This window comes from Nonomuraea sp. NPDC050547 (assembly GCF_044457345.1).
Taxonomy (GTDB): domain Bacteria; phylum Actinomycetota; class Actinomycetes; order Streptosporangiales; family Streptosporangiaceae; genus Nonomuraea.
This window is the reverse complement of record NZ_JBITGW010000012.1, coordinates 54,882-166,684: the sequence shown is the minus strand read 5'-3', so window position 1 is coordinate 166,684 and position 111,803 is coordinate 54,882. Positions and strand designations below refer to the sequence as shown.

At 70.5% G+C, this 111,803-nt stretch carries 106 protein-coding genes, 1 tRNA gene and 2 pseudogenes (2 of these 109 cut by a window edge); 45 read left to right on the top strand and 64 right to left on the bottom strand.

Translation table 11 applies throughout. The features are described 5' to 3' along the window. Together ACIBHY_RS29095 and ald are read left to right on the top strand one after the other, a co-directional pair. Positions 1–714, top strand: the 3' portion of a protein-coding gene (locus ACIBHY_RS29095) for an aspartate aminotransferase family protein (protein WP_397251983.1). Its footprint begins 669 nt before the window's first position; only the last 714 of its 1,383 coding nucleotides appear in the window; its start codon lies off the left edge, out of view; the stop codon is at positions 712–714. Between the two features lie 49 nt (positions 715–763). Continuing rightward, a complete protein-coding gene (gene ald, locus ACIBHY_RS29090) occupies positions 764–1,879 on the top strand; it encodes an alanine dehydrogenase (protein ID WP_397251982.1) in 1,116 nt (371 codons plus the stop codon). Positions 1,880–2,154: 275 nt separating this feature from the next. On the opposite strand, the gene ACIBHY_RS29085 is transcribed toward ald, so the two are convergent. Together ACIBHY_RS29085 and ACIBHY_RS29080 are read right to left on the bottom strand one after the other, a co-directional pair. Further along, on the bottom strand, positions 2,155–2,616 hold the full coding sequence (locus tag ACIBHY_RS29085; protein WP_397252265.1) for a VOC family protein: 462 nt from the start codon (positions 2,614–2,616) through the stop codon (positions 2,155–2,157). Positions 2,617–2,621: 5 nt separating this feature from the next. Continuing rightward, on the bottom strand, positions 2,622–2,939 hold the full coding sequence (locus ACIBHY_RS29080) for a PadR family transcriptional regulator (protein ID WP_397251981.1): 318 nt from the start codon (positions 2,937–2,939) through the stop codon (positions 2,622–2,624). 60 nt (positions 2,940–2,999) lie between these two features. Between ACIBHY_RS29080 and ACIBHY_RS29075 the strand changes: the two genes are divergently transcribed. After that, positions 3,000–3,371 (top strand): VOC family protein, encoded by a 372-nt coding sequence (locus tag ACIBHY_RS29075; protein WP_397251980.1) that lies wholly within the window; start codon positions 3,000–3,002, stop codon positions 3,369–3,371. 217 nt (positions 3,372–3,588) lie between these two features. Here the strand turns inward: ACIBHY_RS29075 and ACIBHY_RS29070 are convergent, their stop codons facing one another. The 4 genes from ACIBHY_RS29070 to ACIBHY_RS29055 form a co-directional block, all read right to left on the bottom strand. Then, the gene (locus ACIBHY_RS29070; RefSeq protein WP_397251979.1) at positions 3,589–4,485 is read right to left on the bottom strand and encodes a hypothetical protein; all 897 of its coding nucleotides are present in this window, start codon (positions 4,483–4,485) and stop codon (positions 3,589–3,591) included. Between the two features lie 134 nt (positions 4,486–4,619). Continuing rightward, positions 4,620–6,008 (bottom strand): sel1 repeat family protein, encoded by a 1,389-nt coding sequence (locus ACIBHY_RS29065; RefSeq protein WP_397251978.1) that lies wholly within the window; start codon positions 6,006–6,008, stop codon positions 4,620–4,622. A 57-nt stretch (positions 6,009–6,065) separates the two neighbouring features. Continuing rightward, positions 6,066–6,971, bottom strand: a complete 906-nt coding sequence (locus tag ACIBHY_RS29060) for a sulfite exporter TauE/SafE family protein (RefSeq protein ID WP_397308279.1) — start codon at positions 6,969–6,971, stop codon at positions 6,066–6,068. Between the two features lie 99 nt (positions 6,972–7,070). Beyond that, entirely contained in the window at positions 7,071–7,295 is a 225-nt protein-coding gene (locus ACIBHY_RS29055) for an SHOCT domain-containing protein (RefSeq protein WP_397251976.1), read from the bottom strand. Positions 7,296–7,428: 133 nt separating this feature from the next. Between ACIBHY_RS29055 and ACIBHY_RS29050 the strand changes: the two genes are divergently transcribed. Beyond that, a complete protein-coding gene (locus ACIBHY_RS29050) occupies positions 7,429–7,812 on the top strand; it encodes a helix-turn-helix domain-containing protein (RefSeq protein ID WP_397251975.1) in 384 nt (127 codons plus the stop codon). A 9-nt stretch (positions 7,813–7,821) separates the two neighbouring features. On the opposite strand, the gene ACIBHY_RS29045 is transcribed toward ACIBHY_RS29050, so the two are convergent. Both ACIBHY_RS29045 and ACIBHY_RS29040 read right to left on the bottom strand, forming a co-directional pair. After that, positions 7,822–8,469, bottom strand: a complete 648-nt coding sequence (locus ACIBHY_RS29045) for a response regulator (RefSeq protein ID WP_379621894.1) — start codon at positions 8,467–8,469, stop codon at positions 7,822–7,824. Beyond that, entirely contained in the window at positions 8,466–9,566 is a 1,101-nt protein-coding gene (locus tag ACIBHY_RS29040) for a sensor histidine kinase (protein WP_397251974.1), read from the bottom strand. Before ACIBHY_RS29040 ends, ACIBHY_RS29045 begins: the two co-directional genes overlap by 4 nt. 94 nt (positions 9,567–9,660) lie before the next feature. Between ACIBHY_RS29040 and ggt the strand changes: the two genes are divergently transcribed. Together ggt and ACIBHY_RS29030 are read left to right on the top strand one after the other, a co-directional pair. After that, the gene (gene ggt / locus ACIBHY_RS29035; protein WP_397308278.1) at positions 9,661–11,388 is read left to right on the top strand and encodes a gamma-glutamyltransferase; all 1,728 of its coding nucleotides are present in this window, start codon (positions 9,661–9,663) and stop codon (positions 11,386–11,388) included. A gap of 68 nt (positions 11,389–11,456) precedes the next feature. Continuing rightward, positions 11,457–12,968 (top strand): alkaline phosphatase family protein, encoded by a 1,512-nt coding sequence (locus tag ACIBHY_RS29030; RefSeq protein ID WP_397308277.1) that lies wholly within the window; start codon positions 11,457–11,459, stop codon positions 12,966–12,968. A gap of 407 nt (positions 12,969–13,375) precedes the next feature. Here the strand turns inward: ACIBHY_RS29030 and ACIBHY_RS29025 are convergent, their stop codons facing one another. The 5 genes from ACIBHY_RS29025 to ACIBHY_RS29005 form a co-directional block, all read right to left on the bottom strand. Beyond that, positions 13,376–16,135 (bottom strand): hypothetical protein, encoded by a 2,760-nt coding sequence (locus ACIBHY_RS29025; RefSeq protein WP_397251971.1) that lies wholly within the window; start codon positions 16,133–16,135, stop codon positions 13,376–13,378. A gap of 59 nt (positions 16,136–16,194) precedes the next feature. Next, positions 16,195–17,649 carry a flavin-containing monooxygenase gene (locus ACIBHY_RS29020; RefSeq protein ID WP_397308276.1) on the bottom strand — a complete coding sequence of 485 codons (1,455 nt, stop codon included), beginning with the start codon at positions 17,647–17,649 and terminating at the stop codon, positions 16,195–16,197. After that, positions 17,646–18,518, bottom strand: coding sequence for a metal-dependent hydrolase (locus ACIBHY_RS29015; protein ID WP_397308275.1), 873 nt, complete (start codon positions 18,516–18,518; stop codon positions 17,646–17,648). Before ACIBHY_RS29015 ends, ACIBHY_RS29020 begins: the two co-directional genes overlap by 4 nt. Then, complete coding sequence (locus ACIBHY_RS29010; protein ID WP_397251968.1) at positions 18,515–19,333, bottom strand: M24 family metallopeptidase; 819 nt, start codon at positions 19,331–19,333, stop codon at positions 18,515–18,517. The genes ACIBHY_RS29015 and ACIBHY_RS29010 overlap by 4 nt, the downstream gene beginning before the upstream one ends. 272 nt (positions 19,334–19,605) lie before the next feature. Next, positions 19,606–19,773 carry a hypothetical protein gene (locus tag ACIBHY_RS29005; protein WP_397251967.1) on the bottom strand — a complete coding sequence of 56 codons (168 nt, stop codon included), beginning with the start codon at positions 19,771–19,773 and terminating at the stop codon, positions 19,606–19,608. Between the two features lie 105 nt (positions 19,774–19,878). Between ACIBHY_RS29005 and ACIBHY_RS29000 the strand changes: the two genes are divergently transcribed. Both ACIBHY_RS29000 and ACIBHY_RS28995 read left to right on the top strand, forming a co-directional pair. Beyond that, entirely contained in the window at positions 19,879–20,661 is a 783-nt protein-coding gene (locus ACIBHY_RS29000; RefSeq protein WP_397308274.1) for an SURF1 family protein, read from the top strand. 8 nt (positions 20,662–20,669) lie between these two features. Then, a complete protein-coding gene (locus ACIBHY_RS28995) occupies positions 20,670–20,978 on the top strand; it encodes a DUF3817 domain-containing protein (protein WP_397251965.1) in 309 nt (102 codons plus the stop codon). Between the two features lie 47 nt (positions 20,979–21,025). On the opposite strand, the gene ACIBHY_RS28990 is transcribed toward ACIBHY_RS28995, so the two are convergent. Next, positions 21,026–21,217 (bottom strand): hypothetical protein, encoded by a 192-nt coding sequence (locus ACIBHY_RS28990; protein ID WP_379621872.1) that lies wholly within the window; start codon positions 21,215–21,217, stop codon positions 21,026–21,028. Positions 21,218–21,308: 91 nt separating this feature from the next. Further along, positions 21,309–23,462 carry a hypothetical protein gene (locus ACIBHY_RS28985; RefSeq protein WP_397308273.1) on the bottom strand — a complete coding sequence of 718 codons (2,154 nt, stop codon included), beginning with the start codon at positions 23,460–23,462 and terminating at the stop codon, positions 21,309–21,311. A gap of 108 nt (positions 23,463–23,570) precedes the next feature. Here ACIBHY_RS28985 and ACIBHY_RS28980 point away from each other — a divergent pair, with 108 nt between their 5' ends. Next, on the top strand, positions 23,571–25,040 hold the full coding sequence (locus ACIBHY_RS28980) for an alpha/beta hydrolase (RefSeq protein ID WP_397308272.1): 1,470 nt from the start codon (positions 23,571–23,573) through the stop codon (positions 25,038–25,040). Here the strand turns inward: ACIBHY_RS28980 and ACIBHY_RS28975 are convergent. After that, positions 25,000–25,860, bottom strand: coding sequence for an arylamine N-acetyltransferase (locus tag ACIBHY_RS28975; protein ID WP_397251962.1), 861 nt, complete (start codon positions 25,858–25,860; stop codon positions 25,000–25,002). The two genes, ACIBHY_RS28980 and ACIBHY_RS28975, sit on opposite strands and share 41 nt — an antisense overlap. A 73-nt stretch (positions 25,861–25,933) precedes the next feature. On the opposite strand from ACIBHY_RS28975, the gene ACIBHY_RS28970 reads away from it, so the two are divergent. Both ACIBHY_RS28970 and ACIBHY_RS28965 read left to right on the top strand, forming a co-directional pair. Further along, complete coding sequence (locus tag ACIBHY_RS28970; protein WP_397251961.1) at positions 25,934–26,608, top strand: response regulator; 675 nt, start codon at positions 25,934–25,936, stop codon at positions 26,606–26,608. Then, positions 26,605–30,003: a DUF4153 domain-containing protein gene (locus ACIBHY_RS28965; RefSeq protein WP_397308271.1), complete on the top strand. Its 3,399-nt coding sequence runs from the start codon at positions 26,605–26,607 to the stop codon at positions 30,001–30,003. The genes ACIBHY_RS28970 and ACIBHY_RS28965 overlap by 4 nt, the downstream gene beginning before the upstream one ends. Here the strand turns inward: ACIBHY_RS28965 and ACIBHY_RS28960 are convergent. Next, positions 30,000–31,181, bottom strand: a complete 1,182-nt coding sequence (locus ACIBHY_RS28960) for a glycosyl hydrolase family 8 (protein ID WP_397308270.1) — start codon at positions 31,179–31,181, stop codon at positions 30,000–30,002. The genes ACIBHY_RS28965 and ACIBHY_RS28960 overlap by 4 nt on opposite strands. A gap of 74 nt (positions 31,182–31,255) precedes the next feature. Here ACIBHY_RS28960 and ACIBHY_RS28955 point away from each other — a divergent pair, with 74 nt between their 5' ends. The 4 genes from ACIBHY_RS28955 to ACIBHY_RS28940 are packed head-to-tail and all read left to right on the top strand — an operon-like array spanning position 31,256 to position 35,471. Beyond that, entirely contained in the window at positions 31,256–32,788 is a 1,533-nt protein-coding gene (locus ACIBHY_RS28955; protein WP_397251958.1) for an amidohydrolase family protein, read from the top strand. 29 nt (positions 32,789–32,817) lie between these two features. Continuing rightward, positions 32,818–33,876, top strand: a complete 1,059-nt coding sequence (locus ACIBHY_RS28950) for an alanine racemase (RefSeq protein ID WP_397308269.1) — start codon at positions 32,818–32,820, stop codon at positions 33,874–33,876. A gap of 8 nt (positions 33,877–33,884) precedes the next feature. Continuing rightward, positions 33,885–34,265 carry a RidA family protein gene (locus tag ACIBHY_RS28945; RefSeq protein ID WP_397251955.1) on the top strand — a complete coding sequence of 127 codons (381 nt, stop codon included), beginning with the start codon at positions 33,885–33,887 and terminating at the stop codon, positions 34,263–34,265. Positions 34,266–34,274: 9 nt separating this feature from the next. Continuing rightward, positions 34,275–35,471 carry a hypothetical protein gene (locus ACIBHY_RS28940; protein WP_397251953.1) on the top strand — a complete coding sequence of 399 codons (1,197 nt, stop codon included), beginning with the start codon at positions 34,275–34,277 and terminating at the stop codon, positions 35,469–35,471. Here ACIBHY_RS28940 and ACIBHY_RS28935 read toward each other — a convergent pair. Genes ACIBHY_RS28935 through ACIBHY_RS28895 form a run of 9 tightly spaced genes read right to left on the bottom strand, consistent with a single transcriptional unit; the run spans position 35,464 to position 43,903 of the window. Next, a complete protein-coding gene (locus ACIBHY_RS28935) occupies positions 35,464–36,006 on the bottom strand; it encodes a TetR/AcrR family transcriptional regulator (RefSeq protein ID WP_397308268.1) in 543 nt (180 codons plus the stop codon). The genes ACIBHY_RS28940 and ACIBHY_RS28935 overlap by 8 nt on opposite strands. Before the next feature lie 5 nt (positions 36,007–36,011). Next, positions 36,012–36,629 (bottom strand): LysE family translocator, encoded by a 618-nt coding sequence (locus tag ACIBHY_RS28930; protein WP_397251951.1) that lies wholly within the window; start codon positions 36,627–36,629, stop codon positions 36,012–36,014. A 55-nt stretch (positions 36,630–36,684) separates the two neighbouring features. Continuing rightward, a complete protein-coding gene (locus ACIBHY_RS28925) occupies positions 36,685–37,482 on the bottom strand; it encodes a class I SAM-dependent methyltransferase (RefSeq protein ID WP_397308266.1) in 798 nt (265 codons plus the stop codon). 21 nt (positions 37,483–37,503) lie between these two features. After that, entirely contained in the window at positions 37,504–39,066 is a 1,563-nt protein-coding gene (locus ACIBHY_RS28920) for an amidohydrolase (protein ID WP_397308265.1), read from the bottom strand. Further along, positions 39,063–39,749: an ABC transporter ATP-binding protein gene (locus ACIBHY_RS28915; RefSeq protein ID WP_397251948.1), complete on the bottom strand. Its 687-nt coding sequence runs from the start codon at positions 39,747–39,749 to the stop codon at positions 39,063–39,065. Before ACIBHY_RS28915 ends, ACIBHY_RS28920 begins: the two co-directional genes overlap by 4 nt. Then, positions 39,746–41,446, bottom strand: coding sequence for an ATP-binding cassette domain-containing protein (locus ACIBHY_RS28910; RefSeq protein ID WP_397308264.1), 1,701 nt, complete (start codon positions 41,444–41,446; stop codon positions 39,746–39,748). Before ACIBHY_RS28910 ends, ACIBHY_RS28915 begins: the two co-directional genes overlap by 4 nt. Then, a complete protein-coding gene (locus tag ACIBHY_RS28905; protein WP_397308263.1) occupies positions 41,433–42,290 on the bottom strand; it encodes a branched-chain amino acid ABC transporter permease in 858 nt (285 codons plus the stop codon). Before ACIBHY_RS28905 ends, ACIBHY_RS28910 begins: the two co-directional genes overlap by 14 nt. Next, positions 42,290–43,477, bottom strand: coding sequence for an ABC transporter substrate-binding protein (locus ACIBHY_RS28900; RefSeq protein ID WP_397308262.1), 1,188 nt, complete (start codon positions 43,475–43,477; stop codon positions 42,290–42,292). The genes ACIBHY_RS28905 and ACIBHY_RS28900 overlap by 1 nt, the downstream gene beginning before the upstream one ends. Before the next feature lie 30 nt (positions 43,478–43,507). Next, a complete protein-coding gene (locus ACIBHY_RS28895) occupies positions 43,508–43,903 on the bottom strand; it encodes a nuclear transport factor 2 family protein (RefSeq protein WP_397251944.1) in 396 nt (131 codons plus the stop codon). Positions 43,904–43,976: 73 nt separating this feature from the next. Here ACIBHY_RS28895 and ACIBHY_RS28890 point away from each other — a divergent pair, with 73 nt between their 5' ends. Continuing rightward, positions 43,977–45,410, top strand: coding sequence for a GMC family oxidoreductase (locus ACIBHY_RS28890; protein WP_397308261.1), 1,434 nt, complete (start codon positions 43,977–43,979; stop codon positions 45,408–45,410). Here ACIBHY_RS28890 and ACIBHY_RS28885 read toward each other — a convergent pair. The 3 genes from ACIBHY_RS28885 to ACIBHY_RS28875 are packed head-to-tail and all read right to left on the bottom strand — an operon-like array spanning position 45,399 to position 49,189. Further along, a complete protein-coding gene (locus ACIBHY_RS28885; protein WP_397308260.1) occupies positions 45,399–47,624 on the bottom strand; it encodes a xanthine dehydrogenase family protein molybdopterin-binding subunit in 2,226 nt (741 codons plus the stop codon). The genes ACIBHY_RS28890 and ACIBHY_RS28885 overlap by 12 nt on opposite strands. Positions 47,625–47,661: 37 nt before the next feature. Next, entirely contained in the window at positions 47,662–48,642 is a 981-nt protein-coding gene (locus ACIBHY_RS28880; protein ID WP_397308259.1) for an FAD binding domain-containing protein, read from the bottom strand. Positions 48,643–48,694: 52 nt separating this feature from the next. Continuing rightward, complete coding sequence (locus tag ACIBHY_RS28875; protein ID WP_397251940.1) at positions 48,695–49,189, bottom strand: (2Fe-2S)-binding protein; 495 nt, start codon at positions 49,187–49,189, stop codon at positions 48,695–48,697. 528 nt (positions 49,190–49,717) lie between these two features. Between ACIBHY_RS28875 and ACIBHY_RS28870 the strand changes: the two genes are divergently transcribed. Beyond that, positions 49,718–52,465: an AAA family ATPase gene (locus tag ACIBHY_RS28870; RefSeq protein WP_397308258.1), complete on the top strand. Its 2,748-nt coding sequence runs from the start codon at positions 49,718–49,720 to the stop codon at positions 52,463–52,465. Positions 52,466–52,473: 8 nt separating this feature from the next. On the opposite strand, the gene ACIBHY_RS28865 is transcribed toward ACIBHY_RS28870, so the two are convergent. After that, complete coding sequence (locus tag ACIBHY_RS28865; protein ID WP_397251938.1) at positions 52,474–52,860, bottom strand: response regulator transcription factor; 387 nt, start codon at positions 52,858–52,860, stop codon at positions 52,474–52,476. 117 nt (positions 52,861–52,977) lie between these two features. Here ACIBHY_RS28865 and ACIBHY_RS28860 point away from each other — a divergent pair. Beyond that, positions 52,978–53,049, top strand: a tRNA-Arg gene (locus ACIBHY_RS28860). Positions 53,050–53,276: 227 nt separating this feature from the next. Then, entirely contained in the window at positions 53,277–53,420 is a 144-nt protein-coding gene (locus ACIBHY_RS28855; RefSeq protein WP_397308256.1) for a hypothetical protein, read from the top strand. 143 nt (positions 53,421–53,563) lie between these two features. Here ACIBHY_RS28855 and ACIBHY_RS28850 read toward each other — a convergent pair whose 3' ends face one another. The 10 genes from ACIBHY_RS28850 to ilvD form a co-directional block, all read right to left on the bottom strand. Then, a complete protein-coding gene (locus ACIBHY_RS28850) occupies positions 53,564–53,839 on the bottom strand; it encodes a hypothetical protein (RefSeq protein WP_397308255.1) in 276 nt (91 codons plus the stop codon). A 291-nt stretch (positions 53,840–54,130) separates the two neighbouring features. Further along, positions 54,131–54,586, bottom strand: coding sequence for a carboxymuconolactone decarboxylase family protein (locus ACIBHY_RS28845; protein ID WP_397257969.1), 456 nt, complete (start codon positions 54,584–54,586; stop codon positions 54,131–54,133). 35 nt (positions 54,587–54,621) lie between these two features. Further along, complete coding sequence (locus ACIBHY_RS28840) at positions 54,622–55,518, bottom strand: sigma-70 family RNA polymerase sigma factor (RefSeq protein WP_397308253.1); 897 nt, start codon at positions 55,516–55,518, stop codon at positions 54,622–54,624. A gap of 143 nt (positions 55,519–55,661) precedes the next feature. Continuing rightward, complete coding sequence (locus tag ACIBHY_RS28835) at positions 55,662–56,297, bottom strand: response regulator (RefSeq protein WP_397257965.1); 636 nt, start codon at positions 56,295–56,297, stop codon at positions 55,662–55,664. Then, positions 56,294–57,541: a sensor histidine kinase gene (locus ACIBHY_RS28830; RefSeq protein WP_397308251.1), complete on the bottom strand. Its 1,248-nt coding sequence runs from the start codon at positions 57,539–57,541 to the stop codon at positions 56,294–56,296. The genes ACIBHY_RS28835 and ACIBHY_RS28830 overlap by 4 nt, the downstream gene beginning before the upstream one ends. 13 nt (positions 57,542–57,554) lie before the next feature. After that, the gene (locus ACIBHY_RS28825; protein ID WP_397257960.1) at positions 57,555–58,292 is read right to left on the bottom strand and encodes an ABC transporter permease; all 738 of its coding nucleotides are present in this window, start codon (positions 58,290–58,292) and stop codon (positions 57,555–57,557) included. 14 nt (positions 58,293–58,306) lie between these two features. Then, positions 58,307–59,215 (bottom strand): ABC transporter ATP-binding protein, encoded by a 909-nt coding sequence (locus tag ACIBHY_RS28820; RefSeq protein ID WP_397308250.1) that lies wholly within the window; start codon positions 59,213–59,215, stop codon positions 58,307–58,309. 416 nt (positions 59,216–59,631) lie between these two features. Beyond that, complete coding sequence (locus ACIBHY_RS28815) at positions 59,632–61,122, bottom strand: serine hydrolase domain-containing protein (protein WP_397308249.1); 1,491 nt, start codon at positions 61,120–61,122, stop codon at positions 59,632–59,634. Between the two features lie 99 nt (positions 61,123–61,221). After that, positions 61,222–61,344: a hypothetical protein gene (locus ACIBHY_RS28810; RefSeq protein WP_397308248.1), complete on the bottom strand. Its 123-nt coding sequence runs from the start codon at positions 61,342–61,344 to the stop codon at positions 61,222–61,224. A gap of 5 nt (positions 61,345–61,349) precedes the next feature. Then, the gene (gene ilvD / locus ACIBHY_RS28805) at positions 61,350–63,194 is read right to left on the bottom strand and encodes a dihydroxy-acid dehydratase (RefSeq protein ID WP_397308247.1); all 1,845 of its coding nucleotides are present in this window, start codon (positions 63,192–63,194) and stop codon (positions 61,350–61,352) included. 83 nt (positions 63,195–63,277) lie between these two features. Between ilvD and ACIBHY_RS28800 the strand changes: the two genes are divergently transcribed. Next, positions 63,278–64,072 (top strand): helix-turn-helix transcriptional regulator, encoded by a 795-nt coding sequence (locus tag ACIBHY_RS28800; protein WP_397257952.1) that lies wholly within the window; start codon positions 63,278–63,280, stop codon positions 64,070–64,072. Between the two features lie 144 nt (positions 64,073–64,216). On the opposite strand, the gene ACIBHY_RS28795 is transcribed toward ACIBHY_RS28800, so the two are convergent. The 3 genes from ACIBHY_RS28795 to ACIBHY_RS28785 form a co-directional block, all read right to left on the bottom strand. Further along, the gene (locus ACIBHY_RS28795; protein WP_397308246.1) at positions 64,217–65,053 is read right to left on the bottom strand and encodes a class I SAM-dependent methyltransferase; all 837 of its coding nucleotides are present in this window, start codon (positions 65,051–65,053) and stop codon (positions 64,217–64,219) included. 379 nt (positions 65,054–65,432) lie between these two features. Further along, positions 65,433–66,083, bottom strand: coding sequence for a response regulator (locus tag ACIBHY_RS28790; RefSeq protein ID WP_397308245.1), 651 nt, complete (start codon positions 66,081–66,083; stop codon positions 65,433–65,435). After that, complete coding sequence (locus ACIBHY_RS28785) at positions 66,080–67,258, bottom strand: sensor histidine kinase (RefSeq protein ID WP_397308244.1); 1,179 nt, start codon at positions 67,256–67,258, stop codon at positions 66,080–66,082. Before ACIBHY_RS28785 ends, ACIBHY_RS28790 begins: the two co-directional genes overlap by 4 nt. 142 nt (positions 67,259–67,400) lie before the next feature. Between ACIBHY_RS28785 and ACIBHY_RS28780 the strand changes: the two genes are divergently transcribed. After that, positions 67,401–68,549, top strand: coding sequence for a serine hydrolase domain-containing protein (locus tag ACIBHY_RS28780; protein WP_397308242.1), 1,149 nt, complete (start codon positions 67,401–67,403; stop codon positions 68,547–68,549). Further along, positions 68,546–68,671, top strand: a pseudogene (locus tag ACIBHY_RS28775) (ATP-binding cassette domain-containing protein); the annotation flags it as partial. The gene ACIBHY_RS28780 and the pseudogene ACIBHY_RS28775, both read left to right, overlap by 4 nt. A 285-nt stretch (positions 68,672–68,956) precedes the next feature. On the opposite strand, the gene ACIBHY_RS28770 reads toward ACIBHY_RS28775, so the two are convergent. Further along, a complete protein-coding gene (locus ACIBHY_RS28770) occupies positions 68,957–69,376 on the bottom strand; it encodes a hypothetical protein (RefSeq protein WP_397308241.1) in 420 nt (139 codons plus the stop codon). A gap of 1,230 nt (positions 69,377–70,606) precedes the next feature. On the opposite strand from ACIBHY_RS28770, the gene ACIBHY_RS28765 reads away from it, so the two are divergent. The 7 genes from ACIBHY_RS28765 (at position 70,607) to ACIBHY_RS28735 (ending at position 78,315) form a co-directional block, all read left to right on the top strand. Then, positions 70,607–71,413, top strand: a complete 807-nt coding sequence (locus ACIBHY_RS28765; protein WP_397308240.1) for a UTRA domain-containing protein — start codon at positions 70,607–70,609, stop codon at positions 71,411–71,413. Positions 71,414–71,889: 476 nt separating this feature from the next. After that, on the top strand, positions 71,890–72,387 hold the full coding sequence (locus tag ACIBHY_RS28760; protein ID WP_397308239.1) for a hypothetical protein: 498 nt from the start codon (positions 71,890–71,892) through the stop codon (positions 72,385–72,387). 746 nt (positions 72,388–73,133) lie between these two features. Then, positions 73,134–73,598: a plasmid replication, integration and excision activator gene (locus ACIBHY_RS28755; RefSeq protein ID WP_397308238.1), complete on the top strand. Its 465-nt coding sequence runs from the start codon at positions 73,134–73,136 to the stop codon at positions 73,596–73,598. Positions 73,599–73,971: 373 nt separating this feature from the next. After that, the gene (locus ACIBHY_RS28750; protein WP_397308237.1) at positions 73,972–75,648 is read left to right on the top strand and encodes an FtsK/SpoIIIE domain-containing protein; all 1,677 of its coding nucleotides are present in this window, start codon (positions 73,972–73,974) and stop codon (positions 75,646–75,648) included. Then, complete coding sequence (locus ACIBHY_RS28745) at positions 75,645–75,836, top strand: hypothetical protein (protein WP_397308236.1); 192 nt, start codon at positions 75,645–75,647, stop codon at positions 75,834–75,836. Before ACIBHY_RS28750 ends, ACIBHY_RS28745 begins: the two co-directional genes overlap by 4 nt. Beyond that, positions 75,823–77,733 (top strand): replication initiator, encoded by a 1,911-nt coding sequence (locus ACIBHY_RS28740; protein WP_397308234.1) that lies wholly within the window; start codon positions 75,823–75,825, stop codon positions 77,731–77,733. The genes ACIBHY_RS28745 and ACIBHY_RS28740 overlap by 14 nt, the downstream gene beginning before the upstream one ends. A 381-nt stretch (positions 77,734–78,114) precedes the next feature. Then, on the top strand, positions 78,115–78,315 hold the full coding sequence (locus tag ACIBHY_RS28735; RefSeq protein WP_397308233.1) for a hypothetical protein: 201 nt from the start codon (positions 78,115–78,117) through the stop codon (positions 78,313–78,315). Positions 78,316–78,366: 51 nt separating this feature from the next. On the opposite strand, the gene ACIBHY_RS28730 is transcribed toward ACIBHY_RS28735, so the two are convergent. Beyond that, a complete protein-coding gene (locus tag ACIBHY_RS28730) occupies positions 78,367–79,926 on the bottom strand; it encodes a recombinase family protein (protein WP_397308232.1) in 1,560 nt (519 codons plus the stop codon). 41 nt (positions 79,927–79,967) lie between these two features. On the opposite strand from ACIBHY_RS28730, the gene ACIBHY_RS28725 reads away from it, so the two are divergent. The 3 genes from ACIBHY_RS28725 to ACIBHY_RS28715 all read left to right on the top strand — a co-directional run bounded on the left by ACIBHY_RS28725 (position 79,968) and on the right by ACIBHY_RS28715 (position 81,991). Then, a complete protein-coding gene (locus tag ACIBHY_RS28725; RefSeq protein WP_397308231.1) occupies positions 79,968–80,789 on the top strand; it encodes an ATP-binding cassette domain-containing protein in 822 nt (273 codons plus the stop codon). Beyond that, a complete protein-coding gene (locus tag ACIBHY_RS28720; RefSeq protein WP_397308230.1) occupies positions 80,786–81,553 on the top strand; it encodes a hypothetical protein in 768 nt (255 codons plus the stop codon). The genes ACIBHY_RS28725 and ACIBHY_RS28720 overlap by 4 nt, the downstream gene beginning before the upstream one ends. 177 nt (positions 81,554–81,730) lie before the next feature. Beyond that, on the top strand, positions 81,731–81,991 hold the full coding sequence (locus ACIBHY_RS28715) for a hypothetical protein (RefSeq protein WP_397308229.1): 261 nt from the start codon (positions 81,731–81,733) through the stop codon (positions 81,989–81,991). 27 nt (positions 81,992–82,018) lie between these two features. On the opposite strand, the gene ACIBHY_RS28710 is transcribed toward ACIBHY_RS28715, so the two are convergent. Then, positions 82,019–82,669 (bottom strand): dihydrofolate reductase family protein, encoded by a 651-nt coding sequence (locus ACIBHY_RS28710; protein WP_397257944.1) that lies wholly within the window; start codon positions 82,667–82,669, stop codon positions 82,019–82,021. Positions 82,670–82,879: 210 nt separating this feature from the next. Further along, the gene (locus ACIBHY_RS28705) at positions 82,880–84,205 is read right to left on the bottom strand and encodes a serine aminopeptidase domain-containing protein (protein ID WP_397308228.1); all 1,326 of its coding nucleotides are present in this window, start codon (positions 84,203–84,205) and stop codon (positions 82,880–82,882) included. 58 nt (positions 84,206–84,263) lie between these two features. Here ACIBHY_RS28705 and ACIBHY_RS28700 point away from each other — a divergent pair, with 58 nt between their 5' ends. Then, a complete protein-coding gene (locus ACIBHY_RS28700; RefSeq protein WP_397308430.1) occupies positions 84,264–84,833 on the top strand; it encodes a helix-turn-helix domain-containing protein in 570 nt (189 codons plus the stop codon). 187 nt (positions 84,834–85,020) lie between these two features. Here the strand turns inward: ACIBHY_RS28700 and ACIBHY_RS28695 are convergent, their stop codons facing one another. From ACIBHY_RS28695 to ACIBHY_RS28655, 9 genes and pseudogenes are all read right to left on the bottom strand, one after another. Next, positions 85,021–85,746, bottom strand: coding sequence for a choice-of-anchor P family protein (locus ACIBHY_RS28695; RefSeq protein WP_397308226.1), 726 nt, complete (start codon positions 85,744–85,746; stop codon positions 85,021–85,023). Beyond that, on the bottom strand, positions 85,739–86,437 hold the full coding sequence (locus tag ACIBHY_RS28690) for a L,D-transpeptidase (protein WP_397308225.1): 699 nt from the start codon (positions 86,435–86,437) through the stop codon (positions 85,739–85,741). Before ACIBHY_RS28690 ends, ACIBHY_RS28695 begins: the two co-directional genes overlap by 8 nt. A 286-nt stretch (positions 86,438–86,723) precedes the next feature. Continuing rightward, positions 86,724–86,855, bottom strand: coding sequence for a hypothetical protein (locus tag ACIBHY_RS28685; protein ID WP_397308224.1), 132 nt, complete (start codon positions 86,853–86,855; stop codon positions 86,724–86,726). A 331-nt stretch (positions 86,856–87,186) separates the two neighbouring features. After that, positions 87,187–88,008, bottom strand: coding sequence for a TetR/AcrR family transcriptional regulator (locus ACIBHY_RS28680; protein ID WP_397308223.1), 822 nt, complete (start codon positions 88,006–88,008; stop codon positions 87,187–87,189). 217 nt (positions 88,009–88,225) lie between these two features. Then, a complete protein-coding gene (locus tag ACIBHY_RS28675; protein WP_397308222.1) occupies positions 88,226–89,455 on the bottom strand; it encodes an RNA polymerase sigma factor in 1,230 nt (409 codons plus the stop codon). A gap of 3 nt (positions 89,456–89,458) precedes the next feature. Then, positions 89,459–89,821 (bottom strand): YciI family protein, encoded by a 363-nt coding sequence (locus ACIBHY_RS28670; protein ID WP_397308221.1) that lies wholly within the window; start codon positions 89,819–89,821, stop codon positions 89,459–89,461. A gap of 658 nt (positions 89,822–90,479) precedes the next feature. Then, a complete protein-coding gene (locus tag ACIBHY_RS28665) occupies positions 90,480–90,677 on the bottom strand; it encodes an ATP-binding protein (RefSeq protein ID WP_397308220.1) in 198 nt (65 codons plus the stop codon). A 25-nt stretch (positions 90,678–90,702) separates the two neighbouring features. Further along, positions 90,703–90,942, bottom strand: a pseudogene (locus ACIBHY_RS28660) (ATP-binding protein); the annotation flags it as partial. A gap of 203 nt (positions 90,943–91,145) precedes the next feature. Continuing rightward, positions 91,146–91,757: a hypothetical protein gene (locus ACIBHY_RS28655; RefSeq protein WP_397308429.1), complete on the bottom strand. Its 612-nt coding sequence runs from the start codon at positions 91,755–91,757 to the stop codon at positions 91,146–91,148. Positions 91,758–92,542: 785 nt separating this feature from the next. Between ACIBHY_RS28655 and ACIBHY_RS28650 the strand changes: the two genes are divergently transcribed. From ACIBHY_RS28650 to ACIBHY_RS28620, 7 genes are read left to right on the top strand one after another with little or no spacing between them, the layout of a single operon-like run. After that, entirely contained in the window at positions 92,543–92,947 is a 405-nt protein-coding gene (locus ACIBHY_RS28650; RefSeq protein WP_397308428.1) for a YybH family protein, read from the top strand. A 7-nt stretch (positions 92,948–92,954) separates the two neighbouring features. Further along, positions 92,955–94,067 (top strand): thioester reductase domain-containing protein, encoded by a 1,113-nt coding sequence (locus ACIBHY_RS28645; RefSeq protein ID WP_397308219.1) that lies wholly within the window; start codon positions 92,955–92,957, stop codon positions 94,065–94,067. A 3-nt stretch (positions 94,068–94,070) separates the two neighbouring features. Beyond that, on the top strand, positions 94,071–94,304 hold the full coding sequence (locus ACIBHY_RS28640) for an acyl carrier protein (protein ID WP_397308218.1): 234 nt from the start codon (positions 94,071–94,073) through the stop codon (positions 94,302–94,304). Continuing rightward, a complete protein-coding gene (locus ACIBHY_RS28635; protein ID WP_397308217.1) occupies positions 94,301–95,218 on the top strand; it encodes a thiamine pyrophosphate-dependent dehydrogenase E1 component subunit alpha in 918 nt (305 codons plus the stop codon). Before ACIBHY_RS28640 ends, ACIBHY_RS28635 begins: the two co-directional genes overlap by 4 nt. After that, positions 95,215–96,216 carry an alpha-ketoacid dehydrogenase subunit beta gene (locus ACIBHY_RS28630; protein WP_397257916.1) on the top strand — a complete coding sequence of 334 codons (1,002 nt, stop codon included), beginning with the start codon at positions 95,215–95,217 and terminating at the stop codon, positions 96,214–96,216. The genes ACIBHY_RS28635 and ACIBHY_RS28630 overlap by 4 nt, the downstream gene beginning before the upstream one ends. Next, the gene (locus ACIBHY_RS28625; protein WP_397308216.1) at positions 96,213–97,322 is read left to right on the top strand and encodes a 2-oxo acid dehydrogenase subunit E2; all 1,110 of its coding nucleotides are present in this window, start codon (positions 96,213–96,215) and stop codon (positions 97,320–97,322) included. The genes ACIBHY_RS28630 and ACIBHY_RS28625 overlap by 4 nt, the downstream gene beginning before the upstream one ends. After that, positions 97,316–98,476 (top strand): hypothetical protein, encoded by a 1,161-nt coding sequence (locus ACIBHY_RS28620; RefSeq protein WP_397308215.1) that lies wholly within the window; start codon positions 97,316–97,318, stop codon positions 98,474–98,476. Before ACIBHY_RS28625 ends, ACIBHY_RS28620 begins: the two co-directional genes overlap by 7 nt. A gap of 4 nt (positions 98,477–98,480) precedes the next feature. Here the strand turns inward: ACIBHY_RS28620 and ACIBHY_RS28615 are convergent, their stop codons facing one another. The 7 genes from ACIBHY_RS28615 to ACIBHY_RS28585 form a co-directional block, all read right to left on the bottom strand. Beyond that, a complete protein-coding gene (locus ACIBHY_RS28615; RefSeq protein ID WP_397308214.1) occupies positions 98,481–99,362 on the bottom strand; it encodes a hypothetical protein in 882 nt (293 codons plus the stop codon). Positions 99,363–99,665: 303 nt separating this feature from the next. Beyond that, a complete protein-coding gene (locus ACIBHY_RS28610; protein WP_397308213.1) occupies positions 99,666–100,124 on the bottom strand; it encodes a sensor histidine kinase in 459 nt (152 codons plus the stop codon). A gap of 29 nt (positions 100,125–100,153) precedes the next feature. Further along, a complete protein-coding gene (locus tag ACIBHY_RS28605; protein WP_397308212.1) occupies positions 100,154–100,891 on the bottom strand; it encodes an ABC transporter permease in 738 nt (245 codons plus the stop codon). Next, positions 100,888–101,586 (bottom strand): fluoroquinolone transporter permease, encoded by a 699-nt coding sequence (locus ACIBHY_RS28600; protein ID WP_397308211.1) that lies wholly within the window; start codon positions 101,584–101,586, stop codon positions 100,888–100,890. Before ACIBHY_RS28600 ends, ACIBHY_RS28605 begins: the two co-directional genes overlap by 4 nt. Then, the gene (locus ACIBHY_RS28595; RefSeq protein WP_397308210.1) at positions 101,583–102,443 is read right to left on the bottom strand and encodes an ABC transporter ATP-binding protein; all 861 of its coding nucleotides are present in this window, start codon (positions 102,441–102,443) and stop codon (positions 101,583–101,585) included. The genes ACIBHY_RS28600 and ACIBHY_RS28595 overlap by 4 nt, the downstream gene beginning before the upstream one ends. Further along, entirely contained in the window at positions 102,440–102,910 is a 471-nt protein-coding gene (locus ACIBHY_RS28590) for a GbsR/MarR family transcriptional regulator (RefSeq protein ID WP_397257897.1), read from the bottom strand. Before ACIBHY_RS28590 ends, ACIBHY_RS28595 begins: the two co-directional genes overlap by 4 nt. 50 nt (positions 102,911–102,960) lie before the next feature. Further along, on the bottom strand, positions 102,961–103,182 hold the full coding sequence (locus ACIBHY_RS28585; RefSeq protein ID WP_397308209.1) for a hypothetical protein: 222 nt from the start codon (positions 103,180–103,182) through the stop codon (positions 102,961–102,963). 174 nt (positions 103,183–103,356) lie between these two features. Here ACIBHY_RS28585 and ACIBHY_RS28580 point away from each other — a divergent pair, with 174 nt between their 5' ends. The 4 genes from ACIBHY_RS28580 to ACIBHY_RS28565 all read left to right on the top strand — a co-directional run bounded on the left by ACIBHY_RS28580 (position 103,357) and on the right by ACIBHY_RS28565 (position 109,278). Next, on the top strand, positions 103,357–104,298 hold the full coding sequence (locus ACIBHY_RS28580; RefSeq protein ID WP_397308208.1) for a teichoic acid biosynthesis protein C: 942 nt from the start codon (positions 103,357–103,359) through the stop codon (positions 104,296–104,298). 267 nt (positions 104,299–104,565) lie between these two features. Next, complete coding sequence (locus ACIBHY_RS28575) at positions 104,566–105,138, top strand: LuxR C-terminal-related transcriptional regulator (protein ID WP_397257887.1); 573 nt, start codon at positions 104,566–104,568, stop codon at positions 105,136–105,138. Positions 105,139–105,406: 268 nt separating this feature from the next. After that, positions 105,407–107,425, top strand: coding sequence for a WD40 repeat domain-containing protein (locus ACIBHY_RS28570; RefSeq protein WP_397257886.1), 2,019 nt, complete (start codon positions 105,407–105,409; stop codon positions 107,423–107,425). Beyond that, on the top strand, positions 107,422–109,278 hold the full coding sequence (locus tag ACIBHY_RS28565) for a WD40 repeat domain-containing protein (RefSeq protein ID WP_397308207.1): 1,857 nt from the start codon (positions 107,422–107,424) through the stop codon (positions 109,276–109,278). The genes ACIBHY_RS28570 and ACIBHY_RS28565 overlap by 4 nt, the downstream gene beginning before the upstream one ends. 1,104 nt (positions 109,279–110,382) lie before the next feature. Here the strand turns inward: ACIBHY_RS28565 and ACIBHY_RS28560 are convergent. After that, positions 110,383–110,736: a DoxX family protein gene (locus ACIBHY_RS28560; protein WP_397181569.1), complete on the bottom strand. Its 354-nt coding sequence runs from the start codon at positions 110,734–110,736 to the stop codon at positions 110,383–110,385. A 409-nt stretch (positions 110,737–111,145) separates the two neighbouring features. Between ACIBHY_RS28560 and ACIBHY_RS28555 the strand changes: the two genes are divergently transcribed. Next, a protein-coding gene (locus ACIBHY_RS28555) for an alpha/beta fold hydrolase (protein WP_397308206.1) crosses the window boundary here: on the top strand, positions 111,146–111,803 show its 5' end (the start). 785 nt of this gene lie beyond the right edge of the window; 658 of the gene's 1,443 nt are visible here — the first part of the coding sequence; it begins with the start codon at positions 111,146–111,148; its stop codon lies beyond the right edge, outside the window.

Genomic DNA, 111,803 nt, shown 5'->3' with positions numbered 1-111,803 from the left:
GCCGTCTTCGCCGAGCCGGTGCAGAACGCGGGCGGCTGTTTCCCGCCCCCACCCGGCTACTTCCAGCGCCTGCGCGAGATCTGCGACGAGTACGACGTGCTGCTCGTCTCCGACGAGGTCATCTGCGCCTTCGGCCGGCTCGGCACGATGTTCGGCGGCCAGAAGTTCGACTACGTGCCCGACATCATCACCTGCGCCAAGGGCATGACCAGCGGCTACTCGCCGATCGGCGCGATGATCGCGCACGAGCGGCTGTTCGAGCCGTTCAAGAGCGGCGACACGATGTTCGCCCACGGCTACACCTTCGGCGGCCACCCGGTCAGCGCCGCCGTCGCCCTCGCCAACCTCGACATCTTCGAGCGCGAGGACCTGCTCGGCCACGTGACCCGCAACGAGCCCGTCTTCCGCGGCAAGCTCGAAAGCCTGAAGGACCTGCCGATCGTCGGCGACGTCCGCGGCGCCGGGTACTTCTGGGGCATCGAGCTGGTCAAGGACAAGGACACCAAGGAGACCTTCGACGCGGACGAGTCCGAGCGGCTGATTCGCGGCTACCTGTCGCACGCGCTCTACGACGCCGGCCTCTACTGCCGCGCCGACGACCGGGGCGACCCCGTGATCCAGCTCGCGCCGCCGCTGATCGCGGGTGAGAAGGAGTTCGACGAGATCGAGTCGATCCTGCGCTCCGTCCTCACCGAGGCGTGGAAACGCCTCTGACACCCTCCGTCCGGCACAGCGTGGTGCCGGAGAACGAAAGGAACGACCCATGAAGATCGGCGTGCCTGCCGAGGTCAAGAACCACGAGTATCGCGTCGCCGCCACCCCCGCAGGAGTTCACGAACTCACCCGCGGTGGCCACGAGGTTTTCGTCCAGCGTGGTGCCGGACTCGGCTCGTCCATCACCGACGAGGAGTTCCTCGGCGCGGGCGCGAAGATCCTCGACACGGCCGACGCCGTGTGGGGCGAGGCGGACATGGTGCTCAAGGTCAAGGAGCCCATCGCCCAGGAGTACCACCGCATGCGCGAGGGCCAGGTGCTGTTCACCTACCTCCACCTCGCCGCGGGCAGGGAGTGTGCCCAGGCCCTCCTGGACAACAAGGTCACCGGCATCGCGTACGAGACCGTCCAGGTGGGCAACGCCCTTCCGCTGCTCGCCCCGATGTCGGAGGTGGCCGGTCGGCTGGCTCCGCAGGTCGGCGCGTACAACCTGATGCGGTTCAACGGCGGGCGCGGCGTGCTGCCGGGCGGCGTGCCCGGCGTCTCGCCCGCCAAGATCGTCGTGATCGGCGGCGGCGTGTCCGGCCTCAACGCGGCGCAGATCGCCGTCGGCATGGGCGCCGACGTCACCGTCCTCGACACCAACGTCGACCGCCTGCGCTTCATCGACGCCATCTACCAGGGCCGGCTCAAGACCCTGGTCTCCACCTCCTACGCCATCGAGCGCGAGGTCTTGCAGGCCGACCTGGTGATCGGCGCGGTCCTCATCCCCGGCGCCAAGGCCCCGACGCTCATCTCCAACGAGCTCGTGTCGCGCATGAAGCCGGGCTCCGTGCTCGTCGACATCGCCATCGACCAGGGCGGCTGCTTCGAGGACTCCCGCCCGACCACGCACGCCGAGCCGACCTACATGGTGCACGACTCGGTGTTCTACTGCGTGGCGAACATGCCGGGCTCGGTGGCCAACACCTCCACCTACGCGCTGACCAACGCGACCCTGCCGTACGCGGTCAAACTGGCCAACCGGGGGTGGAAGGAAGCCCTCCAGAGCGATCCGGCCCTCGCCCTCGGCCTCAACACCCACAACGGCGCCCTCACCAACGCTCCCGTCGGCGTCGCGCTCGGCATCCCGTCTGTTCCTCTCGCCGAGGTTCTCGCCGCGTAGTTCCTTCTGGTACGGCAGGCCCGGTTGCCCCCACCCCCCGCACGGGGTCGGGGGCATTCCAGGGGAACGGCAGGCAGGCCGCGCGTGGCGGGCCACCGCAACGCGCGCACCGCCGGCCGGCCCCTTCGGCATCCACCGGCCACCGGCTGTCCGCGTGTTGCCGGCCGGGGTTCGCTCGGCACCGGTCGTCCGGCGCCTACCGGCCGTCTCTGCCCGCGTGTTGTCGGCCGGGGTTCGCCTGCCATGGACGGCTGGTCGCGGTGTGCCGCCCGTTGTCAACCGGGTTCTTCGGGGGTTTGGTGGGTGGGGTCTTCTGGGGTCTGGCCGAGGATGTCGTCAGGGGTGAGCTGTTCGCGGGCCGTCGTCACCGCCCACCGGTGGCCGAACGGGTCCCGGATGACCCCGTACTTCTCCCCCCAGAACGCCTCCTGCACCGGCATCTCCGAGGCGGCGCCCGCGTCGAGGGCCCGCCGTTCGACCTCATCGGGGTCGTCGACCTCCAGCAGGATCAGCACCGGACTGCCGCCCACCGTCGGCGGCGCCAGCGCGCCCAGTTCGGGCGTCTCCTCGCTCACCAGCAGCCGCCCGTCGCCGACCTGCAGCTCGACGAAGAGGATCGCCCCGTTGGGCAGCGTGTTCCTGAACACCTCGACCGCCCCGAACGCGGCCTTGTAGAACGTGATCGCGCTCTCGGTGTCGAGCACGAACAGATGCGGGCTCAGCCCCTGCGGCCTCATCGTCGTCACGTGACCAGTCCAGCCTCTCGTGCGGCCGTCACCATGCGGGCCATGAGCTCGGCCTCGGCGCGCGCGGCCGCCTCGCCCGCCTGGGTCAGCCGGTAGTAGCGGCGCCGGGCGTCGTGGGGGGCTGCCGGATCGCCTTCTTCCGTCTCTTCCACCAGTCCGTCGGCCAGCAGCCTGCTGATGGTCCGGTAGAGGGTGCCCGGACCCAGTTTGACCGCTCCGCCGCTGACGTGCTCGACGAACCGCATGATCGCGTAGCCGTGGGCGGGTTCGCCGGCCAATGCCAGGAGCACGTGGAACCCGGCGGTGGTGAGCATGCTTGACACCATAGCACCACAGTGGTTATATCCGAACTGGATATAACCAAGGAGAGCATAATGACGATCAACGTCAACAAGGTCACGCTCTACGTCCAGGACCAGGCCGCCGCCCTCGACTTCTGGACCCGGAAAGTCGGCTTCGAGGTCACCACCGACCAGCCGTACGGCCCCGACACCCGCTGGATCGAGGTCTCCCCACCCGGCGGCGGCGTCGGCCTCGTCCTGTTCAAGGCCGGCCCCGGCTGGCCGACGCTCAGCCAGGACCAGCCGAACTACGTGTTGTTCGACACCGAGGACATCGTCAAGACCCACGAGAGCCTGGCCGCCAGAGGCGTGACGTTCGACGCCCCGCCCAAGGAGGAGCCCTGGGGCTGGTCCGCCGTCTTCCTCGACAATGAAGGCCACCGCTTCCACCTCAGCCAGCGATGACCGCTTCCATCCGGTTCCCGTTGCGGCTGCTGGTGCTGCCCGCTCGGGTTCGGGCCGACCTTCCGTTACGGCTCCGCCCCGCCCACCCGCCCCGCCGGCATGGGCGCGCGGCTGTCGAGCGATGGTCGTGAAGGCTCACGGGGTCCTCGCCGCGACAACTCCGCTCCGGGCCGGATATCGCGAAGCCGGCATGCCGAACCTTCGTGAAAGGGCTTGGCTACAGGGGACCGTAGAACAGGCGGAGCCCGGTTCTGGCGTCGAGGACGGGGCGGTCGCCCAGAGGGGTGCGTAGTTCGACCGGGCGCTTCTCGATCGACGCCCATCCGGAGCACGCCGGCCCGTACGGCTGGACACGCGGCTCGACCACGACCGCGTCCGGTTCCTCGCGGACGTTCATCCCCAGCAGGCGGCCGCATTTCAGGTGGATGAGGTGGATCGTCAGCGCGCCGTCCGGCGCCTCCTCGAAGCTGCCGTCGAACGGTGTCGTCGGCCCGAGACCGGGCGGCATCGGGTCGACCGCCGCGTCGGCCACCGCCACCCGCCGGATCGGTCCCGGCAGCCCGTCCACGTCGAAGCGCCAGGCCGGCGCCTCGGCCGGGCCCCGGTGCGTGCGCACGGTGACCGTCTCCATGGTCACCCGGGTCACCTTCGCCTTCTCGCATTTGGCAGGGTCGCCACCGGTCTCCTCGCTTCGCCGTTCCCGCTCCTCCTCGGTGATCCCGCCCTGGCACACCGGGTTCACCGACGGCCTGCCGGGAATCTCCCGTGGGTTGGCCACCTGGTAGGCGGCGATGTCGGCCGGGACGAGCGGCACCTCCAGCGTGCGGCCGTCGGCCCAGCGGACCGTCCCCGTCGCCGGGCTGGTCACGGTGGGCTTGTCGTAGACCAGGCCGAGATCAGGGTTTCCGAACCTGGCCGCGGCGACCTCGGGTGACATGATCGTCAAGTCCTGGCGCGGGTTGAAGCCGGACTGCCACACCGCTCCCGGACCCGCTCGCCAGCTCATCAGTGCCCGTTCCGCCCGTCCCTCGAAGGACGCCGACGGCCCCGCCTCGTTCCGTGCGCCCGGTACCACCGCGGCCAAAAGCACCAGGATCACGAAATATCTGATCATCAATCCCACCTAAGATCACAAGCTCACCCTCCCTATGACGCGCCACACCCGTCTCCGGGCTCACAACCGGGGGTGATCACCTGATGATCTGTGCGCCCGCCCAAGCGATCTGTGCGCCCGCTCAGGCGGCGGGGTCAGCGCAGGCCGAGACGGGTGCGCAGGTCGCGGGCCGTGGCCAGCACGTGGGTGACCTCGCCGGGGCTCGGCCACGGGGCGGAGCCGGGGCGGATCAGGGTGGTGCGGATCGAGGCCAGGTGGTCGATGGCGCCCGCGTGCAGGCCGCTGCGTTCGACCAGCCAGACCACCACGTCGGCGTGGTCTCGCAGCGGACGGGTGACGAGGTCCCAGGTGCCGAGGATCTCCGTCAGCTCGGGCACGCTCAGTGGAACCCCGCTGCGCCGGCCGGTGGCGGCGGCGGCGAGTTCGGCGCGGGCGTGGAGTTCGGGCTCGGCCAGGCGGTCCCAGGTGGGCTGGGGCGGGTCGGCGAGCCACTGCTCGGCCTCGTGGTTGTGGCCGGCCGCCGACAGCAGGCCGCCGAGCTCCATCGCCGCCCTGTGGTGCCCGGACAGCGCGGCCTGGCGGAACCAGTGCTGGCCTCCGGCCAGGTCGCCGAACTCGGCGATCAGCAGCAGGCCGAAGTTGAAGGCCGACTCGGCGTCGCCGCTGGCCGCCGCGCGGCCGAACCAGTGGCTCGCGGCCGGCGAGTCGCTGAGCTCGACGCAGACGAACCCGGCCATCCGCTGGTCCTCCAGCCGCCCCGCGTTGGCGGCGCGCTCGAACCACGCGCGGGCCGTGCGCAGGTCGCGCCGGGACAGGGCGATGCCGCCGAGCTGGGAGGCGGCGCCGGGGTGCTCGCTCTTGGCGGCGAGCCGGTAGTAGGCCTCGGCGCCCTCGGGGTCACGGCTGGCCTGCAGGAACAGGCCGAGGTGGTAGGCGGCCTCGGCGTGGCCGCCGCGCGCGGAGAACTCCCACCACTGGACGGTCTCCTCGTCCTCGCCCGCCGAGTAGGCGAGGAAGCCGAGGTCGTGGCCGGAGGCGACGTCGCCGTCCACGGCGGCTCTGCGGTGCCAGTCGCGGGCCGCGGCCTGCTCGCCGGCGTCCTCGCAGAGCAGCGCGAGCCGGCGGGCGGCGGTGCGGGAACCGGCGCGGGCTGCCTTGTCGTACCAGGCCTTGGCGCCGGGCAGGTCGCCGCGCTGCTCCAGCAGGAGCGTGGCGAGGTTGAGCGCGGCCTCGGCGTCGCCGGTGCCCGCGGCCAGCTCGTACCAGGACACGGCCTCCTCCAGGCTGCCGTGCTTCTCGTGCCAGACGCCCAGGTTGTAGGCGCTGTCGATGTTGCCGGCCGCCGCGGCGCGCTCCCACCAGTGCCGCGCCGCCGAGCGGTCGCCGCGCTGGGCGTAGAGCTTGCCCAGGCGATGGGCCGCCTGCGGGTCGCCTGACTGGGCTTCCGCGATCAGCTCGGGTTCGTCTCCGGTACGGGGCGCCGGAACGGCCGCCTCCGCCACCTCTCCTTGCCACCACGCCATCCACTCAGCGTGACATGTAATCAAGCGACTGCGGAATGTAATCGCGGAGCTGGTGCTCTAGGAGAAGCGAATGAAACCGGTGTACATGCCCATGGAGCAGACGTATCGCAGGGTGCCGGGGAGCTGGGGCGGGAGCCGTACCGTGGCGGGGAGGGTGTGGTCGCGGCCGGCGAGCGTCACCGTGCGGGTGCATCCTTGGTCGGCCAGGTGGAAGGTGATCTCCACGGGTACGCCCGCGCGGGCCTCGACCATCGCGGGGCGGTAGCCGTCGCGCATGGCCCAGATGTCCACTTTCTGTTCGCCGCGTGCGGTCATGGCCAGGGCGGGTGCGGGGGAGGCGGGCAGCCAGCCGCCGAGGCTGATGCCGGAGCCGATCGTCCAGAGGCCGACGGCGATCGCGGCGGCCCCGGCGAAGGCGGCCAGGCGGGTCCGGGACAGTCGTCGCAGGATGTAGCCGAGCAGGGCGAACGCCGGTGAGGTGCCCACGACGAACCCGGCCATCACCGCCGCCCCCGACAGCGCCGAGCCGGTGGAGACGGCCACCATCTCGGTGCCGAGCGTGACGCCGCACGGCAGCAGGATCGTCGCGGCGCCCATGACCGGCGCGGCGGCCCGGCGCGGGGTGCGGTGCTGCGCGCAGGCCGCGCGCCGCCGGATCAGCCGGACGGCGAAGGCGATCACGACGACCCCGGCCGCGACGAGCAGTCCCGCGCGTGCCTGCGGCGGCAGTTGAACGGCGGAGCCGAGCCAGCCGAGCAGCGCCCCGGCCAGCACGTACGCCGCCAGCCGTCCGGACAGGAACTGGGCCACCAGCCAGGGCCGGGTCCTGCCGTGGCCGCAGTCCTCGCGGCATCCGCCGCCGGTGAGGCCGACGAGCAGGCCGCCCTGCAGTGCCGTACAGGAAGCGGTCCCCGCCACCAGTCCGGCGGCGAGGCCACTGACGAACAGTGCGCCCGGCCCCATGCTCAGGGTGAGGGGGCCGGGGTGTCGGGCCGCATGGACGCAGCGTAACCCGCGCCTGTCAAATGCGGCCAGTGACACTTCTTTCACTCTGTGGAGCGCTTAGGAACGGAGCACCGACATGCGCTCCATGTACTCGTCGTCGCTCAACTCGCCGCGGGCGTACCGCTCGGCGAGGATCTGCTCGGCCGACGCCGTGGGACTGGCCGCCACCGTACGGCGCGGCCCCCACCGGCCGGTGCGCTTGGCCCAGATGACCAGCCCGACCACGGCCACCCAGAACAGTCCCCAGAAAGCCGGGAAGATCGGAAAAAAGTGTCCATACATGTCGCTCTCCTCCTTCGGTGTCGTACCTCCAGAGTCGACCGAAAACCGGGCAGGCGAATCAGACGCCGGTCGCGCTCCCCTGTACATCGCTGGCCGTATCCCTATACTCCCGCCTTGAGGGGAGTGATAGGGAGTGGATTTCACCGTGAGCCAGGTCGCCGACCTGCTGGATCTGCACGTCAAGACCGTGCGCGGTTACGTTCGCGACGGCCGGCTGAAGGCCGTGAAGGTGGGCAAGCAGTACCGGATCTCCAGGGTGGACCTGGAGTCCTTCACCGGCGCGCCCCTCGCCTCCCGCCCCAGCCAGGACCGCTACGTCGAGGTCTCCACGATCGTCCAAGTGGACGCGGTCGGCCGGCACGACCTGGACCGGCTGAACACCGCCGTCATGGCGACCGCCACCGGGCTGCGGGTCGAGATGGTCTACAACGAGGAGCGCGCCACGCTCAAGGTGATCATCCTGGGCGGCCCCGGCCGCACCGCCGACGTCCTGCGGCTGATCGAGGCGCTGACCTGACCGTTGTCCTCAGAGCCAGCCCGGCTTGACCAGCCCCGACTCGTAGGCGATCACCACGAGCTGCGCGCGGTCCCTGGCGTGCAGCTTCATCATCGCCCGGCTCACGTGCGTCTTCGCCGTGGCCGGTGACATGAACAGCTTGCTCGCGATCTCGTCGTTGGTCATCCCGGTGCCCACCAGCGCCAGCACCTCGCGTTCCCGGTCGGTGAGCTGGTCCAGGCCCTCGGTCGAGACCGGCGCCTTGGCCCGCGTGGCGTACTCGGCGATCAGCCGCCTGGTCACGCTCGGCGACAGCAGCGCCTCGCCGTCGGCCACCACCCGGACCGCCTGGATCAGCTCGGCCGGTTCCGTGTCCTTCACCAGGAAGCCGCTGGCGCCGCCGCGCAGCGCCTCGAAGACGTACTCGTCCAGCTCGAACGTGGTCAAGATGATGATCTTCGGACCCGGCGGCATCTGGCGGGTCGCGGTCAAGCCGTCGGTGCCGGGCATCCGGATGTCCATCAGCACCACGTCGGGAGTGTGCTGGGCGGCCAGCCGTACCGCCTCCGCGCCGTCGGCGGCCTCGGCCACCACGCTCATGTCGGGCTGGGCGTCCAGCAACGCCTTGAACCCCGCGCGCACCAGCGCCTGGTCGTCGGCGAGCAGCAGCTTGATCATGCGTTCTCCTCAGGTAGGGGCAGCCTGGCCTCGACCTGGAAGCCGTTGCCGACCGGGCCGGCGACCAGCGAACCGCCCAGGGCGGCGGCCCGCTCGCGCATGCCCGGGATGCCGTTGCCGCTGCCGTCCTCCGACAGCGGGGCGGGCGAGACGGCGCCCGTGTCGGTGACGCGGACGGTCAGCTCGGCCGTGCCGTACTCCAGCCTGACCGTGACCTTCGCGCCGGGGGCGTGGCGCGTGACGTTGGTGAGCGACTCCTGCACGATCCGGTACGCCGCCCGCTCGACCTGCGCGGGAAGGGGCCGTGATCCCACGCGCTTCAGCGTGACGTCGAGGCCGGAGCGCTCGATGAGGTTGTCCAGATGGTCCAGGCCCGAGGTGGGGGAGCGCGGGGCGCCCTCGCGCAGCACGTTCAGGACCGAGCGCATCTCGCCGAGCACCTCCTTGGAGGCGGTCTTGATCGTGGCCAGCGCCGTCCTGGCCTGGTCGGGCTGGTCGTCGATGAGATGCAGCGCGGTCGAGGCCTGCACGTGGATGAGCGAGATGTTGTGCGCGAGCACGTCGTGCAACTCCTGCGCCATGGTCAGGCGCTCCTCGCTGGCCTGCCGCCTGGCCTCCTCCTCTTCCGCCCTGGCCCGTTCGGCCCGCCGTTCGCGCAGGATCCTGACCAACTCGGCCACGACCATGAGCAGCATCATCGCCGTGGAGATCCACACGGCGTGGAAGAGGCTGCGGTTGCCGATCACCCAGGCGTAGGCCTCGAAGAAGCCGAACATGCCCGCCGCCAGCAGCCAGGCGACCAGCCGCCGGCCGTCGATCACCAGCCAGAACAGCATCACGCCGGGCGTGAAGAAGATCGGCCCGTAGGGATAGCCGCCGGCCAGGTACGCGGCGGTCACGAGCAGCGTGATCACGGTCGTGGCGACGGGGTAGCGGCGGCGCACCAGGATCAGCGCCGGACCGATCAGGAGCAGGGAGTAGGCGTACCAGTCGAGCGCCGCCCGATCGAAGCGCTGCCCCCACTCGGCGCCCTGGCCGATCACCACCTGGGCGACGGCCAGAACGAGCGCCAGATAAGGGTCGAGTCGGGACTTCACGGTCCTACGCTATTTCAGCTCTCTGACCAGCGCATCATCTGGATGTGGCAGGGGGCCCTACCACCGGAGGCGTACCTGGTCCATCGTGGACACCATGCGCCGAGTGATCGTTCCCGCAGCAGCAGTCCTCGTCACGCTCACCACCGCGCCGCCCGCCATGGCTGAGCCCCAGCAGAAGGTCCCGGTCGCCGAGGGGTACGGCGGCGCCGTGTCCACCGTCGACCTCGACGCCAGCAAGGCCGCGGTGGCCGTGCTGAAGAAGGGCGGCAACGCCATGGACGCGGCCGTCGCCGCGGGCGCGGTCCTGGGCGTCACCGAGCCGTACTCCTCCGGGCTGGCCGGAGGCGGCTTCATGGTCTACTACGACGCCTCCCGCCGTAAGGTCTACACGATCGACGGCCGCGAGACCGCGCCGCGCGCCATGACCTCGACCTCGCTCGAAGGCATCCCCTTCGACGAGGGCGTCACCAGCGGCCTGTCGGCCGGCGTGCCGGGCACGGTCGCCCAGTGGGAGACGGCGCTGCGCCGCTTCGGCACCATCAGCCTGAGACAGGCGCTCAAACCCGCCATCGACGTGGCCTCCAAGGGCTTCGTCGTGGACCAGACCTTCCACGACCAGACCGCCGCGAACGCCGCCCGCTTCAAGGACATCGCCTCCACCGCCAAGCTCTACCTCCCGAACGGCGCGCCGCCGCCCGTGGGCTCGGTCTTCCGCAACCCCGAACTCGCCGACACCTACCGCGAACTGGGCAGACGCGGCACCGACTGGCTCTACGACGGCCGCCTCGGCCAGGAGATCGTGGCCACCGTCAAGAAGCCGCCGCTCACCCCCGGCACCACGCGCAACGTGCGGCCCGGCCTCATGGAGATGTCCGACCTGCGCGACTACCGCGCGCTGATGCGCGAACCGACCCACGTCGAGTACAAGGGCCTTCAGGTGTACGGCATGGCCCCCCCGTCCTCCGGCGGCTCCACGGTCGGCGAGGCGCTCAACATCCTGGAGGCGCTGCCCCGCGTCGGCCTGCACGAGTACCTGGAGGCCTCCCGGCTGGCCTTCGCCGACCGGGGCAAGTACGTCGGCGACATCCCCGGCGTCCCCCTGCGCGAACTCCTGTCCGACGGCTTCGCCAAGGAACGTTCGTGCCTGGTCGGCGAACGCGCCATGGCCCACCCGGCGGCCCCCGGCTCGCCCGACGGCTCCTACTCCGGCTGCGAGCGGCCCACCGGCACCGCCCCCGACATCGCCGACGAGGGCCCGGAGACCACCCACCTCACGGTCGCCGACAGGTGGGGCAACGTGGTGGCCTACAACCTCACGATCGAGTCCACCGGCGGCAACGGCATCGTCGTGCCCGGCCGCGGCGTCCTGCTCAACAACGAGCTGACCGACTTCACCTTCGGCCCCGCGCCCGGCGACCCGAACCTGCCCGCCCCCGGCAAGCGCCCCCGCTCCTCGATGGCGCCCACGCTGGTGTTCAAGCACGGCAAGCCGGTGCTGGCCGTCGGCTCGCCCGGCGGATCCACGATCATCACGACGGTGCTGCAGATCCTCGTCAACCGCTACGACCTGGGCATGAACCTGCCCGACGCGCTGGCCGCGCCCCGCGCCACCCAGCGCAACACCGCCGCCACCCAGGCCGAGCCCGCCTTCCTCGCCCAGCACGGGGCCGCCCTTGAATCGCGTGGGCACGTGTTCGCGCCGAACCCGGAGATCGGGGCGGCGACCGGACTGGAGTTCCTCGGCCGGGGACGGGTACAGGCGGTCGCCGAGCCCGCGCGGCGCGGCGGCGGCAGCGCGCTGGTGGTGCATCCGTCGCGATGAGCGAATCCGAGAGTGACACGCCTGGGCCGGGGCCCGAGCCTGGGTCTCAGGCTCAGGTGCGGCACGTCGTGGTGTTGATGCTGGAGAACCGGTCGTTCGACCACATGCTCGGCTACCTCGTCCATCCCGACCCCGGGTACGACGGGTTGCTGGGCGGCGGGCCGTACACCAGCCCCGGCTGGGACGGCGGCCCGCCCGTGGCGGCCTCAGCGGACGCGGGGCCGCTCGCCACGATGGACTTCGACCATTCGCACGACGCGGCGATGGAGCAACTCGGCGGCGGCTGGGTCAGCGCGCACGAACGCAAGGCGCGCGGGCTGGCGGAGCCGCGGTTCGGCGGGCTGCTGGGGCCGCTGATCGGGTGGCTGTATCCGAAGTTCGCGAAGAAGGAGCCGATCTTCGGGGTCGGGCCCGAGGTGATGCGCTGCCAGGACCCCGCCGGGGTGCCGGTGCTGGCGACGCTGGCGCTGGAGTTCGCGGTGTGCACGCGGTGGCACTGCTCGGTGCCGGGGGAGACCTGGCCCAACCGCAACTACCTGCACGCCGCCACCTCCGACGGGATGACCAACATCCAGCCGCGCTTCTACACCGACCCGACCATCTTCGAGACGCTTGAGACGGCGGGACACGGCTGGCACGTCTATCACGACGACGTGCCGCAGGTGTGGGCGTTCTCCAACCTGTGGAACGGCGCCGACCGGATCGCCCGCTGGTTCGACATCTCGGAGTTCACCGCCCACGCGGCGGCCGGAGAGCTGCCCGCGTACTCCTTCATCGAACCCAACCATCGCCCCCCGGTCCGCCTGAACGACCGCCCGTCCAACAGCCAGCATCCCGGCAACAACCAGATCAAGGACCAGGTCGGCGCCTCGACCGACTTCGCCCGCGCCGAGTCGCTGGTCGCGGCCGTGTACGAGGCGCTGAAGTCCAACCCGGAGGCGTTCGGCCAGACCGTGCTCGTCATCACCTACGACGAGCACGGCGGCCTCTACGACCACGCCCCGCCGCTGACCGGCCTGCCCGACCCGGGTTCTTCCCCCGGCCTGCTGGCCCGCCTGCTGCGCCTGCTGGCACACAAGAAGAGCGCCGCCTTCGACTTCTCCTCCTCCGGCGCCCGGGTCCCCGCCGTGATCGTCTCCCCTCTGATCCCCAAGGGCACGATGAGCACCACCCCCATGGAGCACGCCAGCGTTCCCGCCACGCTCCGCGCGCTGTTCGCCCCCGACCGCCCGCCCCTGACCACCAGGGACGCCGCGGCGGGCCGCTTCGACACGCTGCTGACGCTTTCCGCTCCCCGCACCGACCTACCCGACCTGACCCGCTACGCCCTCCCCCTGGGCGGCGCGCCGTCCTCCGGCGGCGACCCCGCCCACGACACGACCGCCGCCGCCCAGCCACCACGGGACCACCTGCCCGATCACTGCCGTGACCTGGCCGTACTGGCCCGCCGCGTCCGCGCCCGCCTCCGCGGCCGTCCCGCGGTGTTCGCGGGGGTGAGCTGGCGCGCCCGCGACCAACGAGCCCTGGCCCAGGCCCTCCCCGCCTTCCGCACCGCCGCCACCAAAGCCCGCCAACCCTGACCCCAACCACCCACACCCATCCGCCCGCCGGGTACGGCACCGCCATGTGTCCCAAGCAGGCCGCATCCCCAGGACACACCTCGCCCACGGCACGCCAAGGCCTCGCGCTCCTTGGACGCGCCCAGGTACCGGGTGCCGCGTCCCGGGACCGCCGCATCCCAGGGCTCGCTGTTCCCCCAAAGCGCGCCCCACAGACAGTGCTCCGAGCGCCGCCTCCCACGAGGCGGCGCTGTCTCCCGCACCGGGTTCCGGGCCGGGGTGCAGGGCGAGGTCCTTGGGGCACGCCCCAAGGCCGGGTCGCAGGGCGGGGTCCTTGGTCCGGAGTCGGGGGCATGGCGGGGTCCGGGGTGGGGCGCAGGGCGAGCCCGGGGGCGGGGCCTGGGGTTGTGGGGGTGGGTGGGGTTCCTTTAGGGGTTGGGGGCTGGGGTGGTCAGGTAGGTGTGGAGGCGGCGGGCCTGGCGGACCAGGTCGCTGGTGCGGGTTCTGGTGGCCAGGTCGGCTATGGCGGGGAGTTCGCCGCGTGCTCCCGCCCAGGCGGCCGCGTCGGCGGCGAAGGAGACCAGGCGGGTGTGGGTGGTCGTGGCGCGTTCGGCTTGGAGGTAGACGGGGAGCAGGCCGGTCATCACCTGCCATACCTCTTGATGGGCCCCGAGCTCCGCCAGCTCCCGCAGGGTGCGTAGCGCGTCGGGGAGGTCGCGTCTCAGGTGGGGGAGCAGGGCGGCGAGTTGCCTGCCGATCTCCTCGCCCGGCAGGTCGCCCGAGGCCGCCAGCCACAGGAACGGCCTCTTGGCCACCGCGCCACCGTCTCCGCGCAACAGCGACCAGGCCAGCAGCAACGCGATGCCCGGCCCGGCCGGCCCGTCGGCGCGTGCCAGCCGGCGCAGGTCGTCCGTGTCCGGCCGGGCGATCGGCCAGGCGGACAGCAGCCCGTACACCGAACGCGCCGCCGCCACCTCCCGGTAGCCGGCCAGCACGGCCAGCATCCGTCCGCACGACTCACCATGTGTCCGCACCGTCAGCAGGTCGCGGAAAAGGTCGCGATCCTCCGGCGCCGGGATGATGTCGGCGACGACGCGCGGGTCGTCGCCGTGCATCGTCCACCGCAGCGTCACCTGCGGCTCCGCGGGCCGGGCGGTCAGCCGCGCGGCCACCATCCGTCCTGCCTCGCCGGGCAGTCGCCGGGCCCGTGCCACCACCCCCTCGCTCGCCGTCCTTCGCAGCCGCAGCAGTGCCTGCCGCAGGTCGGTGGGGAGCGGGAGCACGCCGTCCGGGTATGTCGCCAGGCGCTCCACCAGCACCGCCGCGTCCAGCCCGCCGTCCTCGCGGCTCGGGGTGGCCAGCAGGTACGGCGGAAGCCGTTCGTCGAGCAGAGCTTGGTAGACCTCCGCGTAGCGGGCCAGCGGCAGGTACTTCGAGGCGTCGCACTCCGTGGGGCCGGGGACGCGCTCGGCGATCGTGCGGGTGGGAACGCCGCCCAGGTTGGACAGGATCTGCTCGCCCACCGGGCTCCCCGCGGTCGCGGCCAGGCCGGCCCGGGAGGGTGCGGTGCGTTCCGCGCCCGGCTCGGTCAGTTCCCTGGCCATGGCGGCGGCCCAGTCGGCGGTTTCCCACCACGGCGACGTCCAGTACTCCAGGTCCTTGCAGCGGGCGGCCAGTCCCGCCAGCCCGGCGGCCAGTGCGGCGCGGTCGCCCGCGGCCAGCCGGACGAACGCGTCGAGCCACGTCTCCTGGCTCGGCCAGTCGAACTCCGTGGGCAGGAACACCGCCAGATCCCCGGGCGTGGACGGCGGGGCGGCGAACGGTCCCGGCTCCGGAGCGGGCGGCAGCGGCCGGGGCGGCAGCGGTGCGGGAGCCTGGTCGGGGGAGCCGGCCTCGCCGCCGAACGCGGTCGCGAGAGCGCCGCCCTGGTCGGCGGGCAGGAGCTCGACGACCTGCCTGATCGTCTCGGCGCCGAGCGGGCTGAAGCGGGCCGCGTGTTTGACCGCCAGCTTCACCGCGCGCTCACGTACGACGGCGGACTCACCGGCCAGCGCCGTGGCCAGCGCGGAGGCGTAGTCGTCGAGGTCGTGGGCGGGGTCGCGCAGCAGCCGCTCCAGCCAGCTCAGCCCGGAGCCGACCAGTTTGCTCTCCTGCCGGAACAGCAGCCCCAGCACCGCCTCGCTCGCCTCGTGGACGGGCAGCTCGCCCAGCCTGCGCACCCGCTTGAGCGCCGGCTCCGCCACGTTGCCCGGCGCGGTGGGCAGCAACCGCAGGTAGTCGCGCCCGTGCTCGGCCACCTCGCCGTCGGTGGGGTCGAGCAGGTCGTGCAACCGTACGAAGAAGCGCAGGTCGGCCGCCTGCCCACCGCGCAGGAACCGGCGCACGCAGCCCGACAGCAGCGCCTTCCTGGACACCCGCGCCGCGCCGGTCAACGATCTCGCGGTCAGCTTGTGCAGCGCCTTCGGCCAGTCCGTCGAGTCGCGCAGCGCCCTGCCCACGCCCTCCGCCTCGAACAACCGCGGCACCATCGCGTCGAGCAGCGCGTCCTTGGCCAGCGTCGCGGACGACGACGGGGTGGCGGCGGCCAGCCATGCGAGCGTCAGCGGGTCGTGCTCGGGCGGCTCCGCTCCGGTACGGCGCAGCATCTCCAGCACGAGGCGCACCTGGTTGTCCGCCTCCGGCCGGGCGCCGCGCAGCCGGAGCGCCAGTCGTACCGCGAGATCGGACTGCCAGGCGGCGGGACGGGCCGACAGGACCGCGACCAACTGCGGGACGTCGTCGATCGTTCCCCGCCAGCCGCCAAGCGGGCGGCGCAGCTCGCGGCGGTTGAGCCAGGCGGTCACCGCGGCCGCGCCCGGCAGGGTGGCGGCGCCGGCGACGCGCATCGGCTCGATCCAGCGCTCGGAGATCCAGGGCCGCATGAGGTGCTGGGCTTCGGGGAGGCTGTGGACCGGCGTGTCGAGCTCGTCGGCGCGGGCCTGGAGCGCGTCCCACTTCTCGTGGTGGCGGTCGAGGCGGCGCTCGTCGTCCTCCTCGCCGATCCTGCGGGCCACCGGCAGGTACGCCGTCAGCTCCGCGGCCACCTCGCGGCGCTCGTCGTCGCCGAAACCGGCGGCCAGCAGGGCCACCGCGTGCATGTCATAGGCGTCGACGGCCTTGCGGACCGCCTCCCATGCCCCAGTCGTCATGCGGAAGACTGTAAAGATCGTCACCGACAGTTTTCGGAGATGCGTTCGTATGCCTGGAGTCAGTAGATGAGGTCGTAGGCGGTGGGGTCGACGCGGAGGGTGCGGGCCCAGTACTCGAAGGTGAAGCCGGGCCAGACCGTGCGGTTGACGCCGTGCTCGTCGAGGTACCAGGACTCGCAGCCGCCGGAGTTCCAGACCAGGGGGTCGAGGCGCCGGTGCAGGCGGTCCTGGAAGGCGCGCTGGTGGCCGGGTTTGACGTCGATGGCTCTGGCCTGGGTCTTGGAGAGGAGGCGCAGGCAGTTCATGACATAGCGAACCTGGGACTCGATCATGAAGACGACCGAGTTGTGCCCGAGGCCGGTGTTGGGGCCCAGCAGGAAGAACAGGTTCGGGAAGCCGGCGGTGGTGATGCCGTAGTAGGTCTCGATGCCGTCCTGCCAGGCGTCCTGGATCTTGCGGCCGCCCCTGCCGACGATGCGTTGTTCCTGCAGCGAGTCGGTGACCTTGAAGCCGGTGCCGTAGACGATGACGTCGACCTCGTGCTCGGCGCCGGTCGCATCGACGATCGAGCGGTCACGGATCTCGGTGATGCCGTCGGTGATCAGGGAGACGTTCGGCCTGGTCAGGGCGGGATAGTAGTCGCTGGACAGCAGGATGCGCTTGCAGCCGATGGTGTAGTCGGGGGTGAGCTTGGCGCGCAGCGCCGGGTCGGGGACCTGGCGTGCGAGGTGCCTGCGGGCCATGGTCTCGTGGATCCTCATCAGGCGCGGGTCCACGGCGAAGCCCAGGGCGCGGGTCTCCAGGCCCCAGTAGATGGTGTTGCGGAGCAGGCGGGCGGCGCCGGGCAGGCCGAGGGCTCTGCGCATGGCGCCGGGGATGGCGAAGTCGGGCTTGGCCTGGATCCAGGGCGGGGTGCGCTGGAAGAGGAGGAGTTCCCTGGCCAGGGGGGCGATCTGGGGGACGAACTGGATGGCCGAGGCGCCTGTGCCGATGACCGCGACGTGCTTGCCGGCCAGGTCGGCGGAGTGGTCCCAGGCGCTGGAGTGGAAGGACGGCCCGGCGAAGGCCTCACGTCCCTGGATTTCAGGAAATTTCGGGATATGGAGGGCGCCGATGCCCGAGATGACGGCGTTGGCCCGCATCGTCGCGCCGTCCTCCGTGGTGATCTGCCATTCCCTGGCCTCGTCGTCGTATTCCAGGCCGGCGACCTGCTTGCCGTACCGGATATGCGACCCGATGCGGTACTTGTCGACGCACGCCCGCATGTACTCCCAGATCTCATCCTGCGGGGAGAACATCCGCGACCAGCCGGGATTCAGCTCGAACGAGAAGGAGTACATGTGCGACGGCACGTCGCACGCGCAGCCGGGGTAGACGTTGTCCCGCCAGGTCCCGCCCAGGTCGGCGGCCTTTTCGAGGATGACGAAGTCGTCGAAGCCGGCCTCCTTGAGCTTGATCGCCATCCCGATGCCGGCGAACCCCGAGCCGATGATCACGATCCCCGGCTTCGTCACTGGACCCTCCTGTAGCTCTCGAACTCGGCGTGCGCGGGAGAGATCGCGATGTAGTCGAGCGCCTGCCGGAGATCGCCCTCCTGGCTGGGGTGGAAGCCCGGCCGCAGATAGCGCGGCACGGCCAGCGCCAGGCTGCGCAACGTGGGCACGCGCCCCTGGCGCGCGCGGTAGAAGTAATGCGTCCATTTCGCCCGCAGCCGCCCGCGCAGGATCGGGTCGTTGGCCATGAGGAATCCGGCGCCCCGCTTCAGCAGCAGAACGATCATCGGCCCGGTGACCATCATCGTCCGCGTGCGCCGCGCGTACGAGCCGTCGAGGTGCATGAACAGGTCGAACGCCACGCTCCTGTGCTCGACCTCCTCGGCCCCGTGCCAGCGCAGCAGGTCCATCATGACCGCGTCGGCGCCGGCGTCGTCCAGGGGCCGGGCGTCCAGGATCCACTGCCCGAGCACCGCGGTGTAGTGCTCGATGGCCGCGATCAGCGCGACCCGCTCCTTCAGCCAGTACGTCCGCGCGATCGGCGGCATCGTGTCGTCGCCGAGCATCCGCTCGAAGATCCACTCGATGTTCTCGACGTACGGCCCGGGGTCGAGCCCCTGCTCCTTCATGTGCTCCAGCACGCGCTGGTGCGCGACCGCGTGTGTCCCCTCCTGCCCCATGAACCCCTTGACCTCGGCTTTCAGCCGCGGATCCTGGATGTACGGCAGAGCCTGCTTGAACACGTGCACGAACCAGCGCTCACCGGCGGGCAGCAGCATGTGCAGCACGTTGATCAGGTGTGTGGTGAAGGGGTCGCCGGGCACCCAGTGCAGCGGCGTCTCCTCCCACGAGAACCTGACCCGGCGCGGCTTGATCGAGGTGTCGGTCATCGGGACTCCCAGCGGCGGACGTGGGGAAGGTCGTCATCCAGCCAGTAGGCGTCGTCCTCGGTGACGACCAGCAGTTCCTCGAACTTGGCGCCGACCGTGTCACCAGCGGTGCCCAGATGCGGCTCGACGGCCCACAGCCCTGGGGTCGGCGGATGCTCACTGGCCTTGCCGCCCGCCCAGAGCGGTGAGCGGCCTTCGAGGCGTTCCTTGACGAGTTCGCGCCCGATCGTACGCAGGGTCCTGACCCCGAAGGACTGGAAAACCACGAAACGCGGCCCGCCCAGGCGGATACGGGCGACCTGATGCCCGATCACCCGCCCGGGATAAACCTTGTGCCGGTTTCGATGTCCTAGTTCGGCGATGAGCCGGTCGACTTCCGCGTAGATATCGCGAAAGGTACGGCGGGCCCGTACCAGCTCCAGGATCTTCCCCCGGAACCCGGCCAGATCCCGATCCAGCCGGTCCCAGCCGGCGTTGTCCCCCAAGCGCCCCGAGTACCCGATGTCGGCGACGAACCCGTCCCTGACCGGCGCGCAGTCCAGGACGAAGGGCATGCCCTCTTCGAGCCTCCGCGAGGTAGCCAGGAATTGGGTCGGAACACGAAATTTCCGGAATGCCGTCCGGTCTCCGAACCACGCGAACGGCACGTGGAACCAGTCGTCCGCGCCGTGCCGCTCCAGCCACTTTCGCAGGGCGGTGGCGGCCATGCGCTCGGTCACTCCGGGTTCGAGCCGCGCGGCGACATGCTCGGCGCCCCGATAGGCGAGCTGCTGCAACTCGCGGAACCGGTCGAGGTCCGCAGTCTTATTGGACACACTGTCCAATGTAGTCAGCCGAAGTTGCCCGGTCCAGAGTGAGCCGGGTCACATCGCATGCTGGTGGTCGCCTGCTCCCGCCGGAGGTGCGGGTGGTGGCGAGACGCGCGCGTTCGCGGGGGCGGCCGCTCAGGCCGGGCGCGGGCCGCTGTGGTGCGCGCTGGGAAGGTGTGCGTCCGGGGCCGCCGGGCTGACGTGCGGGCAGGGCCGTTCCGGGCACACGAAAAGCGCCGAGAGCGTGGCCGTCGGCGCTTGGCTATGTCGGAGTCGGGTTACTTCAGGACGAGGTAGACCGCCACCGCGATGATCGCGAGGACGACCACACCGGCGATGATGGGAAGGGCCGCCGAGCGCTTGCGCGCGCCATCCTGCTCGCTCTGCTGTGCGAACGCGCGGAACTGCTGCGTGTTGCCGGCCGGGTCGGGATGCTGGTCAGACATGCGCAGCACTCTAGCCGGAACGGGTGAGCCGTTTGCACCTTTTGCCAGGACTGGTGTGGGTGCCCCTGATGACGGACCACACTGTCCGGCGGATAGTTTTGAAGCATGCTCAGGACCCTGTTCTCCCCGCGACTGATCGGGCTGCATCTGCTCACGATCGGGGTCCTGACCGCGTTCATCCTGCTCGGTCGCTGGCAGCTCGGAGTCTTCCAGGACTCCGGCAAGCCCCACGCGGCCACCGATCCCGCCCCGGTCGCCGTGGACGGCCTGGCCAAGGTGGGCGCCGGGTTCGAGAACGCGGCCGTGGGACGGAAGGTCACCGCGCAGGGCGTCTACGACGGGGGACGGCAGCTTCTCGTCGCCGACCGCAGGCCCAGCGTGGACACGCCGGGCGGCAACGTCGCGCGGGACGAGGGCTTCTGGGTGCTCACGCCGCTCCGGCTCGCCGACGGGACGCTCATGCCCGTCGTGCGCGGGTGGGTGGCCTCGGCCGGTGACGCGGGCGCCGCCGTACCGGCTGGGAGCGTGAACGTGTCGGGGCGGCTGCGGCCGCCGCAGGGGACCGACAGCGTGCAGCGGCGCGCGGAAGGACTGCCCGCGGGGCAGGTGCAGACCGTTTCCACCGGCGAGCTGATCAACCTGTGGAAGGGCGAGAAGGTGCGCAACGGGTTCGTCGTCGCGCAGCCCGCCTCCGGGGCGCTCGCCCCTGTCTCGGTGGCGCCGCCGGTCGTCGGCGGTACGTTCACGTGGCGCAACGCGGCCTATGCGGCCAACTGGTGGATCTTCGCGGGGTTCGCCGTCTTCATGTGGTTCCACTTCGTACGCGACGCCGTACGGGGTGATCGGGGCCGTGCTCGACAGTCCCCTGAGATGGTTCTGGAAGGTTAGGAAAACTAGTGGAGTCCGCCCTCAAGCCCTTCCGGGTGCTCGCCTACATGGTGGGCGTGATGCTGCTCGTGCTCTGCGTGGGCATGTTCCTCAACTACGTCGTCCGGGTCACGTGGTGGCCGGGGCTGATCATCGCGCAGGTGCACGGGTTCCTGTACATGATCTATCTGGTCACCGTCATGAACCTGGGCATGAAGGCGCGATGGAGCTGGCCGTACATGCTGGGCATCATGCTCGGCGGGACGGTGCCGTTCCTGTCGTTCTACGTCGAGCGCAGGGTGACCCAGCGTGTTCAGGCAGCCCTGGCGCAGGCCTGAGTACGGCGAGGGTCTTGGTCCGGGCCCTCGCCGCACTTCCTCCTGGCTCAGTTGCCGATGCCGCGCCTGCGCACGCGCTTGAGGCGCTCGCGCTGAGACGGGTCGAGCATGAAATAGCCCACCACCGGAGCGGCGACCACGCCGAGGACGACCAGCAGGGTGAGCCAACCCGGCAGGAAGATCAGCGAGAGCAGTACGGCGGCGCCCGCGCCTACCGCGTACTTCTGGATTGGCGACATCCTCAACTTCCTCCGAACGCGGAGCGCGCGCCCCGCCTCTCTCACATTGTGCGTCTTCGGTCCAACGAGTGGGGGACCGGTGGGGTTCCATTCACGATATGTCGCGTGGATCGAGGCTCTGGGAGATGGTCAGGAACTCCTGGCGCAGGGGCGCCGGGGCCGGTCTGGCCGCCGGATCGCCGGCCAGCAACGCGTACAGTACCGCCGCCAGCGCGCCCGCCCTCGTCAGCGGCGCGCCCGGAGCCGGCGGCAACCCCTCGACCGCGGCGAACAACGTCGCACCCAGCGACCACATGTCAGCGGCCGGCCCCGTCGCGCCCTCGGGGGCGGTGTAGGCGGAGATCCCGTTCGGCATCAGCGGCGGGCTGAGAATGGCCTGGCCGGAGGGCGACAGCAGGATGTTGCCTGGGCGGATGTCGCCGTGGTGCTCGCCTCGGGCGTGCAGACCCACCAGCTGATCCAGTACGGCCAGCCCGATCGCGGCCACCTGGACCGGAGGAAGCGGGCCGGTGGTGCCGATCACCTGATCCAGCGCCCGGTCCGTCGGGGTGGAGCCGGGGGCGGCGTGGCGCGGTCTGTGCGGGGGCGTGGGGTCGTAGGCGACCGGCCAGGAGGGCGACGGGTACAGCACGTCACTGATCGGCGCGGCGGGCTCTACGGGCGGCGTCGGGAAGTCGGCCGGTGGCGTCGGGAAGTTCTGTGCGGGTGGCGTCGGAAAGTTCTGGGCGGACGGCGTGGGGAAGCCGTCGGACGGCGGGCCCGGGAAGGTCCCGCCGGGCGGTGTGGGGAACGCGGCTACCGGTGGCGTCGGGTAGGAGTCGTCGGCCGGAGGCGCCGGGGAGGCCCCGGGACCGGGAGGCGGCGGGAAGGGGGCGTCCGGCGGCGTGGGGAAGGCGTCCGGGGACTGCGGTGGGGCGTCCAGGGGGTGCCCGAAGGGGGCGTTCTGCGGTGGCGTGTTCGGGGGCTGCGGGAAGGGGCCGTTGTGGAGAGGGGCGTCCTGGGGTGGAGTGCTCTGGGGTGGGGTGTTCTGGGGTGGACTGCTCTGCGGGTGGGGGAAGGGGGCGTGCGGGTGCTCGACAGGTGTGTCCGGGGTGATGATGGGCGGTGCGGTGAGCGGCGGCTCGGTGGATGGCGGGTTCTCGGGGGCGGGCGGGGACTGGCGGCGTCGGCCGAACACCTTGCGCAGGCCCAGCAGGCGGGACTTGGCGGGCGGGCTGGGCGGCTCGTCCTGCGGTGCGGGCACCGGGCCGCTCTGGTCGCCGGGGTGCGCCGGCGCTTCGCCGCCGACGTGCGGGGCGACAGGGGTGCCCAACGGCGGAGTCTCAGCCAGATGACCAAGCACGGGCGGCGCAGGGTCACCGGGGTGGCCGAAGTCCGGGCCTGGCGGTTGGCCGGAGTCCTGGCCTGCCGCGTGGCCGAGAGCCGGGCCCGCCGGTTGGTCGGAGGTGGGCGGCGACGGGTGGCCGAAGGCTGGGGGAGCAGGGTCGCCGGGGGGCGTCGCGGGGTGGCCGAGGGCGGGCGACGGGTGACCGAAGGGTGGGGTGACCGACGGGCCGGGGGGTGTCGCCGGGGTTGGGGGGAAGCTGCCCGTGGTGGGGACCGACAGGGGGTGGGTGGTGGTGATGGGGTGGTTGAGGGCCAGGCGGGTCAAGGTGGAGGTGATGTCGTCCAGGGACGGCGGTCCGGCGGGGTCGAGCATGGCGCGGATCAGGGCGCGCAACGGCTCGGGGTCGGTGGCCGGTGCGGTGCCCGGCGGGCGGCCCTCCACCGCGAAGTGCAGGGTGGCGGCGAGTGACCACAGGTCCGCCGGCGGGCGCAGGCCGGGGTGCGGCAGGCCGAAGCCGGTCAGTACGGCGCGGCCGGTCGCCGTGAGCATGACCTTGCCGGGGTTGAGGTTGCCGTGCACGATCCCGGCCCCGTGCGCGGTCGTCAGGGCCTCCAGGAGGCAGAGCCCGGCGCGGGCGGCCTGGAGCTCCGGCAGGGGCCGCTTGGCGTCGACGGTACGCGCCAGCGACGCCCCGGACACGAACTCCGTGACCAGCCACGGCCCGCCCTCCTCCTCCACGAGGTCGAGGAGTGGGACGATCGATGGATGCCGCAGTCCGAGCGCCCGCCGGGCCTCCTCGGCCGGCTGCGCCCGCATGTCCCTGACGGCGACGTCACGGTGCGCCACCTCGTCGAAGGCCAGCCGTACCGTGCCTTCGCCCAAGGGGTTCAGCAGCCGATAGCGCCCGCCCAGCTTCATGCTTTCTCCCATTTCGAAACGCACGATAGCGGGATATCTCCGGGCATAGCCATGCGCGGGGGGTACACCGATGTGTTTACCCGGAATCGTGCCTGGTGAGGTGGGCTGGTGCCCAGCCTTCCCGGCACCCTCGACAGCATGCGGAAACTCCTTCCCATCGCCCTCATCCTCGCCGCCGGCTGCCAGGCCGCACCGCCGGCCGTACCCCGGACATCCGAAACCAGGACGGACACCAGCATCGCGTGGACGCCGTGCGGTCCGCGTGAGTGCGGCACCCTGGACGTGCCACTCGACCACGCCCGGCCCCAAGGTGAACGCATCACGCTGGCCCTCACCCGCCTCCCGGCCCGCGACCCCGGCAGGCGGCTCGGCAGCCTGGTGTTCAACCCGGGCGGTCCCGGCGCTACCGGCCTCGACTTCCCGCGGGCCCTGACCGCGGCGCACGACACCCTCGGCGAGCGCTACGACCTGATCGGGTACGACCCGCGCGGCGTGGGCGAGAGCAACCCCGTCCGGTGCCTCACCAAGGAGGACCTGGCCACCGCGTTCACCGCCGACCCCACCCCGGACACCGACCCGGAGAAGGACGCCGCCTTCGCCGCCGCCAGGAAGGTGACGGCCGCCTGTGAGAAGGCCGCAGGGCCGCTCCTGCCGTACCTCGGCACCAGGAACCACGCGCGCGACCTCGACCGGATCAGACAGGCGCTCGGCGAGGACAAGCTCACCGCTTTCGGGTTGTCGTGGGGCGGATCGCTCATGGCCACGTACGCCGACCTGTTTCCCGGGAACGTCGGGCGGCTCGTGCTCGACTCACCGGGCAACCCGACGCTCGGCCAGTTCGAGGTGATCAGGCTCCAGATGGCCGGCACCGAGAAGGGCCTGCGCCGCTTCGCCGACGCCTGCGGGGCACGGGCGGACTGCCCGATCGGCGCGACCGGCAAGGAGGTGCTGGACCGTTTCGACCGCTTCCTGGCCGAGGGACTGCCGGTCGGCGACCTCACCGAGCCCGCCGCGCGGCTGGCCGTCCTGTACGGGCTCTACCGCCCCGACGGCTGGCCCAAGCTGGAGAACGCGCTGGCCAAGGCCTACAACGGCGACGGAAGGCCGATGCTGGAGATGTCCGCGTGGCTGGCGGGCGGCAGCCAGGAGAGCGGGTTCAGCAACTTCCAGGACGCCAACATGGCCATCAACTGCGCGGACTACACCGAGAGGTACGGCAGGCGCGACCTCGACCGCCTGGCCGCGAAGATCACCGCGGACTCGCCCAGGTTCGGCCCCTCCTCGGTCTGGCAGACGCTGCTCAACTGCGCCTACTGGCCCAAGTCCGCCGACCCGCACTCCGGTCGCCTGAGCGGCGCGGGCGCCCCGCCCATCCTGGTCGTCGGCAACACCGGCGACCCCGACGGCGTCTACGAGTACGCCGCCGACGTCGCCGGGCAACTCTCCTCGGCCCGGCTCCTCACCTGGGACGGCGACCGCCACGGCGCCTATGGCGGCAAGAACGCCTGCGTCGACGCCGCGGTGGACGCCTACCTGCTCAAGGGCGCTCTTCCTGAACCGGGGAGCCTTTGCCGCTGACCCAGCGCTCCTGGGCCTCCTGGAGCCTGCGCCACAACTTCTCCCGCTCCCGCGCGCTGACGTCGGCCATGGGAAGCCCGAACACGTCGGCCAGCGCGGCGAAGTAGTCCGCCTGGGTGGTGATCGTCGTGCGCAGCGAGCGGTCGCCGATCCTGGTCAGCACGAGGCCGCGCATGGTGTCCACGCCGCCGGCGTCGCGGCGCTGCACGACGGCGACCCGGACGAAGCCCGAATCCGGCGACGTGGTCAGCTCGCGGTGCTTGTCGGCGAAGTCGGACATCTGCGCTGGAGCCGGGCCGAAGTCCATGCCGATGAACGAGCCGCGCGGGTCGTGGTCGAAGCGCCAGCCGCCGGGCGCGATCTCCGAGGGGCGCAGGCCGTACTCGAAGGGTCCTTGGCGGTAGGTGCCCGCGACCAGGGGGAGCGGCTCGCGGATGGCGTCGCCGAGCCCGAGGTCGACCAGCCATTCGCCGTCGGGCAGGCGGACCGTGAGCACCAGGTGGTTGCCGGCGAGGTGCGGTCCGGTGGCGGACTCCTGCTGGGCGCCGGCGAAGTGCTTGGTGACCTCGTAGCCGAGCGCAGTGGCCAGGAGGGAGAAGGCGCCGTTGAGGTGGTAGCAGTAGCCGCCCCGGCCGCCGATGATGCGGGCCGCGGACTCCTGCGGGTCGACCGTGGTCGGCCGGCCGAGCCAGATCTGCAGGGCCTCGTAGGAGACCCGTTCGATATGGGCGATGTGGAGTTCGCGCAGGTGGTCCACGCTGGGCGGGGCGTTGAGGAGGTCGGGGCGGCCGATGCGGGAGAGGTAAGCGGCGACGTTCACGAGCACAAGTCTGCACGGGATGTCCACAAATTGCCGAGTGTCGTCTGCACAGTCCCCTTCTAGGCTTCGAGTCGTGAAAAGGGTCCTGGTCGTCGAAGACGACGAGACGATCGCACGCGCGGTACGCGACCGGCTGGCCGCCGAGGGCTTCGACGTCCAGGTGGCCGGCGACGGCGAGAGCGCCATGGCCGCCTACGGCAGAGCCGAGCCCGACCTGGTGATCCTCGACCGCCTGCTGCCCGGTCTCGACGGGCTTGAGGTGTGCCGCCGGATGCAGGCGGCCCGCCCGGTTCCGGTCCTGATGCTGACGGCGCTCGGGGAGGAGACCGACGTGCTGGTCGGGCTGGGGGTGGGCGCTGACGACTACATCGCCAAGCCGTTCAGCATGCGCGAACTGGTCGCCAGGATCCACGCGCTGCTGCGCCGGGTCGAACGGGCCGCCCAGCTGGCCGCCGAGGACACGGTGATCCGCGTGGGCGAGGTGGAGATCGACACCGCCGCCCGCCGCGTGTTCGTCGGGGGACAGGAGGCCCAGCTCACCCGGACCGAGTTCGACCTGCTGCGCCGCCTGGCCGAGCGTCCCGGCCAGGTCTTCGAGCGCGACCGGCTGCTGTCGGACGTGTGGGGCTTCTCCGAGGCCGCCGCCACCAGGACCGTCGACAGCCACGTACGGGCGCTGCGCCGCAAACTCGGCCCGGACGTCGTGCGCACCGTGCACGGCGTGGGCTACGCCCTGGTGCGGCGATGAGGCCACTCGACTTCCTCGGCCGGATCAAGGTCAAGCTGGGCCTCGTCATCGTCCTGGCCGTGGGCGTGGCGTTCGTGGTCAACGAGGTCGGCATCAACTCCGGCTACTCGCGCGAGGTACGCATCGCCGTCGCCGCCCTCCTCGCGCTGATCATGGTTCAGTGGCTGGCCAGAGGCATGACCAAGCCGCTGCGCGAGATGGCCTCGGCCGCGCAGACCGTCGCCAAGGGCAGCTACGCGCTCCGGGTCCGCGCCACCTCGCGTGACGAGGTGGGGGAGCTGGCCAGGGCGTTCAACGCGATGGCCGCCGACCTGGCCGAGGTCGACAGGCAGCGCCGCGAGCTGATCGCCAACGTCAGTCACGAGCTGCGCACGCCGATCACGGGGCTGCGGGCCGTACTGGAGAACGTCGTCGACGGCGTCTCCACGCCCGACCCCGTCACGATGAGCACCGCGCTCGCCCAGACGGAACGGCTGGGCCGCCTGGTCACCCAGCTGCTCGACCTGTCGCGGCTCGACTCCGGCGCCCGCCTGATCGAGCCCGAGGCGATCGAACTCGGGCCGCTGCTCGAACAGGCGCTGCGCGAGGCGGGGCTGGCGCGCGAGGACGTGCGGCTGGAGGGGCGGATCCCGCCCGGCCTCGTGGTGCGCGCCGACCCCGACCTGCTGGCCCAGGTGCTGGCCAACCTCCTCGACAACGCGGTACGGCACAGCCCGCCCGGTGCCCTGGTCACCATCGCGGGGGCGGGCCAGGGCGCGGGGATCCGCATCACCGTCGCCGACGAGGGGCCGGGCATCCCTGCCGAGGCCAGGGCGCGGGTGTTCGAACGCTTCTCCCGGCTGGACTCCGGCCGGGCGGCCGACTCGGGCGGCTCGGGGCTCGGTCTGGCCATCGTCAAGGAGATCGTCGAGCTGCACGGCGGCTCCATTCACATCGGCGACGGCACCGGATGCCGGATGGTCGTCGACTTACCGGGGAGGACCACGATGGCGGAAACATCGGTCGGGACCGGGGAGGAACGCCCGCAGGAACGGGCGGCGCACCCACCCCAGGAGGCGGTCACGGCCAAGCCGGCCGTCGTGGCGGCCGAGACGACGCCGGGGGCCACCGCGGGCGTGACGGCCAAGACGACGGCCGCGGCGACGGCGGGGGCCACGGCGGCAGTGTCGGCCGAGGGGCTGCCAGAGGCGACAGCCGGGGCGACGCCGGGGGACGCGCCCGCAGGAGAGGACCAGCGGGCCGCCGTCGGAGGCGCGGCTGCGGTCCCGCAGGACGGGGTGGCAATGGCCGCCGGAGGTGTCCCCGTGATGTCGCAGGACGGCGTCCTCGCAGTGCCGCAGGACGGCGCGGCCGCCGCGTCGCGGGACGGTGCGGCGGCCGAGGCGACGACCGCGGTCCCGGTCGTGACGGCCGAGGCGCGGCCCGGAGGCGTGCCCGCGACGGTGAAGGACGGCGTGGCGGTGGCCGTGACGGCCGAGGGGGTCGTGGCGGCCGAGGCGGCGGCGGTCGCCCGCACCGGCCCGCTCACCGTGCCGGTCGAGGCCCCGGCCACACGACCGGCGCCGGTCGCCGGAAACGCTGCGGCGCGGGCCGTGCCGGGTGGGGCGTGGCCTGTGGCGGTTGACGGGGTGGGTCAGTCTCCGGGGCCAGGGGGTGGGCAGCGGCAGCCGGGGAACTGGTTCGGGCGGTTGTTCTGGGGGATCTTCCTGGGGCTGCTGGCCGGGTTCCTCGTCGGGCTGTTCGCCGCCGTCGTCATGGGTGTCGCGTTCGGGGGCGTGGCCGCGCTGGTCACGCTGATCCTGGCCACGGCCGCGGGCGGCGCCGTGGGTTCGGTCGTGGCCGCCGACACGGCGGCGCGGCAGCCGTACAAGCAGCGCAGACCTCCGCAGCCGCTCGCGCCGGGCGCCTACGGACCGCCGCCACCCCCCTACCAGCCGCCCCCGCTGCTGCCGAGGCCCGAGCTGCCCGAGACGCCGCGCTGGCTGCTGCCCGCGGCAGCGGGCGCGGGGGTGTTCGCCGCCGTGGCGCTGCCGGACGCGCAGACCGGGCTCGGCCTGGTGCTGGTCGCGCTGGTGCTCGGGGCCGGCGCGCTCCCGGCGGTGCTGCGCAGGGCGACGCCGTGGACGCTGGCGTTCGGGCTGACCGGCTACTGGCTGATCTCGACGGCCGTGGTCAGGGACGCCGACTGGCTGGTCCTGATCATGGTGATGGCCGGCGCCGGGCTGATCGCGCTGGCGGTCTCGGGCGCGGGCACCGGCTGGCTGGGCGTGATCAGGGGCGGCATGTCGGTGGTGCTGGCGCTCGGCCCGGTGCCCTGGCTGCTGTCGGGGCCGGTCAAGCACCTGGTCGCCCGGCGGCGGATCATGCCGGCGCTGGCGGGCGTGGGCATCGCGGTGGTGCTGGTCGGGGTGTTCGGGCTGTTGTTCGCCTCGGCCGACCGTGTGTTCGCCCGCTACCTGGAACGGCTGACGGCCACGCCCGACTGGATGGAGTCGCTCCCGTCGCGCGTTCTGCTGTTCGCGGTGTTCGGGGCGCTGCTGTCGGCGCTGGTCCTGGTCGCGCTGCGGCCGGTCAAGGACCCCGTCGGACCCGGCGTCAAGGTCACGGTCGCGCGGTCGGTCTGGCTGGTGCCGCTGACCGCGCTGAACCTGCTGTTCGGGGCGTTCGTGGCGGTGCAGATCAGGTTCCTGTTCGGCGGCGCGGCGACGGTGCGCAACACCGAGGGCCTGACCTATGCCGAGTACGCCAGGGAGGGCTTCTTCCAGCTCGTCCTGGTCAGCATGATCGTGCTCGGCATCGTGGCCGTGGCCGGGGGCGTGCTGCGCACCGGCCGCCGCGAGCGCTGGGTGCTGGCCGGTCAGCTGGGCGTGCTGTGCGCGCTGACGCTGGTCATCCTGGCCTCCGCGCTGCACCGCATGGACCTCTACACCGAGGTGTACGGGCTGTCGCGGCTGCGGATCTCGGTCCAGGCCACGGTCTGGTGGCTCGGCGTGGTGTTCGCGCTGGTCCTGCTGGCCGGGGCGGCCCGGCTGGCGGGCCGCGGCTCGGGCTGGCTGCCGCGCACGATCGTCCTGGTGACGGCGCTGGGCCTGGGCGCCTTCGCCATGGTCAACCCGGACCTGCGCGTGGCCGAGACCCAGGTGGCGGTGCGCGGCGTGGCGCAGATGGACTCCGACTACCTGGGCGACCTGGGCGCGGAGGCCGTGCCCGCGCTCGTCCGGCTGCCGGAGCCCCAGCGCAGCTGCGTGTTGTTCAACGTGGTCAAGGCCAACGGCCTGGAGCGGCCGGACCCGTGGAACGGCTGGAACCTGGCCCGTTCGCAGGCCAGGGAGCTGCTCGCCCGGCAACCGGTCACCGTCACGGCCAGCTGCCCGCCTGGAACCAGGGGCAGCTAGGGCACCCAGTGGTTGCCGGAGGCGACGATCATCGACTGGAGCTGCACGGTGGCCGCGAAGTAGTCCTTCTTCCCGATCTCCCGCGAGGTCAGGTACGCCCAGAGCTTGTCCAGCCAGGCCTGCCCGTCCGGCTGGACGAGCGCGGCCACCGCGAACGGCGCCACGAACGCCGGCTCGGGACCCTCCTCCAGCGGCCTGCCGTCGAGGGTGTAGCCGCCGGCGATCTTCTCCGGGTCGCCGACCTTGGAGATCCAGGTGCTCATCTTGCGGGCGGCGGCAGTGGAGGCGGCGTCGCCGCTGGTGACCGCGTCGGCGCCGATGCGCCACGGGTCGCGCAGGGCGTTCCAGTTGTAGTCGCCGTCGTGCGCGTCCTCCAGCACCTGGCCCTTGACCGGCTTGCCGTTCTTCACGAAGTCGGGCAGCAGGCCGGTCTCGTTCGGGATCTCGGCGATGAGCTTCTGGTGCGCCTGCCGGATCTCCGCCCAGGCCGGGTCGATCTTCTCGAAGGCCCGGAAGTGGTCGATCATCCAGTCGGAGGTGCGTGAGACCTTCGACAGCGGGTCGTCCTGGGTGGCCCAGTCGCCCAGCTTGACCAGCTTGGTGTCCGGGTTCACCTCCGACTCCTTGATCGCGGCGATCCGCTTGACCGCCTTGTCACGGTAGCCGCCACCCCACTGCCGCTGGGCCATGAGCAGGCCGTAGGCCACGTCGAGGTCGCCGTCGGTGGCCGAGTCGGAGCCGTTGACGCTCTTGCAGTTCTTGTCCTGCTCGGCGGCGAGCAGGTCGGGGTTGTTGACCGACGGGTGCGCCTCGACGTAGGTGAGGATGCCGTCGAAGAGCTCTCTGTCGCCCATCGTGGCCGCGATGACCAGGCCGTAGCCCTGCGCCTCCGCGACGTACGGGTGGTCGGCGTCCGGTGAGATCACCTGCAGCGAGCCGCACTTCGCGGTGACGAAGGCCGCCTTCCACTTCGCGTAGTAGTCGCGCACCTGCCCGTCCGCGTCGCCCTTCGGGCGCAGCACACCCTGCGCGTACGGCACGCGGTGACTGCCGAACGGCACCGGCTGCTCCATGGAGGCGGGGCCGGTGGCGGCGGGCTTCGCCGAAGGCCGCGCCCCCGCGCATCCGGTGGCGCCCGCTATCAGGACTACGAGGGAAAGGATGGTCAGGCGGCGCACGGGTGTCCCTTCTGATGAGTCGCCAGACGGTATGAGAACGGCAGCCTGGGTGCCAAATCAGGTTTAATCCTTGAGTGGCTTTCGATGTGATCATCAGCGGTGCCCGGGTGCTTGACGGGACGGGCGCTCCGCCGTACCGGGCCGACGTGGCGCTCAGCGGCGATCGCGTGGCGGCGGTCGGCCGGCTGGACGGCGCGCGGGCGGCGCGGGTCGTGGAGGCGGCCGGGCGGTTCGTCGCGCCCGGGTTCGTCGACTGCCACGCGCACGGCGAGGCCGCCGTCTTCGACCCGGCGGTGCAGCTCGCAGCGCTGCGGCAGGGGGTGACCACGTTCGTGCTGGGGCAGGACGGGCTGTCGTTCGCGCCGGGCTCCGCCGCGACCGTCGCCTATGCCACCCGGTACTTCACCGCCGTCAACGGGCGGCTGCCGCACGAGGGGCCGCTCTCGGTCGGCGAACTGCTCGGCGGCTACGACCGGACGGTCGCGCTGAACACCGCCTACCTGCTGCCGCACGGCACGATCCGCTACGACGTGATGGGCCCCTCGCCCAGCGCGGCGGGGCCCGCCGAGATCGCGGCGATGCTGGCCAGGGTGGAGCGCGGGCTGGGCGAGGGGGCCGTCGGGCTGTCGAGCGGGCTGGAGTACCTGCCGGGCCGTTACGCCTCGGCCGAGGAACTGGCCGCGCTCTGTGCTCCGCTGGGCGGCCTGCCGTACGTCACCCATATGCGCGCCTATGGCGCGAAGGCCGCGATCGGCATGGACGAGGTCGGCGAGATCGCGCGCCTGTCGGGGGCGGCGGTGCACGTCTCGCACCTGCACGGCCCGGCCGGGGTGCTGCTGCCGCTGGTGGAACGGGCGCTGGCCCAGGACGTCGACCTGACCTTCGACACCTACCCCTACCTGCGGGGGAGCACCATCCTGGCGATGGTCGTGCTGCCGCCGTCGGTGCCGGGGGCCGAGGTGGACCGGGCGGTCGAGATGCTCGCCTCTCCCGATTTCGACTCCTGGTGGGCCTCGCTGGAGGACACCTGGCCGAGGCTGACGATCTCGCACGCGCCCGGCTCCGCCTGGGCCGAGGGGCTGACGATGGTCGAGGCGGCGGCCCGCGCCGGGCTGCCGCCCGCGGAGTTCTGCAAGAAGCTGCTCATCGACACGCGGCTCGAAGCCGGGTGCGTGACCGCGCGGCCCGACGAGGGACCCGAGGGGGAGGAGTCGGTCCGCCGGATCCTGCGCCACCCCGTGCACACCGGCGGCTCCGACGGCATCTACGTCGGCGGCCACCCGCACCCGCGCGGCTGGGGCGCCTTCGCCCGCTTCCTGGGACGGCACGTGCGCGAGCTCGGTGACTGGACCTGGCAGGAGGCGGCCGTGCATCTGGCCTCCCATCCGGCCCGCCGTTTCGGGCTGGACGGGCGCGGGCTGGTGCGCGCCGGGTCGGCGGCGGACCTGATCGTCCTGGACCCGGCCAAGGTCGGCGACGAGGCCACCTACGCCGCGCCGCGCACGCCGGCCACGGGGGTGGACGACGTGTTCGTCTCGGGTGTCCAGGTGCTGGCCGGAGGCGAGCTGACCGGGGCCACCCCAGGCCGGGCGCTGCGCTCGCGTTGATAGGGTCAACGCGGATGAATGGGGGCATCGTGCAGGGAATTCTCGCGGAGTCCGAGCTGCCGTTGATGGTCGTGCACCGCGCCGCGCTGGAGCACAACGTGGCCACGATGGCCGCCTTCGCGCGCGGCCACGGGCTGGAGCTCGCGCCGCACGCCAAGACCCACCTGTCGCCCGAGATCTCCGCGATGCAGCTCGGCGCCGGGGCGTGGGGCCTGACCGTGGCCAACTCCCGGCAGGCGAGGATCGTCCGCGGCTTCGGCGCGAGCCGGATCATGGTGGCCAACCAGGTCGTGGACCCGGTCGGGCTCGACTGGCTGGCGGCCGAGCTGGAGCGCGACCCCGGGTTCGACTTCCTGTGCTTCGCCGACTCGCGCGAGAGCGTGGACATCCTGCGCGCGCACGCGCCGTCGCGGGGGTTCCGCGTGCTGGTGGAGCTGGGGCACGCCGGTGGGCGCGCGGGCTGCCGGTCGGTGGACGAGGTCGTCGATCTGGCCGGATATATACAGACCGCGGATGGTGTGTCGCTGGCCGGCGTGGCCGGGTACGAAGGTGCGCTCACCTCAGCCGGAGAAGTTCGGAAATATCTGGGCCTGCTCCAGGACGCGGTCGAATACCTGCGGGTCAAGAACCCCATCCTGACCGTCGGCGGCAGCCAGTGGTTCGACGTCATCGGGCGCGAACTGGTCGCCGCCCAGGCCACGGTGGTGCTGCGCAGCGGCGCGTACGTCACCCACGACGACGGCTACTACCGCGAGCGCACCCCCTTCAACCGGATCGACGGCGAGCTGCGCCCGGCCTTCGAGATCTTCGCGCACGTGCTGTCCACCCCCGAGCCCGGCCTGGCGATCGTCGGCATGGGCAAGCGCGACGCGCCCTATGACGAGGGGCTGCCGGTGCCCAGGCGCGAGGGCCTGACCATCGCCAAGATGCAGGACCAGCACACGGTCGTGCACGGCGGCGGCCTGCGTCCCGGGGACGTGCTCTCCTTCGGCATCTCGCACCCGTGCACCGCCTTCGACAAGTGGCGCGCGCTGCCCCTCGTCGACCCTGACTACCGCCAGGTCGGCACCATAACCACGCATTTCTAGGAGATCTCGTGAAGAAGGAAATCAGGACCACCGACGGCGCCGCTCCCGTCGGGGCCTACTCCCAGGGCCTCGTGGTCGGCGACTTCGTCTACACCTCGGGCGCCGGGCCGCTCGACCCGGTGACCGGCGAGGTCGTCGGCGACGACGTGGCCGCCCAGACGCACCAGACGATGAAGAACCTCGGCGCCGTCCTGGCCGCCCACGGGCTCGGCTTCGACGACGTGGTCAAGGCGACCGTGCACCTGCAGCACCTCAAGCGTGACTTCGCGGCCTACAACGAGGTGTACAAGTCGTACTTCAACCAGCCCTTCCCGGTCCGCACCACGGTGGGATCCGACCTGATGGACATCCTGGTGGAGATCGACTTCGTCGCGCACAAGAGCGCGTAAGGTCAACCCGTGGACAGTTCGGTATACGTCTTCGTCGAGGACCTCCGGGGTGAGGGCGTCGACAAGGTGCTCGACCGTGTCGCCGGATACGGCACGGCCGGCATCACCGTGGGCGCCGTGCACCACGGCTCCCGCGACGTCACCCCGCACGGGCTGTCCAGGCTGACCCTGCGCCACGACGGCGCCCACTTCGTCCCGCCGCACGACCTGTTCTCCGGGCTGCGCCTCACGCCGGTCCCCGGCTACACCGACGCGCTCGACGGCGTCCGCGAGGCCTGCTCGAAGCGGGGCCTGAAGCTCCACGGCTGGACGGTGTTCCTGCGCAACCTCACGCTCGGCACCCGCCATCCCGACGTGACCGTGCGCGACTGCTTCGGCGACCGCGGCTCGCTCACCGACCTGTGCCCCGCCCACCCCGACGTGCGCGAGTACGCCGTGGCGCTGGCCAGGTCGGTGGCGAGGCTCGGCGTCGACAGCGTGGTGGCCGAGTCGCTGCACTTCAGGCCGCTGCGCCCCGAGCGCTCTTTCGTCCCGCTCGGCCCCATGGACAACTACCTGTTCGGCCTGTGCTTCTGCGACTACTGCATGCGCCGCGCCACCGACCTGGGCGTCAACGCCGAGGTGGCGCGCGACGAGTGCGCCAGGATCGTCGGCGGCGTCTTCGACGGTGACCCCGCCGCCCAGGGCGAGGTGACCAGGGCCGCGCTGACCGCCTACGCCGGTCCCGACGTCGTGGCCTACGCCCGCGCCCGCTCGGAGACCGTGACCACGCTGGTGTCCGAGGTGGCGTCCGCGGTGGCGGAGGAGGGTTCCAAGCTGGTGTTCATCGACTACACCGGCTCGGTCAAGGGCTACCGCGACGGCCTGCCCTCGCCCGGTCTGGCCGCCCACGACGCCTGGCAGCTCGGCGTCGACCTGGTCGCCCTGGGTGACCTGGTGCCCGCCTTCGGCGTGCTCGCCTACGCCCGCGACGCCGCCCGGGTGGCCGACGACGTCGGCGCCTATCTCCGCTCGGTCGGCAAGGACCGGGAGGTACGGGCGGTGCTGCGCCCCGGCTACCCCGACAGCGACTCCACCGACCGGCTCGTGGCCAAGGCGCTCGGGGCCAAGGCGGCGGGCGCGGCGGCGGTCGACTTCTACGCCTATGGGCTGGTGCCGCACCCGGTGCTCGATCGCATCCCGGCGGCGCTGAACGAGGCTAGCTGACCCCGTCGAGCACGGCCGCGACCGCCTCGGCGGCGAAGTCCGCGCCCAGCGGCAGGCCCCTGAACACCGCCCTGACCCACATCGCCCCTGCCAGCAGGTCCATGACGAGCATCGGGTCGGCCGACTCGGGGAGTTCGCCGCGCCGTACCGCGCGCTCGAAGACCACGCGCTCGCGGGCGAGGCGGTCGGCGAAGAAGCGCCGCGCGTCGATCTCGGGATGGTGTACGGCGGCGCCGAGCGCGGCCACCGCCACATCCTTCCCGGGCGGCTCGGTGAGCAGCGCACCCAACGCCTCCACCAGCGCCACCAGGTCGCCGCGCAGCGATCCGGTGTCGGGCACCTCGAAGTCGAGCATGTCCGCCTCGACCAGCGCCGCCGCCAGCAGGGCGGCCTTCGAGGGCCACCAGCGGTAGATCGTCGTCTTGTTGACGCCCGACGCCTCGGCCACGCCCTCGACGGTCAGCCCGTCGTAGCCCTTGCCGGCCAGTAGCCGCAGCGTCGCCGCGAAGATCTCCCGCTGCTTCCTCGGTGCCATGCGGGCTATTTTCTCCCGGTGAGCGCGGTGACCACGCCGAGTCCCAGGTAGACCACGCCGGAGAAGTAGCGCAGCGCCCGCGCCTTGGCGGCCAGCCGGTGGCCCAGGGCGCCGGCGGTGAACGCGTAGATCATGTCCGAGAGCAGGCCGAGCACCATCAGGACGGCGCCGAGCACCACGATCTGGAGCGCGGGGGAGCCGGCCGCCGGGTCCACGAACTGCGGCAGGAGCGCCAGGAAGAACAGGGTGACCTTGGGGTTGAGGATGTTGATGACCACGCCTTCGAGGAACACCTTGCGCAACGGCTGCGGCGCCGGCGCCTGTGCGTGCTGCTCGTCCTTGCTGGTGAGCGCGCGGATGCCCAGGTAGACGAGGTAGGCGACGCCGGCCCACTTGACGATCGAGAACAACGCGGCCGACTGGGTGATCACGTAGGAGAGACCCGCGGCGGCGGCGAGTATGTGCACCAGCGTGCCGGCCTCCACCCCGAACGCGCTGGCCAGCGCGGCCGAGCGCCCCTGGGCCAGGCCGCGGGCGGCGATGTAGAGGTGATTCGGCCCCGGGATGACGACCAGGGCCAGCGCGGTGACGGCGAACAGGGCCAGGGTGGGAAGGGCGATCATGCCTCTGACGGTAGAGGAGGCTTGGTCCACGAACGGAGTCCAATGCGGTGGTGGTTCAGTGGGCCAATACCTCGCCGCGTACCGCCCAGGCGCGGGTCCGCAGGGTGATCGAGCCGTCCGCCGCCACCGGCATCCGCTCCCGGATCTGCTCCCGCAGCGCCGCCCGGCGCGCCCGCGGCAGCGCGGCCGCGTACGCAGGGGCCGGCCCCTGACCGGCGAGGAAGGGCCGCCAGTAGTCGTCGAAGTCCCGGAACACCGCGTCCATGTCGATCGGCGCGACCTCTACCCAGGTCAGCCCGGCACCGTCCCACAGCGCCCGCAACGGCTCAGGACGGCACAGCGGGAACCTGGCGCCCTCGTCCAGTGCTCCGGCGTCGGGATCGAGCTCCACGGCCGCCGACCAGAAGGCCCTGATCACGTCCATCCGCCGGGCGTAGTCCCAGACGTAGGCCGCGACCGTGCCGCCCGGGGCGGTCACCCGGGCCAGCTCGGCGACGGCCGCCGCCGGATCGGGCACGAAGTTCAGCACCAGCCCGCTCACCGCCGCGCCGAACCGCCCGTCCCCGAACGGCAGAGCCCGCGCGTCCGCGACGGCGAACCCGGCCCGCGCGTCGGCGACCAGGTTCCGGGCATGCCGGACGAACCCGGCCGACGGATCGGCTCCGGCGATGCGGTCCGGCCCGGCGGCGGCCAGCACCGCGGCGGTCAGCGCCCCCGTCCCGCAGCCGGCGTCCAGCCAGCGCCGCCCGGCCGGGACGCCCAGCCACGCCACGAACGCCGCCGCCACCGGCCGGCTCCACCGGCCCATGTAGCCCTCGTAGGCATCCCCGACCGCCCAGGTGTCCGCACCCATGCTCGAACGGTATCCACGCGCTCAGCCCGGATGCACGATCCTGCCGCCGAAGACCGTGAGATCGACCGGCGCGTCGACGATCTCGTCCGGCGCGGTGGCCGCGCTCACGCAGAGGTCGGCGACCTTGCCGGCGCTGACCGTGCCCTTCCAGCCCTCCGCGTGGTCCTGCCAGGCGGCGCCGCGCGTGTAGGTGCCCAGCGCCTCCTCCAGTGTCAGCCCCTGGCCCTGCCTGGCGACCAGCGCGGCCACGCCGGCCCGCCAGTCGGGGCCGGTCACCGGCGCGTCGGAGCTGCACGCCGTGTTCACCCCGGCCGCGAGCGCCGAGCGCGCGGGCCACTCCCGCTCCGCCCAGTCCGCGCCGAACAGGGCGTGGGTGGTGTCCGACTCCATGGCCTGGAGCACGGGCTGCAGGTTGATGCCGTAGCCGAGCCCGGCGAGCGTGGCCAGCGCCGCCTCGCTCGCGAACTGCCCGTGGATCAGATAGTGCCGCGCCCCGCCCGGCAGCGCCGCCAGCGCCGCCGTCACCGCGTCGACGCCCCGGCTGCCCACCACGTGCACGCCCAGCTGGTGACCGGCGGCGTGCACCAGGCGCATGATCTCCTCCAGCTCGGCCACCCGCTCGGCGTCACTGTCCCCGCGCGTGCACAGCGCGCCGTGCCCGCCCGACGGGTACGGCTCCCGCATCCACGCCGTCTCCGAAGGCGGGATCCCGTCGGCGAACACCTTGACCCCCAGCAGCCGCAGCACCCGGGGATCGACCCCGTCCAGCCGGGGCGGATCGGCCAGCCACGCCCGGGTGTCGGCCACCGACGCGCCCGACATCGGGCTCGGCAGCCCCAGCACGCTCACCCGCGCGGTCAGCTCGCCCGAGCGCGCCAGCGCGGTGTAGGCGTCCAGCGCGGCGCCGCTCATGCCGCCCGCGAACGCCTCCTCGCCGCCGGGCCCGAGTCCGGGTTCGGTGAAGCTGGTGATGCCGAGCCGGTTGAGCTCGGCGACCACGTCGCGCACCACCGCGGCCAGCCCGCCCTCAGGATGCGGCACCGCCCGCATGACCAGGCTCTGCTCGCCGTGGTGCAGCACTCCTCCGGACGACTCGACCCCGGCCAGGCGTAACGCCGCGCTGTTGGCCCAGACGGCGTGGCCGGAGAAGTCCTGCAGCACCACAGGATTCTCGGGCGCCGCGGTGTCCAGGTCGGCCTCGCTCATCGTCCCGCCTGCCGCCACCTCGGCCAGCCGTCCGGGATGCCAGCCGATGCCCCTGATCCAGGCGCCCGGCTTGGCGTGCCGTACCGCGTGGGCGACCTCTGCCTGGACGGCTGCGACGGAGCCGAGCGCGACGTCCAGGCAGAACGGCGGCCGGTGCAGCCCGTACCCGACGGCGTGCAGGTGGGAATCGTTGATGCCGGGCAGCAGCAGCCGGCCGCGCAGGTCGATCACCTCGGTGCGGGGTCCTGCCCACCGCGCGGCCCGCTCGCCGACGTGGACGATCTCGCCGCCGCGCACCGCCACCGAACTCGCGTACGGCAGCGCCGGATCCATGGTCAGGACCCGCCCGTCGACCAGCACCAGATCCGCGCTCGTCATGCCCGGTCCTCTCCCAGGTAGGCGCGCCGCAGCGCGGAGTCGTCCTCGCGCAGCGGCCCGGGGTCGCCGCTGTAGGTCAGGGCGCCGCGCGACAGCACGTACGCGGTGTCGGCCAGCGCCAGCGCGGCGTGCGCGAACTGCTCCACCAGCAGCACCGCGCACCCGGCGTCGGCCAGCGCGCGGATGACCGGCAGCAGCCGGCGCACCACCGCCGGGGCCAGGCCCATGGACATCTCGTCCAGCAGCAGCGCGGCCGGTTCGCGCAGGATCGCGCGGGCCAGCACGAGCATCTGCTGCTCGCCGCCGGACAGCAGCCCGGCCCGCACCTGCAGGCGGGGAGCGAGCTCGGGGAAGAGCGTCAGCGCCCGGTCCGGGTCGCCGGCCAGCAGGAGGTTCTCGCGGGTGGTGAGCGTGGCGAAGACGGCGCGGCTCTGCTCGACGTGGGCCAGGCCGAGCCGGGCCCTGCGGGTGCGCGGCCGTCCGGTCAGGTCGTGTCCGCCGAGCGTGATCCGGCCGGAACGGCTGGGCAGGATGCCGGAGACCGCCTCCAGCAAGGTGGTCTTGCCCGCGCCGTTCGGCCCGAGCAGCACGCTCACCTGCCCGCGCCCGGCGTGCAGCGTGACCTCGCGCACGACCGGCTGCCCGCCGCGCGCCACGGTCAGCCCTTGGAGGGAGAGCGTCACGCCGTCACCTCCTCGCCCAGGTACGCGCGGAGCACCCGCGGGTCGGCGAAGACCTCGGCGGGCGGGCCCTCGGCGATGACGCGGCCGAAGTCCATCACGCTGACCCGCGCGCAGACCGCCCGGACCAGGTCGAGGTCGTGCTCGATCAGCAGGACGGCGCAGCCGAACCGCTCCGGCGCCGCGCGCAGCCACCGGCCGAGCCGCTCGGTCTCGGCGTGACCGAGTCCGGCGGCCGGTTCGTCCAGCATGGCCAGTTCGGGCCGGGCCAGCAGCGCCCCGGCCACCTCCAGCAGGCGTCTGGTGCCCACGTCCAGGTCGGCGATCGTCCGCCCGGGATCCACCGAGACCAGGTCGCCGAGCGCCTCGGCCAGGTCGCGGGCGGTCAGGGGGCGGCGGGCGGCGAAGCGCAGGTACTCCCCGGCGGTCAGGCCGGTGGGCACCCGGTCCTGCTGGAACGTCCTGCGCAGGCCAGCCCGCGCCCGCAGGTGGGCGGGCCGGCCGTTCAGGTCGTGCCCGGCGAGCTCCACCGCGCCCGTGCAGGTGGTGAAGCCGGTGACGGCGTCGACCAGCGAGGACTTGCCCGCGCCGTTCGGCCCGACCAGCCCGTGCACGCTACCCGCCCGCACCTCCAGGGAGACGGCCTGGACGGCGGCCACCTGCCCGTAGCGCACGCTCAGCCCGGTGATCCGCAACGCCGTACCGGTGGCGGCATGAGGAACGGCCTTCTCCACGAGCGGAACGGGCGCCACCGCCCGGTGCCCATTGCGCCGCCGTAAGAGCGCGCGCAGCGCGTCGCTGATGCCCGCGCCCTGGGTGAAGGCCTGGATGGCGCCGACCGCGAAGACCACGTTCGCCCACTGCTGCGGGATGCCGAACCGCCTCAGCAGCTCCGCGACCAGCACGCCGAGCGCGCCGCCGATGAGCGCGCCCTCCGCGTGGTGCGCCCCCGCCATGACCGCCACCGCGTACGCCGTCAGCGACTGACCGGGGTCGAAGTTGCGCGCGAGCAGCATGCCGAGCTGCCCCGCCAGCAGCGCCCCGGACAGCCCCGCGATGAACGAGCTGACCGCGAAGGCGCTCAGCTTGGCCCCCGGCACGCTCGTACCGGCGGCCGCGGTGGCCCGCTCCGACTCGCGCAACGCCCGCCACGTGGCGCCGAACCTGGTCCGCCGCACCACCGCCAGCCCCACCGCGACCAGGGCGAAGACCCCGACGCAGAACAGGAAGTACTGCCGCTCGGAACTCAGCCCCGCCGGCCGGCCCACGCTCAGCCCCAGGTCCACGCCGGGAAAGGAGGCGGCGGCCAGCACGATGTCCACGGTCGCCGCGAAGCCGAGCGTGACGATCGCCAGGTGCACCCCGCGCAGGCGCAGCGCGGGCAGCCCGATGAGCAGCCCGAACGGCACCGCCGCCAGGCCCGCCAGCGGCAGCCACACGTACAGCCCGCCTGGCACGCCCCACAGGCTGAGCTGCGCGGTGCTCCAGGCGCCGATCGCCGCGAAGGCCGCCTGGCACAGCGAGACCATCCCGGCCTGTCCGGCGATCACCCCGAGGCTCTGCAGGAGCACGCCGGAGATGACCGCGGACATGGCCAGGAAGACCCAGTAGGCGGGCAGGGCGGCGGCCAGGCCGTACGCGAGGACGGCCAGGGCGAGCACCGCCAGTCCCCAGCGGACGGCTCGGTCAGCGCGCGGCATCCCACACCTCCCCGCGCCGGCTCCACAGCAGCAGAAGCAGGATGGCCGCGAACGGCACCGCGTCGCGGTACTCGCGCACCGCCGCTGAACCGGCCAGCAGACCCTCCAGCAGGCCCAGCGCCAGCCCGCCCAGCAGCGCCCCCGGCAGCCGCGTCAGCCCGCCCGCCAGCGCCGCGGCGCACGCGGGCACGATGAGCATGCTGAGCGAGAGGATGTCGCTGGAGCGCACCGGCGCGACCAGGAGCAGCACGAGCGCGGCCAGCGCGCCGGCGGCCCCCCAGAGCGCGACCGCCGGTACACGGGTGCCGATGCCGAGGAGCTCGGTGGTGACCGGCCGCTCGGCCATGGCGCGCAGCCGCAGCCCGAGCGAGGTACGCACCAGCAGCAGGTGGGTGCCGCCGCCGATGAGCACCGCCAGCGCGATCAGCGCGGGAGTGCCCCAGGTGATCACCACCCCGGCCAGCGTGGCCACCGGGGCGCCGGCCGGGTTCTGCAGCACCCGCGGGGTGTCGCCGAACAGGATGTAGGCCAGCGCGATGATCCCGATGAGCTGCGCGATGGAGACCGCCGTGCGCAGCTGGGCGCCGCTGCCGGCGAACCACCGCACCATGACCGCGCCGCACCCCGCCGACGTCAGCGCGCCCGCCGCCACCCCGGCGACGGCGGCCATCCCGTACGGCAGGCCCGTCTCGGCCAGCGCGGCCATCACGTAGACCCCGGCCATGCCGGTGGCCGCGACGGCCAGGTTGACCGTGGCGGTCAGCCGGTACATGGCGGTGAGCAGCAGGCCGAGGGCGGCGTAGGTGCCGCCCGCGGCCAGCCCGGAGACGAGACCTTGGAGCATCAGCCGAGCGTCCCCGGATAACGCACCCATTCGGGCGTCACGACCCGCCAGGTCCCGCCGCGCAGCTGGACGATCTTCCCGGCCCGGTTGGACCGGTGCTTGGCCGCCGCGCCGAACTCGTACGCCGTGCCCACCAGCGGATTCTGGATGGGCTTGAGCGCCTTGAACGCCTGGCCGACCGACTCGCGGGTGATCGCGCCCTTGATGCCCTTGAGCGTGTCGACGACATAGGTGGCGGCCAGATACCCGCCCTGGCCGAACGAGGTCAGCGGGACCTTCTTGGCCGCCATCAGCTCGCGCCAGTCCTTCAGCACCGCCGAGCCGGCGTCGGTGAAGGGCTCGAACTCCGCGTTGGCGTAGGTGCCCTCGCCGTCGGGGCCGAGCGCCTTGGCGACGGCCTCGGTGTAGGGGGCGGTGGTGAGCAGCCAGTCGATGCCGGTGACGTTCTGCTGTTTGACCACCTTCATCCAGGCGATCGCCATCGGCTCGGTGCCGTTGTAGAGGACCGCCTGGCAGCCGGCCGAGCGGGCGCGCAGGACGAACGGGGTCGGGTCGGAGTCGGGCTTCACCGTGCGGTCGTCGAGCGTGAGCTTCTTGCCGGTGAGCTTCGACCAGCTCTGTACGGCGCCGCCATAGGCGTCGTTGGTGTTGCCGAGGATCGCCAGGAACATGCAGACCTTGTCCCGCTTGAGCACCTCGGAGGCGTAGTACATGTTGATCGCCATGTTGAGGTACGGCCCCGTGTTGACCGGCGAGATGGCCGGCGACTCGAAGCAGGTCGGGTCGACGCCGGTGCCCTGGACCGCGACGATCGCGGACTGGACGTAGAAGGGCGCGTTGACCGCGCAGTCCAGCAGGCTGGCCGAGCCGGCCAGCAGCACCACGCCCTGGTTGGTGACCAGGTCGCGGGCGGCCTGCGCGGCGGCCGCCGGGTCGCCCTTGTCGTCGGCGACCAGATACTCGATCTTCTGGCCGTTGATGCCGCCCTGCTCGTTGACCCGGTCGAAGACCGCCTTCGCGGCGGCGGAGGAGTCGGGGAAGGTGACGGGACCGCTGAGCGAGCTGACCGCGCCCACCCGGATGACGCCCGTGCCCGGCCCGTCGCGGCCGGTGGTGGGGGTGTCGGCGAGCCCGCAGCCCGCCACGGCGGCCAGCAGTAAGACGGACAGCGTCCTGGAAGCGATCATGGCGATGGGACCTCTCGTGCGTGAAGTGCCCTACGCGCTCAGGGCCTCGGCCACCAGCGCGGTGTCGGTGAACTGCTCGAAGCTGACGGCCACCCCGTCCCGCAGCTTCCAGACGTGGGTGAAGCGGACCCGCATCGCCTTGCCGGTGGCCCGGTAGACGCCGCTGTAGAAGCCGATCGCCACGATGGTGTCGCCGCCGTCCACGTACTCCTCGGGGTCGGCCCGGTAGTCCGCCCATTCGGCGCCCAGGCGGGAGAAGACGCCCTTCAGCACCTCCTCACGGCCCACGTACGTGCCCGCGTACGGGAATCCGGCCATCTCGGTCCAGCGGGCGTCCGGCGCGAGGAGGGCCAGGATGCCTTCGATGTCGCCGCGGGCCGAGGCGGCGTAGGACTCACGGACGGCGTCCAGGTTCTTGCCGGTCATGGCAATCCTTCCTCCATGAAGTCGTCTATGAAATCATATAGCTTTCCTCATCGTCCGAAAAGGAGCTGTCCCGATGGAGAGCGCTGACGTGGTGGTCGTCGGAGCCGGGTCGGCCGGGGCGGCGCTCGCCGGGCGGCTGGCCGAGGTCGAAGGGCTGTCCGTGCTGCTGCTGGAGGCGGGCGGTCCCGACGGCAATCCCGACATCCACGACCCGGGCGGGGTCTTCCGGCTGTGGGGCGGCGCGGAGGACTACGACTACCTCACCACGCCGCAGGCCGGGCTCGGCGGGCGGCGGCTGCGCTGGCCGCGCGGGCGGGTGCTGGGCGGCTCCTCCTCGCTCAACGGCATGATCTTCGTACGCGGCAACCCGGCCGACTACGACTGGGGACCGGGATGGACCTGGCCGGAGGTGCTGCCGGTCTTCAAGCGGCTGGAGGACTTCGACCGGGGCGCCTCCGAGCATCACGGCGTGGGCGGGCCGGTCCGGGTGATGTCCGACTACCGTCCGCATCCGGTCAACGCTGCCGTGGTCGAGGCGGCTGTGGGGCTCGGCCTGCCGTACAACGAGGACTGCAACGGCGCGGCGCAGGACGGGGCGGGCTTCTGCCAGCTCACCGTCAAGGACGGGCGGCGGCACAGCACGGCGGCGGCCTATCTGCGCGGCGGCCGGGTGCGGATCAGAACGGGAGCGGTTGTGACCAGGCTGCTGTTCGAGGGGTCGCGGTGCGTCGGGGTCGAGGTCGGGCCGGGGGAGCGCGTGTACGCCGGGCAGGTCGTGCTGAGCGCGGGCGCCCTGGAGTCGCCCCGGCTGCTCATGCTCAGCGGCATCGGACCGGCCGACGAGCTACGCCGGCTCGGCGTGCCGGTGCGGGCGGACCTGCCGGTCGGCGCGAACCTGCACGACCACGCGCTGGTCCCGGTGATCGTGGCGGCCCGCGGGCCGGTGCCGCCGCCGGTGGCCGGGCTGCCCGTGATGCACAGCCAGCTGTTCTGGCGCAGCCGCGGCGGCCTGCCCGCGCCGGACGTGCAGCCGCTCTTCTTCCACGTGCCGTTGTACGACGAGACGATGAGCGGACCGCCGGACGCGTTCACGCTGATGGCCGGGATCATCCGGCCGGAGAGCCGGGGCGCGCTCCGCCTCACCTCCGCGGACCCGGGGGCGCCGCTGCTGGCCGACCCCGCCTACCTGCGCGAGGAGGCCGACCGGCGGTGCATGCGGGCGGCGGTGGAACTGTGCAGGGAGATCGGGGCCGAGCTGGGCCGTGAGCTCTACCCCCGCGATGACGATCTTTCCGCCTACATCGAGCGCACGCTCGTCACCTACCACCACCAGGCGGGCACCTGCCGGATGGGCGCGGTCGTGGACCACCGCCTACGCGTGCTCGGCGTCGACGGACTGCGCGTCGCCGACGCCTCGGTGATGCCCGCGGTCACCTCGGGAAACACCAACGCTCCCGCGATCATGATCGGGGAGCGTTGCGCGGACCTCGTGCTGTCAGAGCAGTGACTCGATGGTGATCGGGAACGAACGCACCCGCCTGCCCGTGGCGTTGTGAACCGCGTTGCCGATCGCGCCCGCCATCCCCACCATGCCGATCTCCCCGATGCCCTTGACCCCCAGCGGGTTGACGAACGGATCGTCCACCTCCACCGTCTCCACCATCACCTCGGGCACGTCGGCGTTGACCGGCACCAGGTAGTCGCCCAGGCTCGGGTTGGCCCAGCGGCCGTAGCGCGGGTCCATGTGCGTGGCCTCAAGCAACGCCTGGGACAGACCCCAGATCATGCCGCCCATGAGCTGGCTGCGCGCCGTCTTCTGGTTCAGCACGCGGCCGGGCGCGAACACCCCGGCCATCCTGCGCACCCGCACCACCCCCAGATCGGCGTCCACGGCCACCTCGGCGAACTGGGCGCCGAAGTTCAGCAGCGCGTGCTCCTCGTCGACGCGGTGCTGGTAGGTGCCCAGGTACTCGGTCTCCGGGACGAAGTTGCGGCTGAGCATCTCGCCGTAACTCTCCGACCCCGAAGGCCCGGCCATGACGCCGTCCACGACCTCGACCAGCTCCGGGTCCGCGCCGTGCAGCGGCGAGCCCTCGTCCTGGACCGCCTGGGCGATGAGCTGCTCCCGCAGGCCCGTCGCGGCCAGATGCACGGCGTTGCCGCCCGCCGTGGACCCGGTCGAGCCGACCGAGGCCGCCAGGAACGGCAGGGACGTGTCGCCGTACTCCACCCTGACCATCTCCAGCGGCAGCCCGAGCCCCTCGGCGGCGATCTGGGTGAGCACCGTGGCCGCGCCGGTGCCGATGTCGGACGCGGCGGTCTGGATGACGGCGGTGCCGTCCGCGTAAAGCCGGGCCCGCGCCCGCTGCGGATTCATCAGCGGATAGACGGGATAGATCGCCGTGGCCATTCCCATGCCGATCAGCCAGTCGCCCTCGCGCCGCGTACCGGGACGCGGGTCCCGATCGGCCCACCCGATCAGCTCGGCGCCCCGCTCATAGCACTCCTTGAGCCCCTTGCTCGACCACGGCCGCCCGCTCACCGGATCGACGTCGGCGTGGTTGCGCAGCCGCAGCTCGATCGGATCCAGCCCGGCCCGCTCCGCCAGCTCGTCCATCGCGCATTCCAGTACGGCCAGCCCCGCCGTCTCACCCGGTCCGCGCATGAACGTGGGCGTCATCGTGTTGCCCTTGATGAGGTGGTAGACGGCCGCGAAGTTGTCGCAGGCGTAGAGCTCGCCGGAACCGCTCAGCGCGGGCTCGGCCCAGTCGTCGTAGGCCGAGGTGATCGACACCTTCTCATGGCGGATCGCGGTCAGCCGCCCGTCGGCGGCGGCGCCGAGCGTGATCGTCTGCTCGTTGTCCTCCCGCAGCCCGCACCCCGTGAACATTTGCTCTCTCGTCAGCGCCAGCTTGATCGGCCTGCGCATGATCTGGGCGGTCATGGCGGCGAGCGTCGGATGCGCCCAGATCATGGCCTTGGCCCCGAAACTGCCGCCGACGAACCGGGTGATCACCCGGATCCGCGAGGCCGGGATGCCCAGCAGGTTCGCGACCGTCATCTGGGTGGCGGTCGGACCATGGGTCGCGTCCCACAGCGTGAGCTGCCCGTCGTCCCAGGAGGCCACCGAGGCCGACATCTCCAGCGGGTTCTGGTGGTTGGCCGTGAACGTGAACGTGGCCTCCACCGTCAGTTCGGCCGCCGCCAGTCCTGCGTCCACGTCGCCCCGGCCCATCTGACCCGGTGCCAGGCCGGCCAGGATCCGCTCGGGCACGTAGGCCTGGTCGCGGCCCTCGTCGATCACGGTGATCGACTCCGCGCGCTCGTAGCTCACGTCCAGCAGTTCGGCGCCCCGGGTGGCGGCGTCCAGCGTCTCGCCCACGACGATGGCCACAGGCTGGCCCGCGTAGTGGATGACCGGGTCCTGCATCGGGAAGAAGCTCTGGCCGTGGGCGACGGTGCCGGCCAGCGAGAGCGTGAGGACCGGCTGCGCGGCCACCTTCGGAAGATCCTCATACGTGAGTACGGCCAGCACGCCCGGCTCGGCCATGGCCCTGGACTTGTCGATGCCGGTGACGCGTCCGGCGGGAATCCCGGAACCGGCGATGACCGCGTGGCGCATGCCCGGCAGCGAGATTTCGGCGGTGTACTTGGCGGCGCCGGTCACCTTGGCACGGCCGTCCACCCGGGTGACGGGCTGCCCGATGAGCGTGGTGGTCATGCCGCCGTCACCCTTTCCAGTGCTTGAGCGGTCCTGTTCATGCCGCCGTCACCCTTTTCAGGACCCGCACGATCGTGCGTTTGGCCAGTTCGATCTTGAAGGCGTTCTGCGGGTGGCCCACGGCAGGGGCCAGTTCGGCCGCGGCCGCCGCCTCGAAGGCGTCGCCGATGGCAGGACCGCCGGTCAGCAGCTGTTCCGCCGCCCTGGCCCGCCACGGGCGGGTGGCCACGCCGCCGAGCGCCAGCCGTACCTCGCGGATGACCCCGTCGGTGACCGTGGCCGCCACGGCAGCCGAGACCAGTGCGAACTCGTACGACTCGCGGTCACGCACCTTCCAGTACAACGACGTACGCGCCACCGGGGCGGCGGGCACCTCGATCGCGGTGATCAGCTCGCCGTGCTCGATCGGGTGCTCGTGTTCCGGGGCGTCTCCGGGTTGCAGGAAGAAGTCCTCCAGCGGCATCGACCGCTCGCCGTACCGGCTCTGCAGGTGGATCACCGCGTCCAGCGCCACCAACGGCACCGCGACGTCGGACGGATGTGTCGCGAAACAATGCTCGCTGGTCCCGAGCACGGCATGCCCCCGATGAAACCCACCCTCGGCCGCGCAGCCGGACCCCGGCTCCCGCTTGTTGCACGGCATGCCGGCCTCGCGAAAGTAGCCGCAGCGGACCCGCTGCATCATGTTGCCGCCCATCGAGGCCATGTTCCGCAACTGCGCCGACGCGCCCAGCTCCAACGCCTGCGCGATCATCGGGAACCGTTCCCGCACGCCGGGGGCCGCGGCGACGTCACTCATCCTGGCCAGCGCCCCCAGTCGCAGGCCGCCGCCCGGCAGGTCCTCGATGGTGTCGAGCGGCAGATCATTGATGTCGACCAGCCGCCGCTCCCGGGCCACACCGATGCGCAGCATGTCCACCTCGGTGGTCCCGCCGGCCAGAAACCTGCTCCCCGGATCGGCCCCTTCGGCCAGCGCGGAGGCTACGTCGCCGACTCTGGCGTAACTGATGGCGTGCACTGGTTACCTGCCTTGATGTGTGGGCGTGTGCGCTTGGGTGGTGTGCGCCGGTCTATTGGTGCCCGCCATCACGCACCTCACGGATCGCCTGGCGGATGTGCGGGTAGGCGGCGCAACGGCACAGGTTGCCGCTCATCCACTCCGCGATCTCGGCGTCGTCGCCGGCGTGGCCCTCCTCCAGCAGCTTGACCGCCGACATGATCTGCCCCGGCGTGCAGTAGCCGCACTGCAGCGCGTCACAGGCCAGAAAGGCGTCCTGCATCGGGTGCTCGACCAGACCCTCGATCGTGGTGACTTCCCTGCCCTCGCACGCGACCGCCAACGTCAGACAGGAGACCACTCGACGGCCGTCCACCCAGACGGTGCACGCGCCGCAGGCGCCCTGGTTGCAGCCCTTCTTGGTGCCGGTGAGATCGAAGCTCTCGCGCAGGGTGTCCAGCAGGCTGGCCCGCGGCTCCACCTCGGCCACCAGGGTGGCGCCGTTGACGGACAGGGACAGCTTCGCGGGTTCGGGGCCGCGCTCAGTCTTCTCCAGCGGACCATCCATCGGGGCTCCTCAGCGTTCTCCTGGCCCTTCCTCCAGCAGTGTCCAAGTCGTCGGGTTTTCCACGAGCAAAGCGCGCCCCACTCTGCGGGTATATGTCACCAAATCCCCACCCCACCCCTCCTCGCCGGCCGCTTCCCCCTCCCTTCCTGCACCTCCGCCCGCCCCTCCGGGCCGCCCTTCGGCCTCGTCCCTCCGCCTGGGCCCGTCCCCGCCCCTGCCGGCGGCTTTCGGACCCCGCCTCCGGCCCATCCGCCTCCGAGCCCGTCCGCTCCCCGCCTTCCGTCTCGGCCTTCCGTTCTGGGGTTTGGTCGTAGGCGTCCTGGGGTCCACCTCTCCGGCCCCGGTCTGCCTTGCTGGTCGGGGGTAAAGAGGGGACCACTTAGGGGGTGGACACAGGCCGTGACGGTGACCAGCCCCGTCCGACGTGAGAAGCGATCCCCCCGATCGGCGCCGGCGCACGGCGGCGGGTGGCGGGGGTGGGGCTGTGCCGTAAAGAATCATGATTCTGTTACCTATAGAGTTGCCGAGGTGAACAGTCTTCTTATCGGACGCTCAGCTGAGCTGAGGAGACTCGTTCGCGTGCTCGAAACCGCCGGCGACGGCACCGCCGGCGTGGCGCTCGTCGGGGGCGACGCGGGCATCGGCAAGACCCGCCTGACCTGCGAGCTCGTCGCGCAGGCCCGCGAGCGCGGCTTCAACGTCATGATCGGCCAGTGCGCCGAACTGGGCGATGCCCTCCCATACCTCCCGCTCGCCGACGCCCTGCGCGGCGCCGGCCCCACGCTGCGCGCCGCCATCGCCGAGCGCCCCGTCCTGGAGCAGCTGCTGCCGGGCAGCGAGACCGCGCCGTCGTCGGGCCTCACCCAGCAGAGGCTGTTCGGCTCGCTGCTGGGCCTGCTGGCCGCGGTGCAACCGGTCCTGTTCGTGATCGAGGACCTGCATTGGGCCGATCGTTCGACCCGCGACCTGCTGGTGTTCCTGAGCCGCATGCTCCAGAGCGAGCGCGTCTGCCTCGTCGGCACCTACCGCACCGACGACCTGCACCGCCGCCACCCCCTGCGCTCCGTCCTGGCCGAGCTCAAGCGCCTGCCCTCGGTGACCGCGGTGGACGTGGGCCCCATGCCCTCAGCCGAAATCTCCGACTATGTCGCCACCTTCGGTGACATGGACAGTCGCGAACTCGGCGAGATCGTCAGCCGCGCCGACGGCAACCCCTTCTACGCCGAAGAACTCTACGCCGCCCTCTCCGAAGGCGAGACCCTCCCCGACGGCCTGGCCAGCCTGCTGATGTCGCGCGTCGAGGTCCTCTCCGAGCCCGGCCAGCGCGTCCTGCGCGCCGCCGCCGTCGCCGGCCGCCGCGTCGAGGACGTGCTCCTGCGCGAGGTCTCCGGCCTGCCACTCGCCGACTTCGAGGAGGCCGTGCGCGAGATCGTCTCGCGCGGACTGCTCAGAGTCGACGGGTACGGCTACGCCTTCCGCCACGCCCTCCTCCAGGAGGCCGTCTACACCGACCTCCTGCCAGGCGAGCGCACCAGGCTTCACGCCACGTTCGCCACCTTGCTCACCGCGCCCGCCGAACTGGCCCACCACCACCTGGCGGGCCACGACCTGTCCGGTGCCCTGACCGCCTCCGCCGAAGCCGGCCGCCAGGCCGAACGCCTCGGCGCGCCCGCGGAAGCCCACCGCCACTACGACCAGGCGCTCAGCCTCTGGGACCGCGTTCCCGACGCCGAGTCCCTGGCCGGCGAGGGCCGCGCCGACCTGGCCCTGCGCAGCGCCATCATGGCCGCCGACAGCGGCGACAACCACCGCGCCGTCACCCAGCTCCGTGCCCTCCCGCAGACCTCGCAGGTCAACGAACGCCTGGCCTACTACCTGGCCGAACTGGGCCAGGACGACGCCGCGGTCCAAGCCGGCGAGACCGCCGTGGAAACCGCACGAACCCCCGCGGAACTCGCCCGCGCCCTGGCCACCAGCGCCCGCGCCCTGGCCTGGACCGACCGCCACGCCGAAGTCGCCCCCCGCGCCCGCCGCGCCCTGGAAGTCGCCCGCTCCGCAGGCGTCCCCGACGCGGAGAAGGGCGCCCTGATCAGCCTCGCCCTGCTGTCGGAGCTGGACGGCGACTTCTCCACCGCCGCCGCCCGCTACGAACAGGCCACCTCCCGCACCTCCGGCATCCTCGCCATGGACCTGCGTGCCGAGTTCGCCCGCGCCCGCCTGCTGTACGAGCAGGGCGACCTCGTCGAGGCCGCCTCCGCCACCGACAGCGGCATCCGGCTGGCGGAGGAGAACGGGCTGAACTGGAGTACGTACGGCACCGACCTGCGCTTCCTTCGCTTCCTCATCCATTACGTGGCCGGCGAATGGGACGACGCCGAACGTGTGGCCGGAACCTTCGGCGCCCGCGTCGGAACGGTCCCCGAGGCGATCCTGTCGTCGTTCGCCCTGTTCGTGGAGGTGGGCCGCGGACTACCCGCCGTCGGCCCCCGCATCGACTGGCTGCGCCCCTTCTGGTCCAACGACCTCGTCACCTACATGGCGCGCGGCCTCGCCGCCGAGGACGCCCTGTGGAAGGGCGACCCGACCGCCGCGTGGGAACACGTACGGGCCTGCCTGTCCCAGCTCATCCCCGCCGACCCGGCCAACCTGCGGATCTGCGCCACCGGATTGTGGGCGTTGGCGGAGCTGGGCCGTACCGACGAAGCCGACGACCTGCGCGAACGCGCCCGCACCGCCGTCGCGGGCCCGGACGGCAAACGCGGACCCATGGGCCTGGAGGGCCGCGCGTGGGCGCTGCGCGTAGAAGCCGAATGGGTACGCGTGCAGGGCCGCCACGACGTGGCCCTGTGGGAAAGGGTCGTGGAAGCGTTCGACTACGGCTTCGTGTACGAGACGGCCCGAGTCCGCTGGCGCCTGGCCGAAGCCCAGCTCGCCACCGGCGACCGTGAATCCGCGCAGGCCACCTGGCTGCTCGCCCGGGACGCCGCCGACAACCTGAAGGCGGTCCCGCTGGCATCGGCACTGGAGGAGTTCGCCCGCCGGGCCCGCTTCACCACCGCCTCGACCGACGGCTCCCTGACCGCCCGCGAACTCGAAGTCCTCCGCCTGGTCGCCGACGGCCTCACCAACCGCGAGATAGCAGAACGCCTCTACATCGCCCAGAAGACGGTGAGCGTCCACGTCTCCAACATCCTGGGCAAACTAGACGCCTCCACCCGCACCCAAGCCGCCGCCACCGCCCGCTCCCGCGGCCTGCTCTCCGACCAGCCCGCCTAACCCGATCTTCAGCTACGAGCCCGAGCAGCCAGATCGCGAACCACCTGAATGAGCTCAGCCGGATCGAACGGCTTGGTCAGATAGGCGTCCACCCCGATCCCCAGCCCCCGGCGCCGATCATCATCCTGCGCCCGAGCCGTGATCAGCACCACCTTGATATGGCTCGTAGCCTCATCACTCCGCAACCGATGCGCCGTAACCCACCCGTCCAGGCACGGCATCATCACATCCAGGGTGACCACGTCGGGCATGACATCAAGCACACGATCCAGACAGTCCGCACCATCGGTGGCCGTCTCCACCTCGAACCCCTCCAGGGTCAGGTTGACCGCGATGAGCTGCCTGATGACCTCGTCATCATCGACAACCAGAACTCTGCCCAGTACCTCGCCCACGGCCACGAAGCTAACCCGTGACGGGGTGGTCACGTGCGGTTTTCGATGGATGTGTGCCCGGAGCTTTATCGTGTGCGGAGTGGTGGCGGGATGCTGATAGCCTTAGGGCTCGTTGGAGCCCCCTTAGCTCAGGGGATAGAGCACCGGCCTCCGGAGCCGGGTGCGTAGGTTCGAATCCTACAGGGGGCACACTTCACCAGCCAGGCCAGACATCGTCTGACCTGGCTTTTTGCTTGATCGGCCGGGATATCGGTCATGCCACCTTGCGACAGCCGTAGACGCTAAATGACGACCGCCACGGGCAGCCCACGGGCAGACACCATGCTGGCTCATCACCGGCTACGAAGGGGTTGCCGCGCATAGGGCGCTTCGTCACTGTTGCGATGTGACAGCACCGGACAGGCCTGGCGCCAACCGTGATCACTCAGACCCGCGGACGCGTCGGCCGGCACAATCGCTACACCCTCAACCCCGACCAGCACCTGCCGGTGCGCCGCCTGATCGACATGTTCTCCGAACGCGACCTGCCCTCCGGCCCGCCCCCGCCGTACCAGCCCTGAAAGCCCATACCGCCGTCCGCGAGGTCCTTCGGGCGGGCGGGGGCGCTGGCCCTCCTGCTCGCTGGCACGGTGAGCCGCGAGTTGGGGTGAGCGTGAGAAGTGCGTCCCATGGCCCCATCGAACATCAACGATGATTGGGCCATCTACCAGGCGCCGGTGCCTTCGGCCAGGCGGGTGAGCTCGGCGCGGTGCGCCTCCAGAACGGCGGCGATGGCCTCGGGCGGGATCTCATCGCGCAGGTCGACGGCGGCGCCGCGGTAGCTCTCCCGTACGGCATCGCGCGCGCGGACGGTGTGCTCGTGAGCGGAGCGGGCCGGCAGTAGCGGATATCCCCGCCACCCCGCGGGACACTCGGGGCCATCAGCATGGACACGCGCAGGGACGTCCCGGGAGACAGCGGTCGCAGGGGAGCAGGCCATCGAGGGGGGACACCGGCCAGAAGCCAGAGTCAGGGCAGCCGGTGGTTTCTGCCTGCCGGATCCGCGATGGGGATGTCAGACGGCCTGCGCGGCGAGGACACCTGCCGTCTGACACCGCCAAGCTGGGGCCTCTACCTGGGAGGGAGCGGCGGCCAGGGGGAGTGCGGGCCGGCAGCCTTGGCGTCGATGGTGGGGTGACGGCAGACGGACCAGCCGTGTGACGGTCTCTGGTAGTGGTCGATCTGGCCCGACGTGGCACTTGCCCGCAGGGCTCGCGGAGTGACCTCGTGGTCAGGTCGGCATGGGTGGCGGCTTCTGGATGAGCGCGATGTTCATCCAGAAGCCGGCCGAGGCGAGCACCATCATCAGAGTGGCCATCGCCTTGTCTTCGTAGTGTTTGGCGACCTCGATGTACAGGTCGTCCGGTACCCGTTCCTCGCCACGCGCGCCGGGCCGGAAAACGGCGTCGGTCAGCGCCAGCGCGGCCCGCTCGGCATCGGTGAAGTACGGCGCGTCCCACCAGGTCGCCACGGCGGCGATCCTGGCCTCGGACTCGTCCGCCGTACGCAGGTCGGCTGAGTGCCGCATCACCTGGTAGGTGCTGCCGACGATCTGGCCTGCGCGCAGATAGACCAAGCTGGTCGTGCTCGCCGGCACTGAGCCGTTGCCGGTGGCCTTGACCAGGATGCCGGCCAGCTCCTGGATCTCGGGCAGGTGTGTGTTGACGTCGGGGATCCGTGCTCCCACGGTGTCCTCCATGGTGCTGGGAGATGGTGTCACCCCTATGAGCCCTCGCGTGCCGGCGACGTGACAGGTGGCGGAGGAATCCCGGCGGCGTCGGCGAACCGGCGGACCCGCTCGGGGTCACGGAGCCCGTCGATGGCGATGATCCGGTCGCCCGCGACGGTGAACACCAGCGCGGCGAACGGCCGGCCGTCGACGGTGACCAACGCGCCGACCACACCGTTGACCAGCACAGGGTGCAGCCGCCCGCCGTTCGCGCCGCGGACTTGCCTGGCCACGGCCGGCGCGCCGCGGACGACACGCTGCCCGTCGGTCCCGAAGTCGGAGGTCCAGACCACATCGGGATCGAGGATCTGGACCAGGGCGTCGAAGTCACCGCCCCGTGAGGCCGCGTAGAAGGCGTCGACCACCTGCCGCCGCCGCACCAGATCCGGGTCGGGCGAGGGGAGCTCGGCGCCGTTCACCCGGCGCCGAGCCCGGCTGGCCAGCTGCCGCGCGGCGGCCGGCGTGCGACCCACGATCGCGGCGATCTCGGCGAACGGCAGCTCGAACATGTCATGCAGCACGAACGCCAACCGCTCGGCCGGACTGAGCCGGTCGAGTACCACGAGCAAGGCCAGCCCCACCGAGTCGGCCATTAGCGCCTCCTGCTCGGGGTCAAGATCGCCGTCCACGATCGCGACCGGCTCGGGCAGACGCGGCTCCTCCCGCCGCCGCCGGGAGCGCAACATGTGCAGGCATTCCCGAGCCACGACGGTGGTCAGCCAGCCGCCGAGGTTGTCGATCTGGTCCGCGTCGGACCGGCCGAGCCGAAGCCAGGCATCCTGGACGGCGTCATCGGCCTCGGCCATCGAACCCAGCATCCGGTAGGCCACCGCCCGCAGCCGGGGCCGGTGCTGCTCGAAACGCTCGGCCAGCCACTCGGTCTCCTCCATCGATCACATCATCCCCTCGTCAAGGCTCAAGGACATGAACCTGCGAAGGCGCCGAATGTGACAGGAGAGCGGCTGGGGCGCTTGGTCGCCCTGATCGAGCCGTGAGATCGACCACCTCGACAGGATCGTGAACGGGGTGGCGGTCAGTCGAACAGATCGCGGCGGTATGCCTCGCCGACCGCGCCGGCCCGGTCGCGTACCCCGAGCTTGTTGAAGATGTGCACCAGATGGGTCTTGATGCTGGCCTCGCTGATGAACAGCCTGCTTGCCGCCTCCCGGTTGGACGCGCCGTCCGCGACCAGTTTGAGCACCTCCAGTTCGCGCCTGCTCAGCGGACCTGGCACCGGCCTGCGAATCTGCTTCATCAGCCTGCTGACCAGGGACGGCGACAGTACCGACCTGCCTTCGGCCGCGGCGCGCACCGCGTCGAGCAGCTCCGCGGTCGGTGCGTCCTTGAGCAGGTAACCGACCGCGCCCGCCTCCACGGCCGGCAGCACGTCGGCGTCGGAGTCGAACGTGGTGAGCACCAGGATCGGCAACCGCCGGTTGCCCTGGAGCAGTCGCCGGATGGCGGTGACGCCGTCCATTTTCGGCATGCGCAGGTCCATCAGCACGACGTCCGGCCGCAACGTGGCGATCCGCGCGATGGCCTCTTCACCGTCGCCTGCTTCGCCGACGACGGTGAAGTCCGGCTTCTTGCTGAACGCCGCGCGCAGCCCCTCCCGCACGATGGGATGGTCGTCCACGATCAGCAGCCGGATCGGGCCGTCGGCGGTCATGGCCGGTCCTCCACGGCTGTTTGCGGGACGCTCACGCTGATCGCGGTGCCGTCTCCGGTCATGCTTTCCACCTCCAGGTCGCCACCCACAGCATGCAGCCGCCGGCGCATGGCCTCCAACCCGAAGCCCGGTTGCCGCACCGCGCCCGGATCGAAGCCGACGCCGTCGTCACGCACGTCAAGCAGCACCACCTCCCCCAAGTAGGACAGGGTGAGCCCCACCCGGGTCGCCCGCGCGTGCTTGGCCACGTTGGTGAGCGCCTCCTGCGCGGCCCGGAACAGGGTGATCTCGATGGCGGTCCGCAGCGGCACGGTGTCTCCGGTGACCTCCACCGTGATCGGCACCTCATGGGACTCCGACCAGCGCCGCGCCATGCTGGACACCGCCTCGGGCAAGTGGGAGCTCTCCAGCTGGCCGGGCCGCAGCGCCAGCACCGAGCGGCGGGCTTCGGTGAGGCTGCCGGTGGCCAGTGACTCGACTCGGTCGAGGTGGAAGCGCCACCGCTCGGGTTCTCCTGCGGACTGCCGCACCGCCCGTACGTGAGTGACGATGCCGGTCAGACCCTGGGCGAGGGTGTCGTGGATCTCGCCGGCCAGCCGCTGCCGCTCCTCCAGCTGGCCGGCCTCGTGAGCCTGCACCAGCAGCAGGTCCTGCAGACCGGCGTTCTCCGCGAGCGCGGATTCGAGCCGCCGGTTGGCCTCGGCCAGCGCGAGGTTGGCATGCTGCTTCCTGCCGTCCTCGACCGTGGCGATCCAGCCTGCCACCGCCACCGGTACGAAGATCCCGATCGGCAGGATGTAGACAAGGACGTCATCCGGTACGCCGACGGTGAGCAGGGTGGCGTACTGGCTGATCGCCGTCACCGACACGGCGACCAGAATCCAGTGCGCGGCGAACATCGCGAACGCGTAGAGGTAACCGATCCAGGAGAACGCGAAGAACGCCGGGCTCCTGATCACCAGGAGCGTGCCGATGGCAAGCAGCCCGGCGTAGAAGACCAGTACCAGCCTTGGGTACGCGGCACGGTTGGGCAGCAGCCACGCCGAAAGGGAGAGCCAGCCCAGTGCCAGCGCGACCAGGCCCAGCGTGCCCGCCGTCCGCCGGCCGTCGACCGGCCCGGCGAGCAGGCCGAACACCACGGACACGACCAGCCCGGCAGCGCCCAGCGCCGGGAACAGCCACCGATCCCGGAGGTCGGTGGCCGTGGCCCGGCTGACGAGCCGGACGAAGCGGTCTGGTCTCATCGGACTCCCTCGTCTACTCCCATCGGAACAGCTTGACTGCGATCATGCCGAACACCACGGTGATGACGAAGAGGGTGATCAAGTGGCTCGCCGCGGGAAATTCTCCGCTCCACGAGTCCCGCAGCCCCTGCATGGCCGCTCCGAGCGGGGTGTACTCGCTGATCCGGGCGATGCCGGGAGGCATGGATTCGGTCGGCATGGCCACTCCGCTGAGAAACAGGCTGGGGAAGAAGACGAACAGCCCGATGCCGGTGGCCGCGTTGCCGGTTCTCGCGATCGAGGCGACGAACAGCCCGAGCGCCAGCAGCGCCAGCACGCCGAGCACGAATGCCACCACGACTCCCGTGACGTTCTTCGGCATCGTCCAGCCGAACGTCAGGTTGCCCGCCAGCGTGACCAGCAGCAACGTCGCCAGCGCCATGCCACCGCTGACGATCAGCTGGGCGACCAGCACCATCGCCGGTTTCGTCGGTGTGGTGGCCAGCCGGCGCAGGATGCCCTTCTCCCGGTAGCCGGCCAGAGTGGACGGCATGATCAGGATGGACATGATGGCCAGGGTCAGCACCAGCACCATGGCGGGGAAGTAGTTGAGCAACGAACTCCGCATCGCCTCAGGGGTGCCCGCCGGGTTCAGGATGACGCCGAACACCACCACCAGCAACAGCGGCAGGCCCGGCACGAAGAACACCGATTCCGGTGCCCTGACGAAAAGCTTGAACTCGGTGAAGGTCAGTTTCCGCAGTGCGCGCATCCGTGCCACCTCTCTCAGACCTCGAACGTGCGGCCGGTCAGCGTGACGAAGGCGTCTTCCAGGGTGGCCTGCTCCACGCGCAGGTCAGCGGCAATGATCCGGTGACGGGCCAGCGTGGAGACGACGGCCTGCAGTACCTGGCCGTTGCCGGTCACGACCACGTGATCGCCCGCTGTGAGCACGTCCGTCACCTCGGGGAGATCGCTGAGCAGCCCGTCCGGCAGCGCCGCCGAGGGGCGGAACCGGACGCGCTGCTCAGCCCCCACCCTCGCCACCAGGCCGGCCGGGCTGTCCAGCGCGGCGATCCTGCCGTCGCAGAACACCGCGATCCGGTCGCAGAGCCGTTCGGCTTCCTCCATGAAATGGGTGACCAGGATGACGGTGACCCCACGCTCCCGTATCTCCTCGATCAGGTCCCACGCGCCCCGGCGCGCCTGCGGGTCGAGCCCGGTGGTGAGCTCGTCGAGCACCGCGATCTCCGGGTTGCCGATCAGCGCCAGCGCGATGAACAGCCGCTGTTTCTGACCCCCCGACAGCTTCCCGAACGGAGTGTTCCGCTTGTCGGTGAGCCCCCAATCCCCGAGCAGTTTCGCCGGGTTCACCGGGTCGCGGTAGAAGGAGGCGTACAGATCCAGTGCCTCCCAGACTTTCAGCCGCTCGGGCAACTCGCTCTCCTGCAGTTGCACCCCCACGCTGCTGCGCAGCCGGCGGTCGTCACGCTGCGGGTCCAGCCCGAGCACACGGACCGTGCCGCCGTCCGGCCTGCGCAACCCCTCCACACATTCCACGGTGGTGGTCTTGCCCGCCCCGTTGGGGCCGAGAATGCCGAAGATCTCACCCTTCTCCACGGTGAACGACACATCCTCCACCGCGACCTTGCCGCGATACCGTTTGTGCAGGTTGCCTACCTCGATGACCGGCATCTGCCCGCCTCCTCCGCACCCGTTCCTTCCAGGACACCGACGAGACTGCCGGGGAAGGCGCCGGTACGGATCGCTCCGGCGGCCACTCGATGGGTTGAGCCGCGGCATCGACCTGACGGCCACACCATCAGCCGAACGATGGATGCGTCCCCAGCGGCCTGGAGCGGGCACGAGGATCATGCCACCTCTTCTCCTCGAACGCCTTCGGACCGATCGCATCAAGAATCTGCCCGCGGAGGTGGTACCCGATGGCCGCTTCACGAGTCGGCCGGCGGCGACCGCGTCAGCGAAGGTGAGCAGGCCAGGGCCGGTGACCTCATATGTCTGGTCGGCGTGCCCCTCGCCGGTGAGCTCCGCGACCGCTACGTCGGCGTCCACGAACGGCTCGCGGATGTCACCGACGGGCAGGATAGGACTCAGACGCTCGCGAGGACGCTGTCCCGCTGGCTGGACGGCTTGCCGGCGCGGGAGCGGACGAGGCGGACGAGACGGGAGAGGAGGACGGCGGCGCTGCTGAGCGCGCCCGCGGCGGCGAAGACGTAGAGCGCGAGCCACACGTAGGTGATCTGCTCCAGCGTTCCCGCCCTGTTCATGACGACGCCGAACAGGTCGGCCAGGCCGAAGAAGAACGCGATCGGCACCAGGTACGGCACCAGCCGCACGCCCACCCGCCAGACGGCCTTGCCTTCGCGGCGGTGGGCCCAGCGGCCGGACCGCAGGACGCCCATGACGCCGAGGCCGAGGACGAGGACGCTCAGGCCGGCCAGCCAGTAGTCCGCGGACATGGTGAACGGCTCCTGAACGGAGTCGGCGCGGCCTTCGAGGATGTCGATCAGGCCGTCGCTGATCAGGAGTGCGTCGTCGCCGGAGACCATGCCGGTGTTGGTGACGACGGCGATGCCGTACTTGCTGTCGGGCAGCAGAGTTTGCGCGGCGTTGTGGGTGAGCAGCCAGCCGGTGTGGCGCAGCTCAGGTGCTCCGCCGAGGGTCTTGCCCGCGGTCCAGCCCATGGCGTAGGTGCTTTCGGCCACGCCGGAGGGGGTGTGGGTGGTCTTCAGGATCTCCTCCGTCAGGACACGGCCGCCGCCGTTCTGGGCGACCAGCCAGCGGCCCAGGTCGTCGGCGGTGCTGACGACCCCGGCGCCGCCGTTGATGAACCAGTTCGGCTGGGAACGCTCCAGGACCTGGCCGTAGGCGCGGATGTAGCCCGCGGCCTGGCCGGGGAGCTGCGAGGTGGTGTTGACGGTCGCGGTCGACTTCATGCCGAGCGGCCCGAACACCCGCCGCGCCATGTAGTCGGCGAACGGCACCCCGGCCACCACCTCGACCAGCCGCGCGGCGACGGCGAAGTTGGGATTGTGGTAGGCCATCTTGGCGCCCGGGTCGCCGGCGAGCGGGTAGCTCGACAGCATCCCGACGGCGTCCTTGAGCGTGGCCGGCGCGTCGAGCGCCAGCTCGGGGAAGCTGCGGTCGCTCATCCCCGAGGTCTGCTGGAGCAACTGACGCACGGTGATCTTCGTGGCGCGGGCGTCGGCCAGGGTGAACTCGGGGAGGTAGGACCGCACCGAGGCGTCCAGGTCGATCTTGCCCTCGTCGACCAGGCGCAGCACTCCCACGGCGGTCAACGACTTGGACAGCGAGGCCAGCGGCATCGGGGTGCTCTTGGTGATCGCCTCGCCCTTGGCGGTGTGGCCGTAACCCGCGACCCGCACGATCTGGTCGCCCTTGGTGACCGCCACCGCGGCGCCCGGCAGACCGGTTCGTTCCACGTAGTCGCGCACGTACGTGTCGATCGCGCCGGCGTTCAGGTCACCGGTCCGCACCGCTGCCGCCGAGGCCTGCCCCGCGGGCACTCCCACCGCCAGCAGCACACCGGCCACCGCGGCGATCTTCCGCATCATGTTCATGGACTTCCTTCCAAGATTTCCGTCTGCCAGGAGGAGACGGTAGGAGTTCACGCGGGTACGGCGTAGTGCGCGATCGTCGGGTGGTTACCCCGGCTTTCGTCAGGTCTGGTCTTCGTCCCCGCCCAGGGCCCGGTCGGCCTGTGCGGTGCCGAGTTCGAGCCCGAAGGCGAGCGCGTCGCGCGAGCCATCACCGGCGGAACGCCGCTGATGGAGCCGTTCCAAAGCCGTCAGTCGTCGGGCAGGGCGCGCACGGCGCCCTTGTCGGCAGACAGGGCCAGAGCCGCGTACGCGCGCAAAGCCATCGAAACGTGCCGCTGAGGGCGGCGTGGCCGGTAACCCGAGCCCTCCCGGTCGACGCGGCGGGCAGCGAGCCCCGGCTCGGACACCTGAAGGTGGAGAGTACGGGCCGGGATGTCGACGGTGATCAGATCGCCGTCGGCGACCAGGGCAAGCGGTCCTCCGGCGGCGGCCTCGGGTGAGACGTGGCCGACGGACAAGCCGGAACTGGCGCCCGAGAAGCGGCCGTCGGTGACGATGGCCACGGAGTGGGCGAGCCCCCGGCCCGCGAGGTAGGCCGTCGGATACAGCATCTCCTGCATACCCGGACCGCCGCGCGGACCCTCGTAGCGGATGACCAGCACGCTGCCCGGGCCCACCCGACCGGACAGGATCGCGTCCACCGCCTCCTCCTGGGAGTCGGCGACCACGGCTTCGCCGGTGAACACGGTCATGTCGTCGGGGACGCCGGCGGACTTGACCACCGCCCCGTCCGGCGCCAGATTGCCCCGCAGCACGGCCAGCCCGCCGTCGGCCGAGTAGGCGTGGGCGATGTCGCGGATGCAGCCCGAGGCCGCGTCCAGGTCCAGCGACTCCCAGCGGGCCGACTGAGAGAAGCCGGACGCGGAGCGGACACCCCCCGGAGCGGCGAGGAAGAGGCCGGACGCCTCCGGGGAGGGCACGGGGGCGCGCACGTCCCAGCTGGACAACCATTCGGCGAGTGAGCCGGCGTGGACGGCCCAGACGTCCTCGCGCAGCAGCCCGGCGCGGTGCAGCTCACCCAGCAGGGCGGGGACGCCGCCGGCTCGATGGACGTCCTCCATCAGGTACGCGCTGCTCGGGGCCACCTTGCACAGGCACGGCACCTCGCGCGAACGCGCCTCGATGTCGGACAGGCCGTAGTCCAGCTCGGCTTCGTTGGCGGCGGCGAGCAGATGCAGCACGGTGTTGGTGGATCCGCCCATGGCCAGGTCCAGGGCCATCGCGTTGTCGAACGCCGCCCGGGAGGCGATCGCCCGGGGCAGCACGGTGGCGTCGTCCTTGCCGTAGTACCGCTCGGTCAGCTCCACGACCGTCCGCCCGGCCTGCTCGTACAGGGCTCTGCGGGCGGTGTGGGTGGCCAGGGTGGTGCCGTTGCCCGGCAGGGCCAGCCCAAGAGCCTCCAGAAGGCAGTTCATGGAGTTGGCCGTGAACATTCCGGCGCACGAGCCGCAGGTCGGGCAGGCCGCCTCCTCGATGGCCGCCATGTCGGCATCGGAGACGGCGGGGTTGACCGCCTCGGACATGGTGGTGACCAGGGTCAGGCCGGTACGGACCGTGCCGTCGGACAGCACCGCCCGGCCGCCCTCCATCGGGCCGCCCGAGACGAACACCGTGGGGATGTTCAGCCGCAGCGCGGCCAGCAGCATCCCCGGGGTGATCTTGTCGCAGTTGGAGACGCACACCAGCGCGTCGGCGCAGTGCGCCTGGACCATGTATTCGATGGAGTCGGCGATCAGCTCTCTGGAGGGCAGCGAGTACAGCATCCCCGCGTGGCCCATGGCGATGCCGTCGTCGATCGCGATGGTGTTGAACTCCCGCGCGATCCCGCCCGCCGCGCCGATGGCCTCACCGATGATGCGGCCTACGGGCTGCAGATGGGTATGACCGGGGACGAACTCGGTGAAGCTGTTGGCTACCGCGATCACCGGCTTGACGCCGATGTCCCCGCCGGGCACGCCGGAGGCGCGCATCAGGGCGCGTGCCCCGGCCATGTTCCGGCCATGGGTGACGGTGCGGGATCTCAACTGTGGCATGCCCAGATCCTGGCGGCGTGCCGGCGTACAGCGAAGACGCCCCGAGTGCTAGTAGTCCTGCTACCAGTACCTATCCTTCGTCCATGGGAACGGCGGCGGAGCGGCGCAAGGAGCTGGGCGACTTCCTGCGTGCCAGGCGCGCCCGGCTCGACCCGACAGCGGTCGGCCTGCCCCCGGCCGGTCCCCGCCGGCGTGGCGGCCTGCGCCGCGAGGAGGTCTCGACCCTCTCCCAGGTCAGCGCCACCTGGTACACGTGGCTGGAGCAGGGCCGCGACATCCAGCCCTCCCGGCAGGTCCTGGACGCCCTCGCCCGCACGCTGCTCCTGACCTTCGCCGAGCATGCCTATGTGCTGTCCCTGGCCGGATATGCCCCACTCACCGAGCCCGCAGAACCGGCGGCCCGCACCGCTCCCGGCCACGTGCAGCGACTGCTCGACGCGCTCGCCGGATTTCCCGCGTACGCCATCGCGCCCGACTGGACGATCGCCGGCTGGAACGCCGCCTACCTTGACCTGTATCCGAACGTGGCCACCGTCGCTCCGGAGGAACGCAATCTGTTGTGGCTGGTGTTCACCGATCCCTACGTCCGTGATCTGCTGCCGGACTGGGAGGTGACAAGCCGTCGTTTCGTCGCCGAATTCCGGGCCGAGGCCGGGCCCCGGCTCGGTGACCTCGCCGGCTCCCCTGCCATCCAGCGTCTGCTGGCGACAAGTGCGGCCTTCCGTACGGCCTGGCAGGACCACCACATCGAGGGCTTCGCCTCCCGGATGCGCGTCTTCGACCATCCGATCACGGGTGTGCGGCACTTCGAGCACCACCGCCTGGCCCCTGCCGACCACCCCGACCTGCACGTGGTCATCTACACCCCAGGATGTTGACGCGACGGCGCGGCCTCGCCTTGCGATCCTCCGTGCCCGGCGCGTGGTTGCGAACCGGGCGGCGTAAGCAGGCGTGGTCCATGCCCGGGTGCCGGGGCCGCAGGAGCCGGGGAAGCGCGGGCCGCTGCCCCGTGCCGCGGGCGGCTACGCAGTGGCCGTTCGGGGTGACCTCGCTCGCAGCGAGTAGAGGATCGGCAGGTAGGTGTCGCCGAAGGGGAACCGGGAGGCGCCGTCGGGTCCTTGGGGCAGGATGCGACGTCCGGGGAATTCGGCCTCGGTGTGCTCGACGAGCCGGTCGACGATCAGTCCCGCTCCGGCAGCCGCTGTGACGATCTCGCCCACCGAGTGCGGGTACTGGACCACCTCCTGTGCGGTCATCGGCAGGTCTGGGTCCGCGTACGTGTCCGCTACGACCTCACGCTGGGGCTCTCCTCCGCCGTAGGGCCAGTCGGCCACGAGCGGTTCGTAGGTGGCCAGGGTCTGGAAGGCGGGATGTAGGTCGACCAGCACCAGCCTTCCCCCTGGCCGCAGCGCCATCGCCGCACCACGCATCCACGCGTTAAGGTCCCCGATCCAGCACAGCACCCCGTAGGTGGCGATCACAAGGTCGAACCTGCCCGCCAGGCCGGACGGCAGGTTCTGCGTGTCGGCCTCGACGAAATCGGCGGTGAGCCCGGCGAGCTCAGCCAGCTCGCGTGCCCGGACGATAGCCGTCGACGAGAAATCGACACCGGTGACCCTGGCACCCAGACGGGCCCAGTTGAGTGTGTCCATGCCAAAGTGGCACTGCAGATGCAGCACATCCTGGCCGCTCACATCACCGGCCAGCTCCAGCTCGATCCCGTAGAGCGTCTGCCGGCCCGCCAGGAACGAATCGACGTCGTAGAGCAGGTCGTTGGGGGTCGTGCCGTGTGCCTGGGCACGGGCATCCCAGAGGGCACGATTCGCGGCGAGCCCGTCAGCGGGAAGGATTCCGTTCATGTCCGTAGTGTGGCAGGCCGATTGGAGCGAGCGCCGACACCTGGTGGGTGTTGAGAGCGGCTTGCGTGCGGGACGCCACCCGTCCCTTCCCCAGAGGTCAGGCAGCGACCGGCAAGTGCCGGAAACCGCGGATCGACGCCGACGACCGCAGGCATGCATCGCCCGTGCGCCGGAGCCCGGGTAGCCGGCCGGCCAGTGCCCGCAAGGCGACCTCCCCCTCGATACGGGCAAGCTGCGGCCCCAGGCAGCGCCTGAACGCGCTGCAGCAGGCGATCGAGCGCATCGGCCGAGCCTCGCTGCCCTGATCCGGGCGGTGACAGCTCCGGCGGCGGGGCGGACCGCTTCAGCCGATGGTGGCGCGGCCGCGATGTCATCAGGGTCACAGGAGGCCTGCCTCGAACACCAGGATCGCCGCCTGCACCCTGCTGCCGAGGTGCAGCTTGGCCAGGGCGCGGCTGACGTGGGCCTTGACGGTGGTCTCGGTCATGGACAGCTCGCGCCCGATCTGCCGGTTTGACAGGCCGCGCGCGATGGCGAGCACGACCTCGTGCTCGCGACCGGTCAGCCCGCCAAGAAGCCGCTGGGCGGCATCGGCCCTGGTGGCGTCGCGTCGTTCGGCGAAGGCGCTGATGAGTCGCTTGGTGACGGTGGGAGCCAGCATGGCGTTTCCCGCGGCCACGGTGCGGACGGCGGCGGCGAGGTCGCCGGGCGGGGTGTCCTTCAGCAGGAACCCGACGGCGCCGGCGCGCAGCGCCTCATGCACGTACTCGTCGAGGTCGAACGTGGTGAGCATGATGACCTTCGGCGCGTTGGGCGAGGCGGCGATGCGCGCGGCGGCGGTCAGGCCGTCGGTGCCCGGCATCCGCACGTCCATGAGCACGACGTCGGGGTGGTACCGGCCGGCCGCGGCGACAGCCTCCTGCCCGTCGCCCGCCTCCGCGACGACCGAGATGTCGCCGGCGGACTCCAGGATCATCCGCAGCCAGGACCGCACCATGCGCTCGTCGTCGACGATCAGGATTCTGATCATGCCGGGTTCTCGATCCGCTCGGTGGGGAACGTGGCCGTGACGGTGAAGCCGCCCGTGGGGCCGGGGATTGTATGGAGTCGGCCACCGAGCAGGGCGACCCGTTCGCGTAGACCCAGCAGTCCAAGGCCGGCGCCTGGGAGGGATTCCGTGGCGCGCGGGCCGGCGGGCGGGCCGTTGGCCACGACCACCTCCAGATCGCCGGGACCATAGCGCAGGACGATGTCGACGTCGCACTCTCCCACGTGCTTGTGAACGTTGGTGAGAGCCTCCTGCACCACGCGATAGGCGGCGCGCTGCGCGGCTTGCGACACTGGCCTGGGGTCGCCTTCGTCATGGCGGCGCACCCGGAGTCCGGCGGACCTCGACTGGCCGAGCAGCCGGTCGAGGTCGGCGAGCGACGGTGGTGGGGCGTGGCCGTCGAGGGACTCCGCGGTACGGAGCACGCCGAGCACCTCACGCAGGTTGGCCAGCGCCTCCCTGCCGGTTGCCCTGATGCCAGCGATTTCGGCGGCTATGTTCTGGTCCTGGACGCTGACCTCCAGCGCGCCGGCGTGCAGCACGATCAGCGACACCCGGTGGGCGAGAACGTCATGCATTTCCCGCGCGATTCGCGTGCGTTCCTGTGCCCGCGCCTGCTCGGCGCGGGCTGCCTGCACGCGCTCCAACCGCTCCGCGCGCTCACGCAGCCCCGCGAGCACCTGCCTGCGTGCGCTCACCCACAGGCCTGCCACCAGCGGCAGCACGACCGCCCAGACGAGATTGGCCCCGACCTCCGTCAACACCCAGCGGTCACCGGGTAGCGGCAGCGCGGGCCGTACCGCGACGAGGGCAGTGGCGATGGCGACGTACGGCGCGACGAGGCGCCGCCGCGGCTCGCCCGTCACCACGTAGTACGTCGCCACGGTGAGAACATGCCACTGCGCGAGCAGCACGCACGCGGCGGCGCCCAGCGCGATCAGGGGCCGGCGCCGCCTGCGTCCCGCCGATGCCGCCGCCCCGCAAACGATGGCGAACAGCACCCGCATCGGCTCTGAGAGCGCCTCGGGCACCTGGTCGGGGGTCGGCAGGCCGACCGACAGTACGGCCACGGCCAGGCCGAGGGCCCAGGGCGCCAGGCGATCGACGACCAGGGCCGCCTCGGCCAGCATGCGGCGTTCCAGCGACGTACTTCCCACATCCCCGAGCGTATGGCCAGGCAGGTTGTGCGAACGTGGTCCGTTCGCGACGGCACCCCCGACGAAAGTCGCAGCCTGCGACGGGCCCCGATCGACTGGCGGACGAGGCGCCCGCTTGAGGACCGGCGGCAGAGTGCTCGTCATGCACAGCAGAACACGACGTTTCGTCGTCGCAACCGTTGCCGCAGGAGTGCTCGCCGCCTCCACCGGAGCCGCTGCCGTCGACGAGTACTCCAGGGCGGACTTCCGCCGCGATCTGGCGGCGCTCAGTGCCGCGGGCGTGGTCGGCGTCCAGGGGCGCGTCATCAGCGCCGACGGCCGGCAGTGGACGGCTGTCGGCGGCGTCGCCGACACCCGGACAGAACGAGCGGTCTCGGCGCGCGGTCACTACCGCATCGGAAGCAACACCAAGACCTTCGTGGCCGTCGTCGTCCTGCAGCTCGCCGCGGAGGGCAGGCTCGGTCTGGACGACAGCGTGGAGAAGTGGCTTCCCGGCGTCGTCAGGGGCAACGGCAACGACGGGCGGAAGATCACCGTCAGGCAGCTGCTCCAGCACACCAGCGGCCTGTACGACTACATGGCCGACATCGCGCCGGGCGACGCCGAGTCGTTCGAGCGCGAAAGGCTTCGGCGCCACACACCTGAGGAGCTGGTCGCCGTGGCCATGCGCCACGCCCCGGGAAACGGCGCCTGGTCGTACTCGAACACCAACTACGTCCTGGCCGGAATGATCATCAAGAGGGTGACTGGCAGGGAGTGGGGTGAGGAGGTCGGCCGCCGCATCATCGGCCCGCTCGGGCTCAAGGACACGAGAGTTCCAGGCGACGAAACGGGCATGCCCCGGCCGTACGCCAGGGCCTACCAGCAGTGGCGGCCCGGAGGCCCGCTGACCGACGTCACGGTGCACAGCCCCACCTCCTACGCCTCGGCGGGCTCCATGATCAGCACCACGGCCGACCTGAGCCGGTTCTTCCGCGCGCTGCTCGGCGGCAGGCTGCTCAAGCCCGCGCAGCTCGCGCAGATGAAGAAGACCGTCACGTTCTCCAACGGCGTCGCGATCGGGTACGGCCTCGGCCTCTACCGGAACAAGCTGTCATGCGGCGGCGAGTACTGGGCCCACGGCGGCAACACCGCGGGCTACATCAGCCGCGAGGGCTTCTCCGCCGACGGCAGGCGCAGCGTGGCCCTGTCCCTCAGCGGCGCGGCGGGCAGGCGCGTCGAGGACTACCAGAAGATGCAGGCGATGACCGACCAGGTCATCGACGACGTTCTCTGCGATGTGCCCGCATGATCGAGGTGGTGGGCCTGACCAAGAGCTACGGGGACACCGTCGCGGTCGACGGACTGTCCTTCAGCGTCCCGCCGGGGCGGGTCACCGGGTTCCTCGGCCCGAACGGGGCGGGAAAGACGACGGAGAGAATGTGACCCTTTTGTTGTGGTTCGGGTGGGTCGGTGGCAGGGGTGCGGCAACGGTGTGCGTTCGATCGGGGGACGTGGGAGAGGGTTGCGGGATGGTTGCCGGTGGTGCTGGCCGGTGGGGCCAAGATCGGATTTGCGGGGCCTTACGCTGGCTCTAAGGAAGGGAGGTGCTTGCACCTCGGACCGGTACCTCCTCCCGGCCCCGCGAATGCGATCTTGGGGGGGTCCCCGCCGGACGGCTCCGGAAACGATCCCGAAACGCTCTCCGCTGTAGGTGCGCTACGGGTCTGCTGTTGGAGTTTGTTGGGGTGTGGTCTCGGCTGCGAGTGCTTTCATCCACGCTTGTTCGCCAACGAGAGGGATGCCGTTGAGGTGGAGGTCCATGGCCGTCTGGCGGTAGGTGAAGCCGCGTTGATGGTAGCGGCGGAGAACTGCCTGCCATTCGGCAGAGCCAAAGTCGAGTTCGGGTTGGTGGGGGGCTAGCGGGCCGAACGCGAGGCTTTTGGTGTAGGGCCAGGCTTCGTAGGGGATCATCGGGCGGTCGTTGAGGAGTAGGCAGCCGTTGACCTGGCCGCGTGTCCACCGTCGCTTTGCAAGGTCCGCAAACCGGGCTTGCCATTCGTCGGTGTACCAGAGGTCGGGGAAGCGGGCGGCTGGGTCGGGTAGCTGGTCGGCGGGGATGATGTCGCGTAGCCGCATGAGGGTTGCCTCCTTGGCTGAGGTGGCGGGGGGTGGATGCGCGACAGGGGGCCTCCGGGCGGACGGGGGATCAGTCCGGAGGCCCCCTGCGTGGTGCTCCCTGGCTGGCACCTGGCCAGGGCTTACGGCTAGCCGGGGGCAGCTAGCCGCGTAGTGTCCCCGCTCCGGGCAGGCGTGGGGGCGGAGCGGGGTGGGTGCGTACTCCGTCGACGCCAGTGGGGAGTACGCAGTGCCCGGTGTCCCTCGCGCTGCCTCCCCATGCGGGGGCAAGAGTCACCGGGGGCTTGAGGGGCGCGTGCCTTGCTGTGCGCCACCAGGGCACGCGCCCCCGGTGGTCCCGCCTGACCTGACCGGCCCCGATTCCGGCAAGGCTGGGCGGGGGCGGGTGGCTAGTCGTGCGGGGGGTAGCAGCGCAGACAGAGATGGTCTGAGCAGCGCCGCATGCAAGCGGGGTGGTTGCACCGGTGCCCGGTGAGGCAGCGATGCACGTAGAACGGATGCTCGTCAGAGACCTCGGGCATGTCGTGGTCGATGCCGGTGTCAGCGCTGTTGCAGGGTGCTTGCTGGGTGGTCATTGGGGCTTCACCGCCTCGGCTCCGTACACGGCTTCGTACTCGGCTTCGGCAAGGCCACGGGTGCGGTGCTGGGCGGCCAGCGCGTCATGCCGGGCGGCTATGCGGGTAGCGGCGGTCACGGGATCGTCAGCCGGGACACTTGCATACACGGGCTTACTGCCTCGGTTGCCGTTGATCCACGTGAACCCGTTCCCGTTGCACGTGGTGGTGAGTCCTCCCCAGACCGCCACCCACGCACACGTATTACTACTGGCCAACAGCTCACACCTAACGCCACGTGCCAACAGCTCCACGACAAGGCGTCGGGCAGCGTCATAGGGGCGGAGATGAGGGCTTGGGGACGGTTCGGGGGGCTCTGCGGTGGGGGTCCGAGTTCTGCACGCCGTGTCCGATACGACATACGTTGGGAGAGCGGGCCGTGATTCGTTGCGCCCTCTGGTCTGGGCAGTAGTCTGGTCGGGCATCGGTACTCTCCAAAGCGATCGATGCGATTCGGACCCCCGTCCGGGGCGGTGTTCCCGCACCGTGGCCCTGAGGCGGGGGTCCGCCCTCATGCCCCCGTTTTAGGGGGGCTAAAGTTGAGGGTAAGACATCGTTACCGCCTGTCGCAATAGGGGGGCTAAAACGCGGTGGCTGGCCAGGAGGCAACGCCCGGATGGATCTGAAGACATTGCGGGAGGTCGCACAGATAAGTGATCCGGTCGAACGGGCACGCGTACTGAGCAGACTGATGACGGAAGAGCAAGGTCTTGTCACTGAAGCAGCCAAGATGAGACGTCAGGCCATTGCAGAAGCAAGAGAAGGAGGGATGAGCTTGGAGGACATCGCGGGACAACTTGGGGTTTCTCCCGGACGAATCTCGCAAATGCGAAAGGGTCCAGCGGCTCGCGCGCCAGAGGGACCGGCCGCCGCCGCGCCAAAGGTGCTTGTGCAACGCGCACTGCCAACGGAACCTGCTGTGCGCGGTTCGAAGTCGCTGTTTCTGGCCGAAGCCGAGCGACAGGGCTTGGAAGCTGGGCGACGGATGCTGTACGTCGGCTTGGAGCCCGCAAGTGATCACGTTGCGGTCTGCCTACAGGTGGAGCCAGGCACGGACATCATCGCTCGCCGGAAGATGATGACAGTTGGTGACGTGCCCGTGAGGATCGCGACCAGCTACTTTCGAGCTGACTTGTTCGGAGACACACGCATCGCCGAACCGGAGTTTGTCCAGCCTTCGCTCCAGTCGGCTATCACCGCTCTCGGGTACGCCTTCGGGCATGCGGAGGAGAACCTCACCGTCCGTCCACCAACGCCCTTCGAACGCGAGACTCTGGAACTTGAGTCAGGCGAGTGGATCGTTCAGGTCCTCCGCGCCAGCTACTCCAGCGAAGGCACGGCTATTCACGTGCTGGAGACGATTTGCGCTGGAAGTCGCCACATTTTCCCGATTGGGCAAGTCACCGGGTACGACGAGTTCTAGAGGCAACTTCGCGCGGTAGATCGGCCCCCACGAATCTAGGCTCGTGGGGGCTCTTCTGTGTACAGATCGGGCGCGGTGCGGCACGTGGTCGGCGGGAGCGTGGGGGCCTGCCAGTCTTGCCGGAGGCAACCCCGTAGGGGCTGCGGAACGCATGTGGAGCTAGGGTGGCCGGCGCGCACGCGGCCAAGTTCATCTGCGGAAATGCGTCCCGCGGAATGGTGCCTGAAGGATCTTGGCGGTTGTCCGGCAAGGGATGAGAGGGCGGGTTCGTGTGCGCGCCGTTCGTGCGGTGCTGGCCGCCCGCGCACCGGTGACCGGCCGCCAGGCCGCATGCTCCGGTGCGCGGCGGGTGCGGCCTGGGAGCGCGGCACGGGCGGCGCGGCGGCGCGGAGCGCCGCCCTTGATACCTATAAGAACAATTCGGCAATGAGACGTGGACGGTACGCGGGTGAGGTCCGGAGTGATAAGCATGGGGTGTGCTTGAGACGCTTGCGAACCTGGCTGACACGTGGGGCATGCAACTGGCGCTTTTCGGCATACTGCTGCTCCTCTTCCCGGCGGCCGGGAAGCGCTATGCGGACGCGTTGCGGGACGTGTGTGCTGTGTGTTGGCAGCATCGGCTGGTTGTTCTGTTGATCGTGGTGCCCGGCGTCTTCATCCTGGTTGCGCGAGAGATGGCTTTGACGTTCGCGCTGGGCGGGATCTTGTCTAGCACGGCCCTGTGTGCTGCGACGTTTCTTTACAGTCACCGGCCGTGGATGAACGTCGTGCGATTCGGGCTGTTGGGCGGTGCGCTGGTCGGCTCGGTGATCATGCTTGAGCTGGGGATGGCTCTGGCGTTCGCCGTAGCTTGTGGCGTGGTCTTTGTCACGGGAGGCGCGGCGATGCGTATGGCTGGCAATCACAAGGGGCTGAGGGTCGGGCGGCGCGGCGTGATGATTGCAGGCGCGCTGGCGGTCCTGGCGTTTGTATAGCCGGGCAGACGGCCAGTCGGCGGACCTACGAGTAACCGGTCTGGAGCAAGGAAACGGCCGACGTCGTCCTCGGGGTGCAAGGGCGGCCGCTAGTCGGTTGACGCGGGATGTGCCGGTCGCCCTTGCCCCCACGTGAGGTCGGCTCCCCCTCCAGAAGCCGACTCCGTACCACCCATAGTTACCACGCGGGTGTTTTGGGTGACGGTCGAATCGCCGTGCTGGGTGTCACGGGGGGAGCATGAGCGCGAGCGGTGTGTGGGCGTCGGCGCTCATGCCACGACGTGGTCGGCTTCTCGTCGCAACGCGACCACTTCTTTCTGTGTAACACGCGGCGACAGGCTACGAACAGGCGCTTGCCGAACGTTGACCTGCGGCGCTGTAGCGGGTCACGAAGTGGCCCTATCGGCGGAGAACCCGAGGGGTGTCCCCAAATGCTTGTGATCTTGAAGTGTGATGCAGATCACAGTCCGTGCCATTTGCGGCCTACAGTAGAGCTGTAACCCCGATTTAAGTGGCACTGCAATGGCATTTCCGCAGGTCAAACCGGTCGTTTTCGGATCATCTGCACAGAATCTACGCATGTTCGAGAGGCCGATGTCCATATTGGCCATTCAAGGCTCTGACCGAAATATGCATTATGGACAGTTAAGCAACACTTGACGCACAAATGCACAAGCTAGGGGGTTGTGCCGTCTGAGCTGGCGAGTTAGAAAGTAGGCTCGGACTCGGCGAGCCAGGGAGATTGGATGAGTTTACGAGACGGGCTGCCAGTGGAGTTTAGGGCCGTATTCCCCCATGGCGTGTACGTGGTCGGGCCGGTAACCCCGGTTTCGGACTACGACCTGGGCACGAAAGAACGGCCGGTACAGAAGCGCGACCCGCAGACGGGCGAACCGCTCTGGGCGGTTCCGATCATGGACGCGGACCCGGAAGCGCGGGCGGCGGACAAAACGATCAACCTCAAGATCACGAGTATGACGGAACCGATCGTGCCCCCGGTCCCGGCGCAGATGGCGGCGCTCGGGCTGCACTTCGTGCCGGTGGAGCTGGAAAATCTGACGGTGCGGCCTTACGTGCCGGACGGTTCACGGCGCGTCGAATTCACCGTGAAGGCCCGTGGCTTACGGCTGGCGGGCACGCCGGTCGCGGGCGGTCAGAGCAGGGCGGCGGCGGGGACGCATTCGCGTCCGGCTGCTGAGGGCAGCGCGTAGCGCTGTCGTGCTTGTGGGCGCGGAGCGCCTGCTTGCGGGTGGGCGCGTAGCGCCTACGTGCTTGTGAGCGCTGGTACGGCAAGTGGCTAGGCAAGTCCCGTGAAGGTGTCCGGGCAGAACAGATGACCTCGGCGGGTGCCGGGATGAGGCGTCAGGCGATCGCGTGGGGCGGGCCTGGACGCGTTTCGTGTCGGGCGGCGGCGGCCGGAAGGGCTGCCACGTCTGGTTTTCGGTGAACGTGACGTGACGGCGTTCGCGTGCCCTGTCACCCTCGCGCGGGTGGCGGGCGGCGGCGTCGTGGTCGGCATCCCTGCTCGTCGGCGGGAGTTTCCGTGCGTGGTGCGGGGATGCCGTCTGCCCTGAAGGAGACGGCATGATCTTTCGGAGGGTGGTCTCTGGGGAGACCGATGAGGAGTTAGTGAGTCAGCGCCCGGATGGGCGGCTGCACTGGAGTCCGGTGGTGGTCAAGACCCCGGCGTTCTTCGTGTTGGTGATCTGGGGGTGGCGGGTCGGGGCCGCGCTGGTCAAGACCGTGATCCGGCATCCGATCGCGTGCGGCCTGGTCGTGGTGCTGGGCGCGTACTGGTGGCTGGTCGGCTGGCAGGGGGCGCTGATCTGGTACGGGTGCATGGCGGCCTGGCTGGTGGTGTTCTGGCTGCTGCATCGGCGTGGGTTCATGCGGCTGATCGGCTGGCCGTTCCTGTCCTGGGTGCGGTGGATGTGGATCTACCGGCGTCGCTGGCGCGGGACGCTGACGGTGGCGGGGCTGGCCGGGCGGGTGCAGGGCCGGGCGTATGTGCCGGAGCTGGTGCGGGTGCGCAGTGACGCCTACGCCGACCGGGTCACGGTGAAGATGCTGCGGGGTCAGTCGGATGAGCTGTGGGCGGAACGTTCGCGGCACCTGGCGCATGCCTTCGGCTCCTCGGCCTGTCAGGTGCGCGTGCGTAAGCCGGGTCTGCTGGCGCTGGCGCTGCGGCGGGTCGATCCGCTGGCGGCGGTGGTGGGGCTGCGGCCGGTGTCGCTGGTGCCCAGTGTCGGGCCGGTGGAGATCGGCCTCGACGAACACGGGCTCGTGTACCGGCTGGCGTTGCACGGCACGCACTGGCTGATCGCCGGGGCGACGGGGGCCGGTAAGGGCTCGTGGCTGTGGCTGATCGTGCGGGGCCTGCTGGCCGGGGTGGAGGCGGGGCTTGTGGAGATGCACGCGCTGGACCCCAAGCGGATGGAGCTGTCTTTCGGGCGGGGCCTGTTCGCCCGGTACGCGAGCAAGCCGGAGCAATGCGCCGACCTGCTGGAATGGCTGGTTGAGCGGATGCAGGAGCGCGCCGACCGGTACGCGGGGGTACGCCGGAACCACGTCGCGACGGTCGATGAGCCCATGGTGGTGATCTTGGCCGATGAGATCGCGTTCCTGACGGCGTACTGCCCAGACAAGGACGTGCGGCGGCGGGTGCTGGCGGCGCTGGCCACGCTGTGCACGCAAGGCCGGTCGGTCGGCTTTGTGGTCGTGGCCGCGCTGCAAGATCCTCGCGCGGACATCTTGGCGATTCGTGAGCTGTTCCCGATGCGCGTCTGCCTGCGGGTCAAGACCGCGAACCAGGTGGACATGGTGCTGGGTGAGGGGATGCGGGATGCGGGCGCGCTGGCCGACAAGATCCCCTACAACCCGCACGACCCGTCGATGAGCGGCGGCATCGGCTACGTGGTGGATGAGTCGGGCGGTGAGCCGCTGCGGGTGCGGGCGGCCTGGGTCAGTGATGAGGAGATCAAGCACCTGGAGGCGGCGTGGGGAGTCGAGACCGACGACGGCCCGCCCTCCGACCTGCCGGGGCTGCCGGAGCCGGGAGACGTCAAGGTCGCTGGTTGGCGTCGGCCGGAGATCGTGCCTCCGCCTAGTTGGGGGGACGGCGGCCGGTCAGACGACGACCACGACCACGACGGTGGCGGCGGGAGGAGCAAGAGCGGCCGGAGCGTGCGGCGGGAGGGCAAGCGCGGCAAGCACAGCAAGGGCGGCAAGCGGCGGCGGATCAACGGAGGTGGTGAGCGGTGATGGCGAGATCGGAACGGCTTGGGCTGGACTGCGAGGTGTGCGGGACGGCCGACGCGCTGGAGCTGGTGGCGGAGTTGCGGGTGGTGCGGTGCCGGGAGTGCGGAGACCGGGCGGCGGCGGCCGTGGACGCGGACAAGCGGGACTGCAACGTCCTGTTCATCTGGGGGTGCGGCGATGATCAGCCGTGAGCCGGGGAACGGGGCGGTGTCGGGCCTGCTGGGGTCGGTGCTGAGCCAAAACGACATGATCGCGCTCGCCTTGGAGCGTGGCGTTTGTATCCGGCCGATGGCCTTCCGCTGGACGGATCGCAAGGACGGCACCTCACGCATCGTGAACGTCTCGTGCGGGTCGCGCTGGGAGTCGGTGTGTGCGCCGTGTGCGCGGCGGATCAGGTCAGCCCGGCAAGAGCAGTGCTTGGAGGGCTGGCACCTGGAGGCAGAGCCGGAGGGGATCATGGGTCAGATCGGGCCGGACCGTACCCCGGACGCGGAGGAGACGGCGTGGATGGGTGAGTTCCGCGAGGAACTGATCCTGCTGCGGGATGCGGCGCTGTCCGATGGTGACGCGGCGGGGGCGGCCGACTGGACGCAGGCACTCGCGGCGCATGAGGCGGAGATGGCGTACTTGGGCGTTCCGGTCGGTGGCGGGACGGCTGAGGCGGCATCACAGCCTGAAGCGGGCGGCGGGCCGGTGGCGGCCGAGCAGGTGGGCGGGGACTGGACGCAGGCTCCGTTGCCGCTGGCGGATGCGCCCTGGCCGACCGAAATCGATGACGGGATCGGCGACGGCGGCGGGCAGGCTGAGGCCGGGGAGACGGACGGCGGGGGCGGCGCGGACAGTGCGGAGGAGGGCGGGCGGCGGGTGCGCTCGACGGCTCGGCGGCAGGATGCGCCGGACCTGCCCAAGCGGGCGATGACGGCGGGCACGGTGGGTCGCGTGTTTCCCGGCCGTGCGGGCAGGGGCTACCGGCCGAGCATGTTCGTCACGCTCACGATGGGGAGTTACGGCCGGGTGCGGGATGGGGTGCCGGTCGATCCGGACGCCTACGACTACCGGCGGGCGGCGCGTGACCTGATCCACTTCTCCAAGCTGGTGGACCGGTTCGTGCAGAACCTTAGGCGGGTGACGGGGCGTAAGGTGCAGTACTTCGCGGCGGTGGAACCACAGCGGCGGCTCGCGCCTCATCTGCACATGGCGGTGCGGGGGGCGATCCCGCGTGCGGAGCTGCGGGCGGTGGCGGCGGCGACCTACCACCAAGTGTGGTGGCCGCCCACGGATCGGGTTGCGATCTTTGACGGGGAGAACACGCCGGTCTGGCAGGAGGGCATCGGCTATGTGGTACCGAGTACCGGGGAGGTACTGCCGACGTGGGAGGCGGCGCTTGATGAGCTGGACGGCGACCCGGACGCGGCACCTCAGCATGTGGTCAGGTTGGGTGAGCAGCTCGATATCCAGGGCGTGCTGGGCGGGAGCGCGGATGCTGATCAGCGTGCGCGGTACCTGACGAAGTACCTGACCAAGTCGGTGTCCGACGTGATGGGCGGGCCGGAGCCTGAAGACGACGGCGGGCACGACGACGACGCGGATGGGGAGGGTCGTCGGTCGGGGCGGCGGGCCGGTCTGCGGCGGGCTCGTCAGGCGCACGCGCGGCGGCTGCTGGAGGTGTTGCGGTGGGAGCCGTGTTCGCCTCGGTGCGCGAACTGGTTGCGCTTCGGCGTGACGCCGCTGGAGGCCGGGTCGGGACTGGTGCCGGGCCGCTGTTCGGGGCGGGCGCATCAAAGCGCGCACCTGGGCTACGGCGGGCGGCGCGTGCTGGTGTCGCGGGCGTGGTCGTCGCGCACGCTGGGCGGGCTGCTGCGCGATCGTCGGGCGTGGGTGGCCGAAGCTCTCGGGGTCGGCGATGAGCTGAGCCGGGAGGCTGATCCGGGCCGGTACACGTGGGTGCGGCTGAAGCCGGGCGATCCGGGGGTGGCTCCGCTGGCGGAACGGCTGCTGTGGCTGATCGCGGAGCGGGAGCAAGGGCGTGAGGCGCTGGAAAGGGCGCGGCTAGAGCAGTCTGGCGACGGCGAACAGGCTGCGCCGTGACGGCGAGTGCGGGCCGTCTGGATGGCCGCAGGCCACGCGTAGCGCGAGCTTCTGGCGAGTCCAGCCGGCGCGCTGCCCGGCAGGTGAGAAGCGGTTCCCGGCACGGGTCGGGGGGCTGTGATGAGGGGTAGGCGGCGGGTCGGCGGCTGGGTATGGTCGGCGAGAGCCGCGCGAGCAGAGCGCGCCGAAGGCTCCATTCAAGAGGGTGAACGCATGCGGGTGGGTCGGCGGTCAGCCACCGCAGAGCCGGGGGCGGGCGGGCGGGTCGCCGAGAGCGCGGGGCAGGATGCGGCGCCACCAGGTGATCATGCTCGGGGGGCGGCTACCGGCTCGACGCGGGGGCGGCACCCCTACCCCAGCGCCCGTTCTGGGGCTGGGTCGGTGGGTCGGCCTGGCGCGTGGGGCGGGGCTGCCGCGCTGGAGCGCGCGTATCTGGAGGCGTGCGGGTTCGCCTCGGAGGAAGCGAGAAGGGCCTACTTCGAGAAACAGACGGCCGACTGGCCACCGCTCTCCGATCAGGTCCGGTTGCGGTTGCGGCTGCTGCTGCGGGCGGCTGAAGAGCCGGACACGGGTTCGTCGTAGAGAGCGGCCTGGGGGTGCGGGGCCTGAGGTCCGGCACCCCCTGCGGGGCGGCTAGGCGGCGATGGGCTGGGGCTCGCTCGGCTCCGGGCGGTCCTTCGGCGTGATGGTGACCCTGTCGGTGATCGGGACGCGCTTGCCCCGGCCGATGCCGTGGAATGTGACGTTCACGAGCATCTTGACCACCTCGCGCTGACGGCCAAGCCCGATCGCCTCCCACCACGCGCGGGCGTCGTCGTAGTCGAACAGATCGCTGAGCGGGCTGTTGGTGGTGGCGCGGTTCATCTGCTCGCGCAACCCGGCAATCTGCTCATCAGCGTGACGCTTGGCCTCTATCACCATGTCCTCATCGAAGATCTTCTCAACGAACATGCGGGCGGCGTGGCGCTTGCTCTCCTCAAGCTCGATGATCTGGGCCTGGATCGCGGCGAAGTCAACCGTCTCGGCCTGGGCGTCCGGTAGGAGGTCCTGGACGTCGGCGTGCGACAGACGGCCCAACACGTGGTCCCTGACGAACATGTCCGCGAGGATCGCGTCCGGCCCGTTGTGGCCCGTGATGCACTGGTAGATCAGCTTGCCGTTCTTGCTGCGGGCGCGGTAGGTCGCTCCGCACTTGTCGCAGATCGCGATCAGGGACGTGAGCCACCTGGGCACGTTGCCCGGTGAGGTGGTGCGGGCGGGGTCGTTCTTGATGACCCTGAGTGCCTCCTGCTGCGCGTCGGTCAGGATGTACGGATAGGCGTTGCGCTTGATGATCTCGCCGTGGCGGACGCTGTGCCCGGCCGTGCGCGGGTTGAGAAGGATCTGCCAGACGGTGCGGGACTGCCATCCTCCGGGCTCGACGTCCTTGCCCCCTCGGCGCAGCGTGCGCCCATCGGCCTGGGACGCGCTGCGCACACCGCGCTTGGCCATCCCGCGCAGCACGTGCCCCATCTTCACCCCGGCCAGAAGGTCAAGCGCCCACCTGCGGATCTCGGCAGCCTCGATGGGGTTGTGCTGGCCCATGTCCAAGACCGTGCGGTCCTCATACCGGCGGTCCTCAAGCGGCGCTTGGGGGTTGGCGCACACGGAGCGAACCCGGCCGGTGTCCACGCCCCAGCCGTAGGGGCGCACACCCCCGCCGTAGATGCCGTGCTTGGCCTGGCGCTTGCGGGCCTTTTCGACTCGTTCGCCCCGGTGGGCTGACTCGTACTCAGCGTCAAGGGTGTCCTTGATCAGGTCCCGGCGTCCGGCTGCGGTCTCCAGGTTGTAGAAGCTGCCCTTGGTGACCGAGTACAGCTTGACCTTGGCGGCGCGGGCTATCTCGATGAACGCGCTTGCGGCTTCCACGGTGCGGTTGAGCCGGTTGGCGTGCCAGATGATGACCAGGCGGATCAGGTTATCGCGCATGTCAGCGAGTAGCTGGTCGTAGTCGGGACGCTGAACGTTGGCCTTGAAGGCGCTGAGGTCGTTGTCCACGTAGCTACGTGAGATCGTCTCGCCGAGTTGCTCGGCGGCTTCCTCGTTCTCGTCGTGCTGGTCGCCTACCCCATCGGCTGCCCCGGTCTTGTCGTAGCTGATCCGGCAGTAATCGACGACTGCGCGCCCCTGGGTGGCTGCTGCCAAGAGCCTCATGGTGCCTCCCCTTGCCCGGTTGACCTGCTCTTATCTCTATAATGGGCCATAAATCGTGCGTCGGGAAGTCCACCACGATGCGGATGATCCTCGGTCTGGACAACCCCACGGCGGGCCACGCGCTGATCGGCGGTCGCGGCTATCGGGACCTGCGCCATCCTTTGCGCACGGTGGGAGCCCTGCTCGACGCGACGTGGGTGCATCCCAACAGGTCGGCCCGCGCGCACCTGCGCTGGCTGGCCGCATCCAACGACCTGCCGGTACGGCGGGCCGACGAAGTGCTGGAGGTGGTCGGGCTCGGCCCAGTCGCCGGCAGGCGCGCGGGAGGATTCTCGCTGGGCATGGCGCAACGGCTCGGCATCGCCGCCGCGCTGCTGGGCGATCCCGAGGTGCTGCTGTTCGACGAGCCGGTGAACGGGCTCGACCCCGAGGGCGTCCTGTGGATACGCGGGCTCATGCATCGCCTGGCCGATGAGGGGCGCACGGTGCTGGTGTCCAGCCATCTGCTGGCGGAGATGGAGCTCACCGCCCACGACCTGATCGTCATCGGGCGGGGCAAGCTGATCTCTCATGGCGGCGTGGCGGAGTTCGTCGCGAGGGCGACGGAGAGCAGCGTCCGGATTCGCACACCGGACACCGGACGGTTGCGGGCGCTGCTGGAGCACGCGGGGGCGAAGGTCCGCGCCGACGGTGACGCGCTTGTCGTCACTGACGCCAAAAGCTCCGAGATCGGTGAGGTCTGCGCCGCCAACGGGATCGTGCTGCACGAACTGAGTGTTCATCACGGGTCCTTGGAGGAGGCGTTCATGCGACTGACCGGCGACGCGGTGGAGTATCACGCCGATTCGGGAGGGACACCGTGACTCTGACCGTAGCCGAGGGCATCAAGTTCCTGTCCACTCCCTCCCCCAAGGCGCTCGCCGCGGTCGCGGTGGTCGTTCCTGTCGCCTTCGCGGGGGTGGTCGCGGGCACCGCCGGAGATTCCGCGGCGATCACCGTCGGCGTCAGCCAGGCCGGCCACCAGTTCGGCATCGCGCCCATCCTGGCGATGGCCATGGCCTCGATCACCACGGAGTACCGCTACAACACCATCAAGGCGACCTTTCTCGCCGTGCCGAGGCGCGGCTCGGTTCTCGTCGCCAAGGCCGCCGTGGCCGCTCTCGTCTGCGGCGCGATCGGCCTTGTCTCCGCGTTCGGGTCGCTCACGGTCGCGACCCTGATGGCGCCGGAAGCCGACCTCGCCCTGGACACCGCGGCCGACTGGCGGAACGTGGCGGGCCTGGCCGCCTACTACGCGATCGCCGCCGTCATCGCGGTCGCCGCGGGCGCCTTGGTCAGGCACACTGCGGCAGCTCTGACGCTGCTGCTGGGCTACTCCCTGTTCGTCGAGTCGCTGGTCCCCGCGATCCCGGGCGTCGGTGTGGAGGTTCACCGGTGGTTGCCGTTCAACGTCGGGAAACAGTTCCTCATCGGAGCCCCGGATCCCGGCGCGGCGCCGCCCGGCCCGCCCGCACCGCCTCCCTCGACCTCACTGCTCAGCCCATGGTGGGCCCTCGCCTACTACGCGGCCGTCGCGCTCGCCCTCCTCGGGGTCGCGATCGTGACGGCCCGGAGGCGCGACGCCTGACCAGCGGGTCTCTCCTTCACGTCCCCACTCGATCTCCCGGCGCAGGGCGTCGATTCGGAGTCATACGGCTACCGAGTGGTACTCACCTTGATGAGTGATCGGGACAGCGTTGGACGGTCTGCTGTGACGGCGATCGTTTCGGCTGGAAGGTGATGTCGCTGCGTCCGGGGGCTTGCGGTGGGAGGAGCAGGTCAAGAGGCGGCGCCCGCGGGCGAAGCCGAGGACGAACGCACCCTCGCCAAGGCCCTCACGGAGATCGTCATCAGGCTTGATCTCAGCGAAGAGGCCTCGATGCGGTTGCCGACGCCGGTGATCGCCCTTCTGCAGGACCGGCAAGCCCTCGCCGCGCTGATCAACGAGTACGCGCAGGAGGGAACCGATCCTGAGCGGCACCTGACGGCCCGGAAGGCGCCCGAAACCCTGGGACTCCTGGTCTGAGGGCACTACTCCACATGGGCTCTCACGTCACTTTCGCCAGAACAGGTGATGCGTCACGCCGCTCGGACTGGGCACGACCTCCAGGTGAAACCGGTCGAGCAGCTCATCGGGTGACTCCCAGAGCCGTATTCCGGACCCGAGCTTCACCGGCGAGACCGCCACATGCATGGTGTCGACGAGGTCGGCGTCGAGGAACTGCCGAATGGTGGTAACCCCTCCCCCGAGCCGGACGTCCTTGCCCTGCGCCGCCTCCCGCGCCTGCTCCAGGACCGTGGCCGGGTCACCGTCGACAAAGTGGAACGTGGTGTCCGACAGCGTGAACGACGGACGCCCGTGGTGGGTCATCACGAACACCGGGGTGCGGAACGGAGGCTCGTCGCCCCACCAGCCCCGCCACTCATGGTCCTTCCAGGGTCCGCGCTGGGGGCCGAACTTGTTGCGGCCCATGATCTCGGCTCCGATGTCGCGTGCGTAGTCCCGCGTGAAGTAGTCGTCGAGGCCCCGGCTCCCTCCGGGGTCGGTGCGCATAGGCCAGCTCGCCGTGGCGCCGGCCCAGGCGAACAGTCGTTCGGCATTGGCCTGGCCGAACGGGTTCTCGAGGCTCTGATCCTCATCGGCGCCGGCGCCGATCCCCTCACTTGAGACGTTGAAGTTCTGGACTCTCAGTAGCTGAGCCACGTGTTCCTCCTGTGTTGCCGATACGGGTGGTGAGACTCGCCGGGCCGGGAAAGCTCATCGCTACGTCCGTGACCGGCCGAGCATCCGGGTGCTGCCGCTACTTCTCACCGACATTCCCGTCCAGGACAAAATGTTGCTCACCAGTAAAATCAGGGATTGGAGCTGCACCAGGTCACCGTCTACGTCGGGGCGATCGCAGCCGTGACATGGTCAGTGTCTGAAGCTGGAGGCGAGCCGGGCGATCGCCGATTGGCGCGGCGCCAGCCAGTCGGCGATGTCGGTGACCACGGCCGCGTCCACGTGCTGGGGCTTGCCGTAGTCCGCGGGCGTGGACGGGCCTGAGCCGGGGAAGAACAGGTGGTCGTCGGCGTCGTAGACGCGGATGGTGACGTCCGCCCGGTGGGCGAGTCCTGCCCGCCAGCCCGCGAGGTCGTCTGCGACGGTCACTTGATAGTCGCGTCCGCCCTGCAGGATGAGCATCGGCTTGTCCAGCGCGGCCGCGGTCGCGACCGGGTCATAATCGCGCAGATCAAGCCAGTACGTCCCGGAGTAGCCGAACGGCAGCTCCGCCGCGGGTGTCTCGGCGGACAGCCGAGGGCTGTCGACAAGTGCGGCCTGCCGCGTGATCGCCTCGACTGCGGCCCGCGCACCGGGATCGAGCGAGGCGAGGTGGCGGACGACACGGACGGCGGCCCGATGCATGGGCTGGGTGTCAGCGGCCAAGAGCACCAGCCCGGCCACCGACGGCTCGGCGGCGGCGACCCTCGGGGCCACCTTGCCGCCCATGCTGTGCCCCGCGACGTACACGCGTGCGGCATCGACGGCCGGATGGCGCTGGAGCATGTGGATGGCCGCGACGGCGTGCGGGACGTACTCCTCACTCATCGTGAACGCCGGGTCGGCCGCCACCTCGGCGGCGTGGGCGTGAGTCACCTTGTCGAAGCGCAGCACCGCCACACCGCGGCCGGCCAGCCCCCAGGCCAGATCTTTTAGGGGCTTGTTGGGGCCGCTGGTGGCGTCGCGGTCGAACGGCCCGCCGCCGCTGAGCAGCACCACCGCGGGCCACGGCCCGTCTCCGCGCGGCACACTCAACGTGCCGGGTACGGCCAGCGGACCGGAACCCACGGTGACCTCGTGCTCGTCGAACCTCCTACGGCGGGCGTACGCGGGCGGCGTCCACGGCTCGGTGAGCGCAGGCGCCAGTTGCAGGCCTTGCAGCAGTCCGGTCTCGTCGACCGACATGACCACCGTCAGCCCGCCACGTTCGCAGGTCACCGCAACGCTCACCTTGACCAGCTCGGCCTTCCCCGACGCGATCACCCAGCTCTCCGGGGCCGGCTCGCTGATCGGCGTCGCGACCGCGGAGATCGCCCCCATCGTGGAGAGCTGGCTCTCCCAGGCGGCTTGCAGCGTCTCAGCGGAGACCACCGCCCGCAACGGCGGGGCGAACAACTCCTCAAAATCCGCAAAGTGCCCACCCTGTGCCATCTCAACGACCGCCGCGGCGATCGTCACCGGATCCGTTCCCCTGGTCATTCCAACACCGTCCCTTCTACTGTTTTGCGAACGGTAGCACAACATGAGATCGTTGCATGTGGACACTTTGGAGCTTCTGGCGCATCCGGTACGGCTGCGCATCGTGCATGCGATGCGCGGAGAGCGGGAACTCACCACCGGACAGCTGTGCGCTCGCATACCCGACACCTCGAAAGCCATGGTCTATCGGCACGTCGACCTGCTCGCGGCCAGCGGGATCCTGGAGGTGGCGGGTGAGAGACGGGTGCGGGGCGCGGTGGAACGTCGCTACCGGCTCCGCCACGACCGGGCCGCCCTCTACGCCGACGCATTCGCGGCCATGACGCCCGACGACCACCGGCGCGCCTTCGCCACCGCGATGGCCGTCCTGGTCGCCGAATTCAACGCCTACCTCGACCACGAGAATGTCGACCCGGTGGCGGACCTCGTCGGCTACCGGCAGCATGCCGTCTGGCTCACCCGTGGCGAACTGGAAGAGATGATCAGCCAGTTCCGTCGCGTGATCCTGCCCCTGTTGACCAACCAGCCAACGCCGGACCGCACACAGCACCTGCTCAGCCCGATCCTCTTCCCGATCGAACAGCCACCCACCGGCTCCGAATCGGGCCTGGATGACTCAGGTACGTGACAGTGGTCTGCTACCGCGTACCCGGGCGGCGTACAGGGTGCCCAGCAGGGGCGATGCCGAGTGAGCCGCCGCTGGGGCGCAGCAGCGTGAGGGTGCCGCTGGCCCCCTATGGCGCGCGGGCGTGCCCACCACCCTGGACTCGACGGTGAGCCAGGGCGGTGGGGTCCGGACGGGCGTGGTGCGATGTTCAGCCCGCGACCGGGAGCTTGCTGTTCGACGGCATCGGCGGCACGGCCTCCTGGAGCGGTGCGGCCTCCTGCAGCGGTCCGCGGTCGTCGACGGCGACCGGCACCTGTTCCGTCTGGTCGGATGGCACCTGTGCCGTCCGGCCCGCGCCGGCGCAGGTGGCGGAGGCCAGGTCGATCGACTCGTACGTGCCGTCACCCATCGGCACGGCGATCGCGACGCCGGTCACGGTCATCCCGCCGTCGGCGTTGCGCTGCTGCTTGTTCAGCGTGACGCTCGCGGTGCCGACCCCCTTCATCTCCACCGGGATGGTCGTGTTCGGCGCGGGCGCCGACTCGATCGGCTTGCCGTCGACGACGGCGCTCGCCATCCTCGCGGTTCCCGACCCGCCCACACAGCGCACCTGTACGGCGTCGGCCGTCAGCTTGGAGGCCAGCGCGTCCACGCCGACGGCCCGGGAGCCGGCCCGGTCGCCCTGCGCGTCCACCTCCAGCGCCTTGGCGTTGACCAGCTTGTTCGCCGGGTGCTCCGTCACGCTCTTGCGCGCCGGACGGGCTCCGTCGGCCTGTACGGCCGGCATCGGCGCGATCCCCAGCGCATCCGCGGCCGCCAGCCCGAAGGCGCTGGATCCGCTGGGATCCGTCGTGGCCTGCGACGCTGGCGCTGGCGCCAGAACCGCCAGCGCCAGTGCCGCGGTCGAAATGACGAATGCAGACTTCCTACGCATCAATTCCCCCTGAGTGGATGAGGACGAGGGTGCCGAGCGGCACTCTCGCCAGTGCTCGAAGTGCCTCGTCCGGCACCCGGACGCATCCGTGGCTGACCGCTTGGCCGTAGACGGAAGGGTCGGGCCAGCCGTGCAGCGCCACCGTGCCCGGGCCGCCGCCGTAACTGTCCAAGGTGTCCGAATGGGCTCCGGTCGGCAGCACGAGCGAGCCGTTCTCCCGCAACGACCCGAGCAGGAACGTCCGTCCCACAGGTGTCGGCGTCTCCGCCGTGCCGACGGCGACCCGCCAGCTCCCGATCGGGTGCCCGTACCGGAGCAGCGTGAGCCGACGCTCCCAGACGTCGACACCCACCAGGTAGGTGGTGCGGGCCATCCGCACATGCCCGCCGGTGGCGATCCACCCCGTCGACCTGTTGGGCCGGGCCGGCAGCAGCACCCGCGCCCACCCCGGAACCCGTTCCACCACCGGCACCCACGTCGGGTTGCCGAGCTGGCGGGCGGGCAGCCTCGCGACCGGGCGACCGGCGGGCCGGTCGCGGACGGTGGCGGACACGATCGGATGCAGCAGCGTGCCGTCGCTGACGGCGAAGGGCGCGGGGTCGGCGGGCAAGGCCGCGTTGGTGGCATGGGTGGTCACGAACGGCAGGCGCGCGGCCCCGGCACGGGAGGCTTCCGCGGACAAGAGCAGCACCGACGCCAGGACCATCCCGGCATGTCGAACCCATGGACGAGGCACCCGCTGGACGCTAGCGACCACGATCCGCTACCTCTGCTGAGATGGCGGATTGCAGTCCCGAGATTTACCGACAGGGGCTGGCTCGGACTACCGCGCACCGGGCCCGGCTCCTCCAGCACGTCACCGGGAACCGGCTATGGACGGCAAGGTTGCCGGCCTGTCACGGCGCCAAAGGCTGGTAAAGACCTGAGATCTCCGTAGTGATCAGAGACCTCAGGTGTCGACAACGTCCATGGCTAGCTCAGTTCCGGACCACTGTGACCAGGTTGCCGTCAGGGTCGTGCAGGTGGCGGAAGGCCACGAGGCTGTGGACGGATTCGATCGGGCTGGGAGTGAACCCGTTCTCGATCAGGCTCGCGCGCTCACGTTCCACGTCCTCGACCACGAGCCGGAGACCCCAGCCTGTCCCGGCCGGTACGGCTGGTCGACGCGCTGTTGGGTGAGCCGAGGCCGGTGCGCTCACCGGTGGATCTCACTTTGTCCCCGGAGTTCCGGCGTGGGCACGGTGCCATGTATGGCCGGCTCAATCACGGCCGGATCGAGGTGGATCGGTGTGGATCGGTTACGTGAAGTGCTGGCCAGATTGCCACTGCCGCGCTGGCCTGATGGGCGGATCGTGCTGGCGGTCCGACGACCATCGCCCGGCCATCCGCGCCATCGCCCATACGCTCATAACGTGCCTGTGCGCGGCCTGAGCCCGGGAGTCAGCGCACGCGGCCTGCCGCCGCCTCCGTCAGGCCCGGTACGTCGAGCGACAGCCCCGTCAGCTCGCCGGCCAGGTGCGCGCGGGAGCGGGCCCTGGTGCTCAAGGACAGATCGTTGACCAGGGTCATCGCGCTCTGGACGAGCACCCTGGCCTCGTCCTGGGCCAGCTCGGGGCGTTGGGCGGACAGCAGGCCGACCCATTCGAGGATGTAGTCGTGCTGGGCGCGGCGCATGGCGCGGAGCTGCTCACCGGGCAGGTGCATGACCTCGGTGACCAGCATCGCGTTCAGCTCGCTGTGCGCCAGGGTGTTGTCGACGTAGGAACGCAGCACCGCCTCCAGGGCCTCGCGCGGGCCGGAGCTGGACGTCAGCGCCTGGCCCAAGGCCAGCTGCAGTCCGTCGTTGGCCCGGTTGAGCGCGGTGATGAGGATCTCGGCCTTGCTGCCGAAGTGGTTGTACACGCTGGGTCCCGCGATCCCCGCCGCCGCGCCGATGTCCTCCATGCCGACCGCCTGGTAGCCGCGCTCGTGGAACAGCGTGGTGGCCGCGGCGAGCAGCGTCTCCCTGCGCGAGGCGCGGGCCAGCCCGGCGCTCTTCCTCACCTCGCCTGCCGGCGCCGGCCGCAGCCGGGAGGTGTGGCTCAGCACCTGCCCGATCTCCGCCATCAGGCGCTCGTAGCGCGCCCTGGGCAGCTCGACGGCGTGGTAGGAGGGACTGGACAGCGCGCTCAGCACCGCCCAGGCCAGCAGGTCCGCCTCGTCCCGTGGCCGGTCGAGCAGCCCGGCGACGCGCTGGTGGATCGCCCGCTGATGCTCGCGCACCCCGACCCTCCAACTCATCATGGGTAAGACCCGGCACAAGAACCCCCGCACCGCCCAGAGGCCATCGCCAAAGTCACCGAACACCTCGCCCCCGCCGCCGTACACACTGAAGGCGCAGCTCAGCCCTGAAAGGGCGGCGAGTGACAGCCGCGTTAACGGCACTCCGAGTTGCTCCAGGAGGTGATGGTCGACGAGCCGGACCAGGCCGGGGTCGTTCTCATCTGTGTGCGGGTGGCCGCTGGAGGTAGTCTCGCTCGGCACCGGGCGGTGCCAGGGCGGCGGCGCGGCGGTAGGCGGCGGCTGCCTCGCTGTGGCGGTCCAGGCGCCGGAGCAGGTGGGCCCGGGCGACGTGGAACGGGTAGTACTGGCCCAGTTCGGCTTCCAGCGGGTCGATGAGGGCCAGGGCGGTGGCCGGGCCGTGAGCCTCGCTGACCGCGATGGCGCGGTTGAGCGCGACCACCGGGGTGGAGGCCAAGGCGTACAGGTGGTCGTAGAGGGTGATGATCTGCCGCCAGTCGGTGGCAGCGGCGGTCGGCGCGTCGGCGTGGACCGCGTGGATGGCGGCCTGCAGTTGGTACGGGCCGGGCCGGTCGCGGGCCAGGCAGCGGCGCACGATCGCGTGCCCTTCCTCGATCAAGTCGCGGTCCCAGCGGTTGCGGTCCTGCTCGCTCAGCAGGACCAGGCTGCCGTCCGGCCGGGTGCGTGCGGCCCGGCGGGATTCGATCAGCAGCAGGGCCAGCAGCCCGGTCACCTCGCTCTCGTCGGGCATGAGCGCGGTCAGGAGGCGGGCCAGCCGGATCGCCTCGCCGCACAAGTCACGCTCCTGCGGTTCTGCCTGGCTGGTGGTGTAGATGAGGTAGACGACGGCCAGCACCGGTGGCAGGCGGTCGGGCAGTTCGTGGCCGGCGGGGACCCGGTACGGGATGCGCGCGGCCTTGATCTTGCGTTTGGCGCGGACCAGGCGTTGGGCCATGGCCGTTTCGGTCATCAGGAAGCAGCGGGCCACCTGTTCGGTGGACAGGCCGCCGAGCAGCCGCAGGGTGAGCGCGACCTGTGTCTCGGCCGCCAGGGCGGGGTGGCAGCAGGTGAAAATCAGCCTGAGCCGGTCGTCGGGCACGGCCCCTCCTGCCTCGGCCGGCCCGCCACCGTCATCCCCATCGCCGTCATCGCCGCCGGCCAGGAGCGCCGCCTCGTCCAGCAGGCGCCGCTCGCGCGTGCGGCGGCGCAGGCGGTCGATCGCGCGGTGGCGGGCGGTCGTGGTGATCCACCCGCCCGGGTTGGGCGGCAGTCCCTCGGCCGGCCACCTGTTCAAGGCAAGGGCGTACGCCTCCTGCACCGCGTCCTCGGCGACGTCGATGTCGCCGAACCAGCCGATCAGCGCGGCCAGCGACCGGCCGTACTCCTGGCGGAAGATCTGGCCGATGGCCTCCTGACCGACGAGCCGCACCGCTCAGTCTCCGGACGTGGCGGCGAACGGGCGTACCTCGATCGGCGTGTCGATGGCCGCCGTGACCTGCGCGGCCAGGGCCAGCACGGCGTCCAGATCGTCGGCCCGGACGATGTAGAAGCCGCCGAGATGCTCCTTGGACTCGCCGAACGGGCCGTCGGTGGTCACGATCTGCCCGCGGACGGTACGAATGACGGTGGCGGTGTCGGCCTCATGCAGCCGGCCGGAGAACACCCACATCCCGGACGCCTTCATCTCCTGCTCGATGGTGTTGAGCCGGTCATGGGACCCACGCATGTCATCCTCGGCCGTCGGCTCCCGGGTCTGGCCCTCGACGCTGTGGACGGACAGCAGGTAGTGCGGCACGGCGGTGCTCCTTTCGCAGGGACGGATCCTTCCCGCCCGGTCACCTGACTACGAACGGACCCCGCCCAGATCGACACCTGCGCTCAAACTCATTCTCCTGCCCGGCTGCCCGGCGGGCGGGCGTTGGTGCGGGCCTCGGCGAGGAGATTTCGCCACGCCTGCTCATTGGGGTCGGGCAGGGAGCCCCACTCGCCGAACACCTCGCCCGCCGGGGCGAAGGCCGGCCGATGCCGTCCGCGACGAGCTGAGCCCGCGTCAACTCTGTTCCGCTTCGCCGCCCCGAGGCGATCAGCTCCGCCGACCACGCAGCGGGCAGCAGTTCCTCGGCCAGCCACCGGGTGAGCGTCGGCAGGTCAGGTCAGATGGCCTCGCTGGGCGAGCATGACGAACTCGGCCGGCGACATGTCCGTGGCCTCGAGGTAGTCGCGCACGAGGTTGAGCAGAGCGTAGGGCGCGCTCGCGTCCGCGTTCTCCTGCTCGACCAGGGCTTCTCGAGGAGTTCGTCGTCGGGCCGTTGCCCGATCTCCCGTCCGAGCCGGCCAGCCCCGGCCAGCCAGCCGTAGAACCACGAGCCGCAACCGTGATCTAGCTCATCGCTACATTGGGGCTGGGGACGCCTTCGGGAGCAGGACGCCAGTACGGAGCTATGTGCACCAGATCAGGCGATGTTGGTGTCTCGCTCGATGTTCTTGAGGCGGTAGCTGGGCCCGTTGATGGAGATCACGTCGCAGGCGTGTAGGAGCCAGTCGAAGATGGCGGTGGCCAGGACCCTCGTCGCGAAGACTTGGCCCCATTCGCCGAAGCTCTTGTTCGAGGTCAAGATGATCGAGCCTTTCTCGTAGTGCTTGGAGATCACCTGGAAAGACCAGGTTGGCCTCGCCGCGTTCGAGGATCTCGTAGCCCACCTCGTCGATCACCAGGACGCTTGGCCGCAGGTAGGTGCCGAGTTCGCGGTTCAGGCTCCCGGCGGCCTCGGCGGCTTTGAGGTTGGAGAGCATGTCATCGAGGCTGGTGAAGTAGACCGAGTAGCTGGCCCGGCAGGCCGCGACCGTCAGGCCGACGGCAATGTGGGTCTTGCCGACTCCAGGCGGCCCGAGCAGCGCCGCGTTGGCCTTGGCCTCGACAAAGGCGAGGCGTGGTGGCCAGGTCCTTTACCTTGCGGGGATCCAGGTCGGGCTGGAAGGAGAAGTCGTAGTCGTTCAGTTATCCGGGGTTGAAAGCTCGTCGAGGGGCGCTTTGGCAGGTGGGGGCGTTGCTGATCATGTTTGGCCTGGGTGGCTGGTGGTCTCAGGAATGGGTCTTGGTTCGGCGAATCGGGTGTCGCTTATGGCATGGGTGGCAGGTCCAAGACGCGGGTGATGGCAGTGACGATCGAGGTGGAGTGGTCTGGCAGCTGCCGCTCGGCCCAGGTGGAGACCAGGTTCCGGAAGCGGGTCAGGTCGGTTTCGGCGTGGTTGAGTTGATGACGTAGTTCCGCGGCGGGTGCCTCGATGATCGGGCTGCCATCCTGCTCGGCGTCGACGGTCATGCGGATGAGGTCGCCGGTGCGTTCAACCAGCGGGGATGGATCGTGGCCGAAGGAGACGACTGCGCCGTCGACGGCCAGGAACCAGTCGCGCCATTCCTCCAGGCCGCTGCAGCATCCGGGGAGCAGCACGACGCCGCTGGTGGTGTCCGTCACGCGCAGGCCGCCGGAGGCGAAAGGGTCGTCCATGGTGAGCAGCCCATGCAAGAACGCCTCGATCGAGGAGGCGGGGCGAGGAGGATCGCTGTCTATTGGATCGACGTTGTTGCACTCGGCGATCCGCATCACGGCAGTTCCGACCTCGGCCGGGCTTAGCTTGCCGTTGAGTGGGAGGTAGCCATAGGACTCGACCTCGGCGACGGGCCAGAGCGCAAAGCCGTCGTAGGAGTAGACCTCCAGGACGGGCTGCATGACGATCACCTGTGTAGTCTGCCGCGGACTCAAAGGATCATTCCGATTGACGCCGCTGCTCGGGCGTTCACCTGGCTGACGGCGAGACGTGCGTGGCAATCCTTCGCAGAGGTCGCCGACCGCGTGCTCGGGTCGCCGTTTTGTCAGGGCGCGGCTTGTTCGTGGAGTTGTCGTCTGAGCCGGAGTATTTCACCGTGGGCGGCAGCGAGTCGCTGTTCGAGGTCGTGGATGCGTTCTCGGTTAGTACTCCAGTGACATTTCGGGATCATGGTTCGGATCTGCGCTGATAGTGACTGTGCCGGGCCGTGGCCCACATCGAGGTCTTCGTGGCCCTGTTCACCCTGTACGGGCACAAGATCGGGGCGATGAAGTACACCACGGGCACCGAGTAGACGCCGGGCAAGCACGCCGGCGAGCCGCCGTCCGCGCCGAGCGCGTCCAGACGGGCGCTGAAGGTCACCGCGGCCGTGCTCGCCCTGGCGGCCGGAGCGTTTCGTAAGGCCGTTGCAGGAGTCCGGTGGCTTGCGCCGGCCTATGAAACGGCCGACGCTCAGGTCGGCCTCGGCTCTGACGGCGGTTCACCGTGCGACCACTCATACAACAGTCTCCGGCCAGACGGAACGACTTCCCCAGCCTCAGCAAGATCGCGAAATGGTTGCACTGGATTCCTTAGATGACTGTGATTCTGTGTCCATTCCACGCAGTGGCTGTCCGCGATGATTCATGCGGCACGCCGAGGCGGTATCACGCAGAGTAACCTGGAGCTCCAGTATGGTCTGTTGATCATGACGACCCGAGACGATGTCCTCGCGATTGCCGCACCCCCCGAAGAAGCTTCCCAGCTCGCCGCGGCCTTCGCGGCCGCGTTCAACGCCGGTGACGCCCAAGCCCTCGATCGCCTCTACGCCGAGGAGGGCATTCTCCTTCCCGCCCCCGGCCAGCCTGTTACGGGCACGCAACGGGCTGCGGCCAACCGGAAGCTCCTGTCCTTCGGCCTGCCGATCACCATTGGGTTGCGCCACGCTTACGTGGCTGGCGACATCGCCCTGCTCATCGCCGACTGGTCCATCTGCGGTACGGGATGCGACGGCGACCGGATCGATCTCCGGGGAACGGCGACAGATGTCGCCCGGCGCGGCGCCGACGGCCGCTGGCGCTATGTCATCGACAACCCGCTCGGGGTGAGCTGACCGCGTCGTGGACCTTCCCTCAGGCCGCTCGCGGCCGGATGTCCTGCTGACCGGCGCGACCGGCTTCGTCGGTGCCTTCCTGCTGAGAGCCCTGCTGAACCGAAGCGCCGCCCGGATCCACTGCCTGGCACGCGGCCAAACCACCCACGAGGCCGCCCGGAGGATCCAGGCCGCCCAGGACGTCTACGGCCTGGGCGCGCTGGATGTGAATCGGGTGATAGCTGTCCCCGGTGACCTGGCGGCACCCGGGCTCGGGCTGCGGCCCGAGGAGTTCGACCGGCTGGCCGACCAGGTCGGCGCCGTGATGCACGCCGGCGCCCAGGTCAACCTGATCATGCCGGCCCGCATGCTGGAAGCCGCGAACGTCACCGGGACACGCGAGGTCCTGCGGCTGGCCGGGCAGGCAGGGGCCGCCTTCGACTACATCTCGACCTCGGAGGTGTTCGGCCCCGCCGACGGTGCGGTCGACGAGCTCACCCCGCCCCGGGGAGGCTGGGAACCGGCCACCGGCTACGGTCAGACCAAATACGCCGGTGAGCGGCTTGTGCTGCAAGCGCGTGCCGAAGGGCTCCCGGCCCGGGTTCACCGCCTGGACCGGATCGTCGGTGACAGCCGTACTGGCGCGTGTCAGCCCCGCGGTGACGACTTGTGGCTGCTGGTGCGCTCGGCGCTGAGCACCGGCGTACTGCCGGAGGCCGAGGTCAACGTGACTCCCGTCGACTTCGCCGCCGACGCCGTCTTGGCGCTGTCGGCCGCCACGGGCCGGGGGCAAGGGCCGATTGTGCACCTGTGCCATCCCCGGCCGCTGCGGATGGCGGAGCTGGCGGCGGCGCTCGGCGCTCCCATCGATCTGTTGCCGGTGCAGGAGTGGGCCGATGCCCTGCGGCGATTCGGCGAGCGGCTGGACAGCGACCCGATGCTGCTGTTGCTGCCGGTCATCGCCGAGCGCGTGCTGGGCGGCCGGCCGCGCTTTCGCGCCCCGCAGACCACGCGGGCCCTGCACGAGCTCGGCCTGCGCCATCCGCCGGTGGACGCAGCCCTGCTCGGCCGCTACCTCGAACACCTGCGATCGACCGGATTCCTGCCGGCTGATCACCTCAACCAAGGAGCGTGGGGATAGGCCATGGAAGACCAGGATCTCGCCGAGCGTGTCGTGTCCGTCTACACCCAGGTCATGGGCGGCGCGTCGGTCAACGGCCTCGACACCCTGCCGGAGGATGCTCAGGGCTGGGACTCGCTGGCCCAGGTGCGGCTGTTCACCGCGATCGAGCGCGACTTCGCCCGGGAGTTGCCCAGGCACCTCATGCTGATCGGGCCGAGCCTGGCGGCGTTCGTCACGGAGTTGAAGCGGCCATGACCAGGACCGACGTGACGGCTGCCGAGCTTCTCGGCGCGGACGTGGCCGACCTGGAGCTGATGCTGCTGATCCGGCACTTCGAGCGGGGGCTGCTGGACCTGTTCGCCGCCGGGGAACTGAGCGGCACCACGCACACCTGCCTCGGGCAGGAATACATCCCGGTGGCGCTGCGCCCGCTCCTTCGCGAGCAGGACTTCGTCTTCTCCAACCATCGCGGCCACGGCCACTACCTGGCCAGGTTCGGCGATCCGGCGGGGCTGCTGGCCGAGATCATGGGCAGGCAGGGAGCCGTGTGCGCGGGGGTGGGCGGCAGCCAGCACATCCTGCGCGAGGGCTACCTGTCGACCGGGATTCAGGGGGAGAGCCTGCCCGTCGCGGCCGGGCTCGCGCTGCACCTGTCGCGCACGACGCCCGGAGGGCTGGCCGTGGCCCACATCGGTGACGGCACCTGGGGGGAGGGCGCCGTCTACGAGGCGCTGAACCTGGCCGCCCTGTGGCGGCTGCCGCTCCTGGTCGTGGTGGAGAACAACGCCATCGCCCAGTCGACGCCGGTCGATGCGCACATGGCCGGGTCGGTGGCGGGACGGGCCGCCGCCTTCGGCATCGACCACGTGCGCATCACCTCTGCCAACCTCGGCCAGATTCGCGACGCGCTCGCCGCGCCGCTGGCCGCCGCCCGTTCGGGGCCGGCTCCGCTGGTGGTGGAGTTCATGACGCACCGGCTTGGGCCGCACAGCAAGGGCGACGACACCCGGCCGCCCGCGGAGATCGCCGCCGCCTTCGACTGGTACGCCGCCGCCGACGACGATCACTTCCGCGCCCTGGACCGCCGACAGCGCGAGAGGGTCGCCGCGATCACCTGCGAGGTGCTGTCCCGGCCCAGGTCCCTGTGGCCGGTTCGGGGATGCCGGTGAACCCGCGGGTGGTGGAGGACCTCAACGCGGCGCTGCATGCCGTCCTGGCCGCCGACGACAGCGTGCACCTGCTCGGCGAGGACATCGCCGATCCCTACGGCGGCGCCTTCAAGGTGACGCGCGGACTGTCGAGCGCTCACCCGAGCCGGGTGCGGACGACCCCCATCAGCGAGGGCGCGATCGTCGGGGCGGGGGCCGGGCTGGCCCTGGCCGGCGACAAGGCGATCGTGGAGATCATGTTCGGCGATTTCGTCGCGCTGGCCTTCGACCAGATCGTCAACTTCGCCGCCAAGTCAGTGTCCATGTACGGCAGGCGGGTGCCGATGCATCTGGTCATCCGATGCCCAGTCGGCGGCGGACGCGGCTACGGCCCGACCCACAGCGGCAGCCCGCACAAGCACTTCGTCGGGGTGCCCGGGCTGTCGCTGTTCGAGACCTCGGCCTTCTACGACAACCGGGCCCTGCTCGAACGGGCACTGTCGCTGGGGCATCCGGCCATCCTGTTTGAGGACAAGGTGCTCTACGCCCGGCGCATGTTCGCCCATGACCCGATCTTCGGCCACACGACGCTCGGCTCCGACGATCCGTGCGCCCACCTGGTCATCGACGGCGCGGGCCCGCCCGACTGTGTGATCATCGCCGGCGGCGGCGTCGCGGACCGCGCCCTGTCGGCCGCGCGCTCGCTGCTGCTCACCGACGAGATCGTCTGTGAGGTACTGATCCCCTCCCGGCTGTATCCCCTGGAGGTGGAACCGCTCCTGCCGGTGCTGGGCGCGGCGCGGGCCATCTGTGTCGCGGAAGAGAGTACGGCAGGCGGCACCTGGGGCGCCGAGGTCGCCCACCTGCTGCACACGGCCCTGTGGGACAACCTCGCCGGCCCCGTCCGCCTGGCCCACTCCGCCGATGCGATCATCCCGGCCGCGCCGCATCTCGAACGCGAAGTGCTGCTGCAGGACACCGACATCGCCCAGGCCGTCAGGGAGGCGACCCGCGTATGAGCGACATCGTCGTTCCGAAGCTCAACAACAACGACACCTCCTACACCTTGACCGGCTGGCTGATCCCGCACGGGGCCCCCGTCAGCGCCGGCGACGTGATCGCCGAGATCGAGACATCGAAGGCAGCCCAGGAGCTGACCTCGTCCGGCGACGGCGTCCTGCACCACGCGATCGCGGCCGGCGCCGAATGCCAGTGCGGCGACGTGATCGGCCGCATCCTGACTGGGCCGGAGACGGCCCCCCGCCCCGAGGCCGTTCCGGCGCAACCGGGGCAGAACCCAATGATCACCGAACCCGCGAGAGCGCGCGCCGCCGAGCTCGGGATCTCCGAGGCTCGGTTGCACGGCCTGGGCACGAGCATCATCCGCAGCAAGGACGTCGAACTTCTGGCCCAGGCGGGATCGGAGGCCACCCACACCTTCTCCCGCGGCCAGCGGGCGGTGGCGGCTGTGGTCAGCCAATCACACCGGACCATCCCGGCGGCCTTCGCGGCCATCGCCGTACGGGTGGACGACGCCCTGGCGGCGGCGCGGGAGCTCGGCAAGCGGCACCACCGGTTCGTCGGACTCTCAGAGCTCGTGGTGAAGGCCATGGCCGGGCTCCGGGCGGCCCATCCGCTCATGTTCGCCGCCCGTCTCGACGAGCACACGGCCACCCTCGCGCCGGCCGCCAACGTGGGTGTCACCCTCGATCTCGGCCAGGGATTGTTCATCCCGGTGCTGACCGGCGCCGAAGCGCTCACCTGCGTCCAGATCGCCGAGAAGCTGGCCGCCTTCAAGATCAAGGCCCTGGACGGCGCCTTCGCCGCAGCCGAGCTCCAGGGCGCCGCCATAGTGCTGGCTCTGCACAACGATCCCGACATCACCTTGGCCGGCCCCATCGTCTTCCCCGGTCACACCTGCGTGGTGGCGCTGGCCGGCACCCGGCAGGAACTCACCCTCGACACGGAAAACCAAGTACGGCCGCACAAGATCGCGAACATCAGCGTCGTCTACGACCATCGCGTGGTCAACGGCCGGGACGCGGTGGCCTTCCTGCGCGACCTCAAAACCGCCCTCGAAGCCCCGGCCACTCTCACCCAGATCGGAGACCCAGCATCGTGCTGAACTGGACGCGCCCCGCACTCAAGACGACCGACGAACGCAAGGACTTCCTCGACCTGGTCGCCCTGTGCGGCCTGCCGCCGGACTCCTACCGCGTGCACAGCGACGACGAGCGCACCTGCGTCGAGGCCGACCTCGACGACCCCGGCGAGCGTTCCCGCGCCGAGCAAGCCCTCAACAGGGCCTACGAGCGCGCGGTCATGGACCGCCCGGCCGGCCCGACATCGCTGCTCGACCTCCTCGACGTCCCTGCGCCTGGGCGTGCAAGCGCCGACGGAGAGTTCATCGCGATCCGTCCCGGCCTGTGGGCCGGGCACGCTCCGGTCGCCGAACTGCTGCGCCGCCTCGACGCCCTGTTCCTGCGTGCGGCCCAGGACCAGGGAGCCGAGGAGTACGCGCTGCCGCACCTGATCCCTTGGGACTCGCTGCGCCGGGCAGGCTACGTGGCCGCGTTTCCGCAGCACCTGACCGCCTGCTACAGCGTCCGGCCCGACCTCGACGCGGTCGAACAACTCGGCGAGGCAGTCACGCCCGCGGCGGCCGAGGAGATCCTGGAACCCCAGGGACTGTGCCTATCACCTGCCGCCTGCTACCACGTCTACCCCCTGTTCGCCGGGACATCGGTCGACCCCGGCCTGCTCATCACCGCGATGGCGCACTGCAGCAGGCGGGAACTGGCCTGGACCCCGCTGCCCATCCGCTTCCACTCCTTCCGCATGCGCGAACTGATCTTCATCGGCTCCCGGGAGCAGACACTGGCCTTCCGCGACCGCCAACTGGAAAGATGCCAGGACCTCATGCGCGCCATCGGCCTGCCGTGCCGCATCGTGACGGCCACCGACCCGTTCTTCACCAGCAGCCGCGATGTCCGCCTGCACCTGCAAAACAGCCTCGACCTCAAACACGAGATCGTGGCCCGCGACGCCCAGGGCAACGACTTCGCCATCGGCTCGGCCAACTTCCACTTCGACCACATCGGCCGGGCCTTCGACCTCACCGCCGACGGCAAACCCGCGCAGAGCTCCTGCATGGCCTTCGGCCTCGACCGATGGGCCCACTGGATCCTGTCCCACTGCGGCCCCAACCCCGCCAACTGGCCCCAGCCGCTGCGTGAACCCCTGCGGCCATCCGATCTCGACACCATCATGGCGGACTGATCGCTCATCGTGACCGCGCAGGCTGTCGGCTTCGACCGACAGCCTGTTCTTGGGCGGACCCGACACGCCAGGAGAACCCGCTCGTGCAGTTGCCGACGTTGGTGACGATCCGCGCACCGCCGTAGAAGCCGCCGCCGCTGCTCGTGTCGTTCTGGCGGCCGGTGGCGTCGGGGAGACCCAGGTCGGGGATGACGAGGAGGGCGACGGCGCCTGTGCCGTACCGGACGGCGAGGGCGTTGCGCAGGGCGTCGGTGGCGGCGGTGGTCTCCACCACGACCCGGTTGGTCTCTGGATCGATGGTGGAGGACTGCACCTTGTCGGCGTCGGGCAGCACGTCGGGGGTGAGGGTGAGGACCTCGTCCGCGATCTCCTCAAGGCGGTGCCAGCTGTAGGGCACGACCCGCGTTGCTGGGTCGATCCATTCCATTGGTCCGGTGATCGCAGAACGCTTGGGGTCTTTCGGCGGGAGGGGCGCGCTGGCTGATTGCGGGGGAGTCGCCGGTGGGGCGATGTCCTTGTCGGTCGTGTCCGGCGGTGGGACAGCCGACATGTCGTCGGTGCCGTCGTCGGGCGCCTGCCCGGCGGGAGGCACCGGGATGGCCTGGCCCGCCTCGGCCTGAGCGGCCGGGTCGGCCACCGGCACGTGCACGGTGCCGGCCTGGTCCACGTACGGCTGGGCGTAGGCGGCGGGGTTGTTCAACGCCCGCGCTTCGGCCTCGCGCAGCGCGGAGGCCAGTTGGTGGGTTAAGTCGGGGTCGTTGGTGAAGGGGTCCTCGGTGATGACCTCCGCAGGAGGGACGGTGGCGGCGGCTCCGGCACTCTCCGGGAGAGCGATCAAGGAGGGCGCGATTACTGCGGTGAGCAGCGCCGCGCGGGTGAAGAGCACAGGACGCGTTGCACACTCCTGAATCAAGGCTTCCTTGATCGGAAACCTTGCGAGGGAAGTGAGGTGCCCGGCTGATTTCGGACGACTGGGCTGACGAGAGCGGGACAGAAGTCTGGAGTCTGCCGGGCACCTCGAGGGATGTGGATGTTTGGTCGCTACTCGATATCCATGGGGCCACTTCCTGGAACGGCGAGCTCATCACCTCTCACCCGGACCGGAGGCGAGCCGCGTGTCGGACGGGGCGGTGTGGGTGTCGGCAGGATGAGTGCGGCGGGCACCGGCGACGTTCCGCACAAGGTGCAGTCAGTCCGGATTGTCGTCGCAGGTGGACCAGAGCGAGCGGGGCGGCGGTCTCGTGTGAGGGATGACGCCCGTGACGGTGGTGCCGGCGCCAGGAGTGCCGTCGATGGAGCATGAACCGCCGACAGAGGCCATGCGAGCCCTCATGATGGCCATGCCCCTGCCATCTTCCGCCTCGCGAAAACCGCGCCCGTCGTCACTTACCGTGAGGCGCAAGCCGCCCTGGTTCATCGTCACGGCGATGGACACGGTGCGGGCCCGGCTGTGCCGTTCGACATTGGAGAGAGCTTCCATGATGCAGGCCAAGGCGGCGTTGGCCACCGGACCTGACACAGGTTCCGCGGGCAGGGCCCAGGTCTCCAGCGCGATTCCGGTGCGGCGCGACCAGTCGGCCAGGTGATGCGCCAGCTCGCGCCTGAGGTCCTGCGGGAAGGCGTGGTGGTCCTGGGACTGCTGAGTCACGGAGCGGCCCTTCTTTTCCGTAGGGGTTCCTATCTGGCCATACGCCGGGTCAGCGTTTTGAGAAGGACCAGGCAGAGCAGGGTGTTGTAGATGAGCCCGGCCAGCAGATACGGCCAGTAGGCGCCGCCGTCCATGAGCGCCCAGAACGCGCGCAGCGGCCAGTACGGCGGCAGGATTCCGAAGGCGAGGTGCCACGGCTGGTGGAGGAAGAAGAACGGGATGAACGGGATGGTGAACACCGTCAGCCCGAGCACGCGCATCACCGCCAGTCCTTCCACCTTGTTACGTGCGAGGGAGGCCATCAGGAAGCCGATGACCGGAGCCAGCAGCCCGGCGACGATGGCCACCGGGATGCTCCGCCCCAGTTGCTGAGCGGTCAGCGTCCCCGAGACGGCCAGTGAGGCGACGATCATGAGCGCTGTGACCGTACCGGTGATGGCCGCCCGGTAGAGGGGATAGAGTCCCGGCGGGACGGGGGTGACGCGCAGCGCGGACAGTGTGCGCTGGTCGCGTTCGTCAAGCAGTTGCAGCGCCATGACCGCGCTGAGCAGGAGTGGCGGGCCCATCACGCAGAACGCGCCGACGATCAGGGACCGGTAGGGGTTCAGGTCGAACGCCCATTGCCGGTCGGCGAAAGCGGTGGCCGCGGGCAGGAACCACAGGAAGGCCGCGTACAGGAAAGGTCCGAGCAGCACCCCGACCAGCAGGGAGTCCCGGCCGACGGTCCGCACGTCGTTGCGGCAGAAGGCCGCGATCATGTGCCTCATCGCCCGCCCTCCCTGGTCACGACGTGCCGGTCGAAGACCCATCGGGCGGTACGGCACAGCAGCGCGATCCACAGGGCCGGATACAACACGGCGTAGACCACCTGCCAGCCGGTGAGCGACACCTGGTGGAAGGCCGACCCGAGCAGCAGGGCCACGCCTTCGGTCGGGCTCAGGTAGAACGCCCAGTGCGGCACCAGCCCCGAGTAGTCCAGCAGCGGCAGGTTGGCCACGGCGATCACGATGGTGGAGGGCATCAGCCACTCGCTGACCGACGGGAACAGCGGTGCGGTGACGAAGCCCGCGAGCGCCATCAGCAGCGTCATCGCCGTCACTCCGGCCAGCAGGGCCAGCGGGTCGAAGCCCGGCCCGTAGTCGGCCAGCACCACGACGGCGCAGGTGAGGAAGGCGAGGGCGGCCATGGACAGCAGCTTGGCCGCCAGGTATTCACCGAACCGCAGCGGGGTGATCAGCAGCGCGAACAGCGTCCGCTCGCCCTTCTCGAAGAACAGCGCTCCGGCCGTGAAGAACATGAAGAACTCCAGGTCGGCCATCAGCAGGTACGGCATGGCCGCCCCGAGCAGGTTGTCCGGCACCATCCACAGCACACCGATCCAGATGAGGATGACGAACGCCGTAGCGTGCCAGAATCCGTAACGGCGCTGCAGCCGGAAGTCGAGGAGCAGCGCGGCCCTCATGCCAGGGTCCTTCCGGTGACGTCGATGAAGACGTCTTCGAGGCCGGCCTCCTGGCTGTGCAGCGCTTCGATGTGGTGGTCGGCGGTCAGCGCGCGGAAGCCCGGGTCGTCGGCGAAGCCGTCCAGCGGGAAGTCCTTGTCGGACAGATGGTCGCCGTCACGGTAGGTGACACGCACCAGGCGCCGGCTGCGGCTGACCTTGTGCTCCGCTGGGGTGTCGAGGGCGGCGATCGTGCCCTCGTTGACGAACGCCACCCGGTCGCACAGCTGGTCGGCGGTGGTCATGTCGTGGGTGGTGAGGAAAACGGTGCGGCCTTCGGCACTGATCTCGCGGATGACGTCCTTGACCCGGCGGGCGTTGACCGGGTCCATGCCGGAGGTCGGCTCGTCCAGGAAGAGCAGTTCCGGCCGGTGCAGCAGGGCCCGGACGAAGACGAGCCGCATGGCCATGCCCTTGGAGTAGGCCCCGGTCCTGACGTGGGCGTGCTCGGCCAGGCCGACGCGGTCCAGTAACTCCATGGGGTCCTCGGTCGGCCCGCGGTAGAGGGAGGCGAAGAACCGCAGGTTCTCCAGCGCGGTGAGCTTGTGGTAGTGGTTGGGCAGTTCGAAGGAGACGCCGACGCGCTGGTAGTAGTCGCTGCCCCAGGTGGCGGGTTCCTTCCCCCAGACCGTGGCCTGCCCGCCATGACCGGTGAGCAGCCCGGTGAGGATCTTCTGCGTGGTCGACTTCCCGGCGCCGCTGGGCCCGAGGAAGCCGAAGACCTCGCCCTGGTCGACGGTGAAGCTCATGCCTTTCACCGCGGGCTCGGCCGATTTCGGGTAGGTGAAGGTCAGCTCGTTGACCTCGACAACGGTCATTCTTCCTTCTTCGCTTGATGTTCCAGCCATCGATCCTTGATGCGGCCGTACTCCTGCTCCAGAAAGGCGTACATGTCGTGCGCCTCCTGCATGCGCCGCCGGCTTTCCTCGCTGCGATCGCCCAGCAGTTCCAGCCCCCGTTCGGTGGTCTTGCGCCACTCGCGCGCGATCCGGGCCTTGTCCTCGGCCTCGCGAAGCCAGAACCCCGGCCGGATCCGGTAGTAGGTACGGCGCGACCCGGGCACCGGGTGGCGCTCGACCGAGCCGCCGCCCATCAGCATCCGCACCGACATGCTGATGGCGCCGCGGCTGGCCTGCAGCGCCTCGGCCAGCTCGTCGGCGGACTGATGAGGGGGCTCACAGACCATCAGCCAGCCCAGGACGCGCCCGGCCATGCGCGGGAGCCCGAGATCCTCTATCCACGCGCCGATCTCGTCGGCGTAGTCGTGCAGCGCTGTCCTTTCCATACGGCGAAGATAGGCCCTAACGAACTGAACTTTCAATACTTATTGAAAGTTCAGTTCAGGGCGGGGAGGTCGTGCACGGCGTGGGCCACCCTGATCGCGCGGATCCGAGGGTCGTCGATCAGGGTGCGGAGATCGCGGACGCGGGTGCGCCGGGCCGGGGGACCCGGCTGAACTGGTTCTGGCTGACGGTGAAGACGGCGGCCGGCCTGCTGGGCGTCGCCGGGCAGGATCGAGACGCTCGCCGTATCGGCAGGCGCCGTGTCCGTCCGCAAGGGACCGGCTCCTGAAAAGTGCTGAACGCGGTGATGACCGTATTGGCAGCTTGCTGCCAGATCAGTCATTTCGCCTCGCCCTCCCCGAATGCACGTCCTAGCTTCGCTGAGAAATCGCCCACGAAGATCAGCGAGGCAACGAAAGTGCTCCTTCCCTCGGCAGAAAGAACGTCGATGACTCGGCGAGGTCTGATCGCCGCCGGCGCGGGTGCCCTGGCGGCGGGGATCACCGGCCCCTCTCCGGCTCAGGCGCGAACGGCCGGCCGGCGGTTCGATCTGACGGGTCCGCCCACGGGTCTCCTCTGGCGTAAACCGCTCAAAGACCAGACGGTCCTGCAGTCGCTGGCCTTCGACAACCGCAACGGCCACATCTACACGGCGCAGGTAAAGAACGGCGCGGCCTCGGCGCGGGCCGGCGACCTGTGCGTCACCAAGCTCAGCCTGAGCGGCGCCGTCCTCGGCCACATGTACTTAATGGGCTTCGGGCACGGAGTGCAGATCGCCGTCGAGCCGGTGGGTTCCCTGGCGTACCTGTGGACCGAGACCGACGGCGCCAGTGACGGCCAGAACGCGTGGGGCCGTAAGATCGCCCGGTTCCCGTTCGTCAGCGGAACGACCCTGACGACCAGGTCGGCGTCCGTCGTGAAGTATGCCCCCGTTCCGGGAGCCACCAGCACCACCTGCGCCATCGACCCGTCCACCAACCGGCTGGTCATGCGCTATCGCCTCAACGGCGGCGTCCTGTTCACCGTGTACGACCTCGACGCCCTCAAGGCCGGCAACCCTGCCTCGCTGGGGCAGGCCGAGCAACCGCCGGGGCTCGGCACCTTCCAGGGCTACACCATGTACCAGGACCACCTCTACCTCCTGGACGGCAACGCGTACGGCCCAGCCAACCCACCACCCGGCAACACCCACCTGACCAGCGTCAGTCTGGTCACCGGCCGGCAGGTCGAACGGCGCTTCACCGCGGCGGCCAAGTCGCTCGACTACCGCGAGCCCGAGGGCATGGCCATCCAGATCGCGGGCGGCCAACCGCGTCTTTGCTACGGCCTGGCCGCGGGCAGGGCGGGCGCGCGCCTGGTCAGCATCGTCTACAAGAGCAAACTCGTCTGAAACCGGAGAGCCGGGCCACGCCCGCTCGACTTCTTCCGGGCTCACATGAGTCCGGAAGATCCACTGTTGACCCGGAAGGCGGCGATGGACATACTGACGCCCGGATCTGCCCTTCCCCCGCGATGTGGACCACCGGGGGCGGGCACACGATCTCCGCCGAGGGCTGCGGGTCTCGCCACAGGTGAAATCAGCGGGGTGCTTTCCATCGGGTCATTCCATGTCACGGAGCACATCGACGATGACGCACGGCTGGACAACCTGGTCCGTATGCTGTCGGGCGAGGCCACCGAGGTGCTGGCCGTACACGCCTGCCACCGGCACATACCGTCCGCACAGATCCCCGCAGGCGCCGACCTGCCGAAGGCCGGTATGAGCCGGCGCACCATCGTGCCGCGCCGGCTCCTGGAGAATCCGGCCGCCGCCGCCCACTGCGGCAGGTTGCACGCGGCCGGCGACCGGCATCGCATCACCGACAAGGCGATTCAACGGATGGTCATCCTGGACCGGGCGATCGCTTTTATCCCGGCGGCGCCGAACACTCCCGGGGGCGGCACCCTGATGATCCGGCAGCCCGGAGCGGTGGCGACCCTGGCCGACCTGTTCGAAGGGGTGTGGGCCCACGCGACCGACCTCGAATCCGCGGACGCGATCGTCCTGTCGGACCACGAACGGCAGATCCTGCGGCTCATGGCGACCGTCGCCAAAGACGAGGTCGCCGCTCGCAGCATGGGCATCGCCGTACGCACCTACCGAAGACATGTGGCCAAGCTCCTCATCACGATGCGGGCCACCCACCGGGTCCACGCCGCACTGATCGCCCAGCATCGAGGATGGCTCTGACAGCTCCCGCGCTTGCGCATCGCGGCCTCCGACGATCTGTGCCTCTCCAAGCTGCCCGACGATCCGGCACATCGCCCATCTCCTTGCGGACGCAGTCCGCAAGTGTTTGAGTAAAGCCCACCTGAGCGGAGGTGTAGAACGGCGAACCGAGATCACCGGCCACTCCCCCAAGGTGCGATCGGTCAGAGCCCTGGACTTCCAGCGGAGGAAACATGAGATCACTCGGTGCCCTCATCGTGCCGTTCCGGTCAACGTGCGGCCCGGCCCGATGACGGCGCGGACCCTCCTGGCGGCCGTCCTCCTGACCGGCCTCACCGTCACGCCACCGGCGGGCGAGCCGATCGGGGTGTCGGCCCGGCAGGTGTTGCGGACCACGGGGCACGGTGACCTCACCTCGGTGGCGTTCGGCCGGCTGAAAGGCGAGCCCATCGCCATCAGCGCCGGTCGCGAGGGGAGCGTGCGCCTGTGGAAGCTTCCCTCCTTCCGGCCCGCCGCCGAACCTCTGGCCGGTACGCGGGCGGGATACGTGGAGATCGGCGGGCGTCCCGCGGTCTTCACCACGGGCGGGTACGGCGGGCGCCTGTGGGATCTGGAGACCCGCGAACGCCTTCTGAGCGTGCCGGGCCCGATCGCCGCGTTCGCCTTCGGCCGCGACACCCTGTTCACGGGCACGGACAAGGGTCTCGTCTCGGTCTGGAGTCTGCGTACCCGATCGGCGGTCAGGAGCTTCAGCGTCGCCCACGGAAAGAGGGGGCCGGTCCCACCGCCGGCCCTGGCCGCGTGGGGATCGCGGCTGATCGCTCAGCATGGCTCGCTGAGTGTGTGGGACCCCGTCAGTGGCCGCCGGGCCGGGCCGCCCCTGCACCGCTGGTCGGAGCCGGTGGAAAGCGATGACGTGGGGCCGTATGAGAGCAGGTCCGGCACGATCGAGGTCGTGACCGCGGATGGCGCCACCACCGTGTTCGGCATCGCCAACGGCGCCCTCCATTCCTGGGACCTGGACGACAGGAGGTTCCCGCACAACTACTTCGCCGGACTCGACGAGGTCTCCTATTCCGCGTTCGCCGCCGGTGGCGGATTCGTCGTCGCCGGTGAGCGGACCGACGTGCGCGGCAGGGTGGCGGTGTGGGACATGTCCACTCAGCGGCGCGTGCGGACGCTCACCGGCCACGTGCTGGATGTCACCGCGCTGGCCATGGGCACGCTGAACGACGTTCCGGCCGTGCTGAGCGGGAGCGCGGACAACACGGTCAGGTTGTGGGACCCGGCCACCGGACGGGAGCTGGGACGGACGGTGCCGACCGGTCCCATCCGTGCCGTGAAGTCCATCGCGCGCGCCACCGTCGACGGCAGGCCGATCGCACTGACCGCCGACGGCGACGGCCTCCTGCGCCTGTGGGACCTGCGCAGGCGCACCATCCTGCGCAGGTCCTTCAGGTTCGCACCCGATCCCGCGCCCTCCGACGTGAAGGGGGTAGACGTTCGTGGCCTCGCCGTCACCACGTTGAACGGCGCCCCGGTCGCCATCGTGTCCCACCGGGACCTGACGGTCGTCGACCTGTCGGCCCTGACCGAGATCCGCACGATCCGGGGCCTGGGGGACTTCCAGCTCCTGCGGCGCGCCGGCGCGCCCGCGGTCGTGGCCAGGGAGGCGCGGTCGGACCGGGCACGGTTTTCGACCTGGGACCTGGCCACCGGGCAGCGGCTCGACCACTTCGACCTCGACCTGGACACCACCGGCGACGGCGTGTGGCTGGACCGCCTGGACGACCGGCCGGTGGCCATCTACCGAGCGGGCGGCCGAGGCAGGAAGGGCGGCCGTGTCCTGCGCGTCTGGGACCCGCACGGCAAGCGTGAGCTCCCGGCGATCGACCTTGACCCGAGGGGACTGCGCGACGCGGACATGGAGGAGGACCTGAGGGTGCTGACCGGTCACGTCCGTGGCCATCCGGTTGTTCTCACTCACCATCACGAGTACTGGAGCTGGGCACACCTTCACGACACCGGCACCGGCCTCCCGCTCGGGCGGGCGCTGCACCTGGGCGGCGTCCCGATCTTGTTCGGCGAAGCCGGCGGCAGATCGGTCGCCGTCGTCCACACCACGCCGGAAGTCTCCGGCGACCGGCATCTCGTGCGCCTGTGGGACCTGACCGCGCGAAAGCCGGTGACGGCCGGGCTCCGTGCTCCGATGCCGCGAACGGTTGCCCTGGGCGACTTGGACGGCAGCCCGGTGCTCCTGGTGGCGGACGTCAACGACGAGTTCTGGTTCTGGCGGCTGACGCCGTGAACCGGACGATGCGGGCCGTCGCCGCGCTCCTCCTGCTCGTCCTGTTCCCCGCCGCCGGCGCCGCCGCGCACCGGTCCTGTACGCGGCCGGCGCCGCCGCTGACGGCACTGACCGGCCACCTGGACATCACCCAGGTACTCATCGGCTCCCTGGACGGCAGGAAGATCGTGATCAGTGCCGGCAGCGAAGGCACCGTCCGGGTGTGGGACGCCGCGACGCTGCGGCCCGCCGGTGTGCCGATGCCCGGCCGGGCACCCATCGCCTACGCCTCGCCGTACCTGCTGATCACCGACGGCGCGCAGGACGGCGGCGTGCGGACAGTGGACCTCCGTCGCCCGGCTCTGACGGGTCCCACCGTGGAGGTGTCCCTTCATGAGGATCGGCCGCGCCTGGTCGTCGGCGAGCTGGACGGCACCGCGGTCACCACCGGCGGCGGCGATGAGATCGGGCTGTTCGACCTCGCGACCGGCCGCCCGGTCGGCACGGCCCTGCCGACCGGCGGCAGTCCGGTCGCGATCCTGAGCCTGGACGGCGTGCCCGTCATGATCGTCGAGGCCGAGGCCGAACTGGTGGTGTGGAACCTGCGTACCCGCGAGAAGCTGGGCAGGACCCTCGCCCTCCGCTCGCGGCCAGAGCCGCCCAACACGATGGCCGCCGAGGTGACCACGATCGACGGCCGCCCCTCCGTGCTCCTGCCGACCCACGATCGGGGCGTGCTCGCCTGGGACCTCCTCTCGCGCGAATGGCGCACGGCGGTGGACGTGACCGAGGCACTCAAAGGCGACTCCAGCGCCATGGCCACCCACCGCGGCACTTCCGTGCTGCTCAGGCTGGAGGAGCAGCCCGGCGCCGGCGAAGACCTCGATCTCGACGGTCACGAGGACCGCAGCAGGATCACCGCCTGGGACCCGGTCAGGGGGACCGGGCGCACCTTCTTCGACGTGCCGGGACACGTGACCACGCTGGCCGCCGAGGGGAGCCTGGTGGTCACGGGCGGGGCCGACAACGCGCTGCGCTCTTTCGACCTCGACACCGGGCGGGCCGTCGCGGTCGCGCACGGCTCATCAGCGGACCGGATGACCAGGCTCGTTCCGGCCGGGCACCTCGCCGTCACGATTCGTGACGTGGGTGGGTGGCAGGTGGTCGACCCGGCGACCGGGGAGTCCGTCGGTGAGCCTGTCTCGCCGGACGCCGGCGTGCGGGCGATCGCCGCCGACGCCACCACGGTGGTCACCGGCGGCGGCGCCTTCTCCCCGGTCGTCAGGGTCTGGGACCTGCGCACTCGCAGGGAACGCGGCAGGCCGCTGCACGGCTTCTCCAGCCATGTCGGCCAGGTGGCGCTCTCCGACGAGCTGATCATCGCAGCCGGGGACGGCGGCAAGCGGGACACGGTGCGGTTCTGGGACCGGGCCGGGCGGGTCGCCCACCCGGCCCTCCGCCTGCCGGGCCGCCTGCGGGACCTGGGCGTGGCACGCCTGCACGGCAAGCCGGTCGCCCTGGCCATGAGCCGCTCGGCGATCTGGGTCATTGACCTGGCCACCGGCACGAGGACGGGCAGCCTGGCCTTCGGCCCGCGGCAGGGATACGACGGCCCGGGAGAGCTGGGTTCGATGGTCGTCGGCTCGGTGGGATGCGTGCCCATCGCCGTGTTCGAGCTTGACGGGACCGGGCTGGTCATCAACCTGGCCACGGGCCGGCCGTTGCGCGCGCCGTTCGACCTGAAAGCGGAGTCACAGTGGATCGAACTGGGGCTGAGCGGCGGTCTCCTGACCGTCGCCGATCGTGAGACGCGGATGGTTCACGCGGTGTTCGACATCATGACCGGTCAGTTGCTCGCCGCGCCGTGGGTGTGACGGCCGCTGAGCTGGACACCAGTCCAGATCGGCTGCCCTGCGGGTGCCGAATAATCATCCAGGCAGGTCAGGCGACATGCCGGTACTCCTTCGGCACCCCACCAAGTGGCGCTGTCCGTTGAGGGTGACGGTTTCGATGAAGTCGCGGGCCAGGAGTGCATCGGCTTGTGATCGTGGGAAGCCGGCCCAGGTGGTGGAGGCTCGCTCGGGTGCTGGGTCGATGCCTTCCTGCTGAAGGATCTCCCCGACCGTGGATGGTGCAATCTTGAGGCCGAGTGTGGTGAGCTCCCCGGTGTACGCGCCGATAGCCCCAGGATGGGTTCTCTCGGACCAGACGCAGGATGAGGGTGCGGATGGAGCGGACTGTGGGTGGGCGCCCTCGCCTCTTCGGCCGGCAGGTACGGGCATGCTGCTGTTTCACGATCTCGCGGTGCCGGCGCAGGATGGTGTCTGGTCGGACGACAAGCCGCAGCCGACGCAGGGCGGCTCGGGGCAGTGAGGTCGGGAGCGCCGCCAGGAAGAAGCGGTCTTCGGGGGCGAACCTCACCCGTACATCGGCGCCGAGTTGCCGTTCCAAGACCATGACCTGGTGGCGTAGAGCGAGAATCTCGGCGTCCTTGTCGCGATCACTCATCGGTAGCAGCTGTAGCGCGGCGAAAGCGTTCGTCACGGTGAGATGGGCCAGGCGAAGAAGCACGAACGATCATCATGCCGCACACGGGTTTCCTGCGTGGGCGGGTGGAGACCGCCTATGCCGCCCTGAACCGCGCAAGGCCATGACCTGGCTGGACGGGATTGTCGGCAGGCGCAGTGTCGATCCAGGTCTGGAGGGCTCGTTCGAGATCGGTGACCGAGGTGTAGGACCCTCGCCGGATCATCCGGCGGGCGACCTCGGCATCGGTTCCACCCTCGAAGCAGATTCCGCAGGGGCACCAGACAAATGGGCACCCTGGGGTGCCCATTTGCCGTTCGCAGGGACTCATTGGCGGCGCTGTCGCCGGTCAGCGTGATGATGCAGGTCGCTGTGTGGGCGGGGCCAGTCGTAGGCGGTCTTGCAGCCAGCCACCGATCATTCGGCGAACCCATGTTCCGTGCGGGACACGATCACGTCCAGTGGTACGCGAGGTTCATGGCCAGCGCAGCTACCGCCGTGCCGAAGAACCCCGCCCAGTTCCCGAGTTTGCGTGACCCCACCCGCAGGTGGGCGAGCAGCGCGCCGAGGAAGTACAGCACGAGGCTGAAGGCCGCGAGCAGACCAAGCACAGGGACGGCAAAGCCACCCAGAAGCCCCAAGGATCCCGCCGCCAGCATCATGCCGAGCACCGGGACCCAGGAGCGTGGCAGACGCTTGATGTCCTGCTGTGCCTTGGGAAACTCGTGGCCGATCAGGTAGACGACGGACGCGCTGCCGAACAGCAGCGCAGCGAAGATCGTGACCGTGGCGTAGACGGCGAACATCGGCCCTCCCAGGGCATCCAAAAATTCAAGGTTCCTCAGAGATCTGACGAAATGACTGCATGAGATGTCAGGTCGTCGATCGCTCAGGACGTTCATTCCTCTTTCCGCAGCGGCCGGCGTCGCCCTGCATCCTCATGACGAGATGGCCTGGCGACGCGCCACCGGCAGGTCGGTACGCGGGCCGCTCTTCAGCCATATGGCCGAACCTCGGCTCTCGGGTACGCAAGACCGCAAGCTTGGACGTCCTTCTGAGGTTGTAGATGGCTGGGGAGCAGACTCCCAGTCGACAATCCTCCAGGAGGACGACGATTCCCGGCCGTGTCCGTCCGAGGATGAAAGTCATGATCACTCAAGGATTGCCCGAACGCTTCCGGCGTGTGACGAGACCCGGAGCGCTGAGGTGAGGGTCGTGAGGAATGCTTTGGCGGTCCTCGCCGTCACGGCGGCCACGGCAGCGCTCTCGCCAGCGGCCTCGTTCCCTGCTGCGGCCGAGCCCGGACGGCTCACCTGGGGGAAGTGCGCGGACAAGGAATTCCCCGCGCCCACCGAGTGCGCCACCCTCGACGTACCGGTGAACTGGGCCGAGCCCGGCGGGCGAAAGATCCGGCTGGAGCTCGCCCGGCTGCCCGCCACCGAACCCGCCCGCCGGATCGGCAGCATCCTGAGCATCCCCGGCGGACCCGGGGGCGATGGCATCACTGACGTGAAGGCAGCTCACCACCTCAAGGACCTGGGCAGCCGCTTCGACCTTGTCTTCTACCGACCGCGCACCAAGCTCTGGCACACGAACATGCCCAAGGTCTGCTGGAAGCCCGGCACCGAGCTGGAAGACCCTCCCAGCCGCAAGCGGTACGCCGCCCAGACCGCCGCGCTGACCAAGGCGTTTCGCGCCTGCCAGAAGGCGGACGCCACCGGACTGTTCGCCCACGTGGACTCCATGGCGATGGCCAGGGACATGGAGGCGATCCGGGAGGCGCTGGGTGAGGAGCGGCTGAGCCTCCTGGCCTCCTCCTACGGCGGAGTGCCCGCCGTCGCCTACTCCCGCCTGTTCCCGCAGCGGATCCGGG

What these genes read in the sequence shown, in the direction of transcription:
- ald (WP_397251982.1), top strand. Translation starts at nt 764, where the DNA reads ATGAAGATCGGCGTGCCTGCCGAGGTCAAGAACCACGAGTATCGCGTC.
- ACIBHY_RS29085 (WP_397252265.1), bottom strand. Translation starts at nt 2,616, where the DNA reads ATGAGGCCGCAGGGGCTGAGCCCGCATCTGTTCGTGCTCGACACCGAG.
- ACIBHY_RS29080 (WP_397251981.1), bottom strand. Translation starts at nt 2,939, where the DNA reads ATGCTCACCACCGCCGGGTTCCACGTGCTCCTGGCATTGGCCGGCGAA.
- ACIBHY_RS29075 (WP_397251980.1), top strand. Translation starts at nt 3,000, where the DNA reads ATGACGATCAACGTCAACAAGGTCACGCTCTACGTCCAGGACCAGGCC.
- ACIBHY_RS29070 (WP_397251979.1), bottom strand. Translation starts at nt 4,485, where the DNA reads ATGATCAGATATTTCGTGATCCTGGTGCTTTTGGCCGCGGTGGTACCG.
- ACIBHY_RS29065 (WP_397251978.1), bottom strand. Translation starts at nt 6,008, where the DNA reads ATGGCGTGGTGGCAAGGAGAGGTGGCGGAGGCGGCCGTTCCGGCGCCC.
- ACIBHY_RS29060 (WP_397308279.1), bottom strand. Translation starts at nt 6,971, where the DNA reads ATGGGGCCGGGCGCACTGTTCGTCAGTGGCCTCGCCGCCGGACTGGTG.
- ACIBHY_RS29055 (WP_397251976.1), bottom strand. Translation starts at nt 7,295, where the DNA reads ATGTATGGACACTTTTTTCCGATCTTCCCGGCTTTCTGGGGACTGTTC.
- ACIBHY_RS29045 (WP_379621894.1), bottom strand. Translation starts at nt 8,469, where the DNA reads ATGATCAAGCTGCTGCTCGCCGACGACCAGGCGCTGGTGCGCGCGGGG.
- ggt (WP_397308278.1), top strand. Translation starts at nt 9,661, where the DNA reads ATGCGCCGAGTGATCGTTCCCGCAGCAGCAGTCCTCGTCACGCTCACC.
- ACIBHY_RS29025 (WP_397251971.1), bottom strand. Translation starts at nt 16,135, where the DNA reads ATGACGACTGGGGCATGGGAGGCGGTCCGCAAGGCCGTCGACGCCTAT.
- ACIBHY_RS29015 (WP_397308275.1), bottom strand. Translation starts at nt 18,518, where the DNA reads ATGACCGACACCTCGATCAAGCCGCGCCGGGTCAGGTTCTCGTGGGAG.
- ACIBHY_RS29005 (WP_397251967.1), bottom strand. Translation starts at nt 19,773, where the DNA reads ATGTCTGACCAGCATCCCGACCCGGCCGGCAACACGCAGCAGTTCCGC.
- ACIBHY_RS29000 (WP_397308274.1), top strand. Translation starts at nt 19,879, where the DNA reads ATGCTCAGGACCCTGTTCTCCCCGCGACTGATCGGGCTGCATCTGCTC.
- ACIBHY_RS28990 (WP_379621872.1), bottom strand. Translation starts at nt 21,217, where the DNA reads ATGTCGCCAATCCAGAAGTACGCGGTAGGCGCGGGCGCCGCCGTACTG.
- ACIBHY_RS28985 (WP_397308273.1), bottom strand. Translation starts at nt 23,462, where the DNA reads ATGAAGCTGGGCGGGCGCTATCGGCTGCTGAACCCCTTGGGCGAAGGC.
- ACIBHY_RS28965 (WP_397308271.1), top strand. Translation starts at nt 26,605, where the DNA reads ATGAGGCCACTCGACTTCCTCGGCCGGATCAAGGTCAAGCTGGGCCTC.
- ACIBHY_RS28935 (WP_397308268.1), bottom strand. Translation starts at nt 36,006, where the DNA reads ATGGCACCGAGGAAGCAGCGGGAGATCTTCGCGGCGACGCTGCGGCTA.
- ACIBHY_RS28930 (WP_397251951.1), bottom strand. Translation starts at nt 36,629, where the DNA reads ATGATCGCCCTTCCCACCCTGGCCCTGTTCGCCGTCACCGCGCTGGCC.
- ACIBHY_RS28925 (WP_397308266.1), bottom strand. Translation starts at nt 37,482, where the DNA reads ATGGGTGCGGACACCTGGGCGGTCGGGGATGCCTACGAGGGCTACATG.
- ACIBHY_RS28920 (WP_397308265.1), bottom strand. Translation starts at nt 39,066, where the DNA reads ATGACGAGCGCGGATCTGGTGCTGGTCGACGGGCGGGTCCTGACCATG.
- ACIBHY_RS28910 (WP_397308264.1), bottom strand. Translation starts at nt 41,446, where the DNA reads ATGCCGCGCGCTGACCGAGCCGTCCGCTGGGGACTGGCGGTGCTCGCC.
- ACIBHY_RS28905 (WP_397308263.1), bottom strand. Translation starts at nt 42,290, where the DNA reads ATGCTCCAAGGTCTCGTCTCCGGGCTGGCCGCGGGCGGCACCTACGCC.
- ACIBHY_RS28900 (WP_397308262.1), bottom strand. Translation starts at nt 43,477, where the DNA reads ATGATCGCTTCCAGGACGCTGTCCGTCTTACTGCTGGCCGCCGTGGCG.
- ACIBHY_RS28895 (WP_397251944.1), bottom strand. Translation starts at nt 43,903, where the DNA reads ATGACCGGCAAGAACCTGGACGCCGTCCGTGAGTCCTACGCCGCCTCG.
- ACIBHY_RS28890 (WP_397308261.1), top strand. Translation starts at nt 43,977, where the DNA reads ATGGAGAGCGCTGACGTGGTGGTCGTCGGAGCCGGGTCGGCCGGGGCG.
- ACIBHY_RS28885 (WP_397308260.1), bottom strand. Translation starts at nt 47,624, where the DNA reads ATGACCACCACGCTCATCGGGCAGCCCGTCACCCGGGTGGACGGCCGT.
- ACIBHY_RS28875 (WP_397251940.1), bottom strand. Translation starts at nt 49,189, where the DNA reads ATGGATGGTCCGCTGGAGAAGACTGAGCGCGGCCCCGAACCCGCGAAG.
- ACIBHY_RS28850 (WP_397308255.1), bottom strand. Translation starts at nt 53,839, where the DNA reads ATGGCCTGCTCCCCTGCGACCGCTGTCTCCCGGGACGTCCCTGCGCGT.
- ACIBHY_RS28840 (WP_397308253.1), bottom strand. Translation starts at nt 55,518, where the DNA reads ATGGAGGAGACCGAGTGGCTGGCCGAGCGTTTCGAGCAGCACCGGCCC.
- ACIBHY_RS28835 (WP_397257965.1), bottom strand. Translation starts at nt 56,297, where the DNA reads ATGACCGCCGACGGCCCGATCCGGCTGCTGATCGTGGACGACCATCCC.
- ACIBHY_RS28830 (WP_397308251.1), bottom strand. Translation starts at nt 57,541, where the DNA reads ATGAGACCAGACCGCTTCGTCCGGCTCGTCAGCCGGGCCACGGCCACC.
- ACIBHY_RS28825 (WP_397257960.1), bottom strand. Translation starts at nt 58,292, where the DNA reads ATGCGCGCACTGCGGAAACTGACCTTCACCGAGTTCAAGCTTTTCGTC.
- ACIBHY_RS28820 (WP_397308250.1), bottom strand. Translation starts at nt 59,215, where the DNA reads ATGCCGGTCATCGAGGTAGGCAACCTGCACAAACGGTATCGCGGCAAG.
- ACIBHY_RS28815 (WP_397308249.1), bottom strand. Translation starts at nt 61,122, where the DNA reads ATGAACATGATGCGGAAGATCGCCGCGGTGGCCGGTGTGCTGCTGGCG.
- ilvD (WP_397308247.1), bottom strand. Translation starts at nt 63,194, where the DNA reads ATGCCACAGTTGAGATCCCGCACCGTCACCCATGGCCGGAACATGGCC.
- ACIBHY_RS28800 (WP_397257952.1), top strand. Translation starts at nt 63,278, where the DNA reads ATGGGAACGGCGGCGGAGCGGCGCAAGGAGCTGGGCGACTTCCTGCGT.
- ACIBHY_RS28795 (WP_397308246.1), bottom strand. Translation starts at nt 65,053, where the DNA reads ATGAACGGAATCCTTCCCGCTGACGGGCTCGCCGCGAATCGTGCCCTC.
- ACIBHY_RS28790 (WP_397308245.1), bottom strand. Translation starts at nt 66,083, where the DNA reads ATGATCAGAATCCTGATCGTCGACGACGAGCGCATGGTGCGGTCCTGG.
- ACIBHY_RS28780 (WP_397308242.1), top strand. Translation starts at nt 67,401, where the DNA reads ATGCACAGCAGAACACGACGTTTCGTCGTCGCAACCGTTGCCGCAGGA.
- ACIBHY_RS28770 (WP_397308241.1), bottom strand. Translation starts at nt 69,376, where the DNA reads ATGCGGCTACGCGACATCATCCCCGCCGACCAGCTACCCGACCCAGCC.
- ACIBHY_RS28765 (WP_397308240.1), top strand. Translation starts at nt 70,607, where the DNA reads ATGGATCTGAAGACATTGCGGGAGGTCGCACAGATAAGTGATCCGGTC.
- ACIBHY_RS28755 (WP_397308238.1), top strand. Translation starts at nt 73,134, where the DNA reads ATGAGTTTACGAGACGGGCTGCCAGTGGAGTTTAGGGCCGTATTCCCC.
- ACIBHY_RS28750 (WP_397308237.1), top strand. Translation starts at nt 73,972, where the DNA reads ATGATCTTTCGGAGGGTGGTCTCTGGGGAGACCGATGAGGAGTTAGTG.
- ACIBHY_RS28740 (WP_397308234.1), top strand. Translation starts at nt 75,823, where the DNA reads ATGATCAGCCGTGAGCCGGGGAACGGGGCGGTGTCGGGCCTGCTGGGG.
- ACIBHY_RS28730 (WP_397308232.1), bottom strand. Translation starts at nt 79,926, where the DNA reads ATGAGGCTCTTGGCAGCAGCCACCCAGGGGCGCGCAGTCGTCGATTAC.
- ACIBHY_RS28725 (WP_397308231.1), top strand. Translation starts at nt 79,968, where the DNA reads ATGGGCCATAAATCGTGCGTCGGGAAGTCCACCACGATGCGGATGATC.
- ACIBHY_RS28705 (WP_397308228.1), bottom strand. Translation starts at nt 84,205, where the DNA reads ATGACCAGGGGAACGGATCCGGTGACGATCGCCGCGGCGGTCGTTGAG.
- ACIBHY_RS28695 (WP_397308226.1), bottom strand. Translation starts at nt 85,746, where the DNA reads ATGCGTAGGAAGTCTGCATTCGTCATTTCGACCGCGGCACTGGCGCTG.
- ACIBHY_RS28655 (WP_397308429.1), bottom strand. Translation starts at nt 91,757, where the DNA reads ATGCAGCCCGTCCTGGAGGTCTACTCCTACGACGGCTTTGCGCTCTGG.
- ACIBHY_RS28650 (WP_397308428.1), top strand. Translation starts at nt 92,543, where the DNA reads ATGACGACCCGAGACGATGTCCTCGCGATTGCCGCACCCCCCGAAGAA.
- ACIBHY_RS28640 (WP_397308218.1), top strand. Translation starts at nt 94,071, where the DNA reads ATGGAAGACCAGGATCTCGCCGAGCGTGTCGTGTCCGTCTACACCCAG.
- ACIBHY_RS28635 (WP_397308217.1), top strand. Translation starts at nt 94,301, where the DNA reads ATGACCAGGACCGACGTGACGGCTGCCGAGCTTCTCGGCGCGGACGTG.
- ACIBHY_RS28625 (WP_397308216.1), top strand. Translation starts at nt 96,213, where the DNA reads ATGAGCGACATCGTCGTTCCGAAGCTCAACAACAACGACACCTCCTAC.
- ACIBHY_RS28605 (WP_397308212.1), bottom strand. Translation starts at nt 100,891, where the DNA reads ATGAGGCACATGATCGCGGCCTTCTGCCGCAACGACGTGCGGACCGTC.
- ACIBHY_RS28600 (WP_397308211.1), bottom strand. Translation starts at nt 101,586, where the DNA reads ATGAGGGCCGCGCTGCTCCTCGACTTCCGGCTGCAGCGCCGTTACGGA.
- ACIBHY_RS28595 (WP_397308210.1), bottom strand. Translation starts at nt 102,443, where the DNA reads ATGACCGTTGTCGAGGTCAACGAGCTGACCTTCACCTACCCGAAATCG.
- ACIBHY_RS28590 (WP_397257897.1), bottom strand. Translation starts at nt 102,910, where the DNA reads ATGGAAAGGACAGCGCTGCACGACTACGCCGACGAGATCGGCGCGTGG.
- ACIBHY_RS28580 (WP_397308208.1), top strand. Translation starts at nt 103,357, where the DNA reads ATGACTCGGCGAGGTCTGATCGCCGCCGGCGCGGGTGCCCTGGCGGCG.
- ACIBHY_RS28575 (WP_397257887.1), top strand. Translation starts at nt 104,566, where the DNA reads ATGCTGTCGGGCGAGGCCACCGAGGTGCTGGCCGTACACGCCTGCCAC.
- ACIBHY_RS28570 (WP_397257886.1), top strand. Translation starts at nt 105,407, where the DNA reads ATGACGGCGCGGACCCTCCTGGCGGCCGTCCTCCTGACCGGCCTCACC.
- ACIBHY_RS28560 (WP_397181569.1), bottom strand. Translation starts at nt 110,736, where the DNA reads ATGTTCGCCGTCTACGCCACGGTCACGATCTTCGCTGCGCTGCTGTTC.